This is a genomic window from Micromonospora sp. NPDC048894 (genome assembly GCF_040649765.1).
Lineage (GTDB): Bacteria > Actinomycetota > Actinomycetes > Mycobacteriales > Micromonosporaceae > Micromonospora > Micromonospora antibiotica.
The window spans coordinates 115343-230685 of the sequence record NZ_JBEZFY010000010.1 but is presented as its reverse complement, the minus strand read 5'-3'; the positions used below and the strand labels follow the sequence as shown (position 1 = coordinate 230685).

The 115343-nt window shown below is 74.1% G+C and carries 103 protein-coding genes, 3 pseudogenes and 2 riboswitches (1 of these 108 cut by a window edge); of the genes and pseudogenes, 71 read left to right on the top strand and 35 right to left on the bottom strand.

Annotated elements, in window-relative coordinates:
* The 8 genes in view from AB0C22_RS22430 to AB0C22_RS22395 are tightly spaced (at most 35 nt apart) and all read left to right on the top strand, a layout consistent with a single transcriptional unit that may run on beyond the window.
* A protein-coding gene (locus AB0C22_RS22430; protein WP_208566554.1) for a LacI family DNA-binding transcriptional regulator crosses the window boundary here: on the top strand, positions 1–890 show its 3' portion. Its footprint begins 229 nt before the window's first position; the window shows 890 of its 1119 coding nt (coding positions 230–1119); the start codon falls outside the window, past its left edge; its stop codon occupies positions 888–890.
* A 16-nt stretch (positions 891–906) separates the two neighbouring features.
* The gene (locus AB0C22_RS22425) at positions 907–2247 is read left to right on the top strand and encodes an ABC transporter substrate-binding protein (protein ID WP_357536795.1); all 1341 of its coding nucleotides are present in this window, start codon (positions 907–909) and stop codon (positions 2245–2247) included.
* A gap of 35 nt (positions 2248–2282) precedes the next feature.
* Positions 2283–3260: a sugar ABC transporter permease gene (locus tag AB0C22_RS22420; protein WP_219462493.1), complete on the top strand. Its 978-nt coding sequence runs from the start codon at positions 2283–2285 to the stop codon at positions 3258–3260.
* The gene (locus AB0C22_RS22415; RefSeq protein ID WP_255597601.1) at positions 3260–4141 is read left to right on the top strand and encodes a carbohydrate ABC transporter permease; all 882 of its coding nucleotides are present in this window, start codon (positions 3260–3262) and stop codon (positions 4139–4141) included. Before AB0C22_RS22420 ends, AB0C22_RS22415 begins: the two co-directional genes overlap by 1 nt.
* Positions 4138–4770 (top strand): hypothetical protein, encoded by a 633-nt coding sequence (locus AB0C22_RS22410; protein ID WP_255597600.1) that lies wholly within the window; start codon positions 4138–4140, stop codon positions 4768–4770. Before AB0C22_RS22415 ends, AB0C22_RS22410 begins: the two co-directional genes overlap by 4 nt.
* Positions 4767–5729: a PmoA family protein gene (locus AB0C22_RS22405; RefSeq protein WP_357536792.1), complete on the top strand. Its 963-nt coding sequence runs from the start codon at positions 4767–4769 to the stop codon at positions 5727–5729. The genes AB0C22_RS22410 and AB0C22_RS22405 overlap by 4 nt, the downstream gene beginning before the upstream one ends.
* Complete coding sequence (locus AB0C22_RS22400; RefSeq protein ID WP_357536790.1) at positions 5726–6817, top strand: sugar kinase; 1092 nt, start codon at positions 5726–5728, stop codon at positions 6815–6817. Before AB0C22_RS22405 ends, AB0C22_RS22400 begins: the two co-directional genes overlap by 4 nt.
* The gene (locus tag AB0C22_RS22395; RefSeq protein WP_208566550.1) at positions 6814–7422 is read left to right on the top strand and encodes a bifunctional 4-hydroxy-2-oxoglutarate aldolase/2-dehydro-3-deoxy-phosphogluconate aldolase; all 609 of its coding nucleotides are present in this window, start codon (positions 6814–6816) and stop codon (positions 7420–7422) included. The genes AB0C22_RS22400 and AB0C22_RS22395 overlap by 4 nt, the downstream gene beginning before the upstream one ends.
* 55 nt (positions 7423–7477) lie before the next feature.
* Here the strand turns inward: AB0C22_RS22395 and AB0C22_RS22390 are convergent, their stop codons facing one another.
* On the bottom strand, positions 7478–8494 hold the full coding sequence (locus AB0C22_RS22390) for a LacI family DNA-binding transcriptional regulator (RefSeq protein WP_208566815.1): 1017 nt from the start codon (positions 8492–8494) through the stop codon (positions 7478–7480).
* A gap of 155 nt (positions 8495–8649) precedes the next feature.
* Here AB0C22_RS22390 and AB0C22_RS22385 point away from each other — a divergent pair, with 155 nt between their 5' ends.
* From AB0C22_RS22385 to AB0C22_RS22375, 3 genes are read left to right on the top strand one after another with little or no spacing between them, the layout of a single operon-like run.
* Positions 8650–9801, top strand: a complete 1152-nt coding sequence (locus AB0C22_RS22385; RefSeq protein WP_208566549.1) for a Gfo/Idh/MocA family oxidoreductase — start codon at positions 8650–8652, stop codon at positions 9799–9801.
* The gene (locus tag AB0C22_RS22380) at positions 9798–10949 is read left to right on the top strand and encodes a dihydrodipicolinate synthase family protein (protein WP_219462492.1); all 1152 of its coding nucleotides are present in this window, start codon (positions 9798–9800) and stop codon (positions 10947–10949) included. Before AB0C22_RS22385 ends, AB0C22_RS22380 begins: the two co-directional genes overlap by 4 nt.
* A gap of 26 nt (positions 10950–10975) precedes the next feature.
* A complete protein-coding gene (locus AB0C22_RS22375; protein WP_308290774.1) occupies positions 10976–11800 on the top strand; it encodes a sugar phosphate isomerase/epimerase family protein in 825 nt (274 codons plus the stop codon).
* 361 nt (positions 11801–12161) lie between these two features.
* Here the strand turns inward: AB0C22_RS22375 and AB0C22_RS22370 are convergent, their stop codons facing one another.
* The 16 genes from AB0C22_RS22370 to AB0C22_RS22295 all read right to left on the bottom strand — a co-directional run bounded on the left by AB0C22_RS22370 (position 12162) and on the right by AB0C22_RS22295 (position 27110).
* Positions 12162–12911, bottom strand: a complete 750-nt coding sequence (locus AB0C22_RS22370) for a hypothetical protein (protein WP_219462490.1) — start codon at positions 12909–12911, stop codon at positions 12162–12164.
* 134 nt (positions 12912–13045) lie between these two features.
* Positions 13046–13501: a hypothetical protein gene (locus AB0C22_RS22365; RefSeq protein WP_219462488.1), complete on the bottom strand. Its 456-nt coding sequence runs from the start codon at positions 13499–13501 to the stop codon at positions 13046–13048.
* Positions 13498–14427: a hypothetical protein gene (locus AB0C22_RS22360; RefSeq protein ID WP_357536787.1), complete on the bottom strand. Its 930-nt coding sequence runs from the start codon at positions 14425–14427 to the stop codon at positions 13498–13500. The genes AB0C22_RS22365 and AB0C22_RS22360 overlap by 4 nt, the downstream gene beginning before the upstream one ends.
* On the bottom strand, positions 14424–15113 hold the full coding sequence (locus tag AB0C22_RS22355) for a phage tail protein (protein ID WP_357536785.1): 690 nt from the start codon (positions 15111–15113) through the stop codon (positions 14424–14426). Before AB0C22_RS22355 ends, AB0C22_RS22360 begins: the two co-directional genes overlap by 4 nt.
* Positions 15094–17703, bottom strand: a complete 2610-nt coding sequence (locus AB0C22_RS22350) for a putative baseplate assembly protein (protein WP_357536783.1) — start codon at positions 17701–17703, stop codon at positions 15094–15096. Before AB0C22_RS22350 ends, AB0C22_RS22355 begins: the two co-directional genes overlap by 20 nt.
* Positions 17700–18206 carry a GPW/gp25 family protein gene (locus AB0C22_RS22345; protein WP_357536782.1) on the bottom strand — a complete coding sequence of 169 codons (507 nt, stop codon included), beginning with the start codon at positions 18204–18206 and terminating at the stop codon, positions 17700–17702. Before AB0C22_RS22345 ends, AB0C22_RS22350 begins: the two co-directional genes overlap by 4 nt.
* Entirely contained in the window at positions 18203–18541 is a 339-nt protein-coding gene (locus AB0C22_RS22340; RefSeq protein WP_208566543.1) for a hypothetical protein, read from the bottom strand. Before AB0C22_RS22340 ends, AB0C22_RS22345 begins: the two co-directional genes overlap by 4 nt.
* A complete protein-coding gene (locus tag AB0C22_RS22335) occupies positions 18541–20127 on the bottom strand; it encodes a phage baseplate assembly protein V (protein ID WP_357536780.1) in 1587 nt (528 codons plus the stop codon). Before AB0C22_RS22335 ends, AB0C22_RS22340 begins: the two co-directional genes overlap by 1 nt.
* Positions 20124–20999: a hypothetical protein gene (locus tag AB0C22_RS22330; RefSeq protein WP_357536830.1), complete on the bottom strand. Its 876-nt coding sequence runs from the start codon at positions 20997–20999 to the stop codon at positions 20124–20126. The genes AB0C22_RS22335 and AB0C22_RS22330 overlap by 4 nt, the downstream gene beginning before the upstream one ends.
* Positions 20999–21730, bottom strand: a complete 732-nt coding sequence (locus tag AB0C22_RS22325) for a hypothetical protein (RefSeq protein ID WP_357536778.1) — start codon at positions 21728–21730, stop codon at positions 20999–21001. Before AB0C22_RS22325 ends, AB0C22_RS22330 begins: the two co-directional genes overlap by 1 nt.
* 1024 nt (positions 21731–22754) lie before the next feature.
* The gene (locus AB0C22_RS22320; protein ID WP_208566540.1) at positions 22755–23237 is read right to left on the bottom strand and encodes a phage tail protein; all 483 of its coding nucleotides are present in this window, start codon (positions 23235–23237) and stop codon (positions 22755–22757) included.
* 1 nt (position 23238) lies between these two features.
* The gene (locus AB0C22_RS22315; protein ID WP_357536777.1) at positions 23239–24519 is read right to left on the bottom strand and encodes a phage tail sheath subtilisin-like domain-containing protein; all 1281 of its coding nucleotides are present in this window, start codon (positions 24517–24519) and stop codon (positions 23239–23241) included.
* Positions 24520–24547: 28 nt separating this feature from the next.
* A complete protein-coding gene (locus AB0C22_RS22310) occupies positions 24548–25240 on the bottom strand; it encodes a carboxypeptidase-like regulatory domain-containing protein (protein WP_357536775.1) in 693 nt (230 codons plus the stop codon).
* Positions 25237–25845 (bottom strand): glycine zipper family protein, encoded by a 609-nt coding sequence (locus AB0C22_RS22305; protein WP_219462473.1) that lies wholly within the window; start codon positions 25843–25845, stop codon positions 25237–25239. Before AB0C22_RS22305 ends, AB0C22_RS22310 begins: the two co-directional genes overlap by 4 nt.
* A 13-nt stretch (positions 25846–25858) precedes the next feature.
* The gene (locus AB0C22_RS22300) at positions 25859–26203 is read right to left on the bottom strand and encodes a hypothetical protein (protein ID WP_219462471.1); all 345 of its coding nucleotides are present in this window, start codon (positions 26201–26203) and stop codon (positions 25859–25861) included.
* Positions 26204–26303: 100 nt separating this feature from the next.
* Complete coding sequence (locus AB0C22_RS22295; RefSeq protein WP_357536773.1) at positions 26304–27110, bottom strand: DUF3153 domain-containing protein; 807 nt, start codon at positions 27108–27110, stop codon at positions 26304–26306.
* Between the two features lie 531 nt (positions 27111–27641).
* Between AB0C22_RS22295 and AB0C22_RS22290 the strand changes: the two genes are divergently transcribed.
* The 15 genes and pseudogenes from AB0C22_RS22290 to AB0C22_RS22220 form a co-directional block, all read left to right on the top strand.
* Entirely contained in the window at positions 27642–28883 is a 1242-nt protein-coding gene (locus AB0C22_RS22290; protein WP_219462470.1) for an MFS transporter, read from the top strand.
* Positions 28884–28956: 73 nt separating this feature from the next.
* Entirely contained in the window at positions 28957–29850 is an 894-nt protein-coding gene (locus AB0C22_RS22285; protein ID WP_208566534.1) for an aldo/keto reductase, read from the top strand.
* A 131-nt stretch (positions 29851–29981) separates the two neighbouring features.
* Entirely contained in the window at positions 29982–30317 is a 336-nt protein-coding gene (locus AB0C22_RS22280) for a hypothetical protein (RefSeq protein ID WP_219462468.1), read from the top strand.
* 686 nt (positions 30318–31003) lie between these two features.
* Positions 31004–31133: riboswitch (cobalamin riboswitch) on the top strand.
* Positions 31134–31441: 308 nt separating this feature from the next.
* Positions 31442–35212 carry a cobaltochelatase subunit CobN gene (cobN, locus tag AB0C22_RS22275; protein ID WP_357536771.1) on the top strand — a complete coding sequence of 1257 codons (3771 nt, stop codon included), beginning with the start codon at positions 31442–31444 and terminating at the stop codon, positions 35210–35212.
* Between the two features lie 148 nt (positions 35213–35360).
* Complete coding sequence (locus AB0C22_RS22270; RefSeq protein ID WP_357536828.1) at positions 35361–37619, top strand: VWA domain-containing protein; 2259 nt, start codon at positions 35361–35363, stop codon at positions 37617–37619.
* A complete protein-coding gene (cobO, locus tag AB0C22_RS22265) occupies positions 37619–38230 on the top strand; it encodes a cob(I)yrinic acid a,c-diamide adenosyltransferase (RefSeq protein ID WP_219462465.1) in 612 nt (203 codons plus the stop codon). The genes AB0C22_RS22270 and cobO overlap by 1 nt, the downstream gene beginning before the upstream one ends.
* A 125-nt stretch (positions 38231–38355) precedes the next feature.
* On the top strand, positions 38356–39693 hold the full coding sequence (locus tag AB0C22_RS22260; RefSeq protein WP_357536826.1) for a cobyrinate a,c-diamide synthase: 1338 nt from the start codon (positions 38356–38358) through the stop codon (positions 39691–39693).
* A gap of 122 nt (positions 39694–39815) precedes the next feature.
* On the top strand, positions 39816–40550 hold the full coding sequence (gene cobI, locus AB0C22_RS22255; RefSeq protein WP_357536825.1) for a precorrin-2 C(20)-methyltransferase: 735 nt from the start codon (positions 39816–39818) through the stop codon (positions 40548–40550).
* The gene (cobM, locus tag AB0C22_RS22250) at positions 40547–41377 is read left to right on the top strand and encodes a precorrin-4 C(11)-methyltransferase (RefSeq protein ID WP_208566531.1); all 831 of its coding nucleotides are present in this window, start codon (positions 40547–40549) and stop codon (positions 41375–41377) included. The genes cobI and cobM overlap by 4 nt, the downstream gene beginning before the upstream one ends.
* Positions 41374–42525: a cobalt-precorrin-5B (C(1))-methyltransferase gene (locus tag AB0C22_RS22245; protein ID WP_219462461.1), complete on the top strand. Its 1152-nt coding sequence runs from the start codon at positions 41374–41376 to the stop codon at positions 42523–42525. Before cobM ends, AB0C22_RS22245 begins: the two co-directional genes overlap by 4 nt.
* Before the next feature lie 77 nt (positions 42526–42602).
* Positions 42603–43886, top strand: a complete 1284-nt coding sequence (cbiE, locus tag AB0C22_RS22240) for a precorrin-6y C5,15-methyltransferase (decarboxylating) subunit CbiE (protein ID WP_357536823.1) — start codon at positions 42603–42605, stop codon at positions 43884–43886.
* 5 nt (positions 43887–43891) lie between these two features.
* Positions 43892–45646, top strand: coding sequence for a precorrin-3B C(17)-methyltransferase (cobJ, locus tag AB0C22_RS22235; RefSeq protein WP_357536821.1), 1755 nt, complete (start codon positions 43892–43894; stop codon positions 45644–45646).
* Complete coding sequence (locus AB0C22_RS22230; protein ID WP_357536768.1) at positions 45643–45921, top strand: 4Fe-4S binding protein; 279 nt, start codon at positions 45643–45645, stop codon at positions 45919–45921. Before cobJ ends, AB0C22_RS22230 begins: the two co-directional genes overlap by 4 nt.
* 46 nt (positions 45922–45967) lie before the next feature.
* Positions 45968–46561 carry a precorrin-8X methylmutase gene (locus AB0C22_RS22225; RefSeq protein WP_219462457.1) on the top strand — a complete coding sequence of 198 codons (594 nt, stop codon included), beginning with the start codon at positions 45968–45970 and terminating at the stop codon, positions 46559–46561.
* Positions 46558–47442, top strand: a pseudogene (locus tag AB0C22_RS22220) (sirohydrochlorin chelatase); the annotation flags it as partial. The gene AB0C22_RS22225 and the pseudogene AB0C22_RS22220, both read left to right, overlap by 4 nt.
* 117 nt (positions 47443–47559) lie before the next feature.
* Here AB0C22_RS22220 and crcB read toward each other — a convergent pair.
* Positions 47560–47922: a fluoride efflux transporter CrcB gene (crcB, locus tag AB0C22_RS22215; RefSeq protein WP_219462456.1), complete on the bottom strand. Its 363-nt coding sequence runs from the start codon at positions 47920–47922 to the stop codon at positions 47560–47562.
* Complete coding sequence (locus tag AB0C22_RS22210) at positions 47919–48437, bottom strand: CrcB family protein (RefSeq protein ID WP_357536766.1); 519 nt, start codon at positions 48435–48437, stop codon at positions 47919–47921. Before AB0C22_RS22210 ends, crcB begins: the two co-directional genes overlap by 4 nt.
* A gap of 449 nt (positions 48438–48886) precedes the next feature.
* Here AB0C22_RS22210 and paaI point away from each other — a divergent pair, with 449 nt between their 5' ends.
* The 6 genes and pseudogenes from paaI to AB0C22_RS22180 all read left to right on the top strand — a co-directional run bounded on the left by paaI (position 48887) and on the right by AB0C22_RS22180 (position 55014).
* On the top strand, positions 48887–49267 hold the full coding sequence (gene paaI / locus AB0C22_RS22205) for a hydroxyphenylacetyl-CoA thioesterase PaaI (protein WP_255598210.1): 381 nt from the start codon (positions 48887–48889) through the stop codon (positions 49265–49267).
* 257 nt (positions 49268–49524) lie between these two features.
* Entirely contained in the window at positions 49525–51060 is a 1536-nt protein-coding gene (locus AB0C22_RS22200) for an ABC transporter substrate-binding protein (RefSeq protein ID WP_357536764.1), read from the top strand.
* Between the two features lie 9 nt (positions 51061–51069).
* Positions 51070–52014, top strand: coding sequence for an ABC transporter permease (locus AB0C22_RS22195; RefSeq protein WP_357020640.1), 945 nt, complete (start codon positions 51070–51072; stop codon positions 52012–52014).
* A complete protein-coding gene (locus AB0C22_RS22190; RefSeq protein ID WP_219462447.1) occupies positions 52011–52913 on the top strand; it encodes an ABC transporter permease in 903 nt (300 codons plus the stop codon). The genes AB0C22_RS22195 and AB0C22_RS22190 overlap by 4 nt, the downstream gene beginning before the upstream one ends.
* Positions 52910–53905, top strand: a pseudogene (locus AB0C22_RS22185) (ABC transporter ATP-binding protein); the annotation flags it as partial. The gene AB0C22_RS22190 and the pseudogene AB0C22_RS22185, both read left to right, overlap by 4 nt.
* 92 nt (positions 53906–53997) lie before the next feature.
* Positions 53998–55014 (top strand): ABC transporter ATP-binding protein, encoded by a 1017-nt coding sequence (locus AB0C22_RS22180; RefSeq protein ID WP_219462443.1) that lies wholly within the window; start codon positions 53998–54000, stop codon positions 55012–55014.
* A gap of 70 nt (positions 55015–55084) precedes the next feature.
* Here AB0C22_RS22180 and AB0C22_RS22175 read toward each other — a convergent pair whose 3' ends face one another.
* Entirely contained in the window at positions 55085–57559 is a 2475-nt protein-coding gene (locus AB0C22_RS22175) for an adenylate/guanylate cyclase domain-containing protein (protein ID WP_357536761.1), read from the bottom strand.
* A 186-nt stretch (positions 57560–57745) separates the two neighbouring features.
* Between AB0C22_RS22175 and AB0C22_RS22170 the strand changes: the two genes are divergently transcribed.
* The 5 genes from AB0C22_RS22170 to AB0C22_RS22150 all read left to right on the top strand — a co-directional run bounded on the left by AB0C22_RS22170 (position 57746) and on the right by AB0C22_RS22150 (position 65384).
* Positions 57746–60739, top strand: coding sequence for an AAA family ATPase (locus AB0C22_RS22170; protein ID WP_357536759.1), 2994 nt, complete (start codon positions 57746–57748; stop codon positions 60737–60739).
* Between the two features lie 116 nt (positions 60740–60855).
* The gene (locus AB0C22_RS22165) at positions 60856–61626 is read left to right on the top strand and encodes a DUF5995 family protein (protein ID WP_357536757.1); all 771 of its coding nucleotides are present in this window, start codon (positions 60856–60858) and stop codon (positions 61624–61626) included.
* Between the two features lie 74 nt (positions 61627–61700).
* On the top strand, positions 61701–62450 hold the full coding sequence (locus tag AB0C22_RS22160; RefSeq protein WP_357536755.1) for a phosphotransferase: 750 nt from the start codon (positions 61701–61703) through the stop codon (positions 62448–62450).
* A gap of 116 nt (positions 62451–62566) precedes the next feature.
* The gene (locus AB0C22_RS22155; protein ID WP_357536753.1) at positions 62567–62977 is read left to right on the top strand and encodes a hypothetical protein; all 411 of its coding nucleotides are present in this window, start codon (positions 62567–62569) and stop codon (positions 62975–62977) included.
* A gap of 298 nt (positions 62978–63275) precedes the next feature.
* The gene (locus AB0C22_RS22150; RefSeq protein ID WP_255597596.1) at positions 63276–65384 is read left to right on the top strand and encodes an amino acid transporter; all 2109 of its coding nucleotides are present in this window, start codon (positions 63276–63278) and stop codon (positions 65382–65384) included.
* A 343-nt stretch (positions 65385–65727) separates the two neighbouring features.
* Here AB0C22_RS22150 and AB0C22_RS22145 read toward each other — a convergent pair whose 3' ends face one another.
* From AB0C22_RS22145 to AB0C22_RS22130, 4 genes and pseudogenes are all read right to left on the bottom strand, one after another.
* Entirely contained in the window at positions 65728–65934 is a 207-nt protein-coding gene (locus AB0C22_RS22145; RefSeq protein WP_145919792.1) for a hypothetical protein, read from the bottom strand.
* Between the two features lie 360 nt (positions 65935–66294).
* Positions 66295–66543, bottom strand: a pseudogene (locus tag AB0C22_RS22140) (helix-hairpin-helix domain-containing protein); the annotation flags it as partial.
* Between the two features lie 1246 nt (positions 66544–67789).
* On the bottom strand, positions 67790–68137 hold the full coding sequence (locus tag AB0C22_RS22135; RefSeq protein WP_208566516.1) for a TcmI family type II polyketide cyclase: 348 nt from the start codon (positions 68135–68137) through the stop codon (positions 67790–67792).
* On the bottom strand, positions 68134–69018 hold the full coding sequence (locus tag AB0C22_RS22130; protein WP_219462436.1) for a BTAD domain-containing putative transcriptional regulator: 885 nt from the start codon (positions 69016–69018) through the stop codon (positions 68134–68136). The genes AB0C22_RS22135 and AB0C22_RS22130 overlap by 4 nt, the downstream gene beginning before the upstream one ends.
* Before the next feature lie 372 nt (positions 69019–69390).
* Between AB0C22_RS22130 and AB0C22_RS22125 the strand changes: the two genes are divergently transcribed.
* From AB0C22_RS22125 to AB0C22_RS22045, 17 genes are all read left to right on the top strand, one after another.
* Positions 69391–70098 (top strand): SRPBCC family protein, encoded by a 708-nt coding sequence (locus AB0C22_RS22125; RefSeq protein WP_208566514.1) that lies wholly within the window; start codon positions 69391–69393, stop codon positions 70096–70098.
* Entirely contained in the window at positions 70091–70495 is a 405-nt protein-coding gene (locus tag AB0C22_RS22120; protein ID WP_219462433.1) for a cupin domain-containing protein, read from the top strand. Before AB0C22_RS22125 ends, AB0C22_RS22120 begins: the two co-directional genes overlap by 8 nt.
* Positions 70492–71760, top strand: coding sequence for a beta-ketoacyl-[acyl-carrier-protein] synthase family protein (locus AB0C22_RS22115; protein ID WP_219462431.1), 1269 nt, complete (start codon positions 70492–70494; stop codon positions 71758–71760). Before AB0C22_RS22120 ends, AB0C22_RS22115 begins: the two co-directional genes overlap by 4 nt.
* A gap of 86 nt (positions 71761–71846) precedes the next feature.
* Positions 71847–73082 (top strand): beta-ketoacyl synthase N-terminal-like domain-containing protein, encoded by a 1236-nt coding sequence (locus AB0C22_RS22110; RefSeq protein ID WP_308291097.1) that lies wholly within the window; start codon positions 71847–71849, stop codon positions 73080–73082.
* Between the two features lie 391 nt (positions 73083–73473).
* Positions 73474–74865, top strand: coding sequence for a class I adenylate-forming enzyme family protein (locus tag AB0C22_RS22105; protein ID WP_219470016.1), 1392 nt, complete (start codon positions 73474–73476; stop codon positions 74863–74865).
* 158 nt (positions 74866–75023) lie between these two features.
* On the top strand, positions 75024–75290 hold the full coding sequence (locus tag AB0C22_RS22100) for an acyl carrier protein (RefSeq protein WP_208566511.1): 267 nt from the start codon (positions 75024–75026) through the stop codon (positions 75288–75290).
* Entirely contained in the window at positions 75290–75535 is a 246-nt protein-coding gene (locus tag AB0C22_RS22095) for an acyl carrier protein (RefSeq protein ID WP_208566510.1), read from the top strand. The genes AB0C22_RS22100 and AB0C22_RS22095 overlap by 1 nt, the downstream gene beginning before the upstream one ends.
* The gene (locus tag AB0C22_RS22090) at positions 75528–76724 is read left to right on the top strand and encodes a beta-ketoacyl synthase N-terminal-like domain-containing protein (RefSeq protein WP_357536750.1); all 1197 of its coding nucleotides are present in this window, start codon (positions 75528–75530) and stop codon (positions 76722–76724) included. Before AB0C22_RS22095 ends, AB0C22_RS22090 begins: the two co-directional genes overlap by 8 nt.
* 26 nt (positions 76725–76750) lie before the next feature.
* The gene (locus AB0C22_RS22085) at positions 76751–77275 is read left to right on the top strand and encodes a beta-ketoacyl synthase chain length factor (protein WP_308291096.1); all 525 of its coding nucleotides are present in this window, start codon (positions 76751–76753) and stop codon (positions 77273–77275) included.
* On the top strand, positions 77272–78888 hold the full coding sequence (locus AB0C22_RS22080) for a class I adenylate-forming enzyme family protein (protein WP_219462430.1): 1617 nt from the start codon (positions 77272–77274) through the stop codon (positions 78886–78888). The genes AB0C22_RS22085 and AB0C22_RS22080 overlap by 4 nt, the downstream gene beginning before the upstream one ends.
* On the top strand, positions 78885–80144 hold the full coding sequence (locus AB0C22_RS22075) for a beta-ketoacyl-[acyl-carrier-protein] synthase family protein (protein ID WP_219462428.1): 1260 nt from the start codon (positions 78885–78887) through the stop codon (positions 80142–80144). The genes AB0C22_RS22080 and AB0C22_RS22075 overlap by 4 nt, the downstream gene beginning before the upstream one ends.
* A 70-nt stretch (positions 80145–80214) precedes the next feature.
* Positions 80215–81324, top strand: coding sequence for a 4-hydroxyphenylpyruvate dioxygenase (gene hppD / locus AB0C22_RS22070; protein ID WP_219462426.1), 1110 nt, complete (start codon positions 80215–80217; stop codon positions 81322–81324).
* The gene (locus AB0C22_RS22065; protein WP_219462425.1) at positions 81321–82244 is read left to right on the top strand and encodes a phytanoyl-CoA dioxygenase family protein; all 924 of its coding nucleotides are present in this window, start codon (positions 81321–81323) and stop codon (positions 82242–82244) included. Before hppD ends, AB0C22_RS22065 begins: the two co-directional genes overlap by 4 nt.
* Before the next feature lie 4 nt (positions 82245–82248).
* Positions 82249–83046 carry a DUF3050 domain-containing protein gene (locus tag AB0C22_RS22060; protein WP_208566504.1) on the top strand — a complete coding sequence of 266 codons (798 nt, stop codon included), beginning with the start codon at positions 82249–82251 and terminating at the stop codon, positions 83044–83046.
* The gene (locus AB0C22_RS22055) at positions 83043–84011 is read left to right on the top strand and encodes a thiamine pyrophosphate-dependent dehydrogenase E1 component subunit alpha (RefSeq protein ID WP_357536746.1); all 969 of its coding nucleotides are present in this window, start codon (positions 83043–83045) and stop codon (positions 84009–84011) included. Before AB0C22_RS22060 ends, AB0C22_RS22055 begins: the two co-directional genes overlap by 4 nt.
* Before the next feature lies 1 nt (position 84012).
* Entirely contained in the window at positions 84013–84987 is a 975-nt protein-coding gene (locus tag AB0C22_RS22050) for a transketolase C-terminal domain-containing protein (RefSeq protein WP_208566502.1), read from the top strand.
* Positions 84984–86342 (top strand): hypothetical protein, encoded by a 1359-nt coding sequence (locus AB0C22_RS22045; RefSeq protein WP_357536744.1) that lies wholly within the window; start codon positions 84984–84986, stop codon positions 86340–86342. Before AB0C22_RS22050 ends, AB0C22_RS22045 begins: the two co-directional genes overlap by 4 nt.
* 351 nt (positions 86343–86693) lie before the next feature.
* Here AB0C22_RS22045 and AB0C22_RS22040 read toward each other — a convergent pair whose 3' ends face one another.
* The 3 genes from AB0C22_RS22040 to AB0C22_RS22030 all read right to left on the bottom strand — a co-directional run bounded on the left by AB0C22_RS22040 (position 86694) and on the right by AB0C22_RS22030 (position 90674).
* A complete protein-coding gene (locus tag AB0C22_RS22040) occupies positions 86694–87377 on the bottom strand; it encodes an SGNH/GDSL hydrolase family protein (protein ID WP_208566500.1) in 684 nt (227 codons plus the stop codon).
* Between the two features lie 181 nt (positions 87378–87558).
* Positions 87559–88764 (bottom strand): MFS transporter, encoded by a 1206-nt coding sequence (locus tag AB0C22_RS22035; RefSeq protein ID WP_219470013.1) that lies wholly within the window; start codon positions 88762–88764, stop codon positions 87559–87561.
* A gap of 293 nt (positions 88765–89057) precedes the next feature.
* Positions 89058–90674 (bottom strand): AMP-binding protein, encoded by a 1617-nt coding sequence (locus AB0C22_RS22030; RefSeq protein WP_357536742.1) that lies wholly within the window; start codon positions 90672–90674, stop codon positions 89058–89060.
* Between the two features lie 356 nt (positions 90675–91030).
* Between AB0C22_RS22030 and AB0C22_RS22025 the strand changes: the two genes are divergently transcribed.
* The 6 genes from AB0C22_RS22025 to AB0C22_RS22000 all read left to right on the top strand — a co-directional run bounded on the left by AB0C22_RS22025 (position 91031) and on the right by AB0C22_RS22000 (position 97565).
* Positions 91031–92314, top strand: a complete 1284-nt coding sequence (locus tag AB0C22_RS22025; protein ID WP_219470008.1) for an SGNH/GDSL hydrolase family protein — start codon at positions 91031–91033, stop codon at positions 92312–92314.
* A 61-nt stretch (positions 92315–92375) separates the two neighbouring features.
* Positions 92376–93596, top strand: coding sequence for a cytochrome P450 (locus AB0C22_RS22020; protein WP_219470010.1), 1221 nt, complete (start codon positions 92376–92378; stop codon positions 93594–93596).
* Positions 93597–93607: 11 nt separating this feature from the next.
* Positions 93608–94657, top strand: coding sequence for an alpha/beta hydrolase (locus AB0C22_RS22015; protein ID WP_219462415.1), 1050 nt, complete (start codon positions 93608–93610; stop codon positions 94655–94657).
* Between the two features lie 161 nt (positions 94658–94818).
* The gene (locus tag AB0C22_RS22010) at positions 94819–95886 is read left to right on the top strand and encodes an alpha-hydroxy acid oxidase (RefSeq protein ID WP_219470006.1); all 1068 of its coding nucleotides are present in this window, start codon (positions 94819–94821) and stop codon (positions 95884–95886) included.
* Positions 95887–95890: 4 nt separating this feature from the next.
* On the top strand, positions 95891–97198 hold the full coding sequence (locus AB0C22_RS22005; protein ID WP_255597594.1) for a PLP-dependent aminotransferase family protein: 1308 nt from the start codon (positions 95891–95893) through the stop codon (positions 97196–97198).
* A gap of 115 nt (positions 97199–97313) precedes the next feature.
* A complete protein-coding gene (locus AB0C22_RS22000) occupies positions 97314–97565 on the top strand; it encodes a hypothetical protein (protein WP_089003913.1) in 252 nt (83 codons plus the stop codon).
* Positions 97566–97905: 340 nt separating this feature from the next.
* Here AB0C22_RS22000 and AB0C22_RS21995 read toward each other — a convergent pair whose 3' ends face one another.
* Positions 97906–99342, bottom strand: a complete 1437-nt coding sequence (locus AB0C22_RS21995; protein ID WP_219462414.1) for a glycine hydroxymethyltransferase — start codon at positions 99340–99342, stop codon at positions 97906–97908.
* 18 nt (positions 99343–99360) lie between these two features.
* A riboswitch (ZMP/ZTP riboswitch) is annotated at positions 99361–99450 on the bottom strand.
* Between the two features lie 181 nt (positions 99451–99631).
* Between AB0C22_RS21995 and AB0C22_RS21990 the strand changes: the two genes are divergently transcribed.
* A complete protein-coding gene (locus AB0C22_RS21990) occupies positions 99632–100501 on the top strand; it encodes a metallophosphoesterase (RefSeq protein WP_357536739.1) in 870 nt (289 codons plus the stop codon).
* Positions 100502–100510: 9 nt separating this feature from the next.
* On the opposite strand, the gene AB0C22_RS21985 is transcribed toward AB0C22_RS21990, so the two are convergent.
* Positions 100511–101326, bottom strand: a complete 816-nt coding sequence (locus tag AB0C22_RS21985; RefSeq protein WP_357536737.1) for an SDR family NAD(P)-dependent oxidoreductase — start codon at positions 101324–101326, stop codon at positions 100511–100513.
* A 116-nt stretch (positions 101327–101442) separates the two neighbouring features.
* Here AB0C22_RS21985 and AB0C22_RS21980 point away from each other — a divergent pair, with 116 nt between their 5' ends.
* Complete coding sequence (locus AB0C22_RS21980) at positions 101443–101880, top strand: helix-turn-helix domain-containing protein (RefSeq protein WP_357536735.1); 438 nt, start codon at positions 101443–101445, stop codon at positions 101878–101880.
* Between the two features lie 105 nt (positions 101881–101985).
* Here AB0C22_RS21980 and AB0C22_RS21975 read toward each other — a convergent pair whose 3' ends face one another.
* Positions 101986–102486 (bottom strand): hemerythrin domain-containing protein, encoded by a 501-nt coding sequence (locus AB0C22_RS21975; protein WP_219462405.1) that lies wholly within the window; start codon positions 102484–102486, stop codon positions 101986–101988.
* A gap of 301 nt (positions 102487–102787) precedes the next feature.
* Here AB0C22_RS21975 and AB0C22_RS21970 point away from each other — a divergent pair, with 301 nt between their 5' ends.
* Positions 102788–103318, top strand: coding sequence for a hypothetical protein (locus tag AB0C22_RS21970; RefSeq protein ID WP_357536733.1), 531 nt, complete (start codon positions 102788–102790; stop codon positions 103316–103318).
* A 10-nt stretch (positions 103319–103328) separates the two neighbouring features.
* Here the strand turns inward: AB0C22_RS21970 and AB0C22_RS21965 are convergent, their stop codons facing one another.
* Together AB0C22_RS21965 and AB0C22_RS21960 are read right to left on the bottom strand one after the other, a co-directional pair.
* On the bottom strand, positions 103329–103949 hold the full coding sequence (locus AB0C22_RS21965; RefSeq protein ID WP_219462400.1) for an L-threonylcarbamoyladenylate synthase: 621 nt from the start codon (positions 103947–103949) through the stop codon (positions 103329–103331).
* A gap of 10 nt (positions 103950–103959) precedes the next feature.
* On the bottom strand, positions 103960–104154 hold the full coding sequence (locus tag AB0C22_RS21960; protein ID WP_219462398.1) for a hypothetical protein: 195 nt from the start codon (positions 104152–104154) through the stop codon (positions 103960–103962).
* Between the two features lie 187 nt (positions 104155–104341).
* On the opposite strand from AB0C22_RS21960, the gene AB0C22_RS21955 reads away from it, so the two are divergent.
* Together AB0C22_RS21955 and AB0C22_RS21950 are read left to right on the top strand one after the other, a co-directional pair.
* Complete coding sequence (locus AB0C22_RS21955) at positions 104342–104578, top strand: winged helix-turn-helix domain-containing protein (protein ID WP_204922898.1); 237 nt, start codon at positions 104342–104344, stop codon at positions 104576–104578.
* A 68-nt stretch (positions 104579–104646) separates the two neighbouring features.
* Entirely contained in the window at positions 104647–105618 is a 972-nt protein-coding gene (locus AB0C22_RS21950) for a DNA primase small subunit domain-containing protein (protein ID WP_219462397.1), read from the top strand.
* A gap of 21 nt (positions 105619–105639) precedes the next feature.
* On the opposite strand, the gene AB0C22_RS21945 is transcribed toward AB0C22_RS21950, so the two are convergent.
* Entirely contained in the window at positions 105640–106146 is a 507-nt protein-coding gene (locus AB0C22_RS21945; protein WP_219462394.1) for an Lrp/AsnC family transcriptional regulator, read from the bottom strand.
* Between the two features lie 72 nt (positions 106147–106218).
* On the opposite strand from AB0C22_RS21945, the gene pdhA reads away from it, so the two are divergent.
* The 6 genes from pdhA (at position 106219) to AB0C22_RS21915 (ending at position 113784) form a co-directional block, all read left to right on the top strand.
* Positions 106219–107418, top strand: a complete 1200-nt coding sequence (pdhA, locus tag AB0C22_RS21940; RefSeq protein WP_219470002.1) for a pyruvate dehydrogenase (acetyl-transferring) E1 component subunit alpha — start codon at positions 106219–106221, stop codon at positions 107416–107418.
* Positions 107418–108434 (top strand): alpha-ketoacid dehydrogenase subunit beta, encoded by a 1017-nt coding sequence (locus AB0C22_RS21935; protein ID WP_219462392.1) that lies wholly within the window; start codon positions 107418–107420, stop codon positions 108432–108434. Before pdhA ends, AB0C22_RS21935 begins: the two co-directional genes overlap by 1 nt.
* Positions 108431–109921, top strand: a complete 1491-nt coding sequence (locus AB0C22_RS21930) for a dihydrolipoamide acetyltransferase family protein (RefSeq protein WP_357536729.1) — start codon at positions 108431–108433, stop codon at positions 109919–109921. The genes AB0C22_RS21935 and AB0C22_RS21930 overlap by 4 nt, the downstream gene beginning before the upstream one ends.
* 183 nt (positions 109922–110104) lie before the next feature.
* The gene (locus AB0C22_RS21925) at positions 110105–111784 is read left to right on the top strand and encodes a right-handed parallel beta-helix repeat-containing protein (protein WP_219462388.1); all 1680 of its coding nucleotides are present in this window, start codon (positions 110105–110107) and stop codon (positions 111782–111784) included.
* Between the two features lie 178 nt (positions 111785–111962).
* Positions 111963–113237 carry an Ig-like domain-containing protein gene (locus AB0C22_RS21920; protein WP_357536727.1) on the top strand — a complete coding sequence of 425 codons (1275 nt, stop codon included), beginning with the start codon at positions 111963–111965 and terminating at the stop codon, positions 113235–113237.
* A gap of 178 nt (positions 113238–113415) precedes the next feature.
* Positions 113416–113784 (top strand): STAS domain-containing protein, encoded by a 369-nt coding sequence (locus AB0C22_RS21915; protein ID WP_208570693.1) that lies wholly within the window; start codon positions 113416–113418, stop codon positions 113782–113784.
* Positions 113785–114017: 233 nt separating this feature from the next.
* On the opposite strand, the gene AB0C22_RS21910 is transcribed toward AB0C22_RS21915, so the two are convergent.
* Positions 114018–114401, bottom strand: a complete 384-nt coding sequence (locus AB0C22_RS21910) for an FKBP-type peptidyl-prolyl cis-trans isomerase (protein WP_208570694.1) — start codon at positions 114399–114401, stop codon at positions 114018–114020.
* Between the two features lie 173 nt (positions 114402–114574).
* Positions 114575–115138 carry a DoxX family membrane protein gene (locus AB0C22_RS21905; protein WP_219462385.1) on the bottom strand — a complete coding sequence of 188 codons (564 nt, stop codon included), beginning with the start codon at positions 115136–115138 and terminating at the stop codon, positions 114575–114577.
* Positions 115139–115343 lie beyond the last annotated feature (205 nt).

The following is a 115343-nucleotide window of genomic DNA, read 5'->3' as shown; positions in this document are numbered from 1 at the left end:
CGCTGATCAAGGCGGCCGAGGGGCAGGCCCGGCACCGCGACTACCACGTCTTCGTGGCCGACACCAACGAGGACCCGGCCGCCGAGGAGGAGCTGGTCCACGCGCTGGCCAAGCAGGTCGACGGGGTGCTGCTGTGCAGCCCCCGGATGAGCAACGCGCTGATCGAGCAGGTCAGCCGGGAAGTCCCGGTGGTGGTGATAAACCGGCAGGTCACCGGCCTGCCCTGCGTGATGATGGACGTCGGCCAGGGGGCCCGCGCCGCGATCGAGCACCTGCTCGGCCTCGGCCACCGGCAGCTCGCCCTGCTCGGCGGCCCGCGCGGCTCCTGGACCAACCAGCAGATGCGCCGGGCGGCCGGGGCCGCCGCCCGCTCCGGCGGGGCCGAGCTGACCGTGCTCGGGCCGAACCCGCCCACCGAGACCGGCGGCAGCGCACTGGCCACCCAGGTACGCGACAGCGGCGTCACCGCCGTGCTCGCCTACAACGACCTGATGGCGATCGGGCTGATCGAGGGGCTCGACCACCTCGGCATCCGGGTGCCGCAGGACGTCAGCGTGGTCGGCGTCGACGACATCGCGCTGAGCCGACTCACCCGCCCCAAGTTGACGACGGTGGCCACGCCAACCGCGGCCGCCGGCCGGACGGCCGTCGACATGCTGCTGCAACACGACTCCGAACTCCGCCCCCGCGGCGGGGGACGGGCAGCGGCCGTCGGCGACCGACGCACCACCGCACAGGTAATGCTCCAGACCGAACTGGTCATTCGCGACTCGACCGGACCCCTACCCGGTCGATCCCGTCCCGGATCCGTTCCGGATGGCCCGGGCCCGCATCGCCTTGCGGACCCGGGCAGCCCGACCGTGACCACCGGTGGCGTCGTCGCCTCCTAGCCCGAGGAGTGAGCGCATGCACCCCGCAACGTCCCCCACCGCCGGCACGCCGGCCGAGCCGCACCACCGTACCCCCGCACCCCGTCGTCGATTCCTGCGCGGCCTGGTCGCCGCCGCCGTCGCCGTACCGCTGATGTTCGGCGCGGCGGCCTGCGGCGACGACGACGCCGGTGCCGACGGCCAGATCAAGCTCTCCATCTTCTGGTGGGGCGGTGAGGCGCGGGCCAAGCTCACCGAGGACGCCCTCGCCCTCTACACCAAGAAGCACCCGAACGTGACCTTCGAGAAGACCTGGCAGGCCAACCAGGGCTACTTCGACAAGCTGGCCACCCTCACCGCCGGCGGCAACCCGCCGGACCTGTTCCAGATCGACGACAACTACCTGTCCGAGTACGCCGGCCGCAGCACCGTGCTCGACCTCAAGAGCTACCAGGACTCCGGCAAGCTCGACGTGTCCAAGTTCCCCAAGAGCCTGTTGGAGTACGGCGTCGTCGACGGCAAGCTGGCCGGGGTGGCCTCCGGCGAGAACACCCAGGGCCTGGTCTACAACAAGACCCTCCTGGCCAAGAACGGACTCCCGGAACCGACCACCGGCCAGAGCTGGGAGGAGCACATCGCCTGGGCCGAGCAGGTGGCCAAGCGGACCAAGATCCCCGGCACCCAGGACCCGAGCGCCGACTACAAGGCGTTCTGGGTCTGGCTGCGCCAGCAGGGCAAGGACCTCTACAACGGCAAGGACCTGGGCTTCACCGCCGAGGACGTGACGAAGTGGTTCGAGCTGTGGAAGGGCGCCCGGGACCGGGGCGCCACCCCCACCCCCGACGTGATCCACGAGGGCAACGCCAGCGACGTGACCAAGCAGCTGGTGGTCACCGGCAAGGCCGCGACCTCCTGGGTGTGGGTCAACCAGATGCCGGACCTGAAGAAGAACACCAAGGACGAGCTGGGCGTCGTCGCCTACCCGGGTGACCCGAGCGCCCAGTGGGCCCGCGCCTCGATGTACTGGTCGGTGTTCAAGAGCAGCAAGCACCGCGACACCGCCGTCGACGTGATCAACTTCCTGGCCAACGACCCGGAGGCGGCGGCGCTGCTCGGCACCGACCGGGGGCTGCCGTCGAACATGGACCTGCGGGCCAAGGTCAGTGAGACGGTGACCGACCCGGCGATGAAGCAGTCCATCCAGGTCGAGACCGAGCTGGCGCAGAAGTTCGGCCAGTCGCCGCAGGTGCCGATCAAGGGGCACAGCAAGGTCAAGTCCGAGCTGGTCAAGGCCGCCGAGAACGTCCAGTACAAGCGGGCCACCCCGGCCCAGGCGGCGGAGCAGTTCATCGCCGCCTGCAAGTCCGCGATCGCCTGATCGACGGATCGCGGTCGACGAAAGGAGCCGGCCCCGTGGCCCTCACCACGGCCCCCGGCCGGACCGGACGCACCGGTTCCGCCCGCCCCCGCGCCAACCGGCGTCGGGGTGGGCGGGACCGGCACGCCGAAGGACTGGCGGGTTACGTATTCCTCTCGCCCTGGCTCATCGGACTGATGGGCGTCACGGCGATCCCCATGCTGCTCTCGCTCTGGCTGAGCTTCACCAACTACGACATCCTCACCCCGCTGTCCGAGGTGCAGTGGGTGGGGCTTGCCAACTACGAGCGGATGTTCACCGCCGACCCGTCGTACTGGCACGCGGTCCGGGTCACGTTGACCTTCGCCCTGGTGGCCGTACCGTTGAAGCTGGCCGCAGCGCTCGGGGTGGCGTTGCTGCTCAACAAGGCGTGGCGGGGGGTGGGCCTGTTCCGGGCGCTGTTCTACCTGCCGTCCCTGCTCGGTGGCAGCGTCGCGCTGGCCATCGTCTGGGTCAACATGTTCAATCGGGACGGCGCGTTCAACTCGTTCCTCGCGCTGTTCGGCATCGAGGGACTGCCCTGGGTCAGCGACCCGGACTGGGCGCTGCAAACCCTGATGGTGCTGGCGATCTGGCAGTTCGGGGCCCCGATGGTGATCTTCCTGGCCGGGTTGAAGCAGGTGCCCACCGAGCTGTACGAGGCCGCCTCCGTCGACGGCGCCAGCCGGTGGTCGCAGTTCTGGCACGTCACCCTGCCGATGCTCTCCCCGGTCATCTTCTTCAACCTGGTGCTGGAGACCATCAACGGGTTCCAGGGTTTCACCGCCGCCTTCGTGCTCAGCAACGGCACCGGCGGCCCGGTCGACTCCACCCTGATGTACACCCTGAAGCTCTACATCGCAGGCTTCACCGACCTGGAGATGGGCTACGCCTCCGCGATGGCCTGGGTGTTCCTGATCGCGATCGGCCTGATCACCGTGGTCTTCTTCAGCACCGGGCGGTTCTGGGTGCACTACTCCGACGGGGAGAAGTGATGGTGGCGGTGACCTCGACGGCGCGGCGGCCCGGCCGTCGCCGGCAGGGCGGCCGGCAGGCCGTACGCCTGCTGATCCTGATCGTGATCGTGGCGGTGGTGCTCTATCCGCTGCTGTGGATGGTGGGCACCTCGGTCAAGTCGCAGGAAGAGATCGTCAACAACATCGGTCTGCTGCCCGAGCGGTTCACCCCGGGCAACTACACCGCCGGCTGGGGCAACTTCGACCTCAGCTTCGGCACGTTCTTCCTCAACAGCGCCATGGTCAGCCTGTTGACCGTGGTCGGCAACGCGGCCTCCTGCCTGCTCGCCGCGTACGCCCTGGCCCGGTTGCGGTTCCGGCTGCGGGGGGTCTGGTTCGCCGTCATGATCGGCACCCTGCTGCTGCCCGGCCACGTGCTGATCGTGCCGCAGTACATCCTGTTCCGCAGCCTGGGCCTGGTCGGCGGGGAGTGGCCCTACCTGCCGCTGCTCATCCCGCAGTTCCTGGCCACCGAGGCGTTCTTCGTGTTCCTCATGGTGCAGTTCATGCGGGGCATCCCGCGCGAACTCGACGAGGCCGCCAAGATCGACGGTGCCAGCCCGTACGGCATCTTCCGGCACGTCATCCTGCCGCTGAGCCGCCCGGCGCTGGTCACCACGGCGATCTTCTCGTTCATCTGGACCTGGAACGACTTCTTCCGGCAACTGGTCTTCCTGTCCAGCCTGGACGACTACACCGTGCCGGTGGCGCTGACCCTGTTCATCGACTCCACCAGCCAGAGCGCGGTCGGCCCGATGTTCGCCATGTCGGTGCTGTCGCTGCTGCCGGTCTTCCTGTTCTTCCTGGCCTTCCAACGGATGCTGGTCGAGGGCATCAACACCAGCGGGTTGAAGGGATGACCGCCGTACCGGTGACGGAGCCGGCCGAGGCGCCCCTGCGCCGGGACTGGCGCGACACCCTGCGCGACGCCACCGACCTGGCGCTGCTCGGGTTCGCCGTGACGCTGGCCGCGCTGCCGGTGCTCACCCTCGCACCGGCCCTGGCCACCGCCAGCGCTGCCGTGCACGACCGGCTGACCCTCGGCGGCTGGCCGGACCTGCGCACCACGCTGTCCCGGTTCGGCCGGGCCCTGCCCGCCGGCCTGGTGGCCAGCGCCGTCGGGGTGGCCGTCGCCGTCGCGCTCGGCGTCGACCTGGTGGCGCTGGCCACCGGCCGGGTGCCCGGTGGCGGCGTCGCGCTGGCCGGCACCGCCGTGGTCACCGCCGCGCTGGCCGGGTACGCCGGGCTGACCGTGGTGGCGATCGGTCGTACCGGCGGCCGGGGCTTTCGGGCCGCGGCCCGAGTCGCCGCCCGGACCGGCCTGGCCCGGCCGGGGACCTGGGCGGCGGCCGGCGGGGTCTGCGCGGTGGCCGCTCTGTTGGGGATACTGGTCACCCCGGTGGCGGTGCCGATCCTGGCCGGCTACGCGTTGGCCGCCCTGCACGCCGTCGCCGCCCGCCGGTCCACCACCCGGACGGAGGCACCGTGACCGGTCACCCCCACCCCACCCCGGCCCAGCTCGGCCCGGAACCGGCCCGCCCCGGCGCGGACCCGACCGGATCCGCCCGGCCGCAGGTCCGGTTCGACCCGGACGGCCCGGGCGACGACGAGCCCCGGTTGCACGTCGGTGACGTCGAGGTGGCCCGGTACGTGGTGCGCCCCGACCTGGACCCGAAGCACGGGCCCCGGCCCTACCTGCACCCGGTGCGGACGCTGGCCGGCACCCCGGTCACCGACGCCCTGCCCGCCGACCACGTCTGGCACCTCGGGGCGTCGCTGGCGGTGCAGGACGTCGCCGGCACCAACCTGTGGGGTGGCCGGACGTACGTCCGGGACACCGGTTACACCTGGCGCGACGACCACGGGGTGATTGCCCACACGCGGTGGCGCGAACGCACCCCGGACCGGTTGGCGCACGTGTTGCAGTGGCGTGACCGCGACGGCGGGGTGCTGCTCACCGAGCACCGCCGGCTCGCCGCGACCCCGGTGGCCCCCGACGCCTGGGCCCTCGACGTCGACTACACCCTCACCGCCCCCACCGATCGGGACGTCCATCTGGGCAGCCCGGCCACCAACGGGCGACCCGACGGGGCCGGCTACGGCGGGTTCTTCTGGCGGGCCGTCGCCGACGGGGAGCCGGTCACGTTCACCGCCGACGCCGACGGGGAGCAGGCGGCCAACGGCAGCGCCGCCCGCTGGGTCGCGCTGACCGGCGTCGCGCCGGACGGTGGGGCGTACACCCTGGTCTTCACCGGCCTCGGGTTGGGCGACAGGTGGTTCGTGCGGACCGCGATGTACCCGGGGGTCTGCGTCGCCTTCGCCTTCGACCGGCCGGCCGTGGTGCCCGCCGGTGGCCGCCGCGCCGGCCGGCACCGGGTGCTGGTCGCCGACGGGGTACGCGACCGGGCCGGCGTGGTCGCCCTGCTCGCCGCCGCGGAGCCGGTGTGACCGCCGACCGGCCGGCCACGGGAGTGTCCGCCGACCGGCCGGCCACGGGACTGTCCGCCGACCGGTCGGCTGAGCAGGCGTCGGTCGGGCCGGAGGTGGTCACCGTCGGCGAGTCGATGGTGGTGCTCAGCCCCGATCCGACGGGTCCGCTGGACCGGGCCGACCGGTTGGGCGTCTCCGTCGGCGGTGCCGAGTCCAACGTGGCCTCCGCGCTCGCCGGGCTCGGCCACCGGACGGCGTGGGTGAGCCGGGTCGGCGACGACCCGTTCGGTCGGCGGGTGCTGCGGCACGTCGCCGCCACCGGCGTGGACACCCGCCTGGTCACCGTCGACCCGACCGCCCCGACCGGCGTCTACCTCAAGGACCCGATGCCCGGCGGCACCGCCGTGCACTACTACCGGTCCGGCTCGGCGGCCTCCCACCTCGACCCGCAGGTGCTGGACGACCCGGCGCTGGCCGGGACCCGGCTGCTGCACCTGTCCGGGATCACCGCGGCCCTCTCGCCGTCCTGTGCGGCCCTGGTGCGCCGGGCGCTCACCGACCGGCCACTGCCCGCCGCCCGGGTCACCTTCGATGTCAACCACCGGGCCCGGCTGTGGTCGGCGGAGACCGCCGCGCCGGTGCTACGCGGGCTCGCCGACGCCGCCGACGTGGTCCTCGTCGGACTCGACGAGGCCCGCGCCCTGTGGGGCGTCACCGCCCCGGACGCCGTACGCGACCTGCTGCCCGGTCCGGAACTGGTGGTGGTCAAGGACGCCGACGTCGGTGTCACCGCGCTACCCCGCGGCGGACCGGACGTCTTCGTCCCCGCGCTGCGGGTGCCGGTGCACGAGCCGGTCGGGGCCGGCGACGCGTTCGCCGCCGGCTGCCTGTCGGGGCTGCTGCGCGGCCTCGACCTGGAGCACTGCCTGCGGCTCGGGCACCTCTGCGCGGCCCCCGCCCTGACCGTGGCCGGGGACACCGCCCCGCCACCGCGCCGGGCGCTGGCCGACCGGCTCCTGGCCCTGCCGGCGGGGGACTGGGCGAGCCTGGACCTGGTCGACGCCGGACTGCTCCCCACCCCCGCCACCGGAAGGAACGGTCGATGACCGCGCACGACTTCGCACCCCTGTTCGGCACCGCGCGGGTGATGGTGATCCTGCGGGACCTGCCGCCGGCGGAGACCGTCCGGCTCGCCCAACGGGCCTGGAACCTCGGCATCGACGTGGTCGAGGTGCCGATCCGCACCCCCGACGCCACGCTGTCCCTGCGGGCGGCGGTGGAGGCCGGCAAGGACCGGGGCCGGCGGGTCGGCGCCGGCACGGTGCGCACCCCCGCCCAGGTCCGGCAGGCCGCCAGCGCCGGGGCGGCGTTCACCGTCGCCCCCGGGCTGGACCTGGCGGTGGCCGACGCGGCGGTCAGCTACGGCATCCCGCACCTGCCCGGGGTGGCCACCCCCACCGAGGCGCAGCTCGCGCTCGACCACGGGCTGATCTGGCTCAAGGCGTTCCCGGCGGTCAGCCTCGGCCCACAGTGGTTCAAGGCGGTCGCCGGCCCGCTGCCGGAGCTGCGGTTCGTGGCGACCGGTGGGATCGACGCCGGTAACGCCGCCGACTTCCTCGCCGCCGGGGTGCGGGTGGTGGCGGTGGGTTCGGCGCTGTCCGACCCTCGGCAGATCGACCGGCTCGCCGAGCTGGCGACGACCCCGGCCTGAGCCGGTGCCGACCCCGCCCACCCACCCGCCGTGCTGCCTGCCCGGTGCGGGCGGATCAGTCCGGGGCGGGGCCGAGGCTGTCCCGGACGACCAGGGTGGCCGGCAGCACCTCGACCCGGGGCCGGTCCGCCGCCGGGCCCAGGGCCAGGGTCATCGCCCGCGCGCCCAGCTCCACCAGCGGCAGCCGGACGGTGGTCAGCGCCGGGGTGACGTCGGCGGCGACCGGCATGTCGTCGAAGCCCACCACCGAGACCTGCCCGGGCACCGCGACGTTGCGGGCGCGCAGCAGGGTCAGCGCACCGACGGCCATCGAGTCGTTCAACGCCACCAGGGCGGTCAACCCGGGGACGGCGTCGAGCAGTTCACCGGCGGCGCGGGCGCCACCGTCGCGGTCGAAGTCGGCGTAGCGGATGCGCTCGGCGGGCAGCGGGTGGCCGCCCTCGGCGAGCGCGGCCCGCAGCCCGTCGAGCCGGTCGGTGATCGTGGTCAGCACCTGCGGGCCGGCGACCACCCCGATCCGGGTGTGCCCCCGGCGCAGCAGTTCCGTGCCGAGCAGCCGGCCGCCGTCGGTGTTGGCCGGCATCACCGCGTCGCCCGGGTGTTCGTGCCGGCCCACCACCGCCACCCGGCCACCGGTCGTCTCGTAGGCGGCCAGCTTCTCGGCGAGCCGGGCGGTGAAGGTGGCGTCGTGGTAGCCGGAACCGGCCAGCACGATCGCGGCGACCTGTTGGGCGCGCAGCATCTCCACGTACTCCAGCTCGCGTTCCGGGTCGCGGTAGCTGTTGCAGATGATGACCAGCCGGCCGTGGTCGGTGGCGACCCGTTGCAGCCCCCGGGTCAGCTCGGCGAAGTACGGGTCGGACACGTCGTGCACCACCACGCCGACCACGCTGCGCTGCGGGCGGGCCAGCAGCTGGGCGTGCGCGTTCGGCACGTAGCGCAGGTCGGCGACGGCCCGCAGCACCCGTTCGCGCAGGTTGTCGGCGACGGGCTTGCTGCTGCCGTTGATCACCCGGGAGGCGGTGGCGGGGGAGACCCCGGCGCGACGGGCGACATCGGCCAGCGTCGCCATGGGCACCCCCGAAAGTGTCCGGACCCGATCCGGGCCGCGCGGTAGCGGACAGGTTACCGCAACGGTCGGGGCGGGCCCTTGCCCGTGGTCGGGCCGCCACCTAGGCTGCTAGGAAAGCGCTTACCTATGTACCGTGCACAGGGGAAGGACGACCCATGACCCGAAGGTCGATCGGCATCATCGTCAACGGCGTCACCGGTCGGATGGGCTACCGCCAGCACCTCGTCCGTTCCCTGCTCGCGATCCGTGAGCAGGGTGGACTGCCGCTGGGCGACGGCACCCGGATCTGGCCCGAGCCGATCCTGGTCGGCCGGGACGAGACCCGCCTGCAGGCGGTCGCGCAACGGCACGGCCTCACCGACTGGACCACCGACCTCGCCGCCGCCCTCGCCCGCGACGACGCGGAGATCTACTTCGACGCCCAGGTGACCCAGCAACGGGAGAAGGCGATCCGACAGGCCATCGAGGCCGGCAAGCACATCTACACCGAGAAGCCCCTCGCCGAGTCCAGCGCCGCCGCGCTCGAACTGGTCCGGGCCGCCGACGCCGCGGGCATCCGCACCGGCGTCGTGCAGGACAAACTCTTCCTCCCCGGGCTGCGCAAGCTCCGCCGGCTGATCGACGGCGGTTTCTTCGGCCGCATCCTGTCCATCCGCGGCGAGTTCGGCTACTGGGTGTTCGAGGGTGACTGGCAACCCGCCCAGCGGCCCTCGTGGAACTACCGCACCGAGGACGGCGGCGGCATCGTGATGGACATGTTCCCGCACTGGCAGTACGTGCTGGAGGAGCTGTTCGCCCCGGTCCGCGCGGTCACCTGCCTCGCCGCCACCCACATCCCCGAGCGCGTCGACGAGGCCGGCCGCCCCTACCCCGCCACCGCCGACGACGCGGCCTACGGGATCTTCGAACTCGACGGCGGGATCGTCGCCGCGCTCAACTCGTCCTGGGCCACCCGGGTGCACCGCGACGAACTGGTCGAGTTCCACGTCGACGGCACCGAGGGCAGCGCCGTCGCCGGGCTGCGCCGCTGCCGGGTCCAGCACCGGGCGGTCACCCCCAAACCGGTGTGGAACCCCGACCTGCCCGCCACCGAGGACTTCCGCGCCCAGTGGACCGAGGTGCCCGACAACGAGGAGTTCGACAACGGGTTCAAGGTGCAGTGGGAGGCGTTCCTGCGGCACGTCGTCACCGGATCCCCGTTCGCCTGGGACTTCCTGGCCGGGGCGCGCGGGGTGCAACTGGCCGAGCTGGGGCTGCGCTCCGCGCGGGAGGGCCGCCGCGTCGAGGTGCCGGAGCTGTCCCGGTGACCGCCACCGTCCGGTTGCCCGACGGCGGCACCCACCGGCTGCGCGGGGGCACGGGCCACGCCCGGCCCACCGGCCCGTCCACCAGCCGGGTGGCGTACGCCGCGGCGCACGTCGTCGCCGACCCGCGCGCGGAGAACGTGCCGGGCGCCCCGGCCGCCGTCGACTGGGACCGCACCCTCGCCTTCCGGCACCACCTCTGGTCGTACGGGCTGGGGGTGGCCGAGGCGATGGACACCGCACAGCGCGGCGCGGGCCTGGACCACCCGGCCACCCGGGAGCTGATCCGGCGCAGCGCCGCCGAGGCCCGCGCGGTCGGCGGCCGGATCGTCGCCGGGGTCGCCACCGACCAGCTCCCACCCGGCCCGGCCACGGTGCCCCAGGTGATCCGGGCGTACGCCGAGCAACTCGCCGACGTCACCGCCGCCGACGCCCGCCCGGTGCTGATGTGCAGCCGTCACCTGGCCGCCGCCGCCACCGGCCCCGACGACTACCTACGGGTGTACGACGAGCTGCTCACCGCCGCCGACCAGCCGGTGGTGCTGCACTGGCTGGGCGACATGTTCGACCCGGCGCTGGCCGGCTACTGGGGCTCGACCGACCTCGACGAGGCCACCGAGACGGTGCTGCACCTGATCAAGCAACACCAGGGGAAGGTCGACGGGATCAAGGTGTCCCTGCTCGACGCCGACCGGGAGGTCGCACTGCGCCGTCGCCTGCCCGCCGGGATACGCCTCTACACCGGCGACGACTTCCACTACCCGGAGCTGATCCGGGGCGACGCGCAGGGGCACTCCGACGCGCTGCTCGGCGTCTTCGCCGCCATCGCGCCGGCCGCCGCCGCCGCGCTCGCCGCCCTCGACGCCGGTGACCTGGGCCGGTACGAGGCGGTGTTCGCCCCGACCCTGCCGCTGGCCCGGCACCTGTTCGCCGCGCCGACCTGGTTCTACAAGACCGGCATCGTGTTCCTCGCCTGGCTGGCCGGGCACCAGGAGCACTTCACCATGCTGGCCGGGCAGCAGTCCGGCCGGTCCCCGGCGCACCTGGCCCGGCTGCTCGTCCTCGCCGACGACGCCGGCCTGCTGCCCGACGCGGAGCTGGCCGCCGCGCGGGCGCGGGCGTACTTCACCGTGGCCGGGGTGACCCAGTGACCGGGGCGGCGGCCGGGGGTGGTGCGGTGCCTGGCGGTGGCGTGGCGGCCGGGTTGGAACGGTTCTCGTTCAACCAGGCCACCGCCCAGCACTGGCCGCTGGCCGCGGCGGTCGCCGGCTGCGCGGCGGCCGGGGTGCCCGGCATCGGCCTGTGGCGCGAACCCGTCCAGGAATTCGGCGTCGAACGGGCGGCCCGGCTGGTCCGGGACGCCGGGCTGACCGTCACCTCGCTGTGCCGGGGCGGGTTCTTCACCGCCCCGGACTGGTGGGACGAGAACCGGCGGGCCATCGAGGAGGCGGCCACCCTCGGCAGCCGGGAACTGGTGCTGGTCTCCGGTGGGCTGCCGCCCGGCAGCCGGGACGTCGACGGGGCCCGCCGCCAGGTCGCCGACGCCGTCGCCGCCCTGGCCGACGAGGCGGCGGCGGCCGGGGTACGGCTGGCCATCGAACCGCTGCACCCGATGTTCAGCGCCGACCGGTGTGTGATCGCCACCCTCGGCCAGGCGCTCGACATCGCCGAACGGTTCGACCCGGCGGTGGTCGGGGTGGTGGTCGACACCTACCACGTGTGGTGGGACGACACGGTGTACGCGCAGATCGCCCGGGCCGGCGCCCGGATCGCCGCGTTCCAGGCGGCGGACTGGGTCACCCCGCTGCCGGAGGGCGTACTGCTCGGTCGGGCGCTGCCCGGGGAAGGCTGTGTGGAGCTGCGCCGGCTGCGTGCGGCGGTCGACGCCGCCGGGTACACCGGGCCGGTCGAGGTCGAGGTGTTCCAGGCGGCGCTCTGGTCCCGGCCCGGCCCGGAGATCCTCGCCGCGACCATCGACGCCTACCGTGCCCACGTGTCCTGACCCGATCGGAGCCGTGCCTGGTGGGCACGTCCGCCCTGCCACGGTGGCGGACGATGCTGGCTGCCGGGTCCGCCGGCCGGCCGGTCGGTCGTGGTCGGTCGGGGTCGCCTGGGACGTGCAGGTGCCTGGGCTTCGGCCGGGGGGAATCGGCTTCACGCAGAGTAGTGGAAGGCAGGTGGTTTCCCTCAGGGAGCGGTATGCCTCTGCGGCATGAATATGACGGACAGGCATACCGGTCCGTGCCTTGCCATGCCCCGCCGCCGTCTCACCACGATGGGCGGCTTTCCCACTGACCCGCAGCGCGCCGACCGATCCCCGCCGGACCGGCGATGGCCGACCGATCCCCTGCCGACCGGTCGGGTCATCGGACGGTGGCGGTGACGCGGACGGCCTTGACGATGGCGGGGATGGAGCCGATCAACAGCACCAGGCCCCAGACGATGGCCACGACCGCGAAGACCAGGGCCCCGACGTCGTCGAGAATGCTGACCAGGATCACCGGCACCAGCCGGTGCAGGAACTCCAGCACGACCGTGCACACCAGGGTGGTCAGCACCAGCAGGACCAAACCCTTGTTCTGGAGGAACCGGGGCTGGGCGAGCAGCAGCAGCCCACCCCAGACCAGTTTCAACAGCAGCACCAGACCGAGCAGCAGGCTGGCCTCGCCGACCGGGAAGAACCCCCACAGCGCCAGGTAGGCCAGGGTGCCGAAGGGCACGGCCAGGAAGAGCGACACCATCACCGTCAACTCGACGAAGGCGATCACCAGCAGCACCAGCGAGGCCAGGAGCAGCAGGATCGAGAAGACCAGGGTGGCCACCCCCTGCACCCGGCCCTGCACCCGGTCGGAGAGCACCAGGCTGAGGCAGAACAGCCCGGTCGTCCACAACGCCACCATGTCGATCAGCGCCAGGTAGCCGGTGCCCCGCCCGGAGGGCTCACTGATCCCGCCCACGTCGCCGACATCCACGCCCAGGTCCCGGGCGCTGGTCAGCAGCGCCCCACCCGCCTCGCCGCCGCCGGTGAGCAGCGACGACCCCAGTTCCAATCCCACCACCAGCGCCACCGCCAGCAACGCCAACAGCAGGAACGGCTTGCGCAACTCGCCCACACCCGGCCTCCCTCCGCTCCGACACCGCCCCGGTCCACCCCGCTCCAGTCCTGGCCGGTCCGGCCTACCCCGGTGGGCTGTCCCGGTCCGGTCCAGCTCGTTGCCGCCCATTCCGGGCCCGGACGGGTGCCGGGTCACGAGGTGGCGATGGTGACCGTGCACGAGGCACCTCCCGGGCAGCCCAGGTCGACCTCGGTGGCCCGGTCGACGGCGATCTTCGCGACGGCCCCGCCTCCGTCGGTGGGCGTGACGTCGTCGCGTACGGTCAGGTCGGCGTCGCCGGGCGCGGGGGCGGCGACCGTGAAGGCCGCCGCGCTGCGCAGGACCAGGGTGCGCAGCGCGCCCGGGTCGGCCACCCGCAGCACGCACCCACCGACGAAGGTCAGCACGTCGCCGGTACGGTCACAGTCGGCCCGGACCGTCGCCGGGTCGAGTGCGCTGCCGCCCCCGCCGAGCCGGCCCAGCCAGCCCAGTGCACCGGCGTCGGCCGGGTCGCCCCGGTCGGCGCGGCCCACCCCGACCGCGGTGACGAAGGCGGCCACCAGCAGCACCGCCACCGTCACCAGCAGCAGCTTCTGCCGACCGGTCACGGCGTGCCCGCCCCGGGCAGCTCGGTGAACCGGATCAGGTCCACCCCGGCGAAGTACCGTTCGGTGCCCTGCGTCCTGCCGACGGCGATCAGGGTGAGGGTGTGCGGGCCCCGGCCCAGCCGGACCGTGCCGACGTCCTCGACGGCCCGCAGCGCCGGCAGCTTCGAGAAGCCGAGGAAGGTGCCGCCCAACTGCACGCCGTCGAGCTGCCAGATGGTGTTGGCATAGTCGGCGGAGGTGGTCCGGGAAGCGGCGAACGACCAGGTGGCATCGGTCGGCAGGGTGACGGTGAGACTCACCCGGTCACCCACCGCCAACCCCTGGAAGAACAGCTGCCCGCCACCGGACCAGGCGATCCCGCAACAGTCGGGCTGAGTGACCACCTTCACCGCGGCCCCCGCCGGTGACTCCGTCTTCGCCCCGGGGAGCAGGGCCTCGGCCTCCACCGCGACCACCTGCGGTGCGGTCGGTGCCGGCGCGTCGTCCGGGCGGGTCAGCAGGTAACCAACCACCGCGCCGACCAGCACCACCAGCGCCACCGCCGCCGCGATCCACGGCCACGGTGTCCGCTTCGGCGGGGCGACCGCCCTGACCTCGTACGTCACCCGGCCGCTGGAACGGGAACTCTCCTCCGGCGCGGTGTTCGCCGAGTACGCGAAGCCGGTCATGTCGTACCGCCGGGGTGCGGTGCCGGCCGGCACCATCAGGCGGACCAGGAACGACACCGAGTTCTGCCCCGGCACCACCCGTTGCGGCTCGGCCACCGTGAACCAGGTCCGCTGACTGCCGTCGCCCGGTGCGACGTCGAAGACCACGGTGTCCGGCGCGACTCCCGGGTTGGAGACGGTGAAGGTCAGCTCGCCCCGGTTGGCCGGGTCGAGGGTGAACTGTCCGGCGGCGGCGACTACGGCCCATTCGGTGGTCATGACGGCTCCTCAGACGACGGTCCGGGCGGGGGAACGGAACCCGGGGCGGGGACAGTGGCGCGACCGACCGCCGGCCCGTACGGCACCGGCCCGCCGCCGACGCCGGACGCACCACCGGACGGACCGGGCCCGGACACGCCACCGGACGGACCGGGCCCGACGTCGGCGTCGGCAGGTGGATCGTCGGCGAGGACGACCTCGGCGGTCACCGCCGCCGGCTTCTCCGCCTCGACGATCCGGGTGACCACGGTCAGCAGTCCGGCCGCCTGCGGCGGCACCCGGACCACCAGGTGGAACGGCCGGTCGACCGGTTCGTCGAGGACGAAACCGGTGACCCCGGTGGCCAGCTCCAACGCGGTCCGCATCCCGTACGGGGTGCCCCGCCAGCGGGCCAGCAGCGCACCGTGCGCGACCAGGTCCCGCAGCCGCCCGACGGGCAACGCCGGTGGGGCGTCCGGTCGGGGTGGACCGAGCACGTGGTCCATCGCCACCCAGCGGGTCAGGTAACCGGCGAACCCGTCCGGCGTGCGGTACGGGGCGAACAGCGCGTCCACCTCGGCGAGCAGCGCCTCGTCCGGGGCGTGCAGCGCCTCCATCACGTCCAGCAGGGCGGCCAGCACACTGCCCGGTCCGGCGGCCCGCTGGTAGGCCGCCGGCAGCAGCCGCTCAATCGCCGCTCGGCGCATCGTGGCCCACCACCTCGATGTCGTGCTCGCCGGAGCAGAGCAGCCAGGTGTCGGGGACGGTCACCACGTCGGCGGTGGCCTGGTTGGCGCTGGCCGTCCAGTCGACGGCGTCGGTGCTGCGGTGCACCCCGCGTTCGCCACCGGCGAGGATCAGCCGTCCGGTGCCGCCCGGCCCGGCGGCGCTGCCCGCGATCGCGTCCACCGGCACGAACCGGGTGCGGTCCCGCAGCGGCAGGCCGCAGTTGACCGTCACCGGTTGCCACTGCGCCTGCGCGGCCAGGGTGTCCAGCCGGACCACCCCGCCGCTCTGCGTGGCGGCGACCGCCAGGGTGCCGACGAAGGCGAGGTCCCGGCAGGTGCCGCCGACCCAACCGGCCTGCACCTGCTGCCACTTCACGTCGGATTCGAACAGCCGGGTGCGGTGGCAGCCCTGGCCCGGCTTCTTCGGGTCCGGCTCGCCCGCGCCGGCCCACAACAGGGTGGCCGGGCCGTCGTACTGCACGGCGAGGACGCGGTTGTCCACGTTGGCCAGCCCGACGTGGGTGAAGCTGCCGGGGCGGCCACCGGCGGTGGACAGGTAGACCCCGAAGCTGGCCTGTGCGGCGACCGCCACCCCCGGCGCACCCCGCTCGGAGACGAAGGACCGGACGGCGTAGAAGCCCCGGTCGGCGTCGGCCGGGTCGACCAGGATCTGCAACGGCACCGCCCCGGGCAGCAGCGAGACCTCGTACAGGCCGGTGTCGGTGGCCAGCAGGAGCGCGCCCGCGCCGTCCCGGTCGATCCAGGCCAGGTCGGTGATCCGCGAGTCCAGACCGGTGAGCGGGGACCAGGTCTCGCCGAGGTCGGTGCTCAGGTGCACCCGGGACCCACCCGCCGCCCGGGTGGTGACCACCGCCACTGCGCCGGGACGGGCCACCACGCCGGGACGTACCGGGGCCGGGGCGGGGCCGACCCGCACGACCGTCTCGTCGTCGTCGAACCGGCCGGCCGGCTCCCAGCCGACCCCGGCGTTGGACGAGCGGAACAGCACCGGTCCCCGGCCGGCGTACCAGGTGCGGGCCTGGTACTGGTCGACGGCGAGGGCACGGACCTGCGCGTCGGGGGCCTCGTCCACCACGAACCGGACCGACTCGACGTAGCGCACCCCCGGCTCGGCGTGCTCCAGCATCCGGTACACGTTGGAGGCGCGCAGCGGTTCGCCGAACGCCCAACCGGTCGGATTGAGCCCGGTGGGCAGTGGGCTGAGCGTCTGGTGCAGCCGGTCGTGGATACGCCGGCGGACCGCCTCCGCGTCCTCCTCGCGGCGGACCACCACCCGGGCCCGGATCGACACCGCCTTGTAGCGGGCCCAGCCGGCCCGGCAGCTGGTGCCCAACGCCCGCCGCCGGTCCAGGTCCGCCTCCACCCGGCGGCGGGACTCCTCCACCTCGTGCGCGCGCAGCACCGACACCGGCAGCCGGCCGCCCGGTCGGGCCTCGTCCGGCACGTACGGCACCAGCACCACCTCGACCTCGCCGGGGCGGGCGAAGCTGTACACCGCCGACCGGGTGAACGCCCGGGCCCGGGACACCCCGCCGGAACCGGCGGCGAGGATCTCGAAGTCCCGGGCGGTGACCGCGCGTTGCTGGGCGAAGAACTCGTACGGGCCCCGGACCAGCGCCGAGTCGAGCGTCTCCAGGTCCCGCCCGCCGCTGGCCGGCTCGGGGTTCTCCGCGCGTACCCCGGGCAGGGGGTCCCGCAGGTTGGTCAGGGTGCCGGCGGCGACGTTGCCGGCCCGGCCACCGCCGGCCCGGTACCAGAGTCGGATCCGGGCGCCGGCCGGCGGCACCGCCGCGACCGTCACCGGCCCGCCGGCCGGCCCGTCACCGGCCGGGCGCAGGTCCAGCGCCGGGGCGAAGGTGACCACCCCGGAGCAGCGGTCCACCAGGTAGACCCGGGCCTGCGGGCCGACCCCGGCGAAGCTGTCCACCGGCCGCCACAGCTCGTACGGGGTGCCCTCGTGCTCCCGGGCCGCCGCACCCAACTCCACCGCGCCGGCCGCCACCTCCACCCCGAGCAGCAGGTCCCACGCCTCGGCGGTGCGCGCCAACGGCGCCCGGGCGGCCCGCAGCACCTGCCCCGGCTGGCCGGTGCCGACGCCGAGCAGTTCCGCGTCGACGATGTCGCAGTGGTGGGTGCGCACGGTCACCTCGGCGGCCCCCTCGGGCAGCAGCGCCGGCTCGGTGGTGACGAAGACGACCGGTTTCGGGTCCGCGCCCCGGGCCGCCGCGATCCGGGTGCCCGCCGGGATCCGCACCGCCGCCCGGTCGCCGCCGGTACGCACGAGACGCACGTCGGCCCAGGCCGCCGTGGGCGCGTGCCGGGTCACCCCGAGCAGGTTGAGGAACTGCACGTACGCCTTGTCCGGCAACTGGTTCAGCCGGAAGATCATCACTTCGGTGAGGTGCGCGAACGCCTCCACCAGCGCGATGCCCGGATCGTGCGCGGACAGGTCGGTCCAGCCGGGGCAGGACTGCCGGATCCGCTCCCGGGCCTCGGTGACCAGATCGAGGAAGGTGCGGTCGTCGAGGTGCGGCACGGGCAGCGTCATGACGGGTCCCCCTCGTCGGCAGGGCGGTCGGTGCCGGACGCCGGACGCCGGGCGGCCCGGTCCCCGGCGGCGGTCGGGCCACCGGCCGGGTCGGTGTCGTCGGGGAGCAGGTCGACGGAGAGGATCAGCTGGCGGGGGGAGAGGCTGGCCCGGACCCGGTAGTCCAGTCGGATCACCAGCCGCCACGGGTCGTCCGGGTCGGGGCCGGCGTCCACGTCGATCACCTCGACCCGGGGTTCCCACCGGCGGATCGCCTGCCGGACGTAGTGGATGGCCAGTCCCGCGGTGGTGTCGTCGTTGGGGGCGAAGACCAGCCGGTGCAGCCGTGAGCCGTACCCGGGGCGCATCAGCCGCTCGCCCGGCGTGGTGGACAGCAGCAGGTACAACGCCTGGCGTACCGTCTCGTCGCCCTCGGTCACGGCGAGCCCGCCGGTCGCGGTCGTCGCCAGACCACCGGTGCGGCCGGCGTCGAAGCCGGCCCCGACGAACCGCAACGCCCTCACCGGTCGGCCTCCACCAGACGCTGCCGGGGGTCGTGGACCGTGTGGTGGACCAGACCCGGCGGTGTGCCGTCGGTGAAGCCGTCCAGGTGCGACAGCACGATCCGGTGCCCGTCGACCCGCAGCCAGTCGCTGTAGCCGACCCGCACCGCGAGGGTCTTCGCGCAGGGTTTGACCGTCGGCCCGTAGTTGGGGCAGGCCACGATGTCGCGCCCTTCGGGGTCGGCGTCGACCAGCACCGGGACCCCGGCGACGGTCAGCCAGTGCTGTGACGCCCGGTTGGTGACCCGGCCGTCGTGGTCGCAGGCGACCAGCGAGTTCAGGTGGATCCAACGCATCAGCCACCTCCGGAGTGGGCGCGGGCCAGCGCGCCGGCCTGTTGCCGGGCGGTCGCCGCGTCCTCGGTCGTGTCGGCGTGCAGGAAGTCGACGCTGCGGGCCCGTACCACCATCGCCCGGCCCGGCGCGGAGAGCACCAGGTCGGTCGCGGCGTGCAGGGTGGTCAGCTCGGGGGTCAGCTCCAGGAAGCTGCCGGCGTCGGTGGCCAGCCGCACCGTCCGCGCGGCGTCGTCGACCACGATGGTCTGACCGCTGCCGGTCCGCACCGACCAGCGGCCCGCGCGCCCGTCGGCGACCCCCGTGTCGTACGGCGCGACGACGCCGAACAGCGAGCCCAGCACCACCCCGGAGACCGGGTCGCCGCCGGGCAACGCCAGCAGCACGGTGTCGTCCGGGTCGGGCAACGCCACGATGCCCTTGTCCCGTCCGGCCCCCGGACAGAGCACCGCCAGCCAGCCCGCGTCCAGGTCGCCGTAGCCGGGCAGCCGCACCCGTACCCGGCCGCGCTGGTCCGGGTCGTCGACGGAGGTGACGACACCGAGGGTGACCACCGCCCCGCCGGCCGGGACGCGTGTCGGGGAGGGCGGCGGGGCGGTGGAGAACCAGGTGCGGTGGCCGGTGCCGTCGATGGTGTGCACCACCTCGGTGAGCACGTACGCCCCGGCCAGTTCCTCGGCCACCCCGGTCAGCGTGATCCGCCGACCGGGTCGCAACGCCGGGTCCCCCTCGGCCACCCCCTCGGCGGTGACCAGTGCGGCGACCCGGGCGTCCAGTCCGGCCTGGGCGAGTGCGGCCAACTCGTCGTCGCTGCGACCGGGCTGGTCCACCAGGGTCCGTACGCCGTCCGCGCCGACCACCGCCGGGTCGGGCCGCAGCGGCACCCGTCGACCGGTCCGCGCGGTGTCGACCTGCTGACCGAGCGGCTCGGCCCGCTGCGGGTGCCAGCCCAGGGCGGCGCTGCCGCCGGCGGCCCGGTCCAGGTTGGTGGCCAACCGCACCGAGTGCAGCGACCGGCCCAGCGCCAACGGCAGCGGCTCACCGTGCCCGTCCAGGGTGACCAGGCGGACCCGGTCGCCGTCGGCGGCCAGGTGCAGGCCGGCCCGGCCGGCCACCTCCAACAGCAGCTCCAGGTCGCTGTGCCGGTGTTGGAGCAGCCGCTCCAGGCGCGGCCCGTCGGCGTCGACGTCGACGTCGAGCCCGACCTCGGCACACAGCTCACGGGCCAGGTCGGCGGCGGTGACCGCCTCGAAGACCCGCAGCTGCTGCCGCTTGCGCAGCCGGTGCAGCAGGTCGTAGCCGCGCAACCGGAACAGGGCGGTGCCGTCGGCGGCGTACTCCACCTCGACGCAGGTGACCTCGCCGGTGAACAGCCGTTCCCCGGCGAGCCGGACGTCGAGGGTGGCGCCGGTCGGCACCGCCGGGCCGGGACCGGGACCCCGCGCGGCCGGGCCGGGGTCGGCCGCGTACACCACCTCGCACTGGGTGGGCTGGTCGAGCCGGGCGGCCACCCGTACCGACCGGATGCGGTGGGCCGCTGTCCCGTCGAGCGGCACCCCGTCGAGGAGGATCGACGGCCGGGCGCTCACCGGACACCTCCGTCGGGGCCGGCCGGACCTGGGCCGGCGAACAGGTCCCCGCCGCGCCACGGTCCCGTGCCGGCCAGCAGGCCCCCGTCGGTCAGCAGGCCCCCGTCGGTCAGCAGGCCCAGGGCGGCCACCGCGCCGGTGCCGGTGGTGGGGTCGGTGCCGGTCGGCGGGGGTACGGCGAGGGCGGTGCCGGCCGGCACGGTGAACGGGTCGGTGATCCGGTTGTGTTCGGCGAGCAGCCGCCAGCGCAGCGGCGAGCCGAGCGCGTCGTGGGCGAGCAGGTCGAAGCGGACACCGGAGTAGCCGGGCGCGGCCGAGCCGTCCCCGGTGGCCACCACCGCCTGACCCACCCCGACAGCGGGGGTCGACGCGGCGGCCAGCTCCTCGGCGAAGCCCTGCTGCGCCTCGTCGGCCGACTCGGCCACCCGCAGCAGCTTCAACCGCAGCCAGGAGCGGCGCGGTGAGCCGGTGCGGGTGAACACGTCGAACCGTTCGGCGACGGCCACCACCACCCCGGGCACGTTCCACGTCTTGCCCCAGACCAGCCGGACCAGCGGTGGACGCTGCCAGCCGTGCGCCACGGCGGAGTTCTCGGCCAGCATCCACAGCGGCCGGGTCAGCATCCGGACGTCCTCGGGCGGGGTCGGTCCCTCCACCAGGTCGGTGTCGAAGAGCAGGTCCAGCACGAGTTCGGTGCGCCCGCCGCCGGTGAAGACCAGCGGGTCGTCGGCCAGCCCGACGCCGGTGAGCTGCCCGTCTGCGCTGCCCCGGGGGCGTACCCCGGCGACCCGGGTGACCTGCACGGTCTGCGGGTTGAGCAGGCAGTCGATCCGGACCCCGGACTCGTCGACCAGGAACGCCACCCGTTCCATCACCACCCCCGCTGTTCGGCGTCGAGCCGGCCGTACCGGACGTCGTCGAGCCCGGCCACCAGCGGCGTACGCCATCCGCCGTCGTCGGGCAGCGCCGGCCACGGACCGGCCACCGCCCCCGCCGGTACGCCCGCCCACGCCGTCCCGCCGCTGCGACAGGTGTCCCGCGCACCGGTCGCCGGGACCGTGCCGGCCGGGACGGTGGGCTCGTCGGGCAGGGCCGGCCACGGGTGGCCGGCCGGGGTCGGCTCGCCGGTCGGCCAGCGGCTCCCGTCGTCCGGCCGGAGATCGTCGGTGTACCGGGGCGGACGGCCGCTGCCGGTGTCCCGCCCCGGCGGTGGCGTCCCGCCGAGCCGCCACCCGTCATCCGCGCGGGCACGCCACCCGCCGCGCCCACCGGCCCGCCATCTGTCGTCCGCGCCGGGGGGTGTGGGGTCGGTCGGTCCCCGTCCGGACGTCCGGCCCGGCGGGGCGCCGCCGGGGTGGGTCGTCGGGTCGGGGGCGATCCGCAGCACCGGAGGTGTCGCGCCCGGTCGCCGGGTCGCCGCAGCGGCGGCGCGGCCGTCCGCCGGCCCGGCCGGGTGGGGACCGGCGGCGTCACCGCCGACGGGGCCGGTACTTGCGCCGGGCCCGTCGATCCGCGCGCCGGGTCCGGTCGCCGGGGAACCGGCCGGGCCGCCGGGCGTCCGCCGGCCCGGGCCGGTGTCCGTCGGGCCGCCCGGGTCCACCATCCATGGTGGTCGGCCACCTGACGGCCCGGGGCGGCCCGGCGGCACCGGCCCGGCGGCACCCGTCTCCGGCGCGGCGGCGGCACCCGCCCCCGGTGCTCCGCCGGGGCCGCCCCACCGGGTCCCGTCGGGGCTCGTCCCGCCGGCCCGGTTGGGGACCGTTTCCCGGGTTCCGCCGGGGCCCGGCTGCGGTGGGCCGTCGGGCGGCGGTGCGAAGCCCGGACCCGCCGGGACGACCGGCGGGCCCGCTGCGGCCGGCCGCCCGGCCGGCCCCGGTCCAGGGCGCTGCCCGGCCGGACCGGTCGGTCCTGATACGCCGGGTCTGGCCGACCGGTGGGGCCAGCCGGACCCGGCCGCCCCGCGCAGTCGGGACCAGAGCGAACCCGCGCGGCCGGAGCGGGCCGTCGCCGTCGGTTCACGGCGGTCCGGAGCCGTCGGGTACGACCGTGGCGTCGGCTGCGCGGTCCGCCACCCCGGCCGGCCGGTGGCCGGCTGGTCGACCCCCGTCCGGGCAGGGGCGGTCGGGCCGGCTGCGACCGGTGGGCCGTCGGGCCCGGTGGTTCCGTAGGGGTCGGTGGTTCCGTAGCGGTCGTCGGGCCCGGTGGTTCCGGTCGGCGCGGGTGGCCGGTCGACCGGCGGGGAGCCGGGCCGGGAGGGGTGCGCAGGGTGCCCGGCGGCTGCCGGGGCGGACCGCCCGGGTACCCCCGGGAGGACTACCTGCCCGGGACCGGCGGTCGGCGGCGGACCCGGCGGGAGGTCGTCGCCCGGCCCGACCAGGTCGTGCAGCAGGCCGGGGGCGTGCGCGGCGACCACCCGCAGCCAGTGCTCCGGCGGCTGCCCCGGCCGCCGCAGTGGGGACGCTGCCGGATCGACCGGTTCGGATTGCCGTGCGGGCGGGGCGAGCACCGGACCGGCGAACGGCGTGGCCGGTGCCGCTAAGTGTCCGGCTGGGTCCGGGACCGGCGCGGTCGGGCCGGCGGCCGGGTCCACCGCGTCGGCGGCGGCCCGCAGCCGGGCGGCCAGCCAGTTACGCGGTCGTGGGCGCGGTGGCACCGCCGGCCTCCAGTTCCAGCCCCTCGTACGCGAGGGTCAGCGCCACGATGGCGATCTCCTGGGACAGGGTGTGCAGGTGTGCGCCGCGCCACCGCATCGGCCACGCGTTGATCAGGTTCCAGCGCAGCACCTCGGCGGTGCCGGCGGCGTCCAGCAGCACCACCGACACGTTGCGGCGGCTCACCGTCCCGGTCGCCGCGCTGTGCACCCAGTCCCACAGCTCGCGGGACGGGGTCAGTCCGAAGTGCAGGGTCACCGGCGCATAGTCGACCTGCCCCGGTACCGACCGGATCCGGTCGTTGCCGGCCTCCCGGTAGGCCAGCCGGCCGATGGTCAGCTCCAGGCCGCTGACCTCGGTGAAGTGCCCGTTGGTGACGCCGTTGATGAGCAGTTTGAAGTTGTACGCCCGGTACGGGTCGACCGGGGCGCCCGGCTGTGGCGTGGCCGTGGTCGGCATGTCAGCCTCCGATCGTCTCGGTCTCGGTGCCGCCGGCCCACTGGCTCAGCTTGAACACCACGAACTCCGCCGGTTTGACCACCGCGATGCCGATGTGCGCGACCACCATCCCGGCGTCGCGGACGTCGACCGGGTTGGTCTCCTCGTCGCACTTGACGAAGAACGCCTCCTCCGGGGTACGCCCCAGCAGCGCCCCGTCACGCCACACCCGGGTCAGGAACGCGCCGATGTCGCGGCGGATGGACCGCCACAGCGAGTAGTCGTTGGGCTCGAACACCATCCACCGGGTGCCGTTGGCGATGGCCTGCTCGATGGAGATCGACAGCCGGCGGACGTTGAGGTAACGCCACTCGCTGGCCTCGGCGGCCAGGGTCCGGGCCCCCCACACCCGGATGCCCTCCCCGGCGAAGTACCTGATGACGTTGACCCCCTTGGGGTTGAGCACGTCGTGTTCCGAGCGGGTGACCAGGTACTCCAGGTCGACGGCGCCGCGTACCGGCTCGTTGGCGGGGGCCTTGTGGACGCCGCGCAACCCGTCGGTGCGGGCCCAGATGCCCGCCATGTGCCCGCTCGGCGGGGTGAGCACCAGCTCGCCGGTGAGCGGGTCACGCACCCGCAGCCAGGGGAAGTAGAACGCGCCGTAGTCGGACTGCCGGGCCCGGTGGGCGGTTCCGGCCGGCCCGTCGCCCGACGTCGCCGCGTCACCACTCCTGCCGTCGCCGGGCTTGCCGTCATCAGATTTGCCGTCGGCGGGTTTGCCGTCGGCGGGTTTGCCGGTGGTGGGGCGAGGGCCGGGGGTGGCCACCCGGGTCAGCGTCGAGATGTCCTCGATGCCGGGCGGCGGGTCGCAGATCGCCACCATGGTGCGCAGCCGCTCGGCCATGCTCAGCAGCGCGTCGTGCGACACCGGGTCGTGGAAGCCGGGCGCGGCGAGGATGGCCACCTCGTCGATCGCCTCCACCAGTTGCAGCCCGGTGCGACGCTGTCCGGTGCCGGTGAGCTGGCCGCCCGCGCCGACGTTGACCACCCAGCAGCGGCTGCCGCCGTTGTCGAGGAAGCCGAAGACCGCGCGGGCCAGCGGGGTGCTCTCCAGGTCGTCGCCGTCGGCGTACAGGCGCAGGAACTCCGACCAGCTGTTGACCGCCAGCGCCCGGTCGACGTGGGCGGTGCGGTTCGGCGCGACCCCGACGAACGCGGCGGTGGCCATGCCGACCGGCCCGATCGGCCGGGCGCCGCTGGGTACCTCCTCGACATAGATGCCGGGGGAGAAGTATTGGGGCATCGGTCCTCCTGTACGCGGGCGGTCCGGGTCAGCGGGCCGGGGGTTCGCAGACGATGACGAGGTCCGCGTCGGCCGGGTCGACCTCGGCGGTGAGGGTGCGGCCCCGGCCGACCAGGCGCAGCCGGACCGGTCGTCCGGGGTGCTCCGGGTCGTGCGGGACCCCGGCGATCCGGAACCGGCCGCCCGCGTCGGTGTGGGTGGCGTACGGGGTGCCGACCAGTTCCACCCGCAGCGCCGCCAACGGCTGCTGCTGCGGGCCGACCACCCGGCCGGCCAGGTCCCGCAGGGCCAGCCGGTGCAACCGCAGCGGGTGCAGCACCGGTGGTGCGACCGGCGACGCGGGTGTCACCTGGGCCGGCACGTCGACCAGCAGCGCCGGGCGGGGGGTGACGCCCAGGGTCACCCACAGCGCCGGGTCGCCGGCCTCCAGGACCAGTTCCGGTTCGCCCGCCTCGGCGGCGGCGGTCAGGACCCGGTCCAACCCGGCCAGCGCAGTCGGACCGGCGGCGCTGACCAGGTAGCGGATCGTGAACCGGTACGGTTCCCGGGTGCCGGTGCCCCGGGTCTGCCGGGCCGGCCGCAGGGCGAGCGGCCACAGGGTCAACCCGGCACCCCCGTCGGTGGGCGGGCCGACCGGGACGTCCTCGCCGGCCACCCCGGCCAGCCAGGCCGCCAGCGCGGCGGTGGCCGCCTCGACCGGTCCCCGCCCGTCGCCGGTCATCGCGGCGGCGTCCCCTGGATGCGGTACGCGATGGCCTCGTTCCACACGTGCGGGTAGACGCCGATCTCGAAGTACCGGGTGAACCGGTTGATCGGGGCGTTGGTGTGGTCGTGCCAGAGCAGCCACACCGGGGCGACGGTGAACAGGACGTAGTTTCCGACGACCAGCGGCAGGTAGAGCGGCCCGAGCAGCCGGGCCTGGAAGATGTGCACGTCCTCGTGGCGTTGGATGCCGGGGCCGGACCCGGCGCAGACGGTGCCGATGGTGGTGGCGTAGCGCGGGGACACCCCCTCGACCAGGTTGACCCGGCAGCTGTGCTGCGAGGTGGGCCGGTCCAGCGAGTGGCCGAAGACCAGGTGCAGGGCGAGGTAGAGCGCCCCGACGGCGGTGTTCGGCAGGCTCCAGGTGTGGTCGACGACGAAGAGCAGCACGCCCCGGGCGTCCGGGCCGTACACCCGGGCGGCGGCGACCGACCAGCCGAACGGGACGCCGACGAGCAGGCCGACGACCGCCCCGACGAGCAGGCCGACCGGTCCGCCGGTGAGGACCCCGAGCGTCGCCCCGCACAGGACGTGGACGGCGGCGCTGACGATTCCGAAGATCATGACGCGCCTCCGCTCAGACCCAGGAACGGACGAAGCGGGGCTCGCGCCCCTGGGCGAGCTGGCCGGCCGACGCCTGGGTCGGCTGCCGGTTGCCGGGCGGCAGCTGGTTGACGCCCAGCGCGGCGGAGAAGATGACCAGGCCGTTGAAGAACGCGATCAGCCACTTCTCGCCGCCGGCCCCGGTGGCGAACGCCGCGGTGGCGTACGACAGGGTCAGCGCGACGCCCAGGGCGATCCACTTGCGGGCCTTGTCGCTGTTCGGGCCGATCAGTCCGCCGACGACGTTGGCGGTGAGCAGGGTGGCGGCGCTGGCGCCGGCCACACTGCCGAGAGCGGCCCAGGTGAAGAGATCGTTCACGGCGATCTCCCTTCGAGTGGTGCGGGGAGGGTAGGTGCGGGTGGTGAGGTGCGACGGCCGGTGGGGCGGGCCGCCCGGGTGCCGTGGTGGTGTGCCGGGGTCAGACCGGCCCCGGACGATCGGTCGGTGCGGCCCCGTCCGTGGTGCCGGTCGGGCCCGGCGGGGTGGACGGGACGGTGGTGGCACGGGCGCGGCGGCGCAGCAGCACGGTGACCACCCCACCGGCCAGCAGCAGGAGCAGGACCGCACCGGCCACCAGCAGCCAGGGGAAGGAACCCGGGTCGTCGTCGCCGGCGGCGGCGACCGGGGTGGCCGACGGGGTCGGCCGGGGCGGGGCCTCGGCGATCGCCCGTAGCTCGGCCGGCTTGGGCTGGTTGGCCACGACCTTCCAGCTGACCGAGCGCCCGCTGAGGGTGCCGTTGGTGTCGATCACCCGCCCGGGAAAGGTCACGGATATCTCGAACGACATCAGCTGCATGAACGCCTGCTGGTTCTGTGGATTCTGCTCGGCCACTTTTCCGCCGTATTTCTTGGGATCGAGCGGCAGGCTGAAACGATAGAGATCACCGTCGCGGACAAGATTCACACTCTCGCTGGTGAAATCCTTCAACGGGGTGTGCCGATAGGTGATCTGCGCGCCGTAGTAACGCTCGTCCTGGTAGACGGTCTCCTCGCCGACGGGGAGGCTGGGAATGTTCTCCCGCAGTTCGGCGTAGGCCACCGCGATGTTCTTGTTGCGGTTGCTGAGCACGGACCTGTCCGCGGTCAACAGGAGTTGCCCGTCGATGGTGTCGTCGGCGTTGACGGTCAGGCCGAGGTTGAGTTGCATGCAGCCGGCGAGCGACGCCACCAGGGCGAGGCACGCCACCGCCCGTACCGCCCGGCCGCGCCAGAGTCCGGTTGTCATGGTCACATTGTGTGTGATCCACTTCACAGTCGGCAGTCCTAGATCGGTCATCCGCCTGTCTCCGATCTTACCGGAATGCCCAACTGTTCGGACAGTACGGAAATGGTGAAAGGCAGATATCCTGGACGGTTGACCACCATTGTCGACACTATCCGCTCCGTTTCCGCGCGCACCGGATCCGCATCGAACCCCGACGGCACCAACCCGAAACAACCGACCCTCCCACTCCCACTCCCACCCCCTACCCCCGTCCCCGCCCCCTTGGGTCCGTACCCCGCTTGGTGATCAAGAGGTTTGCGTCAGAAAATCCTCGGCAGGTGACGCAAACCTCTTGATCACCGGGGAAAGCCGGGGGCGGGGGCGTTGAGTGGGAGGGGTGGGGGGTGGGGTGGGGGTGGGGGCGTCGGGGCAGTGGGCTGCGGTAAGGGGCACATCGTGCTTGTGGCCGTGACGAAACCGGTGTGAGATCTCCGGTGAGGACCGTCGTGCCCACCCCGGGGACGGGCCCCCGGCCGAAGGGACCGCACTGCCGTGAACGCCGCCACCGAGCCCCGTACCGTCGCGCCCCGGGTGGTGCGGGCCGCCCGTACCGGAGTCGCGGTGGTCTTCGCCCTCAACGGCCTCGCCGTGGCCAGCTGGTTCTCCCGGGTCCCGGCGGTCCGCGACGCGCTTGGCCTCAGCGCCGGCCGGCTCGGCCTGCTGCTGCTGGCCATGTCCGGCGGCGCGGTGCTGGCGCTGACCAGCGCCGGCCTGGTGACCCAGCGGCTCGGCCCGGCCCGCACCGTCGTCGCCTCCACCGTGCTGGTCGCGGTCGGGCTGGCCGGGGTGGGCGTCGCCACCCCGCTCGGCTCGCTGCCCGGCGTCGCGGTCGGCCTGTTCGCCCTCGGCTACGGCTCCGGCACCTGCGACGTGGGCATGAACGTCGAGGGCGCGGCGGTGGAGAAACGGCTGGGCCGCACCATCCTGCCCCGCTTCCACGCCGCCTGGAGCCTCGGCTCGGTGGCCGGTGCCGGGCTGGGCGCGGGTGCGGCCCGGCTCGGTGTGCCGATCACCGTCCACCTGGCGGTGCTGGCGGCGGTGGTGCTCGGCGGCACCCTGCTCGGGGCGCGGAACTTCCTGCCCGCCCTGCCCGCCTCCACCGCGGACGGTGCCGCGTCGGCCCGCCGGGGTGGCCTGCTCGCGGCCTGGCGGGAGCCGCGCACCCTGCTCATCGGCGCACTGGTGCTGGTGATGGCGTTCACCGAGGGCAGCGCCAACGACTGGCTGGCGGTCGCCTTCGTCGACGGCTACGGGGTCAGCGAGGCCGCCGGGGCAGCCGTCTTCGGGGTCTTCGTCGCCGGCATGACCATCGGCCGGACCGTCGGCACCGTGGCCATCGACCGCTGGGGCCGGGTGCCGGTGCTGATCGGCACGATCCTGCTGGCCGCCGCCGGCTCGCTGCTGGCGGTGCTGGCCGGCTCCGGCCCGCTGGCAGTCGTCGGGGTGGTCCTCTGGGGGCTCGGCGCGTCGCTCGGCTTCCCGGTCGGGATGAGCGCCGCCGCCGACGACGAGGAGCACGCCCCCGCCCGGGTCAGCGTCGTCGCGGTGATCGGTTACACGTCGTTCCTGGCCAGCCCGCCGCTGCTGGGCCTGCTCGGTGACCACGTCGGCATCCTGCATGCCCTGCTGGTGGTGCCGGTGCTGCTGATCCCGACGCTGGCCCTGGTGCCGGCGACTCGTCCACCGGCCGGCGTCGGGCCGTCGGAACACACCGCCCCAGTACAGAAAAACTAACAGTTCCCGGCCCGCACCGGTATCGGGTGCGCGGCCGTTACGACGGGTCGTCGCCGCTGGCTAGGGTCGCCGGATGCCAACTGAGATCACCGCCGCAGCGGCGGGCCGCTGGACCCTGGGCGACCGCACCGTGCACCGGATGGGCTTCGGCTCGATGCGGCTCACCGCCCACCCCGACCGGGACCGGGCGCTGCGCGTCCTGCGCCGGGCCGTCGAACTGGGCGTCGACCACATCGACACCGCCGCGTTCTACGTCTCACCGGGCGGCACCCTGAAGGTCGGCACCGGCCCCGCCCGGTACGCCACCGAACTGATCCGTGCCGCCCTCGCCCCGTACCCGGAAGGGCTGGTCATCGCCACCAAGGTCGGCTTCCGGGCCGACCCGACGACCGGCACGCGCGAGGAGGCCAGCCCGGCGCAGCTGCGCGCCCAGGTGGAGGAGAACCTGCGTCGGCTCGGCCGCGACCACCTCGACCTGGTCAACCTGCGGATCGTCAAGCGGCCCGCGCCGGACTCCGTGGCCGAACGCTTCGGTGCGCTGGCCGAGCTGCGCGACGCCGGTCTGATCCGGCACCTGGGCCTGTCCAACGTCCGCGTCGACCACCTCGACGAGGCGCAGACCATCGCCCCGGTGGTCTGCGTGCAGAACAACTACGCCCTGGACAACCGCGGCGACCAGGACGCCATGGTCCGCGAGTGCGGTGCCCGGGGGATCGCCTACGTGCCGTTCTTCTCCCTGACCGGCGTCAACCGCGAAGGCGGGGCACGTACCGACCACGACGCGGCCGTACGCGCCGTCGCCCGCGCCCACGACGCCACCCCGCAGCAGGTACGCCTCGCCTGGACGCTGCACCAGGGCCCGCACGTGCTGGCCATCCCCGGTACCGGTGACCCGGCCCACCTCGCCGAGAACGTCGCAGCCGCCGCGCTGCGACTCACCCCCGACGAGCTGGCCGCCCTGGGCTGAACGGTCTCGGGCGTGGCGCGTACGCCCTGGGGCGTCGAGGTCTGCCCCGTCCAGCCGGTTGTCACCGGGCTCGCAGCGCCCTGCCAGGCAGGGGTGTTCCACTGGAGGGACGCCGAGGAGAGGACGGGCAGATGGGCTGGTTCAGCCGACGGACCCGGGCTGACGAGGGCATCCCGACCAAGCTCGATCGGGAGGCCACCCGGGACGACCTGACCGCGTTGGCGGACTTCGTGGCCGCCCACCGGGGGGTGGAGTTCTATCTCGAACCCGAGACGACCGCCACCGACACCACAGTGGTGGCGATCGCGCACGACGGGGAGTGGATCCGCCGCCGCACCGGCTCCCCACGTACGGCGGCGAAGCTGGCCCACCGGCACGCGGTGCCCCTCTACGAGGCGGCGAAGACCGGATACCCGGAGCGGATGCGGGCCTGGAACCGGACCCACCCCGAGCGTCGCCTCCGTTGACCCCTCAGCCGCTGCGTAGAGGGTGGCCAGGGGTCTGCGGGGTGGGTGTCTGTGGGGGCGGGCCGTGGGGTGCGGCCGTGGTGGTGGGCGCGGCCGTTGGCCGCGCCGGCGGCTGCGGGCCAGGGGTGTGTGGGTATGTCGTCGCGGGCCCTTTCGAGCTGATGACGGTGACGGATCGGTCCCCCCGGGTGGGACGGCCCGGCCCGACGCCCGTCCGGTCGGGTCGGACCGTGCCGACCCCGAGTCGTTGACGTCATCAGCTCGACAGGGTGCGAGAGAGGTGTTCCGACCGCCAGGGACGGTCGGCCCCGGGACGGTCGGCCCCGGGACGGTCGGTCCCGGGACGGTCGGTCCCGGGACGGTCGGTCCCGGGACGGTCGGTCCCGGGACGGTCGGTCCCGGGACGGTCGGTCCCGGGATGGGTGCCTCGATCGGCTCCGCACCGGCTGGTGGCGGCCGGCGGACCTCCCTCAGGCGGGTTGCGGGTCGCCTCGGAGGATCTGCGGGTGCGCCGCACGGGGCGGCTGCGGGTCGGCCGTCGGGCGGGGCCGGACCCACCCGTGGGATGCGCGGGGCGGGCGGCTGCCGGCCTCGCCACAGGGGTCGATCGGTGCCGTCGCGGGGCCGGTGGCCACCGTTGACCTCGGGGTGAGGAGTATGGCAGCATTCGCGGCCTGACGGCAGTGAAGGAAGTCGGTGCGATTCCGACGCGGTCCCGCCACTGTCACCGGGGAGCGATCCCCCCTCGTGAGTCACGACCGTGCGTGCACGGTTGGAAGGCCGGGGGTGAGCGTCGATCCGGGAGCCAGGATACTTCGGCCGTCGGAGAACCCCAGGGCGTGGACACCCGAGGAGGACCCGATGACGCACAGCGTCACTGCCGACCCCATCACGGTCGGTGATTTCTGCATCACCGTCGAGCCCGCGCCGCCGCGTGCTCCCACCTCTCCCACCGTCGCCGGCCGCCGCCGGGGCGGTCGGCCTGCCACGTACCGCTGACGGCCGGTCCGGGTACCCCGCCGCAGGCGGGTGCGTCGTACCTCCGCCGCCGCTGACCGGCGTCCCTCCCGCCCCGCTCGGCCCGGCCCTGTGGTCGAGCCGGACGTCACTCTCCGGAGCCGAACGTGCGCATCCTGCTGCTGTCCACCGCCGACACCGATCTGCTCGCCGCCCGGGCCAGCGCCGCCGACTACCGGCTCGCCAACCCCACCCGGGTCGACGTGGACGCCGTGCCGGCCCTGCTCGACGGGGTCGACCTGGCCGTCGTACGGCTGCTCGGTGGTCGGCAGGCGTGGCCGGACGGCCTCGCGGCGGTGCTCGGCTCCGGCGTCCCCACGATCGTGCTCGGCGGCGAGGCGGTGCCCGACGCGGAGCTGATGGCGGCCTCCACGGTGACCTCCGGGGTGGCCACCGAAGCCCTGTCCTACCTGGTCGAGGGGGGTGCGGCAAACCTCGCCCAGCTGGCCCGGTTCCTGTCCGACACGGTCCTGCTCACCGGTGAGGGCTTCGACCCGCCCACCCCCACCCCGCCGTACGGCATTCTCGACCGTCGACCCCCGACCGCCCCGGTCGACCCGACCGCCCCGGTCGACCCGACCGCCCCGGTCGACCCGATCGACCCGGCGGAACCGGCGGCCGGGCCGGACGGGCGGCGGGCGGACGGCGACGGGCGGCCCACGGTGGGCATCGTGTTCTACCGGGCGCACGCGCTGGCCGGCAACACCGACTTCGTGCACACCCTGGCCGACGCGGTCGACGCGGCCGGGGGGAACCCGCTGCCGATCTACTGCGGATCGCTGCGCGGGCTCACCCCCGGTGCCGGGCCGCTGGACCTCTTCGCCCGCTGCGACGCGCTCGTCGTCACCGTCCTCGCCGCCGGGGGGACGGTCGCCGCCGACGCCTCCGGTGGCGGCGACGAGGACGCCTGGGACGTCGGCGCGCTCGCCGCCCTCGACGTGCCGGTGATCCAGGCGCTCTGCCTCACCAGCACCCGGGACCAGTGGGCCGGCAGCGACGCCGGACTGTCCCCGTTGGACGCGGCGATGCAGGTGGCGATCCCCGAGTTCGACGGCCGGATCGTCACCGTGCCGTTCTCGTTCAAACGCATCGACGCCGACGGGCTGTCGGTCTACGCCGCCGACGCCGAGCGGGCCGCCCGGGTCGCCGGGATCGCCGTCCGACAGGCCCGGCTGCGGCACCTGCCCCCCGCCGACAGGCGGCTGGCGATCGTGCTCAGCTCCTACCCGACGAAGCACTCCCGGGTCGGCAACGCCGTCGGCCTGGACACCCCCGCCTCGGCGGTACGCCTGCTCGCCGCCCTCGCCGCCGCCGGATACCACCTCGGTGACGCGCCCCCGCCCACCGACGGGGACGCCCTGATCCACGCACTGATCGCCGCCGGTGGTCACGACGTCGAGTGGCTCACCCCGCAACAGTTGTCCGCCGCCGAGGCCCGGGTGCCGGGGGAGACCTACCGGCGCTGGTTCGACCAGGTGCCGGCCGACCTGCGGGACCGGATGCGGGAACACTGGGGTGAGCCACCCGGCCAGCTCTACACCGACGACGGTGACATCGTCCTGGCCGGGCTGCGGTTCGGCAACGTCACCCTGCTGATCCAGCCGCCGCGCGGCTTCGGTGAGAACCCGATCGCCATCTACCACGACCCCGACCTGCCACCCAGCCACCACTACCTCGCCGCGTACCGGTGGTTGGCCGCGCCGGTCGCCGACGGCGGGTTCGGTGCCGACGCGGTGGTGCACCTCGGCAAACACGGCACCCTGGAATGGCTGCCCGGCAAGGGCCTCGGCCTGGCCGCCGACTGCGCCCCCGACGCCGTCCTCGGCGACCTGCCGCTGGTCTACCCGTTCATCGTCAACGACCCCGGCGAGGGCACCCAGGCCAAGCGGCGGGCGCACGCCGTCGTCGTCGACCACCTGGTGCCCCCGATGGCCCGCGCCGAGACCTACGGCGACCTGGCGAAACTCGAACAACTGCTGGACGAGTACGCCACCGTGCAGGCCCTCGACCCGGCGAAGGTGCCGGTGGTCCGGGGGCAGATCTGGGAGCTGGTGCGCGTCGCCGAACTGCACCACGACCTGCACACCGAGGCGATGCCCGACGCCGACGACTTCGACGACTTCGTGCTGCACCTCGACGGTTACCTGTGCGAGGTCAAGGACGTGCAGATCCGCGACGGGCTGCACATCCTGGCCGAGGTGCCCACCGGTGAGCCCCGGGTGAACCTCGTCCTCGCCGTGCTGCGCGCCCCCCAGGTGTGGGGTGGTGCCCAGGCCCTGCCCGGCCTGCGTCAGGCCCTCGCCGCCAGCTATGACCTCGACGAGCAGGCGCTGCTCGCCGAGCCCGGGGCGCGGGTGGCGGTGCCGGCGGCGCTGACCGACGTCGTCGACGGGCCGTCGGTCACCGCCGCCGACGCGGTGGACCTGATCGAAGGGCTGGCCCGGCGGCTCGTCCTCGGCATGGAGACCCTCGGTTGGGACCCCGCCCGGGTCGACGAGGTGGTCACCGAGGTGACCGGTGGGTCCTGCCCCGACGCCGCCGAGGTGCTGCGGTTCGCCGCCCGCGAGGTGGTGCCCCGGCTGGACCGCACCACCGACGAGATCACCCACACCCTCGGCGCGCTCGACGGCCGGTTCGTGCCCCCCGGTCCGTCCGGGTCGCCCACCCGGGGGCTGGTCAACGTGCTGCCCACGGGCCGCAACTTCTACTCCGTCGACCCGAAGGCGATCCCCAGCCGCAACGCCTGGGACGTCGGGGTCGCGCTGGCCGACTCGCTACTCGCCCGCTACCTCGCCGACACCGGCGAGTACCCGCGGTCGGTCGGGCTGACCGTGTGGGGCACCAGCGCCATGCGTACCCAGGGTGACGACATCGCCGAGGTGCTGGCCCTGCTCGGCTGCCGGCCGGTGTGGGACGACCGGTCGCGGCGGGTCACCGGCGTCGAGGTGGTGCCGGTGGCGGAACTGGGCCGGCCCCGGGTCGACGTCACGGTCCGCATCTCGGGCTTCTTCCGGGACGCGTTCCCGCACGTCGTCGCCCTCCTCGACGACGCGGTACGGCTGGTCGCCGCCCTCGACGAGCCGGCCGGGGACAACTACCTGCGCGCGCACGTGGCCGCCGACCTCGCCACCCACGGCGACGAGCGGCGGGCCACCGCCCGGATCTTCGGCTCCAAGCCCGGGGCGTACGGGGCGGGGCTGCTGCCGCTGATCGACGCCCGGAACTGGCGCACCGACGCCGACCTGGCCGAGGTGTACGCCGTCTGGGGTGGCTACGCCTACGGCCGGGGCCTGGACGGGCGGGAGGCGCGGGCCGACATGGAACGGTCCTTCGCCCGGATCGCGGTGGCGGCCAAGAACCAGGACACCCGCGAGCACGACATCGTCGACTCCGACGACTATTTCCAGTACCACGGTGGGATGGTGGCGATGGTGCGGCACCTGACCGGGGCCGCCCCGGCCGCCTATGTGGGCGACTCGGCGATGCCGCACGACGTGCGCACCCGCACCCTCGGCGAGGAGACCCGGCGGGTGTTCCGGGCCCGGGTGGTCAACCCGAAGTGGATCGCCGCGATGCGCCGGCACGGCTACAAGGGCGCGTTCGAGCTGGCCGCCACCGTGGACTACCTGTTCGGCTACGACGCCACCGCCGGTGTCGTCGACGACTGGATGTACGAGCGCCTCGCCGAGGCGTACCTGTTCGACGGGGAGACCCGGGAGTTCCTGGAACGGTCCAACCCGTGGGCGCTGCGCGGCATCACCGAGCGGTTGCTGGAGGCCGCCGACCGGGGCCTGTGGGCCGCGCCGGAGCCCGCCACCCTGGACCGGCTGCGGGAGACGTACCTGGCCACCGAGGGCGACCTGGAGGAAAAGCAGTGAGCGCGAGGAGTGAGCCGGGTTTGCGAGCCCCGCAGTCGCGATCGGAGGTCAGCTCTGTGAGCGCGAGGAGTGAGCCGGGTTTGCGAGCCCCGCAGTCGCGAGCCGGAGCAGCACAGTGAGCGGGTTTCCCTTCTCGGCCGTGCTCGGGATGGACGACATGCGGTTGGCGTTGCTGCTCAACGCGGTCAGCCCGGCGATCGGCGGGGTGCTGGTGCGGGGCGAGAAGGGCACCGCCAAGTCGACCGCCGTGCGGGCACTGGCCGCGCTGCTCCCGCCGGTGGACCGGGTCGCCGGGTGCCGGTTCGGCTGCGACCCGGCCGCCCCGGATCCGACCTGCCCGGACGGTCCGCACCCGGGCGTCGCCGGGCACGAGGACCCGACCGCCGCGTCGGTCGAGCGCCGTCCGGCCCGGCTGGTGGAGTTGCCGGTCGGTGCCGCCGAGGACCGGGTGGTCGGCTCGTTGGACCTGGAGAAGGCCCTCGCCGAGGGGGTACGCGCCTTCGAGCCGGGCCTGCTCGCCGCCGCCCACCGGGGGGTGCTCTATGTCGACGAGGTGAACCTGCTCCACGACCACCTGGTCGACCTGCTGCTGGACGCCGCCGCGATGGGCCGTTGCCACGTCGAGCGGGAGGGTGTCTCGGTCAGCCACGCCGCCCGGTTCCTGCTGGTGGGCACGATGAACCCGGAGGAGGGTGAGCTGCGTCCGCAGTTGCTCGACCGGTTCGGGCTGACCGTCGAGGTGGCGGCCAGCCGGGACCCGGTCGTCCGGGTGGAGGTGGTGCGCCGCCGGCTCGCCGCCGACGCCGACCCGGCCGGGTTCGCCGCCCGCTGGGCCGCCGCCGACGCCGAGGTGGCCGCCCGGGTGGCTGCCGCCCGGGGGCGGCTCGACGCGGTGCTGCTGCCTGACGCCGCGTTGCGGCAGATCGCCGAGGTCTGCGCCGCGTTCGACGTGGACGGGATGCGCGCCGACATCGTCACCGCCCGGACCGCCGTGGCACACGCCGCCTGGCAGGGGCGGGACCGGGTGACCGCCGACGACGTGCGGGTCGCCGCCCGGTTGGCCCTGCCGCACCGGCGTCGTCGTGACCCGTTCGACACCCCCGGCCTGGACGAGAAACGCCTCGACGAGGCGTTGCAGCGGGCCCGCGACGAGCACCCCGACGACGATCCGCCGGATACCGGCCCGGCCGGTCCGGGTGACCCCGGCGGCCCGGACGGCGGTGGGCCGGGCGGCCCTTCGACGGGTGGCCCCGGCGGCGGGTCCGGTCCACAGCCACCCGACGACGCCGGTGGGCCGCAGGACGCCACCGGTGGGCCGCAGGACGCTGGTGGTCCGCTGGGCCACGACGACCACCCGCGCGCCCGGACCGGTCCGGCCTCCCCACAGTCCGGGGACGACCGGTGGCCGGACCGCATCGACGACGGCGGACCGGACGGCGACGACGGGCCGGACACCGGACACCGCGCCGACGGCCGGTCGGGACGCCCCGACGACGGGTCCGCCGAGCACACCGGTGCCCGTCCGGGGCGACCAGGCCAGGGCGGCACCGCGAACCCGGGTGACCCGGCGGGCGCCGGCTCGGTGGCCGTACCGCAGCGGGGGTTGACGGCCCGGTTGTTCACCGCACCGGGGGTGGGTGACGGGGTGCCCGGCCGGCGGTCGCGGGCCCGGACCGGGCGCGGGCGGACCACCGGCGCGCGGGTGCCCGCCGGCCGACCGGCCACGGTGCACCTGCCGGCGACCCTGCGTGCCGCCGCCCCGCACCAGGCCCGGCGGGGCCGGTGCGGCGGGCGGTTGCTGCTGCGCCCCGACGACCTGCGGGAGGCGGTCCGGGAGGGCCGCGAGGGCAACCTGGTGCTGTTCGTGGTCGACGCCAGCGGGTCGATGGGCGCGCGGCAGCGGATGTCGGCGGTCAAGGGTGCGGTGCTGGCCCTGCTCACCGACGCCTACCAGCGTCGGGACACGGTGGCGGTGGTCGCCTTCCGGGGTTCCGGGGCGCAGGTGCTGCTGCCGGCCACCTCGTCGGTGCTGGCCGCGTCGGCGCGGCTGGCCGAGCTGCCCACCGGGGGGCGTACCCCGTTGGCGGAGGGATTGCTCGCCGCCGCCGACCTGCTGCGGGTGCAGCGGCTGCGGGACCCGCGCCGGCGTCCGCTGGTGCTGGTCGTCACCGACGGCCGGGCCACCGCCGGGCACCGGCCGCTGGACCGGTCGGCGCGCGCGGCGGCGGTGCTCGCCGCCACCGGCGCACCCTGCGTCGTGGTGGACTGTGAGTCCGGCCCGGTCCGGTTGCACCTGGCCCGCCGGCTGGCCGACCAGCTCGGCGCGGCCCACCACCGCCTGGACACGGTCACCGCCGACCCGCTGGCCGGGCTCGCCACCGTCGGAGCGAATCGGAGCGTGCGCTGATGCCGCAGGGAAAGCCGGAACACGTCCCCGCCGACGGGTTGACCACCCGGCAGCGGCGGCACCGTCCGCTGACCATCGTGCACACCGGGCAGATGAAGGGGAAGTCCACCGCCGCGTTCGGCCTGGCACTGCGGGCCTGGACCGCCGGGCTGCCGATCGGGGTGTTCCAGTTCGTCAAGAGCGCCAAGTGGCGGGTGGGTGAGGAGAACGCCTTCCGGGCCCTCGGCCAGGTGCACGCCGACACCGGGCAGGGCGCCCCGGTGGCCTGGCACAAGATGGGCGAGGGCTGGTCGTGGATCCAGCGCGGCGGCGAGGCCGACCACGCCGCCGACGCCCTGGAGGGCTGGCGGCAGATCCAGCGTGACCTGGCCGCGCAGCGCTACGGCCTGTACGTCCTGGACGAGTTCACCTACCCGATGAAGTGGGGTTGGGTGGACGTCGACGAGGTGGTCGACACCCTCACCCACCGGCCCGGCTTCCAACACGTGGTGATCACCGGCCGGGACGCCGACCCGCGCCTGGTCGAGGCGGCCGACCTGGTCGCCGAGCTGACCAAGGTCAAGCACCCGATGGACGCCGGTCAGAAGGGCCAGAAGGGCATCGAGTGGTGACCGGACCGACCCGCCGCACCGACCAGCGCCGCCCGCCGGGCAACGCGCCGACCGGTCACCCGGGCGGCCCCGCGCCGGGCGGGCCACCGTCGGCCGGGCCCGCCGCGCCGGTCGGCCCGTGGGCGCTGCCCCGGCTGGTGGTCGCCGCCCCGGCCAGCGGGCACGGCAAGACCACCGTCGCCACCGGGCTGCTCGCCGCGCTGCGCCGCCGGGGCCTCACGGTCAGCCCGCACAAGGTCGGCCCCGACTACATCGACCCCGGCTACCACGCGCTCGCCGCCGGCCGCCCCGGTCGCAACCTCGACCCGTGGCTGGTCGGGGAGGAGCTGATCGCCCCGCTGCTGCGGCACGGCGCGAGCGTCCCCACCCCCGCCGACGTCGCCGTGGTCGAGGGGGTGATGGGGCTGCACGACGGCGCGGTCGGCCGGGCCGGGTACGCCTCCACCGCCCACGTCGCCACGTTGATCGACGCGCCGGTGCTGCTGGTCCTGGACACCACCGCGCAGGGCCGCTCGGCCGCCGCGCTGGTCCTCGGCATGCGCGCCTTCGACCCGGCCGTACGGATCGGCGGGGTGGTCCTCAACCGGGTCGGTTCGCCCCGGCACGAGACCCTGCTGCGCGACGCGCTCGCCGAGGTGGGCGTACCGGTGCTGGGGGCGGTCACCCGGGCCGTCGAGGTGGCCGCGCCGGCCCGACACCTGGGGCTGGTGCCGGTCGCCGAACGGGCACCGGAGTCGCTGGCCGTCGTCGACGCGCTCGCCGGGCTCGTCGCGTCCACCGTCGACCTCGACGCGGTGCTCGACCTGGCCCGCAGCGCCCCACCGTTGACCGTGGACGCCTGGGACCCGGGCACCGCCGTCGGTGGCCCGGCCGGCGTGGACCGTCCGGTCGTCGCGGTCGCCGCCGGTGCCGCCTTCACCTTCTCGTACGCCGAGACCGCCGAACTGCTCACCGCCGCCGGGGCGACCGTGGCCCCGTTCGACCCGCTGGCCGACCCGGCCCTGCCCGCCGGCACCCGGGCCGTGGTCATCGGCGGCGGCTTCCCCGAGGTGCACGTCGAGGCGCTGAGCGACAACACCGGGCTCCGTGCCGAGCTGGCCGGCTTCGCCGGGCCGGTGGTCGCCGAGTGCGCCGGGCTGCTCTACCTCGGCCGCTCCCTGGACGGGGTGCCGATGTGCGGGCGGCTCGACCACCACGCCCGGATGTCCGGCCGGCTCACCCTCGGCTACCGCGACGCGGTCGCCGCCACCGAATCCCCGGTCCACCCCGCCGGTGAGCGGGTACGCGGCCACGAGTTCCACCGCACCGTCACCGACCCCGGGCACGGCGACCGGCCCGCCTGGCGCTGGGACGACACCGCCCACGGGTTCGTCACCGGGCAGGTGCACGCCTCGTACCTGCACACCCACTGGGCGGGTCACCCCCGGGCCGCCCGCCGACTGGTCGAGGCGGCGGCCCGGTGACCGACGCCGGGGCGGACCACCCGCCCGTCGCCGCCACTGACCGGGCCGCGCCGACCGGGCCGGACCGCCCGTCCGTCGTCGAGGGGGGCACGGGCCGGGCCGCGCCGACCGGGCCGGTCACGCTGACCGGGGTGGGGGTCGGGCCGGGGGACCCGGAACTGCTCACCCTCAAGGCGGTCCGGGTGCTGGCCGAGGCCGACCTGGTGGTCGTACCGGTGCTGGACCGGCTGGCGGCGGACCCGGCGACGCCCCCCGGCCGGGCCGAGACGACGGTCCGCGCGCACGTGCCGGCGCACCGGCTGCGCCGGCTGCCGTTCGCCCTCGACGACCGGGGCGGGGTGACCGCCCGTCGGGAGGCCGCCTGGGACGCCGCGGCCCGTGCCGTGGTCGACGCGTTCGCCGCCGGGGCCCGGTCGGTCGCCTTCGCCACCATCGGCGACCCCAACGTCTACTCCACCTTCACCTACCTGGCCGACGGGGTCCGCGCGCTGCGGCCGGCGGTCGAGGTGCGGACCGTGCCCGGCGTCACCGCCATGCAGGAGTTGGCCGCGCGCAGTGGCGTCCCGCTGTGCCAGGGGCGGGAGCCGCTGACCCTGCTGCCGGCCACCGCTGGCCCGGCGCTGGTCGCCGACGCCCTCGCCGGGCCCGGCACCGTCGTGGTCTACAAGGGCTGGCGGCGGCACCGGGAACTCGTCGACGAGCTGCGCCGGCACGACCGGCTCGCCGATGCGGTGCTCGGCTGCGGCCTCGGCCTGCCCGACGAACGGATCGGGCCGGTCGGCCCGGACGACGAGCTGCCCTACCTGTCGACGCTGCTGGTCCCGGCCCGCCGGGACGGGCGGGGAGGAAAACTGTGACGTCCACCGGAAAGGTGTGGTTCGTGGGGGCCGGGCCCGGCGCCGCCGACCTGCTCACCCTGCGCGCCGCCCGGGTGATCGCCGACGCCGACGTGGTGATCTGGGCGGCCAGCCTGGTACACGCCGACGTGCTGGCCCACGCCCGCCCCGACGCCGAGATCGTCGACTCGTCGCAGCTGCCCATCGAGGGGGTGCTGCCGCTGTACCGGCGGGCCGCCGCCGACGGGCTCACCGTGGCCCGGATCCACTCGGGCGACCCGGCGCTGTGGGGTGCCGTGCAGGAGCAGCTCGACCTGTGCCGGGCCCTCGACCTGGCCGTGGAGATCGTCCCCGGGGTCTCCTCGTTCACCGCCGTCGCCGCGATCGTCGGCCGGGAGTTGACCATCCCCGAGGTGGCCCAGTCGGTGATCCTCACCCGGCTGGAGGGCGGCAAGACGCCGATGCCGGCGGGGGAGCGGGTCCGCGACTTCGCCCGGCACGGCACCACCATGGCGCTGTTCCTGTCCGCCGCCCGCGCCGGGCAGGCCCAGACCGAACTGCTCGCCGGCGGCTACCCGGCCGACACCCCGGTCGTGGTGGCCTACCAGGCGACCTGGCCGGACGAACTGGTGGTGCGGTGCGCCCTCGGCGACCTGGCGGCCACCGTCAAGGAACACCGGTTGTGGAAGCACACCCTGTTCCTGGTCGGGCCGGCACTCGCCGCCACCGGCACCCGGTCGCACCTCTACCACCCCGGGCACTTCCACACCTTCCGCCGGGCCGAGCCGGCCGCCCGCGCCGAGCTGCGCCGCTCCCGGGCCACCGCAGCGGAGGACGCGACACCGTGACCTACCCCGAGCCGCCGCTGCGCGAGCCGGACCTACCGCGTACCGCGAAGGTCCGGCCGGTGGCGTTGCGGACCGGCTGGACCACCGGCGCGTGCGCGACGGCGGCGGCGAAGGCGGCGGTGACCGCCCTGGTCACCGGCGTACCGCCGGGGGAGGTGGAGATCGGGCTGCCCGCCGGCCGGCGGGTGACCTTCGCGGTGGCCCGCTGCGACCTGACCGCCCGGCCCGAACCGACAGCGGAGGCGGTGGTGGTCAAGGACGCCGGGGACGACCCGGACGTCACCCACGGCGCGCACCTCACCGCCACCGTCGGCTGGCGACCCCGACCCGGCCTGGAACTCGCCGGTGGGGACGGCGTCGGCACCGTCACCCGCCCCGGGCTCGGCCTCGCCGTCGGCGGTCCGGCCATCAACGACACCCCCCGCCGGATGATCGGCCAGGCCGTCGCCGAGGTGGTCGACCTGACCGAGATGGGCGTACGGGTGGTGATCAGCGTGCCGGGCGGTGAGGTGATGGCCCGCAAGACCACCAACCGGCGGCTCGGCATCGTCGGCGGCATCTCGATCCTCGGCACCACCGGCGTCGTCCGGCCGTTCTCCACCGCCTCCTGGCGGGCCAGCGTGGTGCAGGCGGTGCACGTGATGGCCGCCCAGGGGCAGCGGACCGTGGTGCTGTGCACCGGTGGGCGCACCGAACGGGCCGCCCGCGCGCTGCTGCCGGAGCTGCCGGAGGTGTGTTTCGTCGAGGTCGGCGACTTCACCGGCGCGGCCGTCACCGCCGCCGTCGGTGACGCGATGACCGGGGTGGTCTTCGTCGGGATGGCCGGCAAGCTGGCCAAACTCGCCGCCGGGATCCTGATGACCCACTACACCCGGTCGAAGGTGGACCTGTCCCTGCTCGGCGCGGTCACCGCCGAGGCCGGCGGCGACGCCGACCTGGTGGCGGCGGTGGTGGCGGCCAACACCGGCCGGCACGCCTACGAGCTGTGGGAGGCCGCCGGGCTGCTGCGTCCCGCCGGTGACCTGCTCTGCGACCGGGTCCGTCAGGTGCTGCGCCGCTTCGCCGGGCCGGCGCTCACCGTCGACGTGGCGATGGTCGACTTCACCGGCGACCGCCTGGTCGCCTCGTCCGGCCGGTGGCCGGCGTGACGCGCCAGGAGCCGGTGCCTGGCGGGACCGGGCCGGAGTCGCTCGTCGGGGTGCCGGAGCCGGTCGTGGTGGTGGGGATGGACGCGGCCGGCCGGCCGTTGCCCCCGTCGGCGGTGGCCGCCCTGGCCGGGGCCGGGTTGGTCGTCGGGGCGGCCCGGCACCTGGCGGCCGTGCCGGTGCCGCCCGGCGTCGACACCGTCACCCTCGGCCCGCTCGCCCCGGCGCTGGACCGGCTCGCCGCCGCGCACGCCGCCGGGCAGCCGGCCGTCGTGCTGGCCAGCGGCGACCCCGGGTTCTTCGGCGTGGTACGCCGGCTGCGCGCCGCCGGACTGCCGGTCCGGGTGCTCCCGGCGGTGTCCAGTGTGGCCGCCGCCTTCGCCCGCGCCGGGCTCGACTGGGACGGTGCCGTGGTGGTCACCGCCCACGGCCGGGAGTTGGGTCCCGCGCTCAACGCCTGCCGGGCATTGCCCGCCGTCGCCGTGCTCACCGCGCCGGACGCCGGGGCCGCCGAGATCGGGGCCGGTCTGGTCGGCTGGTCCCGCCGCCTGGTGGTCGCCGAGTACCTCGGTACCCCCGCCGAGCGGGTCACCTGGACCACCCCGCAGGAGGCCGCCACCCGGGCCTGGGCCGACCCGCACGTCCTGCTCAGCCTGGCCGCGACCGACGGTGACCCCGGGGCGCGGCCCGCCCGGCGTCCCGGCACCGCCGAGCGGGGCGAGGTCGCCGGCCGGTCGGGTGACACCGGCCCGGCCGGCGATGACGCTCCGGTCCGGGTCGGGCGGGTGCGGGCGGACAACCAGCTGGCTGCCGCACCCGCCGAGGGCTGGGCGCTGCCCGAGTCCGCGTACCGGCACCGGGACTCGATGATCACGAAGGCCGAGGTGCGGGCCCTGGCCGTCGCCCGGTTGCGGCCCCGGCTCGGTCGACTGGTCTGGGACGTCGGCGCGGGCAGCGGATCGGTGGGCATCGAGTGCGCGTTGCTCGGTGCGGCGGTGATCGCCGTGGAACGGGACCCGACGGCACCGGTCGCCGGCAACGCCGCCCGGCACGGCGTCGACGTCCGGGTGGTGACCGGTGACGCGCCGGCCGTCCTCGCCGGGTTGCCCGATCCGGATGCCGTCTTCGTCGGCGGCGGGGGGACCGACGTGCTGAGCGCCGTCGCCGACCGCCGCCCCGACCGGGTGGTGGTCACCCTCGCCGCCCTGGACCGAATCGCCCCGGCCGTGCACCTGCTGCGCCGCGCCGGCTACACGGTGACGGGCAGCCAGCTCACCGCCGCCCGCCTCGCCGACCTGCCCGGCGGATCCATCCGACTCGCGGCCACCAACCCGGTGGTCGTCCTCACCGGGGAGCGTCAGTGACCGGCATCGCAGCACACCGGCACCGGGACACGCCCGGCACCGGCCCGCACCGGATCGGACTCGTCGCGGCCACCGCCGCCGGTCGCCGACACGCCCGCACCCTGGCCGCCGCCTGGCCGCACGCCCGGCTCGTCGAGGCCGACGGGGTCGCCGACGCGCTGCGGACGGCCTGGACGGAGTACGACGCGGTGGTGGCGTTCCTGGCCACCGGCGCGGTGGTGCGGGTGCTGGCGCCACTGCTCGGGGACAAGCGCACCGACCCGGCGGTGGTGGTGGTCGACGAGGCCGCCCGGCACGCCGTCGCCCTGCTCGGCGGCCACGCGGGGGGCGCGAACGCGCTCGCCGTCGAGGTGGCTGCGGTGCTCGACGCCCGGCCGGTGGTCACCACCGCCACCGACGCGGTCGACCTGCCCGGCCTGGACACCCTCGGCTGGCCGGTCGAGGGGGCGGTCGCTGCGGTGTCCCGGGCGATCCTCGACGGCGAACCGGTCCGGCTGGTCACCGACGCGGTGTGGCCACTACCCGCCCTGCCGCCGAACGTCCACCGTGAACCGCCCACCGGGGAACACCGGGCCGTCGGGCCCGATCTGGAGGGCGGGTACCGGGTGCTGGTCACCGACCGGGTCGTGCCGGTCGACGACCGTACCGTCGTGCTGCGGCCGCCGTCCCTGGTCGCCGGGGTGGGATCGAGCCGGGGGGTGCCCGCCGCCGAGGTCGAGGCGCTGCTGCGCCGGGCGCTCGCCGACGCCGGCTTGAGCCCGGCCAGCCTGAGCTGCCTGGCCAGCGTGGACGTGAAGGCCGACGAGGAGGGCATCCGGGCCACCGCCGACGCGCTGGGCGTACCGCTGCGGACCTGGCCGGCGGCGGAGCTGGCGACGGTCGACGTGCCGCACCCCAGCGAGGTGGTCCGGGCCGCCGTCGGCACGCCCAGCGTCGCCGAGGCGGCGGCGTTGCGCGGCGGTGGCACCCTGCTGGTGCCCAAGACCGCCTCGGCGATGGCCACCGTCGCGGTCGCCCGGCACGCCCCGCGCGGCCGGTTGGCGATCGTCGGCCTGGGCCCCGGCGCGGCCGACCTGCGTACCCCGCGCGCCGTCGCCGAGCTGCGCCGGGCCGCCGTGGTCGTCGGCCTAGACCAGTACGTCGACCAGGTCCGTGACCTGCTGCGGCCGGGCACCCGGGTGCTGGCCAGCGGGCTCGGCGCGGAGGAGGAACGGGCCCGCAGCGCCGTCGTCGAGGCCACCGCCGGGCAGGCCGTGGCGCTGGTCGGTTCCGGCGACGCCGGGGTGTACGCCATGGCCAGCCCCGCCCTGGAGTACGCCGACGAGCGGATCGACGTGGTCGGGGTGCCCGGGGTGACCGCCGCGCTGGCCGCCGCCGCCCTGCTCGGTGCGCCGATCGGCCACGACCACGTCTACCTGAGCCTGTCCGACCTGCACACCCCGTGGGCGGTGATCGAACGACGGGTCGCCGCAGCCGCCGAGGCGGACCTGGTGGCGCTGCTCTACAACCCGCGTAGCCGGGCCCGGGACTGGCAGCTCGGCGCGGTGCTGGCGACGTTCGCCGCGCACCGCCCGCCACAGACCCCGGTCGGGGTGGTACGCAACGCCAGCCGACCCGACGAGCGGGTGCACCTGGCCACCCTCGCCACCTTCGACCCGAGCGTGGTCGACATGTACGGCCTGGTGGTGGTGGGTAGTTCGCAGACCCGGCTGGTCGGTGGCCGGATGGTCACCCCCCGGGGTTACCGGTGGCGCGGATGACCCCCGAGGTGCCCCCGCCCGACCTGGTCGCCGTCGTCCCGCCCGCGGTGGATCCGCCGTTCACCGCAGCGGACGGCCCGGCCACGGCACCGGTGTCCATCGACGCCTGCCAGGGCTGCGGGGCCTGCCTGCTCACCTGCCCCACCCACGCGATCCGTCCGGTGCCCGGCGGCCTGACCGTCCGGGCCGACCGTTGCACCGGCTGCCTGGAGTGCGTGGAGGTCTGCCCGGTGGACGCCATCCGGACCGTCACCGACCGACGAGGAGCACCATGACCAGTACCCACCCGGCCCGCTGCCGGCCCGCCCCGGGAGGTGGCCGGTGAGCCGGGTCGTCCACCCCATCGAGCAGGAGTCGTACCGGATCCTGCGCGAGCGGGTCGACCTGGGCGGCCTGCCGCCGCTGACCCGGGCGGTCGTCGAGCGGGTGGTGCACGCCAGCGCCGACCTCGACTACGTCACCGACCTGGTCTGCGACGAGGTGGCGCTGGCCGATGGGCTGGCCGCACTGCGGGCCGGGGCGCCGATCGTCACCGACGTGGCGATGGTGGCCGCCGGGATCACCGGGGCCGGGCGGGAGATCGTCTGCCCGGTCGCCGACCCGGCCGCCGCCGCGCTGGCCCGGGAGACCGGCCTGACCCGGTCGGCGGCGGCCGTGCGGATCGCCCTGGACCGGGTCGGACCGGGGGCGGTCTGGGTGGTCGGCTGCGCGCCGACGGCCCTGGTCGAACTGATCGGCGTGGCCGCCGACCCGGCGCTGGTGGTCGGGTTGCCGGTCGGCTTCGTGGGGGCCGCCGAGTCCAAGGCGGCGTTGCGGGCCAGTGGCCTGCCCGCCGTGTCCAACATCGGCGAGAAGGGTGGCTCGGCGGTCGCCGCCGCCGCCCTCAACGCCCTGCTCTACCTGGAGGAAACATGACCGCTCTGGTCATCGTCGGACACGGCACGCGCAGCGCGGCCGGGGTCGACCAGTTCGCCGCGCTCGTCGACCGGGTCCGGGACCGGGCGGGGGCCGTCGTCGGCGACGTCGAGGGCGGCTTCATCGAGCTGTCCCGGCCGCCGCTGACCGACGCGGTGACCGCGCTGGTCGCGAAGGGTCACCGGGCGCTGGTCGCGTTGCCGCTGGTGCTCACCGCCGCCGGCCACGGCAAGGGCGACATCCCGGCCGCGATGGCCCGCGAGCAGGAACGCCACGCCGGCCTGACCTACCGGTACGGGCGACCGCTCGGCCCGCACCCGCTGCTGCACACCGTGCTGGAGCAGCGGATCGACGCGGCACTGGCCGGGGCCGACCGGGCCGGCACCTGGGTGGCGTTGATCGGGCGGGGCGCCACCGACCCGGACGCCAACGCCGAGGTGGCGAAGGTGGCCCGGCTGCTGTGGGAGGGGCGCGGCTACGCCGGGGTCGAACCGGGGTTCATCTCGCTGGCCGAGCCGTCCGTGCCGGCGGTGCTCGACCGGTTACGCCGCCTCGGTGCCCGCCGGATCGTGGTCGCGCCGTACTTCCTGTTCGCCGGGGTGCTGCCGGACCGGATCGTGGCGCAGTCGCAGGCGTACGCCGCCGACCATCCCGAGCTCGACATCCGGGTCGCGGACCTGATCGGTGACTGCGACGCCTTGGCCGACCTGGTGCTGGAGCGGTACGTCGAGGCGCTGCGCGGGGACATCCGGATGAACTGCGACACCTGTGCCTATCGGGTGCTGATGCCGGGGTTCGCCGACAAGGTGGGCCGCCCGCAGACCCCCCACGACCACCCCGACGACCCGGTCGACGGCCACGGCCACCATCATCACCACCATGGGCACGCCCACGGCCACCACGCCCACGACGACGCCCACACCCACGACGACGCCCACGACCACGGTCAGCGGCAGGCCGCGCCGGACGCGACCCCGGTCCGCTGAGGGTGCCCGCGGTCAGCCGGCGAGCGCTCGGGCCAGGGCGAAACCGAGGGTCGCCGCACCCAACCCGGCGACCACGCTGACCAGGGCGTTGGCCACCGCGTGCCACCGGTCGCCGGCTCGGGCCAGCCGGACGGTCTCGTAGCCGAACGTCGACCAGGTGGTCAGTGCGCCGCAGAAGCCGGTGCCGACCAGCGCGGTCACGGCGGGCCCGGCGGGCATCCCGACCACCGCGCCGAGCAGCAGCGAACCGGCGACGTTGACGGTCAGCGTCCCCCACGGGAAGCGGGAGTCGTGCCGGGCCTGCACGGCCCGGTCGGTGAGGTAGCGCAGCGGCGCACCCAGCGCCGCGCCGAGCGCGATCAGCAACACGGTCACCGGGGAACCTCCCCGTCCACCCGACCCGCTCCCGGCGGTCCGGCCCGGCCCGGCCCCCGCGCCAGCAGGCGGGTGGCCAGGGCGTCACCGGCGGCGACCGCCAGCAGCCCGCCGACCAGGGTGGCGGCCAGGTAGGCCAACGCCGTCGGGGCGGCCCCGGCGTCCAGCGCCCGGTGCACGTCGACCACGTAGGCGGAGAAGGTGGTGAAACCGCCGAGCACGCCGACCCCCAGGAACGGCCGGACCAGCGGGCCGACCCGACGCCGGCCGAGCACCGCCATCAGCGCGCCGATCAGCAGGCAACCGGTGACGTTCACGGCGAAGGTGGACCAGGGGAATCCGGTCGGGGTGTGCGGCAGGGCGGCCTGCACCCCGGCGCGGGCCAGCGCCCCGAGGACCCCGCCGACGGCGATCGCACCCAGCACGGTCGCCGGCCGCGCGGTCAGCTCGCTCCGGTCGGCCGGCACGCGCAGGTCGACGTCGGGATCGACGCGACGCGGTACCCCCTGCGTCATCAGGACCTCCCCACCAGCACCCGGACCACTGGCAGGGACCGTTGGCGTCTCCGACGCGGTTCTCCCGGTCCGACCGGGACGGCGGGCCCCACCGCCGACACGTCCGTGAGCATAGCCCGACCGGCCGGCCCCCACCGCGAAAGCAGGCGGAGGCCGGGGGCCACCCCCCGCCGCCACGTCTGCGTGGCGACCGACCCGTCCGCGTACGGTCGGCAGCGGCAGCCGGTAGCCCGTGCCGGCCGCCGCTGCCGTGACCCCAGGAGGAACCCGTGCCGGACCGCAGCCCACCCCCCAGCGCACCCGCCCCGACCGGGGGGACCGACGGCGACAGCACTGGCCGGGTGTCGCGTGGCGATGGTGCCGAGGGGGTGCCGCGCGGCGACAGCACCGGTCGGGTGCCCGGGCGGGTGTCGCGTGGCGATGGTGCCGGGCGGACGGCCGCCCACGACATGTTCGACGCCGACGTGGCCTCCCGGGGGCTCGGCATCGAGCTGGTCTCGGCCGGGGACGGCGTGGCGGTGGCCCGGATGCGGGTGACCGCCGGGATGCTCAACGGGCACCGGATCGGCCACGGCGGTTTCGTCTTCCTGCTCGCCGACACCGCCTTCGCGCTGGCCTGCAACACCCACGGCCCGGCCACCGTCGCGGCCGGCGGCGAGATCAGTTTCCTGCGCCCGGTCCGCGAGGGCGACCTGCTGACCGCGTACGCCACCGAACGCGTCAGGTACGGCCGCAGCGGCATCTACGACGTCACCGTGACCCGGGGCGACGAGGTGGTGGCCGAGTTCCGGGGGCGCAGCCGCACCCTCGCCCGACCCGCCGACGACTGACCGGCAGCCCAGGGTTTGACAGGTCCACAGTGGGTAACAGGGTGGTCCGTGGTGCACCCTCCACGGGTGACGGCCCGGCCTCTCGGCGCGGTGCGACCGGTTCGTGGCCGAGGGTGCCGCAGTCCTCTCCGGACGGTCACGGCACCGCGCTGATTCCTCCAAAATCACCCTACTTTGCCGGGATTTATTGACATCGCTCTACCTGGCGGAGAAGACTCGCTCTCTGATCTGCCAGGCGACGAAGGGTGACCGAGTCCATGACCAGATCGAGGATCATCGCGGCGGCGCTCGCCGTCGCCCTGACCGGGCTGGCCGGGTGCAGCGCCGGAGAGAGCGTCGACGTCGACGGCGGGTCCACCGCCACCGGGTCGGCCGGTGGCACGCTCACCGCCGCGATCGGCGGCGAACCGGACCAGCTCGACCCGCACCGGACGTCGGCCTACTACAGCTTCCAGGTCCTGGAGAACGTCTACGACACCCTCGTCGAGCCGGACGCCGACCTCAAGATGGGGCCCGCGCTGGCCGCGAAGTGGACGACCAGCAGCGACCAGCTCACCTGGACGTTCACCCTCCGCGAGGGCGTGCGGTTCTCCGACGGGTCGCCGCTGACCGCGCAGGACGTCGTCTACTCGTACCAGCGGATCATCAACGAGAAGCTGAACGCGGCGTACAAGTTCGCCACCGTCAAGACCGTGACCGCGCCCGACCCGGCCACCGTGGTGATCACGCTGACCGCGCCCACCCCCAACCTGCTGGCCAACCTCGGTGGCTTCAAGGGCGTCGCGATCGTCCAGCGGTCCAACGTGGAGTCCGGTGCGATCAAGACCCGGCCGGTGGGCAGCGGCCCGTTCACGGTGGCCTCCTACACCTCCGGCGACACCATCAAACTGACCCGTAACGACGCCTACTGGGGGCCGAAACCGAAGCTCGACGGGGTCACCTTCACCTTCGTCAAGGACCCGACGGTGGCCATGCAGAACCTGCGCGGCGGTGAGGTGCAGTGGACCGACAACCTGCCACCGCAGCAGGTGCCGGCCCTCAAGGAGGACGGCGCGGTGACCGTCGCCACCACCCCCTCGACCGACTACTGGTACCTCGCCCTCAACGAGGCACGCAAACCGTACGACGACGTGAACGTGCGCCGGGCCGTCGCGTTCGCCCTGGACCGGGAGGCGATCACCAAGGCCGCCAAGTTCGGGCAGGCCACCGTCAACCAGACCGCCATCCCCAAGGGCAGCTCCTGGTACTACGACTACGCTCCGTACCGGCACGATCCGGACCAGGCCCGGCAACTGCTCGGCCAGGCCGGCGTCACCGGCCGCACCATGGACCTGATGGTCACCAGCGAGTACCCGGAGACGGTCACCGCCGCCCAGGTGATCGCCGCCCAGTTGAAGGACGTCGGGATCACCGTGAAGATCCGTACCCTGGACTTCGCCCAGTGGCTCGACGAGCAGGGCAAGGGCAACTTCGACGCGTTCCTGCTCGGCTGGCTGGGCAACATCGACCCGGACGAGTTCTACTACGCCCAGCACCGCACCGGCGGCACGTTCAACTTCCACGGGTACAGCAACCCCGCCGTCGACACCCTGCTCGACCAGGCCCGCACCCAGACCGACGAGGGCGTACGCAGACAGACGTACGAGCGGGCGGCGAAGCAGATCGTCGACGACGCCAGCTACATCTACCTCTACAACCCGGACGTGGTGCAGGGCTGGTCGGCGAAGGTCACCGGCTACCAGGTCCGCACCGACCGGGCGATCCGGTTCCGCGACGTCGCCCTGAACCGCTGAGGGGGCGAGGTGGGACGCTTCGTCCTGCGGCGGCTGCTCCAGTCGGTCGTCGTCCTGCTCGGGGTGACCCTGGTGGTCTTCCTGCTGCTGCAACTGGTCCCCGGCGACCCGGTCCGGGTCGCCCTGGGCACCCGCTTCGACCAGCAGACCTACGACGCGTTGCGGGAACGCTCCGGGTTGGACCGTCCGCTGGTGGTGCAGTACCTCAGCTACGTCGGCCACGCGCTCACCGGTGACCTCGGGGTCAGCTTCCGCAGCGGCCAGCCGGTCACCACGATCGTGCTGGAGCGACTCCCCGCCACCCTGTCCCTGGCGGTGACCGCCGTGCTCCTGGCCCTGCTGGTCGCCTTCCCGCTCGGCGTGCTCTCCGCGGTGCGCAGCGGCTCGTTCGTCGACCATGCCGCCCGGGTGTTCAGCCAGTTCGGGGTGTCCGTCCCCGACTTCTGGACGGGCATCATGGGCATCCTGCTCTTCGCCGGGGTCCTCGGCTGGCTGCCCCCGTCGGGCTACGTCGCGCTCACCGACGACCCGGCCGGCTGGGCGTCGCACGTGGCCCTGCCGGCCACCGCCGTCGGCCTGGTCACCGCCTCCATCCTCACCCGGTTCATCCGTTCCTCGGTGCTGGAGGTGCTCGCCGAGGACTACGTGCGTACCGCCGAGGCCAAGGGGCTGCGCCGCCGGGTGGTGGTCGTCCGGCACGTGCTGCGCAACGCGCTGATCCCGGTGGTCACGGTGGTCGGGGTGCAGCTGGCCAGCCTGGTCGGCGGGGTGATCGTGATCGAGGTGCTGTTCGCCTGGCCCGGCATCGGTCGGCTCACCTACGACGCCGTGCAGGCCCGGGACTATCCGGTGCTGCAGGGTGCGGTGCTCTTCGTGGCCACCCTGTTCCTGCTGACGAACCTGCTGGTGGACGTCCTCTACGCCCGCCTCGACCCGAGGATCAGGCTGCGATGAGCGCCGACCACCCGGCGGCGACGGCCACCGAGCCGGGCACCCTGCGGCGCACGGTGACCGCGCTGCGGCACGACCCGCCGGCCGTCGCCGGCACGGTCGTCCTGCTGGTCCTGCTGGTCGTCGGACTGGCCGGGCAGTGGCTCGCGCCGGCCGGGACCAACGACGTGGACGTCGACCAGATGCTGCGACCACCCAGCGGCGCACACCCGTTCGGCACCGACGAACTGGGCCGCGACGTGCTCAGCCGGGTGCTGGTGGCGGCCCGGGTGTCGTTGCAGGTGGGCCTGGTCAGCGTCGGCATCGCCCTGGCCGTCGGGGTGAGCGTCGGCCTGCTCGCCGGCTGGTACGGCGGCTGGGCGGACAACATCGCGATGCGGGGCATGGACGTGCTCTTCGCGTTTCCGGTCCTGCTGCTCGCGGTGGCGATCGTCGCGGTGCTCGGCCCCGGGCTGGTCACCGCGATGGTCGCCGTCGGGGTGGTCTACACCCCGATCTTCGCCCGGGTGACCCGGGCCAGCGTGCTCGCCGTACGGGAGCAGGTGTTCGTCCGGGCCGCCGTCTCCATCGGCACCTCCGACCTGCGCATCCTGCGCCGGCACGTGCTGCCCAACATCGCCGCCCCGCTGATCGTGCAGACCTCGCTGTCGCTGGCCTTCGCGATCCTGTCCGAGGCGGCGCTGTCCTTCCTCGGGCTCGGCGTCCAGCCACCCGCGCCGGCCTGGGGCCGGATGCTCTACGACGGGCGCGGGTTCGTCACCGACGCCTGGTGGTTGGGATTCTTCCCCGGCGCGGCGATCTTCCTCACCGTTCTCGCCTTCAACCTGGTCGGTGACGCGCTGCGGGACGTGCTCGACCCGCGTCAGCTCACCGTCAGCGAGGCCCGCAGGAGCAGCCGATGAACGCGCCCGTCGTACCGTCGCCCCGGGCTGCCGGGGACGCGCCGGTGCTGGCCATCGACGACCTGACGGTCACCCTCGGCACCCGCAACGGTCCCGCCCGCGCGGTCGCCGGCGTCGACTGGTCGGTGGCCCCCGGCCGGACCCTCGCCCTGGTCGGCGAGTCCGGCAGCGGCAAGAGCATGACCGTGCTCGCCGCCACCGGCCTGGCCCCGCGCTCCGCCACCGTCACCGGCCGGGTCCGGCTGCTCGGCCGGGAGTTGACCACCATGTCCGAGCCGGAGCGCCGCCGGTGGCGTGGCCGGCACGTCGGTTTCGTCTTCCAGGACCCGATGACCACCCTCAACCCGGTGTTGACCGTCGGCCGCCAGGTCACCGAGGCGTGCGAGGAGCACCTCGGGATGAGTCGGCGGCAGGCCCGGGCCCGCGCCGTCGAGCTGCTCGACCTGGTCGGCATCCCGGCCCCCGGCCGCAGGGTGGACGCGCACCCGCACCAGTTCTCCGGGGGGATGCGGCAGCGGGTCGTCATCGCGATGGCCCTGGCCTGCGAACCGGAGCTGCTCATCGCCGACGAGCCGACCACCGCGTTGGACGTCACCACCCAGGCGCAGATCGTCGAGCTGGTCGCCGACCTGCGACGCCGGCTCGGCACCGCCGTCGTCTGGATCACCCACGACCTCGGGGTGGTGGCCGGGATCGCCGACACCGTCGCGGTGATGTACGGGGGCCGGATCGTCGAGCAGGGACCGGTCGACGCGGTGTTCGCCGCACCGGGGCACCCGTACACCCGGGCCCTGCTGGCCGCCCGGCCACGGCCCGGCGCGGCGGGGGAGGAGCTGGCCGCGATCCCCGGCGCGCCGCCCAGTCCGCTCGCCCTGCCGGACGGTTGCGCGTTCTGGCCCCGCTGCCCGGTCCGGGGTGACGCGCGTTGCGCACACGAACTGCCCCCGCTGACGCCGATCACCCCCGGGCACCGGGTCCGCACCTTCTATCCCCTCCCCGGCGGCCCGCCCACCGGCGGCGGCCCGCCCACGGGGGACGCCCGTCGCGTCTCCGGTGACCGCGAGCAGCTCCACCGGGAGGACCGATGAGCACCGCAACCGTCGCCGAGATCGACGATCTGACGGTCTGGTTTCCCAGCCCCGGTGGCCCACCGGTGCGCGCGGTGGACGGGGTGTCGCTGACCGTACGGGCCGGCGAGACCCTCGGCCTGGTGGGGGAGTCGGGCAGCGGCAAGTCGACCACGGGCCTGGCGCTGCTGCGGCTGGTCGACCCGACGACCGGGCGGATCAGGGTCGGTGGGCAGGACGTCACCGGGTGGTCGCGGCGCCGCCTGCGCGGGCTGCGCCGCCGGGTGGCGATGGTGTTCCAGGACCCGCAGGCGTCGCTGGACCCGCGCCTGACCGTCGGTGCGAGCATCGCCGAACCGCTGGTCGTGCACCGGTTGGCCGGCTCCGCCCACGCCCGCCGACGTCGGGTCACCGAACTGCTCGACCTGGTGGGGCTGCGACCGGAGACGGCCGGTCGGCACCCGCACGAACTCTCCGGTGGCCAGCGTCAGCGGGTCGGGATCGCCCGCGCGCTGGCCGGTGAACCCGACCTGATCGTCCTCGACGAACCGATCGCGTCGCTCGACCTGAGCGTGCAGGCACAGATCATGAACCTGCTACGCCGGCTGCAACGGGACCTCGGGTTGACCTACCTGTTCATCGCGCACGACCTGGCCGCGGTGGAACACCTCAGTGACCGGATCGCGGTGATGTACCTGGGGCGGATCGTGGAGACGGGCACCCCCGCGCAGCTCTGGCGGGAGCCGGCGCACCCGTACACGGCGGCGTTGCTGTCGGCGGTCCCGGTGGCCGATCCCCGGGTGGAGCGCGACCGGCGGCGGATCATCCTCAGTGGTGAACTGCCCAGCCCGACCGACCCGCCGAGCGGCTGCCGGTTCCGGACCCGCTGCCCGCAGGCGCGTGCCGCCTGCGCCGGGACCGACCCGCCCATGGTCGAGGTGGCCCCCGGCCACCGTGTCGCCTGCCTCTACGCCGGGGAGGCGGTCCGGGCCATGGGTGCCGATCCGCCCCCGGTCACCGGGGCGCCCCGCTGACGAGGCGGTGGGTGCTCGGACCGGACGGATCCGGCACGGCCGACGGTCAGGCGCGGACGCCCGCCGACGGTCAGGCGGCCCGCGCCGGTAACGGTACGGCGGTGCGGGGCACCCCTTCCCCCCGTCGCCGCCCGCCGGTCGTCGGCCGGCGGCCGGTCGGTACGCCGGTCCCGCGCGAGGGCAGCGGCACGACGACGCCACCCGGGCCCGGCAACCCGGGGTCGACGGGTCGGGCGGCGGACCCGCCGGGCACCCCCGCCCACCGGTCGTCCCGCGTCGAGCCGGCGCGCGGTCGCCCGATGGCGGTGCCCGGCATCAGACCGGCCGGCGGCAGACCCGTCGGGCCGGCTGCGATCAGCATGAACCCTGGTTCCGGGCAGCCCACGACCCCCGGTCGGGGCCCGCCGCCCCCGGGAAGGACGACCCCCGGTCGCGGCCCGCCGCCGTCGGAAAGGACGGCCACCGGCCCCGGACCGGCGGTGGCGGGGCCCGCGACTGCCGGTCGGGGCCCGCCGGTCCTGCTCCCGGTGGCGGATGCGGCGGTGCCGGCGGGGAGCGGAGCGTGGTGGGGGGCGGCCGCCTGCCATCGGGCTTCCCGACCGTGCGGCGAGCTGACCGTGGCCGGGACCGGCCCGGGGTGGCCGACCGGCCGGTCGGCCCCGACCGACCAGCCGGTACCGGTGCGGTGCCGGGTCCCGGCCGGCCGGGCGACGCCGGTCCGCCGGTCGACCCCGGCCCGTCGGATGCTCTGCGCGCGCCGGGCCGTCCCGGTCCGCCGGACGGCCCCGGCGGACCGGGTGGCCTCGGTCCGCCGGGCGAACTCGGCGCGCAGCATCCGGGGCAGCCGGTCGTACGCACAGCGGCGCAGGGCGGGGTCGACGATGACGTGCCCGCCGTGGGAACCGGACCGGACCAGCCCGGCGTCGGTGAGTCGACGCAACGCCTGCGCCGCCCGGCCCGCCGCCCAGCCGAGCAGCACGTCGACCGCCGATGCGGCGAACTCCCCGTCGAGGGTCGCCGCGGCCATCAGGACCGCCCGGTGCGGGCCGTCACACCGGTCCAACCGGGCGGCGGCGCGACGTCGCAGCGGTTCGGGCAGGGGCGGCTCGGTCGGGCGCACCGACGGGTCACCGGTCGGGAGCGCCGACGCGTGGACGTAGGCGGTTGCGTAACCGGGACGGCCGGCGACCAGCGGCACCATCCGGGCGGCCGACGTGACCGGCTGACCGGCGTGGGCGAGCAGCAGGCGCAGCAACCGGCCGCTGTGGAGGGTGCCCAGCGGTGCCAACTCCACCCGGTGGTGTCCGCCCGCTGGCGCGGGGACGTGGTCCGCCCGGTCGGGTCGGTGGGTGGCCAGCACCGCCAGCGGCAGTCCCCGGGCGGTCGCGGCGGCGAACAGCGAGTGCAGGAAGTGGCCCAGTTCGGGGGCCGCCCGGTCCAAGTCGTCCACGCCGACCACCACCGGCCGGCGGGCAGCCAGGGCGAGCAGCACCCGGCGCACCGCCGCCGCCCCGGCGACCGCCGACCGGTCCGGCGCGTCCAGCAGCGCGGTGAGCGCCGCCACCGTCGCCGGGACCTGACCCGCCGGGACCAGTCCGTCGACCAGGGCGGCCAGCCGTGCCGCGACGGTGCCCGCCGCGTCGTCGGCCGGCCGCCCCAGCAGGTCCCGCAGCAGCTCCGCGACCGGCCCGAACACCTGCTCCGGGTACGGCGGGCAGTGCCCCACCGCCCAGCGCACCGGCGTGCCGTCGACCGCCGGCAGCCGGTGGCGCAGCTCGGCCAGCAGCCGGCTGCGGCCGATGCCGTCCGGGCCGACCAGGGCCACCCACCGTGGACGGTGCTCCCGGGCGACCCGGGTGAGCTGTTCGACGGCGGTCGCGAGTTCACGGCGTCGGCCGACCAGCGGACCGTGGTGGCGGGGCGGGCGCGGGTTCGCCGTGCGGGTGACCTGCCAGACGTCGACCGGCCGTGCCTTGCCGGTGAGCGCTGCGGGGGCGAGGGCGTGCTGCTCGACCAGGCCGGCGGTGGCCCGGTGGGTCGCCGCGCAGACGACCACGCCGCCCGGCGGGGCGTACTCCTGGATGCGGGCGGCGGTGGTGAGGACCGCGCCGGAGGCCATGCCGTGGCCACCGTCGCGGGCGGCGGCCAGGTCGACCACCGCCTCGCCGGTGGCGACACCCACCCGGACCCGCAGCGTCACCCCACCGGGCAGCTCCCGGCGCTCCAGCGCGGCCTGGATCTCCAGGGCGGCCCGCACCGCCCGGTAACCGTCGAGACCATCGGAGGTACGCGCCCCGAACAACGCCATCACCGCGTCGCCGACGTACTTCTCCACCGTGCCCTGCCAGCGGCGCAGCACCCCGGCGACGGTGTCGAAGTAGGCGGACTGCACCGCCCGGACGTCCTCCGGGTCGAGCCGTTCGGTCAGCGCGGTCGAGCCGACGATGTCGGCGAAGAGCACGGTCAGCGTTCGGCGTTCCTGCGGGACCGGCCAGGGCGTCGTGGTGACGTCTTCCCGACCGGTACCGACCGTGGACAGTGGCATCCCACCCACCCTTCCTCCGCAGTGGTCTGATGACTTCCGGAGAGTGTCACCACCGGTAGGACGGGGGATCTGCCGAACGACGTATGTCGGCGGGCGACCACCTTTAGTCGCAAACTCGACGCGAGAGGTACCAGAGACGAATCAAGCCCGTAGAACGGTGCGGGGACCTGTGACTAGGCTGCGGACATGGCCAGCGAAGTGGACAGCGCGCCGCTCGTCGGCCGTGCCGACCAGCTGGCGACGCTGCGCGCCGCGCTCCACGACGACATCGGCCCCGGGCAGACCGCCGCCGTCTTCGTCACCGGGGAGAGCGGGGTGGGTAAGACCCGGCTCCTGACCGAGGCTGCGGCACGGCTGCGGGACGCGGGAGCGGTGGTGCTCACCGGCTCCTGCCTGGACATCGGCGACGCCTCCCCGCTGCATCCGGTGCTCCAGGCGTTGCGCCGCTTCGACGCCGACCTCACCGCCGCGCAGGCCCGCACCTCCTCGGCGGTACGCGGACTGCTGCGGACCTTCGCCGAGGACAGCAGCGGCGCGGACAGCGCCGGGGCGCTGCTGGAACGGGTCTCCCGGGGGTTGAGTCTGATCGCCGAGGGCCGGCCGCTGGTGCTCGTCCTCGACGACCTCCAGTGGGTGGACCGGACCACCCGGCAACTGCTGCTCTACCTGCTCGCCGGCCTGGGTGACCTGCAACTGTCGGTGCTGGCGGCGGTGCGGGCCGAGTCGTTGCAGGGGGCCCATCCACTGCGCCGGGTGCTCACCGAGCTACGCCGGCTGCGGTCGGTGCGGGTGCTCGACCTGGCCCCGCTCGACCGGGCCGACACCGACCGGTTGGCGGGCGAGATCGTCGGTACACCCCTCGCCCCGGAAGCCGCCGACCAGGTCTGGCAGCGCAGCGGCGGCAACCCGTTCGTGGTCGAGGAGTTGGCCCGTGACCTGCGTGACGGCCGCGACGGGCTGTCCGACACGCTGCGGGAGATCTTCCTGTCCCGGGTGGACGTGCTGCCCCGGCAGGCGCACGCGGCGGTGCACGCGGTGGCCGCCGGGGTCGAGCCGGTCGAGCACTGGCTGCTGGCCGAGGTGCTCGGGCTGCCCGAGCCGGAACTGATCGAGGCGTTGCGGGAGGCGGTGGCCCACCGGCTGCTCGTCGGCGCGGACGACGGCTACCGGCTGCGGCACCGGCTGGTCGCCGAGGTGCTCGCCCACGAACTGCTCCCGGCGGAGCGCGCCGGCCTGCACCGCCGCTACGCGGAGGCGCTGACCCAGGCCCCGGCGGAGCTGCACCAGGCCCGGCTGGCCCATCACTGGCGGCTGGCCGGCGAGCCCGCCCGGGCCCTGCCGGCGGCGATGGCCGCCGCCCGGGAGGCGCAACGGCTGCACGGTTTCGCCGAGGCGCACCGGCACTGGTCGGCGGCGTTGCAGCTGGCCGCGACCCCGACCAGCGGGCCGGGGGGCGTACCGCCCGAGGTCGACCGGGCGGTGCTGCTCGAACACGCCGCCGAGACCGCCCACCAGAGCGGCGAGCACGCCCGGGCGTTGTCCCTGCTGGCCGAGCTGGCCGGGGGTGAACCGCTCGATCCGTCCTGCGGGGTGCGCATCCGGCGGGCCCGCTACCTGGCCGCCGCCGGCCGGTCCGCGCCCGCCGAGGCGGAGTACCGGGGGGTGTTGGAGTCCGTCGCCTGCACCGCGGGGGAACGGGCCGCCGCCGCCGCCCAACTGGCCCATCTGCTGGTGCTCCAGGGCCGCTACGCCGACGCCGGTCAGCGCGCCCGGGAGGCCCTGGAGTTGGCCGCGACGGTCGACGGGAGCACCAACTCGGTGGTGCTGGCCAGCGCGGCGCTCGGCTTCAGCGAGGCGTTCCTGGAGGACCCGGACTCGGGCCTGGCCGTGGTCCGCCGGGCCCTGGAGACCGCCGAACGTTCCGGTGGCCCGGAGGACGTGGCCTGCGCGTACCTGCACCTGGCGGAGTTGCTGACCGGGCCGCTGAACATCCTGGAGGAGGGGGTGGTGGTGGCCCGCCGGGGTGCCGAGCGGGTCGCCGAGCTGGGCCTGGGCCGCACCTACGAGACCCGGTTGCTGGCCATCGCCACCAACGGGCTGTTCCGGGTCGGCCAGTGGGCGGAGGCGGAGAAGGTCGTCGCTGCGGCGTTGCGGCACCGCCCGTCCGGGGCCGACGCGGTGGAGCTGCTGCTGGCCCGCTGCCGGCTCTCCGTCGGGTACGGCGACGTCGAGGCGTCCGACCGGGACCTGGAGGCGGTGGCGACGATGCTCGCCGGTGGCGGTGCGCCCCGGCACGTCCTACCGATGCTGATCCTGCGGGCCGGGCTGGCGATGTGGCAGGGCCGGCACGACGTGGCCCGGCAGGCCGTGCAGCGGGGAATGACCGAGAGCCGCTCCGACGACGTGGTGCTGCTGGGCACGCTGGCCTGGCACGGGCTGCGCGCGGAGGCGGAGGCGCACGCGAGTCGTACCGTGGCGGTGGACCCGACGGCGGTGCGGCGGCTGCGCGACGCGGTCGACCGGGTGACGGCCAAGAGCGCGACGGCGGCCGGGCCGGTACGGGTCGTCGCCGACGGTTTCCTGGCGCTGTGCACGGCCGAACTGACCCGGCTCGACGGCCGGGGTGACCCGGACGCCTGGGCCCGTTCGGCAGCCGAGTGGGACAAGCGTAACCACCCCTACCCGGCTGCCTACTCGCGGTTGCGCCAGGCTGAGGCGTTGCTGGCCCGGCGTGGTCGCAGCAGCGCCGCCGGCACGTTGTTGCGACAGGCCCACGAGATGGCGTTGAGCCTGGGGGCGGTGCCGTTGACCAGCGAGATCAGGACGCTGGCCGGCCGGGCGCGGGTGGAGCTGACCGACCGTGCCCAACCCACCGGGGTCGACCGCCGGCAGGGCCGTCCCCGGTCGACCGGGGTGGGGCACCGCCGGCCCGCGGGGTCGGGGTCGGGGTCGGTAACCGTCGTAGCCGGGCCGGTCGTCGACGAGCTGACCACGCTGACCGCCCGGGAACGCGAGGTGCTCGCCGCGGTGGCCGAAGGTCTGACGAACAAGGAGATCGGTCAGCGGCTGTTCATCAGCGAGCGGACCATCGGGGTGCACGTGTCGCACATCTTCGACAAGCTCCAGGTGCGCACCCGGGTCCAGGCCAGCGCCATCCACCTGCGGAACCGGGGCGAGTGAGCGTACGTACGGCGCGGTCGAATACGTCGTTCTACTGATCCCGCGCCCGGTCGACGCTGCCAGGCTGTCCCTCGTCAACGACGGCACGGCGCTGCCCCGACCACTGTGGAGGAGACATGACGGAACCGGTCTGGGGCCCCGTCCACGTGGACATCGTCGATCTGCTCGCCGACCACCCGGAGGACGTCCCGGCGGTGGTCGACCACCTCACCAAACTCCAGGACCTGCTGGTCCGGCTACCGCCGTTGGAGGGCAGCTGCCCGCTGGCCGACTTCAACCGGCTCTACCTGACCATCACCAGCCGGGTGCTGGAGGGGCTCTACGACGACTACTTCGCGGACCCGGTGTTCCTGTCCCGGCTGGACGTGGAGTTCGCCGCCCGCTACTTCGACGCGATGCGGCTGTGGACCGAGTCGAGCCCGACCACCCCGCGCGCCTGGTCGTGCCTGTTCAAGCGGATGAAGGGCCCGGACGCCCGGCCGTTGCCGTCGGCGGCGGCGGGGGTGAACGCGCACATCAACTTCGACCTGCCGTTCGCCCTGGTGACCACGTTCGACCACCTGGAGTCCGAGCCGGTGGACGGCACCGAACAGCACCGCGACTATCTCAAGATCAACGATATCTTCGCCGACAAGATCCCGTCGCTGCGGCGGGGCTACCTGGAGCGGTGGCAACTGCTGCTCGACATGCTCAACGGCGACATCGACGACTGGTACCAGGGCGAACTGGTCGAGTACACCCGGGACGTGGCCTGGCGCAACGCGCAGAAGATCTGGCGCTGCCGGCACGACCCGCAGGCCCGAGACGGCGAGCGCGCGCGGCTGGACGACAACGCCGCGGCGCTCGGCCGGCTGCTGCTCTCACCGCTGGGGGCGTTCCTGCAGTAGCAGCCGGGACGGGGGGTCCCCGCGCGCCGGGAAACCGGCGCGCGGGGACGCGTCCGTTCGACCAGGATGGCCGGGTGAGCCCGATCGAACAACCGCTGCCCGGCAACGTCACCACCGGTGTGGTCCGCATCGGCGACACCGTCCGCCGGCCAGTCGGCCCGTGGACCGACGCCGTCGACGCCCTGCTGACCCACCTGCACGACGTCGGTTTCGACGGTGCGCCCCGCCCGCTGGGCCGCGACGACCAGGGCCGCCAGGTGCTGGAGTACGTGCCGGGGGAGCTGGGTCACCCCTCGGGTCTCTACCGCACGGCGGAACTGGCCTCGATCGGCCGGCTGCTGGCCGACCTGCACCGCGCGGTCGCCGACTTCACGCCCCCCGGGCCGGCCCGCTGGCAGGTGCCGATCCGACCCGACGGCGCGGACCTGCTCTGCCACCACGACGCGGCACCGTGGAACCTGGTCCGCGCCCCACGCGGCTGGGTGCTGATCGACTGGGACGGTGCTGGCCCCGGCACCCGCCGCTGGGAGTTGGCGTACGCCGCCCAGGCGATGGCCGGGATGCGCCCCGACCGGCCGGTCGCGGAGTCGGCCCACCGGCTGCGCACCCTCGTCGACGGGTACGACCTACCGGCGGCGGAGCGTCCCGCGCTCGCCGCGACCCTCGCCCCCCGGGCCCGGGCGATGTACGACCTGCTGTGCGCCGGGGCCCGCGACGGCGTGCAGCCGTGGGTCCGGATCCACGCCGAGGACGGCCCCTACTGGCGCTCCGTCGCCGACCACCTGGGCACCCACGTCGAGGACTGGACCCGCGCCCTGGAATGACCCGGCGGGCGGCATCCGGGGCGGCCGTCTCGCACGGTGCGCGGGCGGCCCTCGGGCGGCCCCACCGGTTCGGCCCGTTCGGGTGTCGGGCCACGCGCGCGGGGTACCCGTCGGTCATGCCCGTACAACGGTTCGCCTTCCGGTTCGACCCCGGGTTCCGGGTCCCGCTGGCGCTGCTCGGCATCCGTCCGCAGACCTGCGCCGTGCTGCTCGACGACGAGGAACTGGTGATCCGGTTCGGCCGCTGGCAGCTGCGGACCGGGCGGGGGAACGTGGTCGACGCGCAGCGCAGTGGGCCGTACCGCTGGTGGCGGGCGGTCGGGCCGCACCTGTCCCTGGCCGACCGGGGGGTGACCTTCGGTACCGGCACCACGGCCGGGGTGTGCCTGCGCTTCGGCACACCGGTGTCGGGGCTGGCCCCCGGCCGGTGGCTGCGCCATCCGGCGGCCACGGTCACGGTGACCGATCCGGCGGCCCTGTTGGCGGCCCTGCGCCGCGTGCCGGCCGGCCATCCCCGCCGCACCTGACTACCCGCCCGGTGGCCGCGCCCGGCTCCCGACCGGCCATCCACCCGGTCCGGCCGGCGGGTCCCGGCCCGACCGTCCCGCCCTGACCGCCCTGACCCGGCCCGGCCCTGCCCTCCCCAGCGTTTTGCCCGTTCTGCCCGGTCTGACGGCCCCGGCCCGCCCGGCCCGCCCGGTCTGCCGGGCCGGCCCCGCCCGGGGTAGCGTCGCCGGGCCGGTCCGCCCGGCTTCCCCTGTTCTGGCCGGTGGGGGCCGGTTCAGCGCCTACCGTCGGGTCAGGGCCTACGAGGGCGGTCGGGGGATGGCGGACGGGCGGGACGGGGCGCGGGAGCGGCGGACCCGGGAACGGCGGGGGAGCACGCCGCCGCCGGGGCATGGGCGGGCGCTGCGCGAGGCACGGGCCGCCGGGCAGGGCGAACGCACCCGGCCGGGACCGGTGGGGCTCCCGGAGTGCGTGGACAGCCATGCCCGGCCGGCGCAGCCCGGTGGCGCGTTGCGCCGGTGGCTGTTCGCGTACCGGGTGCAGCCGGTCGGCCCGGAGACCGAGGAGGGTAGCCAACGCCGGCACCCCTGGTGGCAGGTGATGTGCCTGACCGGGGTCGACTACTTCTCCACCCTGTCCTACCTGCCGGGCATCGCGGCGCTCGCCGCCGGGGCGCTCTCCCCGCTGGCCACCCTGCTGATCGTGGCGCTCACCCTGCTCGGGATGCTGCCGATGTACCGGCGGGTGGCCCGGGAGAGCCCACACGGGCAGGGGTCGGTGGCGATGCTGGAGCGGCTGCTGCCGTTCTGGCGGGGCAAACTGTTCGTGCTGGTGCTGCTCGGCTTCGTCGCCACCTCCTGGATCATCACGATCACGCTCTCCGCCGCCGACGCGACGGTGCACCTGTTGGAGAACCCGTACCTGCCGTCGTCGGCACCGCACGGTGACGGGGTGGCCGTGCTGGTGACGGTGGCGCTGCTGCTCGTCCTCGGTGGGGTCTTCCTGCTCGGGTTCAGCGAGGCGGTGCTGGTGGCCGTACCGTTGGTGGTGGTCTTTCTCGGTCTCAACGCGGTGGTGGTGGCCGTCGGTCTGGCCGAGATCGCCGCCGATCCGGGCACCGTGCGGGACTGGACGGCGGCCCTGACCGCCGGGGGTTCCGGGGTGGGGGATCTGCTCGGCCCGGCGGTGCTGGCCTTCCCGCTGCTGGTCCTGGGCCTGTCCGGCTTCGAGACCGGGGTGAGCATGATGCCCCTGGTACGCGGGGCCGGCGCGGACCGCGAGCAGCGGTTGGCCGCCCGGATCCGCAACACCCGCCGGCTGCTCACCGCCGCCGCGCTGATCATGTCGGGGTACCTGCTGACCACCACCTTCGTCACCACCGTGCTGATCCCGCCCCGGGAGTTCCAGCCGGGTGGCGCGGCGAACGGCCGGGCGCTGGCCTGGCTGGCCCACGCCCGCCTCGGCGAGGGGTTCGGCACCGTCTACGACATCAGCAGCGTGTTGATCCTCTGGTTCGCCGGGGCGTCGGCGATGGCCGGCCTGATCAACATCGTGCCGCGCTACCTGCCGTCGTACGGGATGGCACCGGAGTGGGGTCGGGCGGTCCGGCCGGTGGTGCTGGTCTACACCCTGATCAGCATCGTCATCACCGTCGCCTTCCGGGCCGACGTCAACGCCCAGGCCGGCGCGTACGCCACCGGCATCCTGGCGATGATGGTCTCCGGGGCGGTGGCGGTGACCATCGCGACCCTGCGGGCCCGGCACCGGTTCGCCGCGTCCGGCTTCGCCGTGCTGACCGCGGTGCTGCTCTACGCGCTGGTCGAGAACGTCATCGAGAAGCCGGACGGGATCGCCATCTCCGGGTTGTTCATCGCCGGCATCGTCGTGGTCTCGCTGGTCTCCCGGATCACCCGCACCACCGAGCTACGGGCCGAGCGGATCGACTTCGACGGGCCGGCCCGGCGGTTCGTCGCCGAGTCACTGGCCCACGACGGTCGACTGCACCTGATCGCCAACAAGCGGGACACCGGCGCGCTCAAGGAGTACCGGGTCAAGGAGCGGGTCCAGCGGGGCATGAACCCGGTGCCGGGCGCCTCCGACGTGCTCTTCCTGGAGATCGACGTGGTGGACCCGTCGGAGTTCAGCCGGGTGCTGCGGGTGCACGGGGTCGAGGTGGGCGGTTTCCGGGTGCTGCGGGCCAGCAGCCCGGCGGTGCCGAACGCGATCGCCGCGATCCTGCTGGCGTTGCGCGACGGTACCGGCGTCCGACCACACGCCCACTTCGAGTGGTCCGAGGGCAACCCGCTCGCCCACCTGCTGCGTTACCTGATCCTCGGTCGGGGCGACACCCCACCCGTGGTCCGCGAGATCATCCGCAAGAGTGAACCCGACCCTTCCCGCCGCCCCGGCATCCACGTGGGCGGCTGACCCACCCCCTCCCGCCGCCCCTCTTCCCCCTCCCCCTCCCCCTCCCCCCTCCCTCCCTCCCGTGATCAAGAGCTTTGCGTCAGGTGATCAAGAGGTATACGTCAGAAAACCCTGTCGGCGTGACGTAAACCTCTTGATCACCGGCCTGGGGTGGCCTGGGGCGCTTGGGGCGGCTTGGGGTGGGCGGAGGTGGGGGCGGGAGGTGGGGGTAGTGGGGTAGGCTCCTAGGATGGTTTAGGGGTTGGGTGGGGGGTTTCAGGGCGGGGGTGGGTGGGGGGTGATCTGGAGCGGACATGATGCGGCCCGCGCCCCGAGGGGTGGGCGCGGGCCGGGGTGCGACGGTTTACTTCGACGGCTCGGGGAGCTTGCAGTCGATCTTCGGGTTGGCGCCGATGTAGTTGAGCGGCCCGGCCACGATGGTCACCAGGATGGTGCCGGCCTCGGCACAGTTGGTGTCATCGTTTCCGTAATAGCCTCGCTGACCAGCGGCGATGGCGCCGATGACCAGCCAGATGACGACGATGACTCCGAGGATCGACGAACCGCGCATGGGGGTGCCTCCCGGCTTGTGTTGTGTTCGAGGTGACGCCCATGTACCCACCGGCCGGGACCGGATAAACGGTATTCCGGAACGGTCAGCGCGATGATGCTGGATTCTCCGGCGATCGACCCGACGCGACGGTGGTCGGTGACCCCCACCCAGCCGGCTGAAGGTCGACCCGGCACCGGGGACGCCCGTGCGGCTGGGCACTGTGGAAGTCCACGGGTTTCGGCGCGGTGCCGCGTCTGGTGCGGTCGCGCGACCGCAGGAGCCGGGGTTCAGGCCGAATCGCGGGGTTCCGGCCGAAAACGCGACAGGGCCGGTGGGTGCGCATGACGCCCGCCCACCGGCCCTGTCGGGTGAGCTGGATCAGTCCCGGGTGTCGCCACCGGTCGGCGTGGGCAGCACCCGCTCGGCCTCGGCACCCGCACCGGCCAGCACCTTCGCCTGCTGCGGCCAGGTGGCCAGGCTCGCGGTGGCGCGCAGTCCGGCGGCGCGGATCGTCTCCCGCAGGCCCGTCTCGTCGAGCGCGGCGAGCTGCTGGTAGGTGTGGATGCCGGCGGACTGGAGCGCGGCGGCCATCTTCGGGCCGACACCCTGGATGCGACGGAAGTCGTCCGCCGACCCGCCCTGGGTGGGGGAGGCGTCCGACAGCGGGGCGGCTGCCGGGACCGGAGTGTCCTCTGCGGCGGGGGCGGTGTCCTCGACGGAGGTGCGCTGCGCCGGGACCGCCGGCGCGACGGCCACGGGGGCGGTGTCCACGTCGTCCGCGCCCGACAGGTCCGGGTCCGGCACGCTCGCCGGCGTCGTCGACTCCCCGTCCGCCACGGTGGCGACCTGCGTGGCCGGCTCAGCGGCGACCGGCTCGATGGCCGGTTCGGCGGCGACCGATTCGATGGCCGGCTCGGCGGCGGCCGGTTCGGCGGCGGCCGGCTCGATGGCCGGTTCGGCGGGCTGCGTGGTCTCGGCGCTCGGAGCCGCGAGCGGGTCGGCCCCGGTCTCCGTGCTGCTCGCGGCCGGGCCGTCCGGGTCGACCGTGGTCGGCTGCGGCAGCGCGGTCGCCGTACCCGGGGTGTCGGGGGTGTCCTCGACGGTCGCCCGGGGCGCGGGGACCGGCGCGACGGTCTCGTCGGCGTCGGTGCTCGCGGGCTTCTCGTCCGAGACGGTACGACCGGTCAGGTCGGCGGTGGTCGACTCGTCGTCGATGTCGGCCAGCGGGGCGGACCGCTCGGCGGCGATCGTGGTGGGCGTGCCGTCGACGGCGGTGATGGCGTGCTCGTCGACGGTCGAGTCGGCGGTCGAGATCGTCGAGGCGGTCGAGTCGGCGGTCGAGTCGGCGGTCAGGGTGGTCGAGTCGGTGGCCGGGGCGGCGTGGTCGGTGTCCGGCGCGGTGTGCGGGGTGGGCTGGTCCACGACGGCGGCGGGGGCCGGGGAGGTGTCGACCGTGGCGATCGGGCGCGGTGTGTCGATCGTGGCGGCGGCGGCCTTCTCCTCGGCGGAGAGCCCGACGACCGGGTCACCCTCCACGATGGGCGAGGTGGCGGCCGGCTTCTGCCGTCCCCACAGCGCCCAGCCTCCGCCCAGGCCCACCAGCAGGGCCAGGATCACGATCAGCCATTGCCCGAAAGTCGACGGCACGGCTACCTCCCTATTGCGTATGTCGTTGAAGTCGCGAGGAAAACGCGAAGACCCGCCGCAGCTTTGCACACGCGAATGTCGGACGACAGGGAGGACCGCCCCTCGTTGCGCAGGTGAAATGACCGGTGTCGGGCGGTGGCGACGTCACGACACGGTGTCGCCGTCGCCGTACCCACCGGTGGTGGTGACCGGGCCCGGTGGTGGCCCGAGGCGGTGTCCGCGCTGCTCAGCGCAGGGCCTCCGGGCTGGGGGCGTCGGAGACGTCCCAGCTGTAGAAGCAGCCGGCCGGCGCGTCCCGGGGGGAGCGCCAGGTCGGCAGGTACGCCGAGGTGTGCGCCGACAACCGCTCGTTGGTCCGTTGGTAGAGCGGGTGGTTGTACGCGGTGACCAGGGTGTCCAGGTCGACCTCGGTGGTCTCCATCAGGTGTACGCACAGGTCGTGCAGGCGGTAGAGGGAGCGGTGGCGCAGCCCGGTGAGTCCGGGCAGTTCGGTGGCATCGGATTCGGCGAAGATCTGGGCGACCCGCCCCTCCGCGCCGGGAATGATCCTGCTGACGATCACCAGACGGCTCATCGGACCCCTCTCGCCGGTGGTGCGCCCCGATCGGTCCAGGGCTCTCGGTGGATCCACCCTGGCGCAGGAGGTGTCACCTGGTCGTCACACCGTTCGTCCGGATCGTGACGGCGGGCCGCCGGGGTGCGGCGGGTGGCCTGCCGGATGGGGGCGAGGGTCTCGTCGACCAGGGCGCACATCGTGGGGGAGGGTTCCAGGCGCAGTTCCCGCATGAGCAGGTCCCGGTAGACGTAGAAGGCGTGTACCGCCTCGAACGCGTTGCCCTCGGCGAGGTGGATGCGTACCACCAGGCGGTGTGGTGTCTCGCGCAGCGGCTCGGCGGCCATCGCCGCCAGGGCGGCCTGCAACGCCTCGCCGTGCCGGCCGGCGTCGAGGTGGTCGACGGCGAGCTGTTCCAGCATGTGCAGGCGGAGTTGGCGCAGTCGTTCCCGGTCCAGCAGCACCCAGTCGTCGTACCAGCCGGGGAGCAGGTCACGGCTGCCGGCGGCGAGCGCGACGGCGGTGGTGCGCGGGTCGTCCCCGTCGCGGACCCGGGCCGCGGTGGCGACGAGGTCGTCCACGTCGAGGCGGACCGTCGGGTCGAGGCGGACGGTGTCTCCGCTGATCAGTAGCGGGCAGCAGGGGTCCTGGCGCAGCCGCCACAGTGCGGTGCGCAGCGACGACAACGCCCGTTCCTCGGGCACCTCGGGCCAGAGCAGGCCGGCGAGGTTGCTGCGGGTGGCGCCGGGGCGCAGGCCGATCACGGCGATCACCCGTTGCAGCCCTCGGGGGACCACCACCGGGTGGTCGCCGTGCAGCAGCCGGAAGCCGCCGAGCAGGTGCAGGCGTACCGGTGGGTCGGCCGGGACGTCACTGGTCGGCGTGCTGGCATGACCGGTCACGGCGCACCCCCTGCACGCAAGCCTGGGTCCAGATCGTCCGGTGTCCCGACGCGGTCGGTCGTGACGCGGTGGCCGGGTCGCTTCGCTGTGCTGCCGGACCCGCCGTTCCCACCGGACCGGCCGGCACGAACACTACCAATGTGATTACTCTCAGTCAACAATAGTGTAGGTATCGTGACTGGGCGATATTGCCTCTGAACTGCGAACCTCCATCACAATGGACAGCTCTCGCATAGCCGATACACAGCCTGCGTCAACGCAACGTCACCACTTTGTGGGGGTGTCGCGGGTCGGCGGGTGACGCCCGGGTGACGGGCCCGGCCGGAAGGTGACGGCTACCGGGGTGAGCCGCCCGGTGGAGGAGGACCCGAGATGACCGTCACCCATGGCACGGCACTCACCAGTGAGATCACCGAGATCCTGGTGACCCGGTGCGGCCTCGACGCCGCCGCCGCCGCCCGCGCGCCCGCCGCCAGCCTGGAGGAACTGGGCATGGACTCGCTGGCCCTGCTGGAGCTGTCCGCCGTGGTCGCCGACCGCTGGCGGGTACGCATCCCCGAGCAGGCCGGGCAGCTCAGCATCGGCGGTGTGGCCGACCTGGTGGCCGCCGCCGGGCCGGCCGGGCACACCGAGAACAGCATCCTCATCGCCGCCCCGCTGCCGCTGGTCTGGGAGATCACCAACGACGTGGCGCGCTGGACGGACCTGTTCACCGAGTACGCCGTGGTGGAGATCCTGCACCGCGACGGGGACACGGTGCGGTTCCGGCTCACCATGCACCCCGACGAGAACGGCGTCGCGTGGAGCTGGGTCAGCGAGCGCACCACCGATCCGGCGACCTGGCAGGTGCGGGCCCGCCGGGTGGAGACCGGTCCGTTCGAGTACATGCGGATCCACTGGTACTACGACACGGAGCCTGCGGGCACCCGGATGACCTGGGTGCAGGACTTCGCGATGAAGCCGACCGCCCCGGTGGACGACGCGGCGATGACCGAGCGGATCAACACCAACAGCCGGGTGCAACTGGCCGTGATCAAGGAACGGATCGAGCGGGCGTACGCGGGAGGCGGCGATGAGTGAGGTCACCACCGGACTGGTCGCCGCCCGGGACGTGCCGGCCGACCGGCGGCGCGGCGGGGAACTGCGGGTGCTGCTCGGCCCGCGTACCGTCGGCAGCACCTCCGGGTTCATGGGGGTGGTGACGGTGGACCCCGGTGACCGGGTGGCCGAGCACTACCACCCGTACAGCGAGGAGTTCCTCTATCTCGTGCGCGGCACGATCACCGTCGACCTGGACGACGTGCCGGTGCCGTTGGCCGCCGGGGAGGCGCTGTTCGTGCCGCGCAACGTGCGGCACCGGCTGCGTAACACCGGCGACGTCGCCGCCGAGGTGGTCTTCCACCTCGGCCCGCTCGCCCCCCGCCCGGAACTCGGCCATGTCGACACCGAGCTGGTCGAGCAGCGGGGCCCGTCGTGACCGGCCGCCGCGTGGTGGTGACCGGTGTCGGGGTGGTCGCCCCGGGCGGCGTCACCCGGGACCGGTTCTGGAAGACCCTCACCGAGGGGCGCACGGCCACCCGGCGGATCAGTTTCTTCGACCCGTCGCCGTACCGGTCGCAGATCGCCGCCGAGTGCGACTTCGACCCGGACGCCGCCGGGCTCACCCCGGCGCAGCGGCAACGCTCCGACCGGTACGTGCAGTTCGCGCTGGCCTGCGCGGCGGAGGCGCTGGCCGACAGCGGGCTCGACCTGACCGACGCCGAGCGGGACGTCGCCGGGGTGGTGTTGGGCACCGCCGTCGGCGGCACCACCGCCCTGGAGCAGGAGTACGTCCGGGTCAGCGACTCGGGTCGGCACTGGCTGGTCGACCACGCCCTCGGTGGGCCGTACCTCTATCAGGCGCTGGTGCCGAGCAGCCTCGCCGCCGACGTGGCCTGCCGGCACGGGCTGCACGGCCCGGCGCAGGTGGTCTCCACCGGCTGCACCTCCGGCATCGACGCCATCGGGTACGCCCACCAGCTCGTCGTCGACGGGGAGGCGGACATCGTGCTGGCCGGTGCCGCCGACTCGCCGATCTCCCCGGTCACCGTCGCCTCGTTCGACGCGATCCGGGCGACCAGCCCGGACAACGACGACCCGGGGCACGCCAGCCGACCCTTTGACGCCCACCGGCAGGGTTTCGTGCTGGCCGAGGGGGCCGCGGTGCTGGTGCTGGAGGAGTGGGAGCATGCCCGGCGGCGCGGCGCGCACGTCTACTGCGAGGTCGCCGGTTACGGCAGCCGCAGTAACGGTTTCCACATGACCGGGTTGCGACCTGACGGGGTGGAGATGGGGTTGGCCATCGCGGCGGCACTGCGGCAGGCCCGCCTCGACCCGTCGGCGGTCTCCTACGTCAGCGCGCACGGGTCCGGGACCCGGCAGAACGACAGGCACGAGACGGCGGCGTTCAAGCGGGCCCTCGGCCCGACGGCGTACCGGGTGCCGGTCAGCTCGATCAAGTCGATGGTCGGGCACTCGCTGGGCGCGATCGGCGCCATCGAGATGGCCGCCTGCGCCCTGGCCATCGAGTACGGCGTGGTGCCGCCGACGGCCAACTGGACCACCCGGGACCCGGAGTGCGACCTGGACTACGTGCCGAACGTGGCCCGGGAGACCCCGGTCGACGTGGCGTTGTCGGTGGGCAGCGGGTTCGGTGGCTTCCAGTCCGCGATGCTCTTCCGTCGGCTGGCGGTGACGCGGTGACGCGCTCCGCTGCCGGGGTGACCGCTGCCGGTTCCGGCCCGCCCCGGGCGACCGCCCCCGGTGACCCGGACGGGGACCGGCGGGCGGTGGTGACCGGGATCGGGGTGGTCGCGCCCAGCGGCATCGGCGTGGACGCGCACTGGCGGACGGTGACCGGGGGCGTCCGGCGGACCGGGCCGATCACCCTGTTCGACCCGACCGGCTACCCCACCCGGGTCGGCGGCGAGGTCCCCGACTTCCACCCGGCCGCGTACGTGGACACCCGGCAGCTCGTGCAGACCGACCGGTGGACCCAGCTCGGCTTCGCCGCGACCGCGTTGGCGCTCGCCGACGCCGGACTGCCCGCCCGCGCCCCCGACCCGTACGACTGGGCGGTCACCCTGGCCAGTTCGTCGGGGGGGAACCTGTTCGGGCAGCGGGAGCTGCAACGGCTCTGGGGCGGGTCGAGCCGCACCGTCGGGGCGTACCAGTCGATCGCCTGGTTCTATGCGGCAAGCGTCGGGCAGTTGTCCATCCACCACCAGTTCAAGGGACCGTCGGGGGTGCTGGTCGCCGAGGCCGCCGGTGGGCTGGACAGCCTCGCGCACGCGGTACGCACCATCCGGCGGGGCACGTCGGTGGTGATCGCCGGGGCGACCGAGTGCCCGCTGAGCCCGTACGCGTTGGCCTGTCAGCTCCGCTCCGGGCTGCTCAGCGCCGTCGACGAGCCGGCGGCGGCGTACCGGCCGTTCGACCGGGTGGCCGGCGGGTACGTGCCGGCCGAGGGGGGTGCGGTCTTCGTGGTGGAGGAGCGGGAGCACGCCCTGGCCCGGGGTGCCCGGATCTACGGGGAGGTGACCGGCTGGGCGGCCACCCACGACGCGGTGCACACCGGCCCGGACACCGCCGGCGACCCGGCGACGTACGCGCGGGCGATGCGACTGGCGCTGGCCCGCGCCGGCAGCACCGCCGACGAGGTGGACCTGGTCGTGCCCGACGCCCTCGGGGTGCCCCGCTACGACCGCAGTGAGGCGACGGCGCTGCGGGCGGTCTTCGGTGACCGGCCGCCGCCGGTGAGCACCCACAAGTCGTTGACCGGTCGGGCCCACCAGGGCGGGTCGGCCCTGGACGTGGCGACCGCGCTGCTCGCCTTCCACCGCGACACGCTGCCCGCCTCGGCCGGTCCGGTCGATCCGGCCCCGGGTTGCGAGCTGGACTTCCTGCGGGCCCCGCGTCGGCCTGTCAGTCGGGTGGCGCTGGTCTGCGCGCGTGGCTTCGACGGGTTCAACAGCGCGCTGGTGTTGCGGGGTGCCGTCCCACGACCGAGGAGCGCCACCGACTGATCACTGTGCGTCACTCCTGGGGGTGTGCCCGGCGGCAGGGACCTGTCGCCGGGCACACCTCCGTCCGCATCCGCCGGTGCCGCCTGCGGTGCCCGGTCCACCGTCCATGATGACCGGTGCTGACCAGGGGTGGGGCGTCGTCGGGCTGCCTGGTTCCACATCGGATCGGCGGGCACGGCGATGCCGCCGGCGGTGTCCCGGGTCGGCGTACGCGCCCGATCCTGCCCGGCCGATCGAGCGGCGGCAATCCGGCCGGCCGCCTTTTATGATCTAGCCATTCGCATCTAGAAATGCTCTTCCGGGCTGTCGTAGGGTGCCGTGAGCACGCCAAGAGACATCATTTATGGGCGCTTTTGCCCGATTCTATGCTGGACGGTGACCGGCGGTGACCATGTATCGCCCGACGGAAGATCCTGCGGCGCAAGACCCCGGTTGGGTGGACGACGTGTTGTTCTGCGGCCGTCCGACCGACATTTGTCTCCGGCTGCCCGAGCCGGTGGACCGGGCCACCCTGCACCGCCTGGTCGTCGAGGCACAGGACCGGCTGCGCGCCGCCGGACTGCGCCCCGGCGGGGCCGTCGCGTTGCGTCTGCCGCCCTCTTTGTCCTATGTGGTCAATCTGTTGGCCACGTGGCGCAGCGGTGGCCAGGCGGTGCTGCTCGACCACCGGCTCACCGACCACGAGGTCGACCGCGCGCTGCACCGGCTCACCCCGCAGGTGGTGGTGGCCCCGGCCCGCACCACCGGCGGCGCGTTGAAGGTCTTCGTCGACGTCACCGAGAGCGTGACCGGCTACGCGGACCGCCCGGCGGTCAGCGGCCACGCCGTGATCCAGCTCAGCTCCGGCTCCACCGGACCGTCCAAGGTGATCGGACGCACCGCCGCCGACCTGGTCGCCGAGGTGCACCGCTACACCCGGATCGACGGGGTGGCGCTGCCCGGCGAGCGGATCATCCTGCTGCCGTCCATGGTGCACGTGCTCGGCCTGGTCGGGGGGCTGCTCTACGGTCTGCACGCCCGTGTCGAGCTGGTCCCGCCGCAGCGGCTCGGCGGCGACGCCGTGCTGGCCGCGATCGCCGCCCAGGACACCCCGGCCACCGTGCTCGGCGTGCCCTTCCACATCGGCCTGCTCGCCTCCACCCGCCCGGACGGGCCCCTGCCCCAGTTCAAGCGGATGACCACCGGTGGGGAGCTGGTCCCGCCGGCCGTCGTGCAGGCGTTCACCGACCGGCACGGCGTACCACTGGGCAACATGTACGGGATGACCGAGGTCGGTGTCATCGGCACCGACCTGCACGGCAGCCACCGGCCGGCGATCATGCCCGCGCCCGGCATCGAGGTCCGCGAGTCCGACGGTGAGCTGCTGATCAGCTGTCCCGCCTCGCCGTACGTCGGGCTCAGCGACCCCGACCGCTGGGCCGACGGCTGGCTGCGTACCCGCGACGCGGGCACCGTCGACCCGGACACCGGCCTGGTCACCGTCCGGGGCCGGCTCGACTCGCAGGTCTCCGTGGGGGGCCTGAAGGTCGACCTCACCGAGGTCGAGGCCACCCTCACCGGCCTGCCCGGGGTGGCCGCCGCCGTGGTCACCTACGACGACGGGATCACCGCCTTCGTGCAGCCCGACGGCCCGCTGTCCGAGGACGTACTGGACAAGCTGCTCGCCGAACGACTGGCCGGCTACAAGCGGCCCCGCACCCTGCACATGGTGGCGCAACTGCCGCGTACCACCACCGGCAAACTGGTCCGCTCGCTGGACGTGCTGCGAACGGCGGCCCCGTGAGCGGTCCGCTCCATCCCACCCCCCGGCCGGTCCTCGAGGACCGCCGGGGAGTCACCACCGCGTCGCCACCGGCCGACCGTCGGCGGTACGCCCGAACCGTCCCCGCGCGGTGCCCCGACCGGGTGCCGGCAACTCGCCCATCGAGAGAGGTAACCGTCATGCGAGACGAGGTCCGAACCTTCGTCATCGAGCAGCTCCAGGACATGAACTACGACGTCGACGGGATCGACGACGACACCACCCTCGGCCCGTCCGGGGTGGACCTGGAGTCCCTCGCCCTGTCCGACCTGTCCGTCCGGGTGGAGGACCGGTACGGGTTGCGGTTCGCCGACGACGAGTCGGAGAAGCTGGCCCTGATGACGGTGGGGGAGTTCACCACCATGGTCGCCGACCGGGTCGCCGGGGCGACCACCGACAACCGCTGATGTCCGGTCAGCCCGACCTGGGGCGAGCTGACCTGGTGAGCATGCTCGCCGAACTCACCGGCAAACCCGTCGAGCAGGTCCCGCACCGGGTCGGCTCGATGGAACTGGCGTGGCTGGTGCACCTCGTCGAACAGCGTTACGGCACCCAGCTGGACCTCACCGACGACCAGCTCGCCGGTATCCGTACCGTCGACGACGCGTTGACCGTGTTCCACACCTACCTACCCGCCCCCGCCGATGGTTGAGCGGGCACCCGTCACGATCTCCGGCACGTACGCGGTCAGCGCCTTCGGTAGGGGCGTGGACGCGCTGCTGGCCGGGGTCCTGTCCGGCGTACCGGCGTTCCGGCCGGTGGGCCGCTTCGCCACCACCGGCCGCCGGGTGACCGTCGCGGCCACCCGGCCCGACGTGGCGACCCTGCCGCAGGAGCTGGCCGACGCCGTCGACGCGGCCTGCGTCACCGCCGGGCTCGACCCGGCACAGCGGGCCGGTGCGGCGCTGTTGCTGGCCACCCACGGCGGCCCGGCCACCCTGGCCGGCCCGTACACCGACGACCGGCCGGTCGCGGACACCGACGACCCGTGGTGGGCCGACGGGGAACGCGACGACGCCGGTCCGGCCTGGCCGGAGCTGCCCACACTGGCCGTCCGGTTGGCCCGGCGGTGCGGCCTCGGCGGCCCCACCCGGGTCTACACCACCGCCTGCGTCTCGGCGAGCAGCGCGGTGGCCGACGCCGCCGCGATGATCCACCGGGGGGACACCGACCGGGTCGTGGTGGCCGCCGGCTACCTGGTGGAACCGGACCAGTTCGCGCTCTTCGACGCCGGCCGTGCGCTCGCCGCCGACGGGGCGGTACGTCCGTTCAGCGTCGGACGGCAGGGGTTGCTGCTCGGTGACGGGGTGGCCGCGGTCGTGCTGGAGTCCGCCGCCGCGCTGCGCGCCCGGGGTGGCAGCCCCGTGGCGACGCTGGTCGGATGGGGGCGGGCCGGCGACGCCCACCACCCCTGCCAACCCGATCCGCAGGGCGCGGGGCTGGCCCGGGCGGTCGGAGCGGCGCTGGGCCGGGCCGGCCTGCCCGCCGGGGCGGTCGGTTACGTCAACGCGAACGCCACCGGCACCGGTTTCAGTGACGCCTCCGAGGCGGCGGCGCTGCGACTGGCCCTGGGCGAGCAGGCCGGGCAGGTGCCGGTCAGCTCCACCAAGGCGCTGCACGGGCACGCGCTGGAAGCGTCCGGCCTGCTCGAACTGGTGGTCACCGTGGCGGCGCTGGGGCACGGGAAACTGCCGGTCAACGCCGGCTGGCTCGGCCCCGACCCGGCCTGCCTGCTGGACGTGGTCACCGCCGCGCCCCGCCCGGTCACCAGCCGGTACGCGCTCAGCCTCAACGCCGCCTTCGGCGGCGCGAACACCGCACTGCTGGTGGGTGCGCCGTGACCGGCACGCGCGGCCCGGGGCACGGGATCGTCCCGGGCCGTCCGGCCGGCCACGGCGCACCCCGGGTGCTGGCGCAGGCGCGCTGGCCGGAGCCGGGCGACGGGCCACCACCGCCGCTGCCCGGGTTCGTGCACTCGGCGTTCGCGCCGCTGGTCGCGGCGGCGGCCGGGCGGTGCCTGGAACGTCGCCCGAGCCCGGCCCCGGCCGGGGCCCGGTGCGCGGTGGTGCTGGTCAGCGCCGCCGGGGACCGGCCCAGTGCCACGCACGTCCGGTCGACCGTCGCCGCCGGGGGGCGGGTCGGTCCACTGTTCTTCTTCCAGTCGGTGCCCAACAGCGTGGCCGGGCAGGTCGCCGCCCGTTGGGGACTGACCGGTCCGGTGGTGTGCCTGAGCCCGACCGGCGACCCACGGGCCGACGCCACCGCCGAGGGGGAACTGCTGCTGTACGACGGCGACGCCGACGAGGCGTTGCTGGTCCTGATCGACGAGGCACCCGACGCGACGCCTACCGGTGCGGTCGCGGTGCTGCTGGGGGGAGGAGACAGTCAATGAGGACGAAGGGACTGCGGGGTGCGCTCGCCGCCGATCCGCAACTCGGCGCGGGAAACGTGCTGGCCCGGGTGCTCGCCCACGGTGCGGACCCGCAGGGGCCGGGGCTGACCTTCGACACCCCGGTCGACGGGCACCCCGCCGGGCAGCCGCTCACCCTGGGTCAGCTCGACGAGCGGGTCGCCGCCCGGGCGGCCTGGCTGCACGACCGGGGGGTGCGGCCCCGTGACCCGGTCGCCGTCTGGGCCACCGCCGCCGCCGACATGGTGCTGAGCTTCCTGGCGTTGGCCCGGCTCGGCGCGATCCCGGCGCTGATGAACGGCAAGCTGCGCCCCGAGATCGCCGCCGAGTACATCCGCCGGCTGCGCGGTGCCGGGGTGCTCACCGACGCCGCGCACACCGAGCTGCTGGCCGGGCACGACCTCGGCGCACCCCTGCTGGGCACCCCGCAGGAGGCCGGCAGCGGTGACCCGGCGCAGGCCCCCGCCGACTACCGGCACCACCCCGACGACCCGATCGTCATCACCCACACCTCCGGCACCACCGGGGTACCGAAGGCGGTGCTGCACTCGCACGCCAGCCTCTTCGCCGCCACCCGGCACCTGCTGTCCATGCCGCAGGCGCAGGGCACCCGGCGGATCCTCAACGCGCTGCCCGCCCCGCACACCGCGACGGTGCTCATGGTCAACCAGGCGTTGGGCAACCAGGCGGAGATGTTCCTGCTGTCCGAGCAGGGCGGCGAGCGGGTCCTCGACGCCATCGGGCAGTGGCGGCCCGACGGGGTCTTCGGTTTCTCGATGACCTGGGCGGAGCTGGCCCGCTTCGACCTGAGCGGGTACGACCTGGACTCGGTGCGGCTGTGGTTCAACACCGGCGACTGCTCGCACGAGCCGCACGTACGCCGGCTCGTCGCGGTCGGCTCGCGGGACGTGTTCACCCGGCAGGGCGTCACCCGGGTCCCCGGTTCCGTCTTCATCGACGGCCTCGGCTCCAGCGAGATGGGGCACTCGATGTTCCACATCACGCACACCACCGACACCGACCGGTACGGCCGCTGCGTGGGCCGCCCCTACCGGTTCGCCCGGGTGGCCGTCCTCGACGCCGAGGGCAACGAGCTGCCCCCCGGTCAGGTCGGCTTCCTCGGCATCGACTCGCCGTCGCTGTTCCGGGGCTACTGGAACGACTCGGTGACCAGCTACCGGTTCCGGCTGCGCGGCTGGTACCTCACCGGTGACCTGGTCCACGCCGACGCCGACGGTCGCTACTACCACCTGGACCGGGCGGTCGACTCGGTGACGCTGCCCGACGGGCGGCGCTACTTCACCGCGTTGTCCGAGGAACGGGTGCTCGCCGCCTGCCCCGACGTCACCGACTGCACGGTGCTGATCGTCGCCGACGGTGACACGGTCACCACCGACGTGCTGCTGGAACTGGCCGCCGGGGCGGACCCGACCGTCGACCGGACCGAGGCGATCCGGGCCGCGCTCGGGGCGGACGTGGGAGCCACCCTGCGTCGGGTGGTGCCGGTGAGCGCCGACGACATCCCGGTCACCGTCACCGGCAAGGTCCGCAAGGTGGCGCTGCGCGAACGCTACCTCGCCGGGTCGTCATCATGACCGTCGTGATCACCGGGATGGGCCTGTTCAGCCCGGTCGGGCGGGGGGTGGACGCCACCTTCGCCGCGTTGACCACCGGGACGTCCGGGTTGAGCCGGCCGCCCGAGGGACACCCGGCCCGGGAGTCGCTCGAGGTCGCCGGGGTGCTCCCGCCGATCGACCCGCGTACGGTCGCCACCGGCCCGGAAACCAAGGTACTCGACCGGGTCGTGCTGTTCGCCCTGCTCACCGCCGCCGAAGCGCTCGCCGACGCGGGCATCGAGGTGGGCCGGGACGTCGACCCGGCGCGGATCGGCGTCATCGTCGGCGGGGTCGGTGGGATGTCCACCCTGGAGCAGCAGGTGATCGCCCGCACCGAGCGGGGCCGGGCGGCGGTCAGCCCGTACCTGCTGACCGGCATCCTGCCCAACATGGCGTCGGCGCGGATCGCCATCGCCCACGGCATCCGGGGTTACAGCTCGTCGGTCGGCACGGCCTGTGCCTCCGGGGCCCAGGCGGTCGCCGACGCGGCCCGGCTGATCCGGGCCGGTGAGGCCGACGTGGTGCTCTGCGGGGCCAGCGAGGCGCCGCTCTTCCCGACCTTCGCCGACACCTTCGGCAACGCCCGCGCGCTGGCCCGCGGCTGGGCCGACCCGAGCGAGGCGAGCCGACCGTTCGACAGGCGACGCAACGGGTTCGTGCTCGCCGAGGGGGCCGCCCTGCTGGTGCTGGAACGGGCCGGGCACGCCGCCGCCCGGGGCGCCCGCAGCTATGCGGAGGTGGCCGGCTACGGCAGCACCACCGACGCGCACCACCCGACCATGCCCCGGCCCGACGGTGAGGGGGCGGCCGACTGCATGCGGCAGGCCCTGGCCCGGGCCGACGTTCCGCCGGCCGAGGTCGGCTACGTCAACGCCCACGGCACCGGCACCAAACTCGGCGACATCGCCGAGAGCACCGCGCTGGGCAAGGTCTTCGGGGTCGGCGGGGTGCCGGTCAGCTCCACCAAGGCGCTCACCGGGCACCTGCTCGGCGCGTCCGGGGTGGTGGAGGCGGCGGCCTGCGCGTTGGCGTTGCGCGCCGGCCTGCTGCCGCCGACGTACCACCTGGACGACCCGGACCCGGACTGCCCGGCTGACCACGTCCGCGACGTGCCACGGGCGAGCCGGGCCGAATTCGCGCTCACCAACTCCTTCGGATTCGGCGGGCAGAACGTGAGCCTGCTGCTGCGGCGTACCACCGGGGCTGGCGTCCGGCCCGCCGGGCCGGGGAGGTGATCGACGCTGCGACCCGGGCCGCACGCGCCCGGACGGCAGTCACGGGGGGACATGGGGAAGGGCTGGAGAGATGGATATTCGTGGCATAGACCACATTGAACTGTACGTGGGGGACGCCCGACAGGCGGCCTTCTACTTCGGGACCGCCGTCGGTTTCACCCTGCGGGGCCAGGGCGGTCCGGAGACCGGGCTGGTCGGGCAGCGTTCCCTGTTGCTGGGTCAGGCCGACATCCGGATGGTGCTGACCTCCGGGCTCACCGCCGACCATCCCGCCTCGACGTACGTGTCCCGGCACGGTGACGGGATCGCGGTGGTGGCGGTGGAGGTCGGCGACGCCGCCGGGGCGTACGCGGAGCTGGTGGCCCGGGGTGCGACGCCGGTGACGCCGCCGCGCACCTGGACCGGCGCGGACGCCGAGGTGGTGACCGCCGAGGTGGGCGGCTTCGGTGACGTGCTGCACCGGCTGGTGGAGCGGCGCGGAGACTCCGACGACTTCCTGCCCGGCGCGATCGAGGCGACCCCGGCCGGCGGGACCGACCCGCGGCTGCTCGCCGAGATCGACCACCTGGCGGTCTGCGTGCCGCCCGGTCAGCTCGACGACACCGTCGCGCTCTACGAGCGGGTGTTCGGCTTCGCGCAGATCTTCGAGGAGCACATCGAGGTCGCCGGGCAGGCGATGAACTCCAAGGTGGTGCAGGACGCCTCCGGGCGGGTCACCCTGGTGCTGCTGGAGCCGGACGCCGGTCGGCGGCCCGGTCAGATCGACAAGTTCCTCACCGAGCACCACGGGGCCGGGGTGCAGCACCTGGGGCTGCGCACCGACGACATCGTCGGCGCGGTCGGCGCGCTGGGCGCCCGCGGGGTGCGCTTCGCCGGCACGCCGGCCGCCTACTACGACACCCTGGAGCAGCGGGTCGGCAAGGTGGACGCGCCGCTGGACCGGCTGCGGGACCTCAGCATCCTGGTCGACGCCGACCACGGCGGGCAGCTGTTGCAGATCTTCACCGAGTCGATGCACGTCCGCCGCACCCTGTTCCTCGAGCTGATCGAGCGGCGGGGGGCGCGCACCTTCGGCAGCGGCAACATCCGGGCGCTCTACGAGGCCAAGGAACGGGAGCTGGCCGCGGCGGGGGCGACCCCCGCCGTCGCGGTCGGCACGGCACGAGGAGTAGGGGCATGACCACGACACATCCGACGTTGACCGCCGAGGAGGAGTCACTGCTCCCCTCAGCGGAGGACGTGCGGCACTACGCCGAGCACGGCTGGTACCTGACGAAGAAGCTGCTCACCGACGCCGAGGTGGACGCCCTGACCGCGGCCACCGACCGCTACTACGACGGTGAGCGGGACCGCACCCTGCCGGTGCGCCCGCCGAAGCTGGCCTACTGGGACCCGTCGAAGGGGCCGGTGCAGCGGCACAACGACTACGTCCACTACGAGCACGACGGGATCGCCGCGATCCTGCGCAAGCCGCTGATCGGCGCGGTCGCCGCCCGGCTGGCGCAGGCCGACGAGATCCGCATCTTCCAGTCCACGCTGATCTACAAGCCGCCGATCTCGGGTGAACCGTCGAACATCGTGCCCTGGCACTTCGACAAGCACTACTGGTCGTCCTCGTCGTCGGAGCGGATGCTCACCGCGTTCATCCCGTTCCACGACTGCGGGGAGGAGATGGGCACCATCACCATGGTCGACGGTTCGCACCGGTGGTCGGAGATCGGCGCGGACGACACCGTGGTCCGGCACTTCGCCGACCGGGACCGCGACCAGCTCGAGGAGATGCTGGCCGAGAACGCGGCGCACAACGGCGCACAGATCCGCAAGATCCCGATGGTGATCCCCAAAGGGCACATGAGTTTCCACCACTGCCGCACCTACCACGGCAGTGGCGCGAACGTCAGCGGACGCCCGCGCCGGGCGATCTCGCTGCACCTGCAGGACGGCGACAACGCCCACCGGGAGTTCCCGCTCTCCGACGGCACCCTCGCCGCGTACAACCACGACGTGCTGGTCCGCCGTACCCCCGAGGGTCGGCCGGACTACGCGGACCCCGACTACTGCCCGGTCATCTGGCGCGAGCGCGCCCAGCAGGAAGGCTAGAAACATGTCACGGTACGACTGGGGCAAGACACACCCGGGCATCGAGCGGCTGGAGAAGGCGGTGACCGACCGCCGCGACGTGGTGGTCAAGCACCCGCTCTACGCCAACCTGGACACCCACGAGGCGCTGGTCACCTTCATGGAGCACCACGTCTTCGCGGTCTGGGACTTCATGTCCCTGCTGAAGTCGTTGCAGCGGCAACTCACCTGCGTCGACGTGCCGTGGATCCCCACCGGACCGACCGGCAGCCGCCGGTTGATCAACGACATCGTCATGGTGGAGGAGAGCGACGAGCTGGGCGAGGGCTTCATCAGCCACTTCGAGCTGTACGTGCGGGGGATGGGCGAGGCGGGCGCGGACACCACCGCCGTCGACCGGCTGGTCGAGCTGCTGCGCGCCGGCTCGTCGGTCACCGACGCGCTGGTCGAGGCGGGCGTGCCCGCACCGTCGCGGGCCTTCGCCGCCACCACCTGGCAGATCATCTCCTCGACCCCGGTGCACTGTCAGGCCGCCGCGTTCGCGTTCGGCCGGGAGGACCTGATCCCCGACATGTTCACCCAGGTCGTCGCCGTCAACGAGCGCAGCAACCGGCTGCACACCTTCGTCGACTACCTGGAGCGGCACATCGAGGTCGACGGTGAGCAGCACACCCCGATGGCGATGCAGATGCTCGCCGACCTGTGCGGCGACGACGACACCAAGTGGCAGGAGTGCGCCGACACGGTCAACCTGGCGCTGACCGCCCGCGCGCAGCTCTGGGACGACATCCTCGCCGCCGTCAAGGAGGGCCGCGACCGGTGACCGACGCCGACCCGGCCCGGCTCTACCGCACGGTACGGCTGATCCGTCGGTTCGAGGAGCGGGCCATCGCCCTGGTCCGCTCCGGGCACATCGTCGGCGGCATCCACCCCTACCTCGGTCAGGAGGGGATCGCCGCCGGCGTGTGCGCCGCACTCGACGCGGGGGACCTGGTCACCGGCACCCACCGGGGGCACGGCCACGTGCTCGCCAAGGGTGCCGACCCGGCCCGGATGATGGCCGAACTGTGCGGCCGGGAAACCGGACTGAACCGGGGCCGGGGCGGCTCGATGCACGCCGCGGACCTCTCCATCGGGGTGCTCGGCGCCAACGCCATCGTCGGGGCGTCCCCGGCGATCCTCACCGGCGCGGTGTGGGCGCACCGGCAGCGCGGCAACCCCGTGGTCGGGGCGAGCTTCTTCGGTGACGGCGCGGTCAACGAGGGGATGCTGCTGGAGGCGTTCAACCTGGCCGCGCTCTGGCGGGTGCCGGTGCTGCTGGTCTGCGAGAACAACGGCTACGCCACCACCATGCCGGTGGCCGGCGCGGTCGCCGGCACCATCACCGGGCGGGCCGAGGCGTTCGGCATCCCGGCCGTCGTCGTCGACGGACAGGACCCGGAGGCGGTCCGGCAGGTCACGGCCGCCGCCGTCGCGCGGATGCGCGACGGCGGCGGGCCGGAGCTGGTCGAGGCCCGCACCTACCGGTTCGACGCCCACCACACCTTCGAACACGCGGTACGCCTGGCGTACCGCACGCCGCAGGAGGTGGCCGACGGCCGGTCCCGGGACCCGGTGGACATCCAGGGTGCCCGGCTGTCCCCGGCCGACCGGGAGGCGGTCGACGCCGAGGTGGAGGCCACCCTCGACGCGGCCGTCGCGTTCGCCCTGGCCGGCCCCGAACCGGACCCGGCCGGTGCGTTGGACCACCTGTACGCCAGTGGGCTGACCGCCCGGGGAGGCTCCTGAGATGCCACGGCTGTCCTACCGCAAGGCGCTCACCCGGGCGCTGACCGACGAGATGACCCGGGACGAGTCGGTGTTCCTGCTCGGCGAGGACATCCGGGTGGGCGCGTCCAACGTCACCCCGGGCCTGCTGAAGCGGTTCGGACCGGACCGGGTGCTGGACACCCCGCTGTCGGAGCAGGCGTTCACCAGTTTCGCCACCGGGGCCGCGCTGGCCGGGCTGCGGCCGGTGGTGGAGTTCCAGATCCCGTCCCTGCTGTTCCTGGTCTTCGAGCAGATCGTCAACCACGCGCACAAGTTCCCGATGATGACCGGCGGGCAGTGCTCGGTGCCGGTCACCTACCTGGTGCCCGGCTCCGGTTCCCGTACCGGCTGGGCGGGGCAGCACTCCGACCACCCGTACTCGCTGTTCGCGCACGTCGGGATCGTCACCGTGGTGCCGGCCACCCCGGCCGACGCGTACGGGCTGCTGGCCTCGGCGATCCGGCACGACGACCCGGTGGTGGTCTTCGCCCCGGCCGCCGCGCTGGAGGTCCGCGACGACGTCGACTTCGCCACCCTCGCCCCGGTGCCGCTGGGGCGAGGGGTGGTCCGCCGGGCCGGCGACGACGTCACCGTCGTCGCCGTCGGGCACCTGGTGCACGACGCGCTGGCCGTCGCCGAGGAGTTGGCCGACCAGGTGTCGGTGGAGGTGTTCGACCCGCGCACGATCTACCCGTTCGACCTCGACGGCCTGCTGGACTCGGTGTCCCGTACCGGCCGGCTGGTGGTGGTCGACGACTCCAACCGGTCCTGCGGCATCGCCGCCGAGATCATCACCTCGGTGCTGGAGCGGGTGCCGCTGGTCGCGCCGCCGCGCCGGGTCACCCGGCCGGACGGTGCGGTGCTGCCCTTCGCGCCGGTGCTCGACCGGGCCGTGCAGCCGGGCCGCGAGCAACTCACCGCCGCCATCCAACTGACCATGAAGGACAGATCATGACCGATCCGAACTACCTCTGGCCCGAGCCCGGTCAGGCGTGGCGCGAGCTGCCGGAGCCGGCCCGTACGGCGATGGTGTCCAGCGGGGCCGCCGCCTGGCGGGAGATCTTCTACGGCTGTGCGACGTACAACAAGCAGTGGCGGCTGGCCCGGCCCCCGGTCATGCCGGCGGACGCGTTCCGTGAGCTGAACGAGGTCTGCGACCGGATCGCCCAGCTCATCCTGGACGCCTGCCGGCGGCGGGCCCGCACCGCCGGGGAGCTGCGCGAGCTGCTCGGGGTGCCCGCGGGGGCGACGCGGCTGCTCGACGAGTCCGAGGAGCTGTCCGAGGAGCTGCTCGCCGCCTACCGGCCCGACGTGCTGATCTCCGGTGGGGTGCCGAGGATCGTCGAGTACAACATCGACAGCAGCCTGGGCGGCGGTTTCGACGCCGACACGGTGGTCCGCCGGTACGCGGCGCTCTACCAGGAGCAGGGCATCCTCGACGGGTTGCCGGTGCGGCCGGCGGATTCCCTGCTGGACCAGCGGTTCGTGGCGATCCGCGACGGGCTGTCCCTGCCCGACGGGGCCCGGGTGGCGCTGCTGCTCGACTTCGACGCCGACTACCCCGGCCTGGAGACCCCGGACGACTTCATCAAGATCCTCTCGCCGCTGATCGACCAGGCCCGCCGGTTCGGCATCGACCTGGTGATCGCCCCGGTCGGCACGGCCACCCTCGACGACGCGAAGCGGCTGGTCGTCGGCGGCGCACCGGTCGACGCGCTGTTCCGGCTCTTCGTGCCCAACCGGGTCACCCCGAGCGCCGGCCTGGACGCGGTGGCCGGGGCGCTCGACGCCGGCACCCTGCCGATGTTCGTCAGCACCGCCGCCTGGCTGCTCGGCAACAAAATCAACTTCGCCTGGCTCTACGAGGACCTGGACCTGCTCTCCGCCGACGACCAGGCCCTGGTCCGCCGGTACGTGCCGCACACCGTGGCGTTCACCGACGCCGAACTGGACCGGGCACTTGCCGACCGGGAGAACCTGGTCGTCAAGCCGGCCGACGGCTCGGCCGGCCACGGGGTGCTCATCGGCCGGGAGATGGGCGACGCGGAGTGGGCCGAGGGCCTGCGCGCCGCCCTCGACCGGGGCGGCGACATCCTCCAGCGGTACTGGCCCGCCGACCGGGTGGAGATGGACTTCGTCCAGATCGAGACCGGCGAGACGGTCACCGCCGAGGTGCCCTACAGCATCGCCCCGTACCTGTTCGGCCGTACCGGCTCGGGTGCCCTGGCCCGGGTCGGCTTCCCCGGCTGCGACGAGGTCCTCAACCTGGCCCGTGGCGTCCTCCTCACCGGCATCCTCCTCACCAACTGACCCACCCCGCCCCCCGCCCCGCCCTCCGCCCCGCCCCCGCCCCGCCCCCTCCGCCCTGCCCCCCTCCGCCCCCCGCCCCGGTGATCAAGAGGTTTGCGTCACCAGATCGCGGAATGTTGACGCAAACCTCTTGATCACCCGGCGCTGGCCGGGCTGGGGTGCGGTGATCAAGAGGTTTGGGGCGGGATAGCGGCTTCGGATGACGTAAACCTCTTGATCGACCCCGGCGGGCCGGTTGGGCCCGGCGGGCTGGTTGAGCTTCGGCGTGCCGGTTGGGCCCGGCGGGCCGGTTGGGCCCGGCGGGCCGGTTGGGCCCGGCGGGCTGGTTGAGCTTCGGCGGGCGGTGGGGTGTCAGGGGTGGGTGCCGAGGTGGGTGGCGAGGCGGCGGATGGTTTCGGCGGCGGCGATGGCGTCGCTGCGGGCGCTGCCGTGCCGTCCGTCGCTGCTGTACATCGAGGGGTCGGTGCCGGCCGGGTGGTCGGTCAGGTTCACGTGCAGCGCGCCCAGCCGGTCGGCGAGCCGGCCGGTACGCGAGGAGAGCAGCCGCATCCGGGCACCGAGGCCGGGCCGCAGCGCCGCCGGGACCGCCGGGCTGTGCGACACGTCGAACATGCCCACCGTGATCACGTCGGCCCCGGCGTCGCGCAGCGCGCCGACGATCGCGGTCAGCTCGGTGTCGACCGCGTCCGGGTCGAACGCCGTGCGGAAGGCGTCGTTGCCGCCGCAGACCACCAGCGCCAGGTCGGGGGAGAAGGCCAGCGCCCGGTCCAGCTGGCCCGCCCGGACCTGTTGCGCCCGCAGCCCGCGCCGACCCAGGTTGAGGTACGCCAACGCGGGGCGTACCGCCGCCAGTTCGGCCGCGATCCGGTCGGCCCACTGCACGTCCGGGTACCCCTCGACCGGCTCACACATGCCCTCCGCGACGCTGTCGCCGAGCACCACGAACCGGTGCCACGGATGGTCGCGCAGCAGCGCGGCACTCTCCCCCTCACGCAGGCAGTACGGATCGGTGGCCTCGGTCAACATCGATGACATGGCCGGCAATCTAGCCGACCGTACCGGCGTGGTCGATCACTGCGACCGGGCGGATCGCCTGATGGTCGTCCCGGTGCGCCGACTCGCGTCGACGCCGGTCACCCGGCCCCCGGGTCGGCCCTCGACGGCGGTCACCCGGCCCCCGGATCGGCCCTCGACGCCGTACACCTCTGGGCCCGGGTCAGGCCTTGACGGTGGGTGGTGCGGGGGTGGACCGTCCCATCCGCAGTGGCCCGGCGACCAGCGGCGCGACGGTCAGCACCGCGCACACCACCGCCATCACCAGCAGCGCCGGCCGCAGCCCGAGGGCCGCCACCGACCAGCCGCCGAGCAGCGCCCCCACCGGCAGTCCGACGAACGCCAGCGAGCCGGAGATCCCCAGCACCCGGGTCTGCAACGCGTCCGGCACCCGTTCGTAGAGGGCCGCACCGAGCAGCGGGTTGACCGCCGCGATGCCGATCCCGGACAGGAACGTCACCACCAGCACCACCACCAGGTGGTCGGTCAGCGCCAGCACCAGCAGCCGGGGCGCACCGCTCAACGCCGCCCCGGCCGCGAAGATCAGGGTCCGGGGCAGCCGGGGGCCGAGCATCGTGAAGACCACGTTGCCGAGCAGCGCGCCACCGCCGAACACCCCGAGCACCAGGCCGAACCCGGCCGGGTCGCCGAACTCGTCGCGGACCCACAGCGGCACCCAGACGGCGGTGTTGGCGGCGGCGAACATGTTCAGCGTGGAGACCACCACCAGCATGGTCAGCAGCACCCGGTCGGTGCGCAGGTAGCCGAATCCGGTGCGCAGGGCCTGGAAGTAGCCCTCCCGGGGTGCGGCGGGCGCGTCGCTGGCGGGTGGGCGTACCAGCACCCCGACCAGCAGCGCACAGACCGCGAAGGTGCCCGCGTCGATCCAGATCGCCCGGGTCACCCCCACCCAGTCGATGAGCAGACCGCCGATGACCGTGCCGAACAGCGCCACCCCGCGGGCCAGCCCGTCGTAGGCGGAGGTGAGCCGGATCAGCTCCACCCCGGCACGCTGCGCGGCCGGCCGGAACATCACGTGCTTGACCCGGTCGCCGATGCCGCGCAGTCCGCCGGCCACCGCGACGAGGGCGACGAGCGCCCCGAAGCCGAGCCACGGGGCCAGCGCCACCACCGCGATCACGGCCGCGCTCGCCGCGTCCACCGTGATGGAGGTACGTCGTACCCCGAACCGGTCCGCCCACGGCGTGGCCAACGAACTCGACAGCATGTACGGCAGGAACTCCGCCGCCGCGACGATGCCCATCTTGGCCGGGCTGCCGGTGGTGGTGAGCACCAGCCAGGGGATCGCGATCACCGAGATCCGGCTGCCCAGGTTGGAGATCAGGTCGGCGGCGACCAGGGTGACCAGTTCCCGCCGGGCGGCCCGCCGCTCGGGGCCCGGCGGCGCGGCGAGTGACCCGGTGTCGCCCGCCCCGGCCTTACCCGCCTGGGCGCCACCCGCTCCGGTGTGTTCCTCACCGGCGGCCGGTCCGGGACCGGTCGGGTCGGCTCCCGCCCGCAGGCCCGACGCCCCGCCGGGAGCCCCGACGGCGTCGCCGTCGGCCGGGTAGCCGTCGGCGTCGGTGGCCGTACGGGGGTCGCCGTCGGCCGGGTCGCCGTCGGCGTGGGTGGCCGTACGGGGGCCGGTGTCGGCGTCGGCGGTCACGACGGGCTGCCGACCGGATCGGCGGGAGCGCCGGTGGTGTACCGCTCGCGCAGCGCCCGCTTGTCCACCTTCGCCGACCGGTTCAGGGGCAGCGCGTCGACGAACTCCACCGCACCCGGCGCCCAGGTGTCGCTCAGTTCGGCGGTGACCAGGTCGATCAGCTCCGCCCCGGTCACCGTCGCCCCCGGCGTCCGCACCACGTACGCGTACGGCAGCTCCCCGGCGACCGGGTCGGGCACCCCGATCACCGCCGCCGCGCGTACCTGCGGATGCCCGGCGAGGACGTCCTCGATCGGCCGGGAGTAGATCGGCCAGCTGCGCTGGCGGGTGAGGATTCGGTCCTGCAACCGGTCGACCAGGTAGAGGAACCCGTCGTCGTCGAGGTGGCCGATGTCGCGGGTGCGTACCCAGCCGTCGACGAGCGTCTCGGCGGTCAGTTCGGGTTGACCGTGGTAGCCGTGGAAGCTCAGTTTCGTCCGCACCCACACCTCGCCGTCCGTGCCGGCCGGCAGCGCCTGCCCGTCGGCGTCGCGGATCTCCACGGTGACGTCCCCGTAGGGCCGGCCGCAGGAACCGAGCCGCTCCGGGTGCGCCGGGTCCTCGGTCAGGCCGGGCTGGGCGCAGATCACCACCGCCTCGCTGAGGCCGTACACGATGCGTAGGCACGGGCCGAACCGGGCGATGGCCTGGCGCAGCCGGGCGGGCGCGGCCGGCCCGGCACCCACGTTGAACATGAACATGGCGGAGAAGTCCGCGCCGGGCAGGGCCGGATGGTCGAGCACCTCGTAGAGCATCGGCGGGGTGACGAAGGTGGAGGTGAGCCGCTCGGCGTCCACGGTGGCGATGAAGGCGGCCGGGTCCCACTGCTGGCGCAGGAAGAGCACGCCGCCGGTGAACAGGTTGAACAGGGTGGTGATCTGCCCGCTGGCCAGCCACATCGGGGAGTGCGACAGGTGCCGCAGCAGGGGGAAGCCGGCGGCCCGGAAGTCGGCCGCCAGCGCCAGCACCTGCCGGTAGAAGCTCTCCCGGTGGTGCACCAGCTTGGGGGTGCCGGTGGTGCCACTGGTCTGCAGGAACGACTCCGGCACGGGCACCCCGGCCGGTAGGCCGACCGACGGGTCGTCGGCGCTCAGGCTCACGCCGACCTGCGGGGTGGTGGCGGGGTCCGGGTCCGCCGGCGGGGTGGTGGCGGTCAGCTCGATGCCCAGTCGCAGCACCGGCACCCCGGGCAGCGACGCGGCGATCTGGTCACCCAGCCCGTCCGGGGCGTACGCGTGGTGCACGAACACGTCGGGGCGGGCCAGCCGGACGAACTCGTCGATCTCCCGCCGGGAGGTGACCGGGGCGATCCACATCGTCCGGCAGCCGAGCAGGTGCAGGGCGAGTTGGAGCAGCGGGCCCTCCACGGCGTTGCCGAGCATCACCAGCACCGCCGCGCCGGGGCGTACCCCGTGGCGGGTGAGGGCGTGCGCCAGCCCGCGTACCTCGGCGGCGACCTGCGGGTAGGTCAGCCGCCGGCCGTCGCCGACCAGCGCCTCCCGGTCGCCGAACCCGGCGAACAACTCCAGCGCGTCGTGTACGTAGGTGGTGGATCGGTCGGCCCCGTCGGTCATCGCACAGCCCCCAGGTCGATGCGGCGGGTCGTCGGCGGCCCGGTGGGACCCGCCGTGGCGACCGGCCGGGATGGCGTCCGAGCAGTTCAGAGCCCGGCCCGCGACGGGGTGCGGGAAGTGGGCGACCGCACCGCCGCCGCTAGCGAGCCTAGGCCGACGGTGTCGCCGGGGGACAGAGCCGAACGGCGAGTGACCGGCCATCATGGACTTTTGATCATGTCTATCGGGTTGATTGACGCCTGTCAGACGTCGCCGCTAGGTTTCTGGACCATCGTCCGGGCGGTGCCGTCAATGGGCGCCGGCCCTGGGCGGCCCAACATGGAGGTTCAATGTCGACCCCGAAGAGATGGCAGGTCATAGCGTCCGCGGCCGTGTTGCTGGTCGTGAGCGCCCCGGCGGTGGTGGCCAGCGCCGGACCGTCCGACGCCGGCGGCGAGGCAGCCGCCCGGCCGCAGTGGGCGGGTACGTGGGCCGCGGCGGTCACCCGTGGCAACACCGCCGGGCTGACCAACACCGGCCTGAACAACCAGAGCATCCGGATGACCGTGCGCACCACCGTGGGCGGGGAGCGGCTGCGGGTCCGGCTGAGCAACCTCTACGGCGAGCAGGCGGTGCAGGTCGGGCACGCCACCGTCGCCCGTCCCGACAAGACCACCGTCACCGACCGGTCGGACATCGTCCCCGGCACCCTGCGGGAGCTGAAGTTCGGCGGTGCCACCTCGGCGACCATGAACAAGGGTGCCGAGCTGCTCAGCGACCCGCTGACCTACCAGGTGGCCGAGCAGGAGGACCTAGTCGTCACCCTGCACTTCCCGGTGCTCACCGGGCCGGTCACCTTCCACGGCCAGTCCAAGGTCACCACCTTCATCGGGGCGAACGACCTGACCACCGCCGCCGACGGCGCCGGCTTCACCATCCGTCCGGACTGCTGCTGGATGTTCCTGTCCGGCATCGACGTGCTGCGTCCGGCTAACCCCGGTGCGGTGGTGGTGCTCAGCGACTCGATCGGGGACGCCAACGGCAGCACCGTCAACGCCAACAAGCGCTGGCCGGAGCTGCTCGCCGGGCGGCTGGTCGCCGCCCGTCCCGAGGTGCGTACCCCGGGGGTGCTCAACCTGAGCCTGGCCGGCAACCGGCTCAACCACGAGGGCACCGAGCCCGGCGCGGGCGGTTTCCCCGGCTACTACGAGCTGGGTCCGAACGCGTTGGCCCGGCTCAACGAGGACGTCTTCCCGCAGACCGGCGTGAAGACCCTGGTGACCCACCTCGGCATCAACGACATCTGGATGTCCGACGACTCCGCCGACCGGATCATCGCCTCGCTGCGGCAGATCAACAAGCAGGCCAAGGCGCGCGGCCTGCGCAGCCTCGCCGTCACCCTCACCCCGTACGAGGGGCACGGCAACCCGGGGGTGTGGACGCCGGAGAAGGACGCCACCCGGCAGGCGGTGAACACCTGGCTGCGGGGCCCGGGTGCGGCCGAGTTCGACGGGCTGCTCGACTTCGACGCGGTGCTGCGTGACCCGGCCCAGCCGAGCCGGCTGCTGCCCGCGTACGACGCCGGTGACCACATCCACCCGAACGACGCCGGCAACCAGGCGTTGGCGGACGCCGTACCACTTCGACTGCTCGGTCTGTGACACCGGTGGGGCGGCGGGGGTGACCCCGTCGCCCCCCGGTCATTCCTGGGGAGGAAGCACCATCGTGGACGTCGACAAGATCCTGACCGGTCTCTACAGCGAGGCCGGCCGGCAGGACCCCTATCCGTGGTATGCGGCCCTGCACGAGCACGGGCCGATCAGCGTCATCCCGAACCGCCCGGAGCACAGTACGGTCAGCGCGGTGGCCGTCGGCTACGACCTGGTCGACCAGGTGCTGCGCGACCCGGAGTGGTACAAGCAGGCCCCACCGGGCTGGCAGGACGAGGAGATCCTGCGGACCTTCCAGTCGTCGATGATGTTCGTCAACGCCCCCGACCACGGGCGGATGCGGGGTGTGTTCTCCCGTACGTTCACCCCGCGCCGGCTCGGCGCGCTGGAACCGGTGATCGTCCGGGTGGTCGACACCCTGCTGGACCGGATGGCCGACGCCGGCGCGGACGGCTCCGAGGTCGACTTCGTCGCGGACTTCGCCTACCCGGTGCCGGCGCTGGTGATGGCCGAGTTCATCGGCCTGCCCGAGAGCGAGCTGGCCTGGTACCGGCAGCGGGTCGACTGGATCGACGAGTTTCTCGACGTGGCGGGCAAGACCCCGGAGCGGCTGGCGTTGGCCAACCAGGCTGCCGAGGAGCTGCGGGCGCTCTACCGGGACCTGATCGTGCACCGTCGTCGCCAGCCGGGCGAGGACCTGATCTCCGGGCTGGTCGAGGCGCTGGACTCCGGTGAGGTCGACCTGACCGAGGAGGAGTTGATCAGCAACCTGATCGTGCTGTTCAACGCCAGCTTCGTCACCACCGTCTACATGTTCAGCAACGGCCTGCCGGTGCTGCTGGCCCACCCGGAGACCGTGGCCGCGCTGCCGGGTGACGAGACCCTGGCGCAGGGCTGCGTGGACGAGGTGCTGCGGCTGCAGAGCCCGGTGCACTTCCTGGCCCGCGCCGCGCCCCGGGACACCGTGCTGGGCGGCGTGCCGGTCGCCCGGGACGAGAACGTGCTGCTGATCATCGCCGGGGCCAACCGGGACCCGCGCCGGTTTCCCGAGCCGGACCGGTTCGACCCGCGCCGCGAGGGCCCCCCGTCGCTGGCTTTCGGCGTCGGCCCGCACTTCTGCCTCGGCGCGGCCGTGTCCCGCCTGGAGGGCCGCATCGGCCTGCCCCGGCTGTTCGCCCGGTTCCCCGGGCTCGCGGTCAGCCAGCGGCCCGACTACAGCGGGAGCCTGTTCCTGCGCGGCATCGACAAGCTCTTCGTCACCACCGGCGGATAGGAGCCGATCCCATGTCCCTCGATCCCCAGGTGGTGGCCTACCGGGCCGCGCGGGCCGCCGCCGGCACCCCACCGCTGTACACCCAGACCCTCGCCGAGGCCCGCGCCGCCGACCTCGCCGCGATCCGGGCCGGCGGCGGCGACGTCGAGCCGGTCCACGAGGTACGCGACACGACCGTGCCCGGCCCCGCCGGGGACCTGCGGGTCCGGGTGCACCGGCCGGCCGGCGACGGCCCGCTGCCCACCCTGGTCTACTTCTTCGGTGGTGGTTGGACGCTGGGCAGTGTGGAGACCGCCGACGGGATCTGCCGCCGGCTGGCCAACGCCACTCCCTGCCAGGTGGTGACGGTCGGGTACCGGCTGGCCCCGGAGCACCCGTTCCCGGCGGCGGTGCTGGACTGCCACGCCGCCACCCGTTGGCTGGCCGAGCACGCCGCCGACCTCGGGGTGGACCCGGAGCGACTGGTCGTGGGCGGGGACAGCGCCGGTGGCAACCTGGCGGCGGCGGTGACCCTGCTGGCCCGCGCCGAGGGCGGCCCCCGGCTGGCCGGGCAGCTGCTGGTCTATCCGAACACCGACCAGCGGGCCGACCGCCCGCGTCCCGGCCGGGGCACCGACCCGGCAACCGCCGTCGACCCGGCAACCGACGCCGAACCCCGGGCCGCCGCCGACGAGCAGGACCCGCTGCTGTTCAACAAGCACTCCGTCGACTGGTACCGGGGTCACTACCTGGCCGACCCGGCGGACGCGGCCGACCCGCTGGCCTCGCCGTTGCTCGCCGACGACCTGTCCGGCCTGCCGCCGGCCCTGGTGGTCACCGCCGAACACGACCCGCTGTGCGACGAGGGGGAGCGGTACGCGCAGCGGCTGCGCGAGGCCGGCGTGCCGGTGCGGGCCACCCGCTACTCCGGCATGATCCACGGCTTCTTCGCCATGCCCGGTGTCTTCGACGCCGGTCGGCGTGCCCAGGACGAGGCCGCCGCCTTCCTCCGGGAGGTCTTCGGGCTGCCCACCCCGGCGGCGGACACCCCGGCCACCGCCACGGTCGGGGACGCTCGGTGACGGAGCACCCCCGCACCGCCGGGTCGGCCACCGCCGGGTCGGATTCCGTCGGCTCGGCACTCGTCGGCTCGGCCGGTGCCGGGTCGGAGTCCGTCGGGTCGGTCGGTGCCGGGTCAGCCACCGCCGGGTGGGCCGGCCAGGCGGACCGGCCGCCGGTCAGTCTGGCGGACTTCGCCGACCTGGCCCGGGCGACCCTTCCAACCGGGGTCTGGGACTTCGTCGACGGGGGCAGCGGCGTCGAGACCACCCTCACCGCCAACCGGGCCGCCCTGGACCGGGTCGCCGTGCTACCCCGGGTGCTGACCGGGGTGGAGCGGCCCCGCACCGACACGGTGCTGCTCGGGCGGGAACAGGCGATGCCGGTGGCGGTCGCGCCGATGGCGTACCAACGGTTGCTGCATCCCGACGGCGAACCGGCGCTCGCGGCGGCGGCCGGCGCAGCGGGGGTGCCCTACGTGCTGAGCACGTTGAGCAGCACCCCGATCGAACAGGTCGTCGCCGCCACCGACGGGCCCGTCTGGTTCCAGCTCTACTGGCTACGCGACCGGGGCCTGGTCGCCGATCTGCTCGACCGGGCACAGGCTGCCGGCTGTGCCGCGCTGATGGTCACCGTCGACGTGCCGGCGCTCGGCCGGCGGCTGCGCGACGTGCGTAACGGCTTCGCGTTGCCGCCGGAGGTGACCGCCGCCAACCTGCCTGCCGGCCGCGACGACCTGGCCCACACCGGCACGCCCGGGGTGTCCGCCATCGCCGCGCACACCGAAGCCGCCTTCGCCCCCGCGCTGACCTGGGCGGACCTGGCCTGGCTGCGGGAGCGCACCCGGCTGCCGCTGCTGGTCAAGGGGATCCTCGACCCGCGTGACGCGGTCCGCGCCGCCGACGTCGGCGTGGACGCCGTGGTGGTCTCCAACCACGGTGGCCGGCAGCTCGACGGTGCACCGGCCACCGCCACCATGCTGCCCGAGGTGGTCGCGGCCGTCGGCGAGCGGATCGAGGTGCTGTTGGACAGCGGGGTACGGTCCGGCACGGACGTGCTGCGCGCGCTCGCCCTCGGCGCGACCGGGGTGCTGCTCGGCCGCCCGATGCTGTGGGCGCTCGCGGCCGGTGGCCGGGCCGGCGCGCGGGCCGCCCTCGACCTGCTCGCCGTCGAGTTGCGCGACGCGCTGACCCTGACCGGCTGCGCCGACCCGGGGCAGGCCCGGCGGCTGCGTACCCTGACCGGAGGCTGACCCGTTGGAGCATCTGGTGGACCTGGACCTGGCGACCCTGCACCCGGCGGTCGACGACCCGGCGCTGAACTCGATGAACTTCCTCAACGAGGTCTCCCAGCACTGGCCCGACGCGGTGTCGCTGGCCGCCGGGCGACCCTACGAGGAGTTCTTCGACGACGACGCGCCGGGCCGCTGGCTGGACCGGTTCCGCCGGCACCTCGCCGACGACCTCGGGCAGAGCCCCGACCAGGTCCGCCGCACCCTGTTCCAGTACGGCCGGACCAAGGGGATCATCCACCATCTGATCGCCCGCAACCTCGCCGTCGACGAGGACGTCCACGTCGACGACGAGGCGGTGGTGGTGACCGTCGGCTGCCAGGAGGCGATGCTGCTGGTGCTGCGGGCGTTACGGGCCGGCCCGACCGACGTGCTGCTCGCCGTCGCCCCGACGTACGTGGGGCTGACCGGCGCGGCCCGGCTGGTGGACCTGCCGGTGCGCCCGGTCGCCGCCGGCCCGACCGGAATCGACCTGGCCGACCTGCGGGCCCAGGTGCGTCGGGCGCGCGACGAGGGGTTGCGGCCCCGGGCCTGCTACGTGATGCCCGACTTCGCCAACCCGTCCGGCACCAGCATCCCGGTGGCCGACCGGCGGCGGTTGCTCGGCCTGGCCGTCGAGGAGGACCTGCTGCTGATCGAGGACAACCCGTACGGCCTCTTCCCGGCCGGGGACGCCGACCGGGTGCCGACGCTCAAGGCGCTCGACACCCGACGCCGGGTGGTCTACCTCGGCTCGTTCGCCAAGACGGTGCTCCCCGGGGCCCGGATCGGCTATCTGGTGGCCGACCAGCGGGTCGGCGGGCTCGACGGTGCGGTGGGGTTGTTCGCCGACCAGCTCGCCAAGATCAAGAGCATGGTCTCGGTGAACACGTCGCCGCTGGCCCAGGCCGTGATCGGCGGGGCGTTGCTGGAGCACGCCTGCTCACTGGTGACCGCGAACCGGCGGGAACGGGCGGCGTACACCCGCAACCGGGACCACCTGCTGGCCGGTCTGCGGCGACGTTTCCCGGCCGGCTCGCCGGTGCGCTGGAACGCGCCGGCCGGTGGCTTCTTCGTGGTGGTCACCGTGCCGTTCCCGGTCGACGACGCGCTGCTGCGGCGCTCCGCGCAGCGGTACGGTGTGCTCTGGACGCCGATGGCGCACTTCTACGACGACGGCCGCCCGGTCGACGCGCTGCGACTGTCGGTCAGCGCCGTCACCCCGGAGCAGATCGACCTCGGGCTGGACCGGTTGGCCGCCCTGATCACCGACGAACTGACCGGCCTCCGCTGACCGCGCGGTTGCCGTGCTCCGGCCGACCCGGTCACCGCGCCGACCGGCACCGCGTGTCATCGAACCGCCACCTCCCGTGCTGTGCGACGGATGGGCCGGTGGCCATAATGGACGCATGATCGCTTGGGAGTACGCCCTGTTGGTCCGCCGCTACCAGGGGCAGGGACGCCAGTTCCACGTCTCGTTCGTCTGGTACGGCCCGGACGGCTCACGCACCGACGTCACGGCCTACGGCGACACCGCCATCGCCCACCTCAACCGGGTCGGTCGGGAGGGCTGGGAGTTGGTCTCCGCCGCCGAGGACGTCAACAACATCCAGGGCAGCACCGAAGTCCACCGCTACCACCTCAAGCGCCCCCTCCCCTGACCCCCACCCCTGCCCGCCCGTCCCCGCCCCGATCTCTCCCCGTCCCTGCCCCCGCCTCCGCCCCCGGTCTCCCGGTTGATCAAGAGGTTTTGGTCACCAGAACCACCTTTCCTGACCTAAACCTCTTGATCACCCCAGCAGCCCAACCCGGCCTCACCCCCACCCTCCGGCTGTCCCTGGTCGGGGTCGGCACGGTGGTGGGGCCGGCACGGTGGTGAGGGTCGGTGATCAAGAGGTTTGGGTCACTGATGAGGGCTTTCGTGACCTAAACCTCTTGATCACCGCGAGGGAGCGTGGCGGGGCGGGGTGCCGGAATGGCGGGGCCGGGCCGGGCTTACAGTCAGCCCAGGTTGATGGTGGGGTAGAGGGGGTGGGCGGCGAGGAGGTCGGTGGCCTGCTTGCTGATCTTGTCGGCGACCGCCGGGTCGAGGACGTACTTGGCCTTGGACGGGGTGCCGTCGGCGTTGGCGCCCGGCGTGGTCTGGCTGAGCACGGTGTGGATCAGCTCGGCGGTGACGTCCATCTCGGCGGTGCCCAGACCCCGGGTGGTCAGCGCGGGGGTGCCGATCCGGATGCCGGAGGTGTACCAGGCGCCGTTGCGGTCCTGCGGGACGGCGTTGCGGTTGGTCACGATGCCCGAGTCGAGCAGCGCCTGCTCGGCCTGCCGGCCGGTGAGACCGTAGCCGGATACGTCGAGCAGCACCAGGTGGTTGTCGGTGCCGCCGGTGACCAGGGTGGTGCCCCGGCGCAGCAGCCCTTCGGCGAGGGCCTGGGCGTTGTCGACGATCCGCTGGGCGTAGTCGGCGAAGTCGGGCCGGCGGGCCTCGGCCAGCGCGACCGCCTTGGCCGCCATCACGTGCGGCAGCGGACCGCCGAGCACCATCGGGCAGCCCCGGTCGACCTGGTCGGCCAGCTCCGGGCCGCAGAGCACCATGCCGCCGCGCGGCCCGCGCAGCGACTTGTGGGTGGTGGTGGTGACGATGTGCGCGTGCGGCACCGGGTCGAAGTCGCCGGTGAAGACCTTGCCGGCGACCAGGCCGGCGAAGTGCGCCATGTCGACCATGAAGGTGGCCCCGACCGAGTCGGCGATCTCCCGCATGATCCGGAAGTTCACCTTCCGGGGGTACGCCGAGTAGCCGGCGACCAGGATCAGCGGCTTGAACTCCCGGGCGGCCTCGGCGACCCGGTCATAGTCGATCAGGCCGGTGGCCGGGTCGGTGCCGTAGCTGCGCTGGTCGAACATTTTGCCGGAGATGTTGGGTCGGAAACCGTGGGTGAGGTGCCCGCCGGCGTCCAGCGACATGCCCAGCATCCGCTGGTTGCCCAGCTCGCGGCGCAGCGCGAACCAGTCCGCCTCGGTCAGGTCGTTGACCTGGCGTACCTGGGCCTTCTTGAGGGCGGGGGACTCGACCCGGTCGGCCAGGATCGCCCAGAAGGCGACCAGGTTGGCGTCGATGCCGGAGTGCGGCTGCACGTAGGCGTGGGAGGCCCCGAACAGCGCCTTGGCGTGTTCGGCGGCGAGCGCTTCGACGGTGTCGACGTTCTGGCAGCCGGCGTAGAAGCGACGGCCGACGGTGCCCTCGGCGTACTTGTCGCTGAACCAGTTGCCCATGGTGAGCAGGGTCGCCGGGGAGGCGTAGTTCTCGCTGGCGATCAGCTTCAGCGACTCACGCTGGTCGGTCAGCTCCGCGCCGATCGCGTCGGCCACCCGGGGTTCGACCGCCCGGATCACCTCGAGCGCGCTGAGGAAAGCGGTGGATTCGGCGTTGCGCGACATGCGACCTCCAGGTGACGTGCGGAAGGCCCAGGCGCTCGGCGTGCGTCCTCATGACGGGGCCGCTTCCCGATGGTGCTCCATCCCCACGCGCCAGTCACGGCCCACCGACGATCCTACCGGGTGCCGTTCGGGCTGCCCGTGCGTACCTGCCGGTGCCGGGCAGCCGGCCGGGTTCTCCGATCGTGCGGAGCTCCGGTGCCCCGGTACCGGCTCGGTCGGCCGGCCACCGCCTTTGCGGTGGCCGTTGCGGTGGCTCCACGCCGGGCGGTCGGCTGCGTACGATCGGCGGATGCTGGGGGAGGACACCGAGGGCAGTCTGGTCGCGATCAGCGATCTGCACATCGGGTACGCGGAGAATCGTGCCCTGGTCGAGGCGCTGCGGCCCACCTCGCCACGGGACTGGCTGATCGTCGCCGGTGACGTGGCGGACACCGTGGCCGACATCGAGTGGGCGCTCGGCACGCTCGCCGAACGCTTCGACACCGTCATCTGGGCACCCGGCAACCACGAGCTGTGGACCCCGCCGGCCGACCCGGTGACCCTGCGCGGGGTGGACCGCTACGACCTGCTGGTGCGACGGTGCCGGGAGTTGGGTGTGGTCACCCCGGAGGACGACTACCGGGTGTGGCGGGGGCCGGGCGGTCCGGCGCTGGTCGCCCCGCTGTTCCTGCTCTACGACTACAGCTGGCGACCGCCGGGGTTCGACACCCGGGAGGCCGCGCTGGCCGAGGCGTACCGGACCGGGATCGTCTGCACCGACGAGTTCCTGCTGCATCCCGACCCGTATCCGAGCCGGCAGGAGTGGTGTGCGGCCCGGCTGGAGGAGACCGCCCGCCGGTTGGCCGCCCGCGATCCGGCGCTGCCCACCGTGCTGGTCAACCACTGGCCGTTGGACCGCCACCCGACCGATGTGCTGCGCTATCCGATCTTTGCCCAGTGGTGCGGGACGGAGGCCACCGCCGACTGGCACCGCCGGTTCGCCGCCACCACGGTGGTCTACGGGCACCTGCACATTCCGCGTACCACCTGGAAGGACGGGGTGCGGTTCGAGGAGGTCTCGGTGGGTTATCCCCGGGAGTGGCGGCAGCGCAGTGTGGCCCCCGGCCGGGTACGGCAGATCCTGCCCGCGCCGACGGGCGCACCGGTGACCCTCTGGTGAACCACCGGCTCAGCCGGCGTCGAGGCGGGTGACCAGCGAGTCGGTCATCGTGCCGAGGCGGCGGGCGGCGGCCGGGTCGAGCGTCGTGGTCGACAGCGGAACGGGTCTGCCCCGGTCGTTGGCGGTCAGGGCATCCGACGGTGGGTTGTCGATCCACGCCACGACGGGGCGGATCGACTTCCCGACCGGCCTGGCGACGACCGACGCCGCCCGGATCACCCCACGGATCGCCGCCGGCATGGTGGACAGGTCGCCGCTGCGGGTGAAGCCGGGGTGGTAGAGCACATACCGTGCCCGCGAGCCGGACCGCGCCGCGAAGTCCACCCCGAGCAGGTCGTTCGCCCGGCCGGCCTGCAACTGTGCGTCGACCATGCCGTACTTCCGGGTGAGCTGGAGGTCGTCCCAGTGGATCGATCCCCGGGTGATGCCGACCCCCACGACGTTGACGATCACCGGCTGTTCGGCGGCGTCCAGTTGGTCGCGTAGACCGTGACTGAGCAGGTAACGGCTCAGGTAGTAGAGCGCGAAGGTCTGCTCCAGGCCCTCGTCGGTGACCACCCGCCGGGGTACCGGCCGGTTGGCGAACAGTGCCAGGGCGTCCACCTTCGGCCACCGTCGCCTGATGGTGTCGACGACCCTGCGGGTCTCCGCCACCGAGCGCAGATCCGCCCGGAGGAAGTGCACCCGGCCGGAGAGCGCCCGCACGGCCTGCCCCTTCGCCGGGTTGCTGCCGATGGCGACGACCTCGTCGCCACGGCGGATCCGGGCTTCGAGCGTCGCCCGGCCCATGCCGTCGGTGCCGCCGCTGATGACCGTGACGCGCATGCCGCCCCTCCCTGCCGCTGCCGGCCGGTGACCCCGTCAGGCACCGGACGTCGACCGTGGATCGCGGACGGCACAATCCTCTTCGGGCTCGGCGACCGAGGGAAGAAGGCACTTTCATGTCCGTACCGCACACGGAGGTTCGTTCCCTGGTGGCGGCGGTCCTGCCGACGCCCGTGCCGGCCGACGAGTACGAGCACTGCCCGGTCACCGAGGTGCTGCGGCTACTCAGCGACAAGTGGTCGATGCTGGTGCTGACCCTGCTGGGCCGCCGGCCGTACCGGTTCAACGAGCTGCACCGCACCATCGACGGCATCAGCCAGCGGATGCTGACCCGCACGTTGCGGGGCCTGGAGGGGGCCGGCCTGGTGCTGCGGGACGTCCATCCCACCGTCCCGCCCAGCGTCGAGTACCGCCTCACGCCGCTCGGGCAGAGCCTGCTCGGTCCGCTGTCCGGCCTCGCCGACTGGGCGGTCCGCCACGGGCCCGAGCTGGCCGCCGCCCGGCACCGGGCCACCGTCCCCGCGTCGTCCCTGCCGCACCGCACGGGTCTCTGACCGGACCCACGCGGGCCCTCGCTGACCGCCCCGGCGGGACCGAGCGGGGCCCGACCAGCCGGTCGGGCCCCTTGACGTACTCCGGTGCGGGTGTTGCCGGTCGGGTCAGGCGGTGGTGGCGTGCCGGGCGCTCTTGATCGCCTTCGGGTCACTGGGCGAGCGGGGCGCGTCCGGGCGCAGCGCGATCATCCGCTCGCCGATCTCCTGGAGCTGGTTGCGGCCGAGCGCCTCCCGCACCTTGGGGAACCACTCCTGCTCCTCCTCCTCGACGTGGTGCTCGACGTTCTCGATCAGCACCGTGGTCTTGGCGACGAAGTGGTCGTCGGAGGCGTCCATCGCGGCCAGTTCGGCGCAGAGCACGTCGGCGACGTGGTGCTCCTCGTACGACTCCAGGATGTCGTCCTCCAGGTCCGGCAGGAGCTTGCGGACCTGCGGGTACATCACCTCGTTCTCGAGGTAGGTGTGGGTGGTGAGGGCTGCCACGATCTCGTCGACCACCTTGCGGCGGCGACTGGCCGGTCCCTCCTGCGCCTTTTCGAACTCGCGGAAGAGGCGGCGCATCTCCTTGTGGTCCTCTTTGAGCAGGACGATGGCGTCGGTGGACACCGGCAGACCTCCTTGATCGGCTGACGGCCATCCCGGTACCCCTGGGTGAGCTGCGGAAACGGATCGCGGTCGACGAATGTCCGGCAACCTCAGACGGTGGCGACGGTGTGCGGTATCTCGTCGAGCAGGTCGCGGGCGAGGAACCCGATCCGGCCGAACAGCACCACCTGACCGGCCGCGAGCCGGATCCCGGGCGCACGGTCGGTGCGGTCGACCGGAGTCCTCCGCCCGGCGGCCCGCCCGGTCCCCGCCGGGTCTGGGTGGAGGTGGACCGTGATCGGTGAGTCGATATCCTGCCCGGGTGGACGGCGAACGGCTGGCGGCATCACTCACCGGGCGGCTGGCCGGGCTGGAGTTCGTCGACCTGGGCACCGACGAGGTGACCGCGCTGATCATCGACGCCGTGCTGGTCTGGGCCGCCGAGCAGGGCTGGCGCTCATACCGTCGGGCGGCGAGCGTGCTGCCGCTGCCGCCGCCGATGACGGACCGCCACTCGGTAGTGGACGTGGCGTGTGCCCGCCGCGACGGCCCGCCGGTGGTCGTCGAGGTTGACCACACCGACCGGCGGCGTACCTGGGAGAAGCTCGCGGCGGAGGCCGACGCCGGCCGGGTCGCCCTCTGGGTGCGCTGGGGTCCGGGGCGGTTCGCCGTGCCACCGGCCCCGATCCACCTGGTCACCTGCGAGGTGGCCCGGCGGGCCGGGCCGGTGGGCGCGGGTCGCCGGCACCGCCGGACCCCGGGGCCGGCCCGCCCGGCACCCGCGCACTCCACCCACGGCGTCGACCCGGTGGTCGAGCCGTTGCCGCTGCCGCCCGTGGAACCCGGTTCCTGACCCGGCGGGCCTACTCGAAGCGGGTCGGGTCGCCCGCGCCGTAGCGGACGATCTCCGGCTCGTCGGCGGAGAAGTCGACCACGGTGGTGGGTAGGGTGCCGCACTCGCCGGAGTCGATCACCGCGTCGATCGCGTGGTCGAGCCGTTCCTTGATTTCCCAGCCCTGGGTCATCGGTTCCGTCTCGCCGGGCAGCAGCAGGGTGCTCGACACCAACGGTTCACCCAGCGCCGCCAGCAGCGCCTGCGCGACCGGATGGTCGGGGATGCGTACCCCGACGGTCTTCTTCCTGGGGTGCAGCAGCCGGCGCGGCACCTCCTTGGTCGCGGGCAGGATGAAGGTGTAGCTGCCCGGGGTGGCCGCCTTCAGCGACCGGAACACCGCGTTGTTGATGTGCACGAACTGGCCGAGCTGCGCGAAGTCCCGGCACACCAGGGTGAAGTGGTGCTTGCTGTCCAGGTGCCGGATCTCCCGGATCCGGTCGAGGCCGTCCCGGTTGCCCAGCTGGCAGCCGAGCGCGAAGCACGAGTCGGTCGGATAGGCGATCAGGCCGTCGCCGCGCAGCAGGTCGACCACCCGGGCGATCGTCCGTGGCTGCGGGTTCTCCGGGTGTACGTCGAGATAGATCGCCATGGCGGCGAGCCTAGTGGGGGAGTGGCGGCGGTCGCCGGTGAGCCCGGAGCACGTCGCGCGCCCAGGTCAGCATGTGGCAGCCGCCGTCGCGGCACTGGAAGCAACGGCGCAGGGGTGGCGGCCCGTCCGGTGCCTCGTGGTGCTGCGCCACCACCCGCTGCGCGGTCCAGATGACCAGGGCGGGCGTGACCGGTCCGTCGTCCATCGGCATGGGACCCCTCCGGGTACGGGCAGATCCGGGCACCGATCCCCGATCAGGTACCCGGACCGCTACCGGCAGCCCAGATGACTGATCGTCACGAGCTGCCACTTACGGTAGTGGTGTACAAGCATGAACGTCTAGGGACGTAGCTAAAGAACCTGCCTCGTCTTGGCTCGATTAGTTTCTTGCCATGATCGATCCAGACGGCCCGGTGCCGGTCTACCGCCAGGTGGCAAACATCTTGGCTGGTCGGATCAGCAACGGTGACCTCGCGGCGCATCGACCGATTCCGAGCGAAGCGGCGATCGTGCAGGAGTTCGGGGTGGCCCGGGGGACCGCCCGGCGTGCCGTCGCGGAGCTTCGCGAGCGTGGGCTGGTCTACACCGTGCCGCAGCGCGGCACCTACGTCGGGCAACCCGAGGCGTAGCCCTCCGCGTATCGCTGCGATCCGGTGAGCCGGCTCCGGGTGTCGGGGGTGGCCGTTACCGTGTGAGCGTGGCGACGGCGGCCGAGGAGATCCAGGTGGGGGAGCGGCTGGTCCGCGTCTCCAGCCCCGACAAGCCCTACTTTCCCGAGCGCGGGCTGACCAAGCGGGACGTGGTCGGCTACTTCCTCGCCGTCGGCGACGGCATCCTGCGTGCCCTGCGGGACCGGCCGACGATGCTGGAGCGCTGGCCGCGCGGCGTGTTCGAGGGGGCGAAGATCGGCACCCGGCAGGACAACCGGGGTGACGCCTTCTATCAGAAACGGCTCCCGGCCGGCGCTCCCGACTGGGTGCGCACCGCACACCTCACCTTCCCCAGCGGCCGTACCGCCGACGAGGTCGCGCCGGGCGAGCTGGCGGTGGTGATCTGGGCGGCCAACCTCGGCACCCTGCGGTTCCATCCCTGGCCGGTGACGGCGGCCGACGTGGAGCGCCCCGATCAGCTCCGGATCGACCTGGACCCGATGCCGGGGGTCGGCTTCGACCAGGTGGTGCCGGTGGCGCACGAGGTCCGGGCCTTCCTCGCCGAGCTGGGCATGGTCGGCTACCCCAAGACCACGGGCGGGCGCGGCCTGCACGTCTATCTGTCCATCGAGCCCCGGTGGAGCTTCGGCGAGTGCCGACGCGCGGTGCTCGCCCTGGGCCACGAGTTGGGGCGTCGGCTGCCCGACCTGGTCACCACCACCTGGTGGCGCGAGCAGCGGGACCGGCCGGTCTTCATCGACTACAACCAGATGGCCCGCGACCACACCGTCACGTCGGCGTACTCGATCCGGCCCACCCCGGCGGCGCTGGTGTCGGCCCCTCTGGACTGGGCGGAGCTGGACGACGCCCGCCCGGAGGACTTCGACGTGCTGACCATGCCGGCCCGGTTCGCCGAGCGCGGCGACCCGCACGCCGGCCTGGACGGCGACCGCTACTCCCTGGAGCCGCTGCTGGCCCTGGCCGACCGCGCCGGCCTGGCCGCCCCACCCGAACGCTGACCAACCGCGCCGGGCCGTCACTCAGGCCCAGGGGCTGCCGGCCCCGTCGAACTCGTCGAAGACCAGCCAGGTGCGGGTGGACAGCACCCCGGCGATGCCCTGCACCCGGCTGAGCACCACGTCCCGCAGGGTGGCGTTGTCCGGCGCGCGGACCAGCGCCAACACGTCGTGTTCCCCGCTGAGCAGCGCCACGTGCTCGATGTAGCGCACCCGGGCCAGCTCTGCCGACACCTCCCGCCAGGTGTTCTGCTGGATGGTCAACGAGATGTACGCCGAGGTGCCCAGCCCGGCCGGCTCGGGTGCCACCCGGGCCCGGAACCCGGTGATCACCCCGTCGCGCAGCAGCCGCTCCACCCGGGCGTACGCGTTGGTGCGCGACACGTGCACCCGTTCGGCGAGGGTGCGCATGGACAGCCGGCCGTCCCGGGTGAGTTCGTCGAGGACCCGTCGGTCCACCTCGTCCAGCGGCGTGACCGAACGTCCCGTTGCGCCCGGTGGGCCCGGCGGCGGGGTGGTCTGCTGGCTCATCAGATACTCCTCGGTAGGCCAATCGTCCCGCGTTCACCGGGAATGTTGAGTCAATCATCCAACGGCTGGAGCATAGGGCCACCACACGTCCAGGAGGTCCCCGCCGTGACGACCACACCCCAGGCGGTCCGCAGGGCATCCCCGCGTACCCGTCGACCGGCCACCCCGGTCGCCCCCGACCCCACCGCCGGCCTGCTCCCGCAGACCGCGCCGGTCCGGTTGCTCGACCCCGACGGCACCCCGTTGCCGCCCCGCGCCGACCTGCCCGAACCGCCGGTCGAGACGCTGCGCGAGATGTACCGGCGGATGGTCGTCGGCCGGCGCTTCGACGCACAGTCCACCGCCCTGACCAAGCAGGGCCGGCTCGCCGTCTACCCGTCCTCGCGCGGCCAGGAGGCGTGCCAGGTCGGCGCGGTGCTGGCGCTGCGCGACGACGACTGGGTGTTCCCCACCTACCGGGAGTCGATGGCGCTGACCGCCCGGGGCATCGACCCGGTCGAGGTGCTCACCCTGCTGCGCGGCGACTGGCACTGCGGGTACGACCCGACGGTGGTGCACACCGCGCCGCAGTGCACCCCGCTGGCGACCCAGTGCGTGCACGCCGCCGGCCTGGCCTACGGCGAGTCCTACCAGGGGCGGGACACGGTCGCGCTGGCCTTCATCGGCGACGGCGCGACCAGTGAGGGCGACTTCCACGAGGGGCTCAACTTCGCCGCCGTGTTCAAGGCCCCGGTCGTCTACTTCGTGCAGAACAACAAGTACGCGATCAGCGTGCCGCTGTCCCGGCAGACGGCCGCGCCGAGCCTGGCCTACAAGGGCGTCGGCTACGGGGTGCCCAGCGAGCAGGTCGACGGCAACGACCCCGTCGCCGTCCTGGCGGTGCTCACCCGGGCGGTGGCGCACGCCCGCGCCGGGCACGGGCCGTACCTGGTGGAGGCGCACACCTACCGGATGGAGGCGCACACCAACGCCGACGACGCCAGCCGCTACCGGGACCCCGACGAGGTCGAGGCGTGGCGGGACCGCGACCCGGTGGCCCGGCTGGAGGCGTACCTGCGCAGCCGGGGCGAGCTGGACGACGCGGTGGTCGCACAGATCGCCGCCGAGGCCGAGGCGTACGCCGCCGACCTGCGGGACCGGATGCACGCCCAGCCGACCGTCGACCCGCTGAGCCTGTTCGAGCACGTCTACGCCGAACCGACCCCGCAACTGGTCGAGCAGCGCGAGATGGTCCGGGCCGAGCTGGCCGCCGACGCGGAGGGGGACGCCTGATGGCCACCATGACCATGGCGAAGGCGCTCAACGCCGCGCTGGCCGACGCGATGCTCGACGACGAGCGGGTGCTCGTCTTCGGCGAGGACGTGGGACAGCTCGGCGGGGTCTTCCGGATCACCGACGGGTTGCAGGCCCGGTTCGGTGACAAGCGCTGCTTCGACACCCCGCTCGCCGAGGCCGGCATCGTCGGCTTCGCCGTCGGCCTGGCCATGTCCGGGCTGCGGCCGGTGGTGGAGATGCAGTTCGACGCGTTCGCCTACCCGGCGTTCGAGCAGATCGCCTCGCACGTGGCGAAGCTGCGCAACCGCACCCGGGGCGCGTTGAGCGTGCCGATGGTCATCCGGGTGCCGTACGCCGGTGGCATCGGTGGGGTGGAGCACCACTGCGACTCGTCCGAGGCGTACTACGCGCACACCCCCGGCCTGAAGGTGGTCACCCCGGCGACGGTGGAGGACGCGTACTCGCTGCTGCGGGAGGCGATCGCCGATCCGGACCCGGTGGTGTTCCTGGAGCCGAAGAAGCTCTACTTCGCCAGCGGCGAGGCTGAACTGCCCGCCCGTACCGCCCCGTTTGGCCGAGCCGTGGTGCGCCGTCCCGGCACCGACGCCACCCTGGTCGCGTACGGCCCGGCGGTGCCGGTGGCGCTGGAGGCCGCCGAGGCCGCCCGGGAGGACGGCTGGGACCTGGAGGTCGTCGACGTACGCACCATCGTGCCGTTCGACGACGCCACCGTCACCGCCTCGGTGCGCCGTACCGGCAGGTGCGTGGTGATCACCGAGGCGCAGGGCTTCGCCGGGGTCGGCGCGGAGATCGCCGCCCGGGTGCAGGAGCGCTGCTTCCACGCCCTGCACGCCCCGGTGCTGCGGGTCGCCGGGCTGGACATCCCCTACCCGGCGCCGATGCTGGAGCACACCCACCTGCCCGGGGTGGACCGGGTCCTCGACACCGTGGCCCGCCTGCAGTGGGACGACCGGCCCGATCCGCGCTGGCTGGCCCAGGGGAGCGCGGCGTGAGCGCCCGTACCGCCACCGGCACCCGGGTCTTCCTCCTGCCCGACCTCGGTGAGGGGCTGAGCGAGGCCGAGATCGTCGAGTGGAAGGTCGCCGTCGGTGACGTGGTCACCGTGGACCAGAGCGTGGTGGAGGTGGAGACCGCCAAGGCCGTGGTCGACGTGCCCTGCCCGTACGCCGGGCGGGTGGTCGCCCTGCACGGCGCGGCCGGTGAGACGCGCCCGGTCGGTCAGCCGCTGATCACCGTCGCGCCGGCCGACGGCGGCGACGAGCCCGCCGGGCACGCCACCTACCGCGAGGAGGAACGGGCCGGCTCCGGCAACGTCCTGATCGGGTACGGCACCGGCCACGGCGGCACCCGGCGGCGGCGACGCCCCCGGCTGACCCTGGCCCCGGAGCCGGCCGCCGCGCCCGTCGCGGAGCCGGCCGTCGGGCCCGTCCCCGTTGGCACCGTCGGCCCGTCGTCCGCGCCGAGGGTCCCGGCCGGCGCGGGGACGGACACCCCGGCCACCGGGGTGTCCACCGACGGCGTCGTCCCGCCGGCCGGAGGCGGCACCGCGCCGGCCGGCGGGACGGCCCCCCTGGTCATCTCGCCGATCGTGCGCCGGCTCGCCCGCGAGCACGGGGTCGACCTGGCCGGGCTGCGGGGCACCGGCCCCGGCGGCGTGATCCGCCGCAGCGACGTGGAGGCCGCCCTGACCACCGCGCCGCAGCGGCACACCGGCGACCCGGACCGGCCCGCCGCCGTCGCGGACCCGGCCCCGGCGGCGCACGTCGGGCCGGCCCCCGCCGAGGCGTCCGACGTGGTCATTCCGCTGACCGGCATCCGCCGGGTGATCGCCGACAAGCTTTCCCGCAGCCGTCGGGAGATTCCCGAGGTCACCATCTGGGTGGACGCGGACGCCACCGCGTTGCTGGCCACCCGGGCGGCGATCAACGCGGCCACCCCGGACGCCCCGGTCAGCGTGCTGGCCCTGCTGGCCCGGATCTGCCTCAGCGGCCTGCGGCGGTTCCCGCAGCTCAATGCGCACGTCGACACCGAGGGGCAGCGCATCGTCCAGTCGGCCGGGGTGCACCTGGGCATCGCCGCGCAGACCGACCGGGGCCTGCTCGTCCCGGTGCTACGCGACGCCCAGCGGCTGACCACCAGGGAGTTGGCCGCCGCGCTGGCCGAGACCACCGCCGCCGCCCGCGCCGGCACCCTGTCGCCGGCCCGGCTCACCGGCGGCACCTTCACCCTCAACAACTACGGCGTGTTCGGGGTGGACGGTTCCACCCCGATCATCAACCACCCGGAGGCGGCGCTGCTCGGGGTGGGGCGGATCGTGGACAAGCCGTGGGTGGTCGACGGGCAGCTGGCCGTCCGCAAGGTGACCCAGCTCAGCCTCACCTTCGACCACCGGGTCTGCGACGGTGGCGTGGCCGGTGGCTTTCTGCGGCACGTCGCCGACTGCGTCGAACAGCCGGCGTTGCTGGTGGCGAACGTCTGAGCGGTACGCCCGGAGCCGGTCACCCTGGGCGGGGTGACCGGCTCCGTCGCGCTGCCCGGTGTTCGTCCGGTTCCGGACGGGCCGGCGGTGGGCGGGCGGGTTTTCCGGTCGGTGGGCCGGGAAACCGCCGTCGGTCGCGAACCCGCCGCGTCGGTCGCGAACCCGCCGCCGAGAGGAGCCACCGTGCCGTACCAGGGTCTGCCCGTCGCCGTGCGGGACCGCCGTCCCCCCGTCGCCGGGGCACCGCTGTGGTGCAACGCCCACGACCACGGGTTGACCGGCGACGGGGTGACCAACGACCAGCCGGCGCTCGCCGCCCTGGTGGACCGGCTCGGTGACGGCTACGCGGCCGACGGGCGGGCCCGGGTGATCTGGTGCCCGCCGGGCATCTACTCCATCCGGGACGCCGGCACGGTGTGGCGCAGCGGGGTGTCGTTGATCGGCGCCGGCCCGGCGGCCACCCGGTTTCTGCTCAGCAACGAGGGCAACCGCACCGACCCGACGCCGCTGGCGTTCTGGACGGTGTTGCAGCACGGCGCGGACCGGGACCGGCACATCGCCGACTGCACCTTCGCCGACTTCGAGATCGACGGCTCAGGGGTGGCGCTGGCCGAGTACAACTACCTGGCCAAGGGGCTCGGTTTGCAGTACGTGGTGCGCGGGGTGTTCCGCAACCTCTACATCCACCACACCGGTGCGACCGGCCTGGGTTGCGACTTCCTCCAGGACACCCTGGTCGACGGGGTGGTGGTGGTCGGCTGCGGCCGGCTGGACAACGGTGAGCAGATGGGCGGCGCGGGCATCGGTATCGGCATCGGTGGCTGGGGCGACATGGAACGGCTCACCATCGCCAACTGCACGGCCCTCGCCAACGGCACCAACGGCATCTTCCTCGAACTCCAGAAGGACCACTGGACGCCGCCGCGTGGCTACCGGATCATCGGCTGCCACAGCCAGGGCAACCGCTTCGGCATCTCGGACTGGGGTGCCGACGGGCTGATCGTCACCGGTTGCACGATGACCGGCAACCTGGAGGCCGGCTACGACGTGTCCGGCAACGGCACCGCCGGGGTCGCCGGCCGGGGCGGCCTGCTCACCGACTGCGTCATCGACGCCAACGTGGGCGACGGGATCAGCGTGGGCAACACGCCGGGCCCGTACACGGTGCGGGGCAACCGGATCAGCAGCAACGGCGGTTACGGCTACCACCAGCACGATCTGGGTCGCGGCTATCCGCACCCGGCGCAGGACGTGGTGGTGGAGAGCAACGAGTTCTGGGGCAACGGCCTGGACGCCGTCCGGGTGGACCGGCCGATGACCGACGCGATGCTGCTCGACAACCGGATCCGCAACAACGGTCGGCAGTGTGCCGAGGCGTCCTGTGGCGGCGGCGAGTCGGTCCGCTACAGCGCCCGGTCCGTGGTCGACCGCTCGGCGAACTGGGCGCAGGACAGTCACCGGGGCAAGGTGCTGCGGGTCGGCTCCCGGGTGGCGGTGGTGGCCGCCAACACCGCCACCGAACTGCACCTCGCCCCGGTCCGCCCGGACGCCTACTCCGCGTGGAGCGGGGACACCCCGCTGCCGGGCACCCCGTACGAGTTGCCTGACGCGCCGCCGACCCGGGCCGGCATCGCGATCGACGCCGCGTTCGACTCGGCGACGGTGCGCGGCAACCGGATCTGGGACAACCATCCCGAACGCACCCAGACCCACGGGCTCTGGATCACCTCCCGGGGCAGTTGTGTCTCCTGCCGGGTGGAGGACAACGACCTGGCCGGTAACGCGGTGGCAGCCATCCGACTGGACACCCCGCCGGTCGGTGGGCGGTGGAACCGCAACCACGGTGACCAGGACTGGGACTGACTGTCCGTGCCGCCCCGACGCGGTCGATCCCGGACATCCGGTGCCCGTCCGGCCCGTCCGGCATCGATGGGGTCGATAAGGCCGGCCGTTGCCCGCCCGGTTCCCCGAAAGCGTGACCCGGCCCGAGAAACGCCGTACAGAATGTGGCCAAGGGGACGGGGAACGGGGGGACGGGAATATGGACGTGAGGCGGCGATTGACGCTTCTGGCGGTGACCATCGCAGCCACACCGCTGGTCCTCGGCGGGTGTACCGCCGAGCGGAAGCCGGCGGCCGGGGCGGCGCCCGGTGGGCCGGCGGCCCCCACGGTGTCGGTGACGCCGGCCGATCGGGCGAAGGACGTACCGGTCAGCGCGGAGGTCGGCACCACCGTGAACAACGGGCGGGTGACCAGTGTGAAGCTCACCGACGACAAGGGGAAGTCCGTCGCCGGGGAGCCGCGGGAGGACGGGTCGAGCTGGGTGCCGGCGGCCCCGTTGAGTGGTGGCCGGACCTACACCGCGGAGGTGACCGCGACCGGTGACGCGGGCCGCACGACCGTCGGGCGCACCACGTTCACCACGGTGGCGAACACCACCCGGTCGGCGTTGACCAGCGTGCTCTACTTCGCCGGCAACCAGACGTACGGCACCGCGATGCCGGTGACGGTGGCGTTCGAACCGGCAGTTCCCACAGCGGCCAGAGCGGCCGTGCAGCGACGGTTGTTCGTGAAGACCGATCCGCCGCAGCCGGGCACCTGGTCGTGGCTGGAGGACGGCAGCCAGGTCTACTACCGCGCGCCCGACTTCTGGCGCAGCGGGACGACGATCAGTGTCCGGTCCGCGCTGGAGGGGCTGCCGATCGGCAAGGAGTACGTCGGTGATGCCGACCGGCGGTCCACCTCGAAGATCGGCCGGCAGGTCGCCCTGGACATCGACAACGCCACCAAGCAGATGTCGGTCTTCCAGGACGGCAAGCTGGTCCGCAGGATCCCGGTCAGTCTCGGCAAGCCGAGCACCCCGAGTTCCAGCGGCAAGATGGTGATCATGGAGAAGCACCAGCAGACCCGCTTCGACACCCGGGGTGAGCCCGACGGCGGCTATGTGGTCGACGTCGAGGACGCCCAGCGCCTCACCTGGGGCGGCGAGTTCATCCACGCCGCGCCGTGGTCGGAGGGGGACCAGGGCTACACCAACGTCTCGCACGGCTGCGCCAACGTGTCGTCCACCGCCGCCGACTGGCTGATGGGCGTCACCCAGGTCGGCGACCTGGTCACCGTGAAGGGCACCGAGGTGCCGCTGCGGCCGGGCAACGGCTGGACGGCCTGGAACACGGGCTGGGCCGAGTTCGCCAGGGGCAGCGCGCTGCCCGTACCGCCGGGGTTGAAGCCGGCGCCCGCCACCAGCCCGCCGCATCCGGGGGTGGTCGCCGGTGGCTCGTCGCCGGCTCCCGCGCCGTCGGCCAGCGGCGGCTGACCAGGCCCGGGCAGGTGTGGTACGCCGTGGTCGGCCCGTCACGACGGGCCGACCACGGCGTACCGCGTGGGTCCACCCTGAGGAGGAGTCAGGGTCAGCTCCGGGGCGACCCTGGGACTACCCGGAAACCCGCCTCTGGCAGGGCGGAAACGTCGGAGGTGGGGGCTAGATTCGGGGCATGACGCAGGGAGAGGACCGGTTCCACGTGCGGCTCCGGGTGGCCGACGACGTGGTCGAGGTGCGCGTGGTGGGCGAGATCGACATCGCCACCGTCGGCGAGTTCCGGGTCGCCCTCTGGGCCGCACCGGTCCGTCCGCTGCTGCGGCTCGACCTCTCCGGTGTCCGGGTGCTCTCCGCCGCCGGGGTGCGGGCGTTGGTCGCCGCGCACCTGCGGGTCCGGGCCCGGGGCGGCGAGCTGGTCGTGGTCGACCCCGATCCGGTGGTCGCCCGGGTGCTGCGCGCCACCGGCCTGCACCGGATCATCGCGGTCCGGCACGGCGACGCCCCGGTCGGGGTCACGCACCGCCCCCTGGCCGCCTGCGCCTGACCGGCCACGCGCCCGCCCGCCTGCCCGCGTCGTATCGTGTCCGGCCGGCTCGTCGAGCCGGGTGTGACGTGGACTCGGGCCGCCCGGCACCTCGACGGCCGACGCCGCCGGCCCCGGGGCGGGCAGTCCGGCACCGGACCCCCGGGCACGGCACAGGACCCCCGGGCACGGCACAGGATCTCGGTAGGTGTGCCGGCGGGGCCGCCGGCCGGTGCCGGCGACCCCGCCGGTGGTCAGCGGACGCCGAGCAGGTCGACGACGAAGACCAGGGTCTCGTTCGGCTTGATGACCCCGCCCGCGCCCCGGCTGCCGTAGCCCAGGTGCGGCGGGATGGTGAGCCGGCGACGACCGCCGACCTTCATGCCCACCACGCCCTGGTCCCAGCCGGCGATGACCTGGCCGCCGCCGAGCGGGAACTCGAACGCCTCACCCCGGTTCCAGGAGGCGTCGAACTCGCGCCCGGTGGAGTGGGACACCCCGACGTAGTGCACGTTGGCCAGCTGGCCCGGCTGGGCCTCGGGGCCGTCGCCGACGGTGATGTCCTCGATGACGAGGTCGGCCGGGGGTGCGCCCTCGATCGGGCCGATCTCCGGCTTACCTGCCTGGGGCGTGTTCATTGCTGATCTCCTCGTCGTCGCACGATCGTCCGGTCGGTGTCGATCCTGCCCGATCGTGACGGACCTATTCCCGTAGGGCCCGACGCCGGACCCCACGGGCGGGGGTGGACGCGCGGCAGGGGCGCCACCGTCGAGGTGGCGCCCCTGCCGGCCGGTCGGGTGCTCGCGGTCGGTTACCGGAGCCAGCCGAACCGGCGTACCAGCGGGAGGGTGGCCCAGACCCGGCCGAAGCCGAGGGTGTTCCCCGCGCCGACCAGGGCGAGACCGGCCAGCACCGCGGCGTAGATCAGGTGGTCGTCCATGAAGGGGTTGTTCTCGGGGGGCAGGACGGCGGTCCACATCAGCACCATGAGCAGGCCACCGGCGATCGCGGCGACCCGCATCCCGATGCCCAGCAGCAGGGCCACCCCGATGCCGGCCAGGCCGATCATGAACAGCCAGTCGGCCCAGGCCGCACCGGCGATGTCCTGGTAGAGCCCCTGGAACGGACCCTTCGCACCGAAGGCCAGGAAACCCTTGGTCGGGCTGCCGCCGTTGATCCAGGCGTTCTTCGTCGCGGTCTCGTGGCCGAGGCCGAACAGCTTGTCCAGGAAGGCCCAGAGGAAGATCCAGCCGAGGGCGATCCGGGTCCCGGCCCAGACGTAGCGGGCGGCGCGCTGCCGGGTGGTCTCGGTTCCGGCCACCGGTGCGGTCCCTGCGGTGGTGTTCCGCTCGATCGTCGCGGTCATGGTTCCCACGTCCCTTCTCTGCCTGGCACCGCACTTCCCGGTGGCAGTTACATTCCACGCCGTTCGCGGCCGTCCCGGCAGGGCCGACCGGTACGTGCCGGGGCGGGACCTAAGTCCCCTGCCACGGGCCTCCCGACGGGACCTTCGGCCTCCGCGGTACCGGTCCGTCCGCCTCTGCCCCGACCGGTCGGGCCGGCCCTAACGTCGGCCGGGA

Coding starts and splice junctions, on each gene's coding strand:
- AB0C22_RS22425 (WP_357536795.1), top strand. CDS start 907: ATGCACCCCGCAACGTCCCCCACCGCCGGCACGCCGGCCGAGCCGCAC.
- AB0C22_RS22415 (WP_255597601.1), top strand. CDS start 3,260: ATGGTGGCGGTGACCTCGACGGCGCGGCGGCCCGGCCGTCGCCGGCAG.
- AB0C22_RS22410 (WP_255597600.1), top strand. CDS start 4,138: ATGACCGCCGTACCGGTGACGGAGCCGGCCGAGGCGCCCCTGCGCCGG.
- AB0C22_RS22395 (WP_208566550.1), top strand. CDS start 6,814: ATGACCGCGCACGACTTCGCACCCCTGTTCGGCACCGCGCGGGTGATG.
- AB0C22_RS22390 (WP_208566815.1), bottom strand. CDS start 8,494: ATGGCGACGCTGGCCGATGTCGCCCGTCGCGCCGGGGTCTCCCCCGCC.
- AB0C22_RS22385 (WP_208566549.1), top strand. CDS start 8,650: ATGACCCGAAGGTCGATCGGCATCATCGTCAACGGCGTCACCGGTCGG.
- AB0C22_RS22360 (WP_357536787.1), bottom strand. CDS start 14,427: ATGACCACCGAATGGGCCGTAGTCGCCGCCGCCGGACAGTTCACCCTC.
- AB0C22_RS22355 (WP_357536785.1), bottom strand. CDS start 15,113: ATGCGCCGAGCGGCGATTGAGCGGCTGCTGCCGGCGGCCTACCAGCGG.
- AB0C22_RS22350 (WP_357536783.1), bottom strand. CDS start 17,703: ATGACGCTGCCCGTGCCGCACCTCGACGACCGCACCTTCCTCGATCTG.
- AB0C22_RS22340 (WP_208566543.1), bottom strand. CDS start 18,541: ATGCGTTGGATCCACCTGAACTCGCTGGTCGCCTGCGACCACGACGGC.
- AB0C22_RS22330 (WP_357536830.1), bottom strand. CDS start 20,999: ATGGAACGGGTGGCGTTCCTGGTCGACGAGTCCGGGGTCCGGATCGAC.
- AB0C22_RS22325 (WP_357536778.1), bottom strand. CDS start 21,730: ATGGTGGACCCGGGCGGCCCGACGGACACCGGCCCGGGCCGGCGGACG.
- AB0C22_RS22320 (WP_208566540.1), bottom strand. CDS start 23,237: ATGCCGACCACGGCCACGCCACAGCCGGGCGCCCCGGTCGACCCGTAC.
- AB0C22_RS22315 (WP_357536777.1), bottom strand. CDS start 24,519: ATGCCCCAATACTTCTCCCCCGGCATCTATGTCGAGGAGGTACCCAGC.
- AB0C22_RS22310 (WP_357536775.1), bottom strand. CDS start 25,240: ATGACCGGCGACGGGCGGGGACCGGTCGAGGCGGCCACCGCCGCGCTG.
- AB0C22_RS22305 (WP_219462473.1), bottom strand. CDS start 25,845: ATGATCTTCGGAATCGTCAGCGCCGCCGTCCACGTCCTGTGCGGGGCG.
- AB0C22_RS22295 (WP_357536773.1), bottom strand. CDS start 27,110: ATGACAACCGGACTCTGGCGCGGCCGGGCGGTACGGGCGGTGGCGTGC.
- AB0C22_RS22285 (WP_208566534.1), top strand. CDS start 28,957: ATGCCAACTGAGATCACCGCCGCAGCGGCGGGCCGCTGGACCCTGGGC.
- AB0C22_RS22280 (WP_219462468.1), top strand. CDS start 29,982: ATGGGCTGGTTCAGCCGACGGACCCGGGCTGACGAGGGCATCCCGACC.
- AB0C22_RS22270 (WP_357536828.1), top strand. CDS start 35,361: ATGGACGACATGCGGTTGGCGTTGCTGCTCAACGCGGTCAGCCCGGCG.
- cobO (WP_219462465.1), top strand. CDS start 37,619: ATGCCGCAGGGAAAGCCGGAACACGTCCCCGCCGACGGGTTGACCACC.
- cbiE (WP_357536823.1), top strand. CDS start 42,603: ATGGACGCGGCCGGCCGGCCGTTGCCCCCGTCGGCGGTGGCCGCCCTG.
- AB0C22_RS22230 (WP_357536768.1), top strand. CDS start 45,643: ATGACCCCCGAGGTGCCCCCGCCCGACCTGGTCGCCGTCGTCCCGCCC.
- AB0C22_RS22210 (WP_357536766.1), bottom strand. CDS start 48,437: ATGACGCAGGGGGTACCGCGTCGCGTCGATCCCGACGTCGACCTGCGC.
- paaI (WP_255598210.1), top strand. CDS start 48,887: ATGTTCGACGCCGACGTGGCCTCCCGGGGGCTCGGCATCGAGCTGGTC.
- AB0C22_RS22200 (WP_357536764.1), top strand. CDS start 49,525: ATGACCAGATCGAGGATCATCGCGGCGGCGCTCGCCGTCGCCCTGACC.
- AB0C22_RS22190 (WP_219462447.1), top strand. CDS start 52,011: ATGAGCGCCGACCACCCGGCGGCGACGGCCACCGAGCCGGGCACCCTG.
- AB0C22_RS22180 (WP_219462443.1), top strand. CDS start 53,998: ATGAGCACCGCAACCGTCGCCGAGATCGACGATCTGACGGTCTGGTTT.
- AB0C22_RS22175 (WP_357536761.1), bottom strand. CDS start 57,559: ATGCCACTGTCCACGGTCGGTACCGGTCGGGAAGACGTCACCACGACG.
- AB0C22_RS22170 (WP_357536759.1), top strand. CDS start 57,746: ATGGCCAGCGAAGTGGACAGCGCGCCGCTCGTCGGCCGTGCCGACCAG.
- AB0C22_RS22165 (WP_357536757.1), top strand. CDS start 60,856: ATGACGGAACCGGTCTGGGGCCCCGTCCACGTGGACATCGTCGATCTG.
- AB0C22_RS22155 (WP_357536753.1), top strand. CDS start 62,567: ATGCCCGTACAACGGTTCGCCTTCCGGTTCGACCCCGGGTTCCGGGTC.
- AB0C22_RS22150 (WP_255597596.1), top strand. CDS start 63,276: ATGGCGGACGGGCGGGACGGGGCGCGGGAGCGGCGGACCCGGGAACGG.
- AB0C22_RS22145 (WP_145919792.1), bottom strand. CDS start 65,934: ATGCGCGGTTCGTCGATCCTCGGAGTCATCGTCGTCATCTGGCTGGTC.
- AB0C22_RS22135 (WP_208566516.1), bottom strand. CDS start 68,137: ATGAGCCGTCTGGTGATCGTCAGCAGGATCATTCCCGGCGCGGAGGGG.
- AB0C22_RS22125 (WP_208566514.1), top strand. CDS start 69,391: ATGACCGTCACCCATGGCACGGCACTCACCAGTGAGATCACCGAGATC.
- AB0C22_RS22120 (WP_219462433.1), top strand. CDS start 70,091: ATGAGTGAGGTCACCACCGGACTGGTCGCCGCCCGGGACGTGCCGGCC.
- AB0C22_RS22105 (WP_219470016.1), top strand. CDS start 73,474: ATGTATCGCCCGACGGAAGATCCTGCGGCGCAAGACCCCGGTTGGGTG.
- AB0C22_RS22100 (WP_208566511.1), top strand. CDS start 75,024: ATGCGAGACGAGGTCCGAACCTTCGTCATCGAGCAGCTCCAGGACATG.
- AB0C22_RS22095 (WP_208566510.1), top strand. CDS start 75,290: ATGTCCGGTCAGCCCGACCTGGGGCGAGCTGACCTGGTGAGCATGCTC.
- AB0C22_RS22090 (WP_357536750.1), top strand. CDS start 75,528: ATGGTTGAGCGGGCACCCGTCACGATCTCCGGCACGTACGCGGTCAGC.
- AB0C22_RS22080 (WP_219462430.1), top strand. CDS start 77,272: ATGAGGACGAAGGGACTGCGGGGTGCGCTCGCCGCCGATCCGCAACTC.
- AB0C22_RS22075 (WP_219462428.1), top strand. CDS start 78,885: ATGACCGTCGTGATCACCGGGATGGGCCTGTTCAGCCCGGTCGGGCGG.
- hppD (WP_219462426.1), top strand. CDS start 80,215: ATGGATATTCGTGGCATAGACCACATTGAACTGTACGTGGGGGACGCC.
- AB0C22_RS22065 (WP_219462425.1), top strand. CDS start 81,321: ATGACCACGACACATCCGACGTTGACCGCCGAGGAGGAGTCACTGCTC.
- AB0C22_RS22060 (WP_208566504.1), top strand. CDS start 82,249: ATGTCACGGTACGACTGGGGCAAGACACACCCGGGCATCGAGCGGCTG.
- AB0C22_RS22050 (WP_208566502.1), top strand. CDS start 84,013: ATGCCACGGCTGTCCTACCGCAAGGCGCTCACCCGGGCGCTGACCGAC.
- AB0C22_RS22045 (WP_357536744.1), top strand. CDS start 84,984: ATGACCGATCCGAACTACCTCTGGCCCGAGCCCGGTCAGGCGTGGCGC.
- AB0C22_RS22040 (WP_208566500.1), bottom strand. CDS start 87,377: ATGTCATCGATGTTGACCGAGGCCACCGATCCGTACTGCCTGCGTGAG.
- AB0C22_RS22030 (WP_357536742.1), bottom strand. CDS start 90,674: ATGACCGACGGGGCCGACCGATCCACCACCTACGTACACGACGCGCTG.
- AB0C22_RS22015 (WP_219462415.1), top strand. CDS start 93,608: ATGTCCCTCGATCCCCAGGTGGTGGCCTACCGGGCCGCGCGGGCCGCC.
- AB0C22_RS22000 (WP_089003913.1), top strand. CDS start 97,314: ATGATCGCTTGGGAGTACGCCCTGTTGGTCCGCCGCTACCAGGGGCAG.
- AB0C22_RS21995 (WP_219462414.1), bottom strand. CDS start 99,342: ATGTCGCGCAACGCCGAATCCACCGCTTTCCTCAGCGCGCTCGAGGTG.
- AB0C22_RS21990 (WP_357536739.1), top strand. CDS start 99,632: ATGCTGGGGGAGGACACCGAGGGCAGTCTGGTCGCGATCAGCGATCTG.
- AB0C22_RS21985 (WP_357536737.1), bottom strand. CDS start 101,326: ATGCGCGTCACGGTCATCAGCGGCGGCACCGACGGCATGGGCCGGGCG.
- AB0C22_RS21980 (WP_357536735.1), top strand. CDS start 101,443: ATGTCCGTACCGCACACGGAGGTTCGTTCCCTGGTGGCGGCGGTCCTG.
- AB0C22_RS21965 (WP_219462400.1), bottom strand. CDS start 103,949: ATGGCGATCTATCTCGACGTACACCCGGAGAACCCGCAGCCACGGACG.
- AB0C22_RS21960 (WP_219462398.1), bottom strand. CDS start 104,154: ATGGACGACGGACCGGTCACGCCCGCCCTGGTCATCTGGACCGCGCAG.
- AB0C22_RS21955 (WP_204922898.1), top strand. CDS start 104,342: ATGATCGATCCAGACGGCCCGGTGCCGGTCTACCGCCAGGTGGCAAAC.
- AB0C22_RS21945 (WP_219462394.1), bottom strand. CDS start 106,146: ATGAGCCAGCAGACCACCCCGCCGCCGGGCCCACCGGGCGCAACGGGA.
- AB0C22_RS21935 (WP_219462392.1), top strand. CDS start 107,418: ATGGCCACCATGACCATGGCGAAGGCGCTCAACGCCGCGCTGGCCGAC.
- AB0C22_RS21920 (WP_357536727.1), top strand. CDS start 111,963: ATGGACGTGAGGCGGCGATTGACGCTTCTGGCGGTGACCATCGCAGCC.
- AB0C22_RS21915 (WP_208570693.1), top strand. CDS start 113,416: ATGACGCAGGGAGAGGACCGGTTCCACGTGCGGCTCCGGGTGGCCGAC.
- AB0C22_RS21910 (WP_208570694.1), bottom strand. CDS start 114,401: ATGAACACGCCCCAGGCAGGTAAGCCGGAGATCGGCCCGATCGAGGGC.